The 115,343-nt window shown below is 52.5% G+C and carries 108 protein-coding genes, 3 tRNA genes, 2 rRNA genes and 1 pseudogene (1 of these 114 running past the window's edge); 65 read left to right on the forward strand and 49 right to left on the reverse strand.

The genetic code is table 11. The features are described from left to right. The 3 genes from rrf (JQ822_RS24625) to rrf (JQ822_RS07640) all read left to right on the forward strand — a co-directional run. Nucleotides 1-75, forward strand: a 5S ribosomal RNA gene (gene rrf / locus JQ822_RS24625); the annotation flags it as partial. A gap of 14 nt (nt 76-89) precedes the next feature. Continuing rightward, nucleotides 90-165: transfer RNA gene (locus JQ822_RS07635), tRNA-Thr, on the forward strand. A gap of 38 nt (nt 166-203) precedes the next feature. Further along, nucleotides 204-319, forward strand: a 5S ribosomal RNA gene (rrf, locus tag JQ822_RS07640). Between the two features lie 89 nt (nt 320-408). Here the strand turns inward: rrf (JQ822_RS07640) and JQ822_RS07645 are convergent. The 7 genes from JQ822_RS07645 to JQ822_RS07675 all read right to left on the reverse strand — a co-directional run bounded on the left by JQ822_RS07645 (nt 409) and on the right by JQ822_RS07675 (nt 9,798). Beyond that, the gene (locus tag JQ822_RS07645) at nt 409-1,167 is read right to left on the reverse strand and encodes an amino acid ABC transporter ATP-binding protein (protein ID WP_213132994.1); all 759 of its coding nucleotides are present in this window, start codon (nt 1,165-1,167) and stop codon (nt 409-411) included. A 7-nt stretch (nt 1,168-1,174) separates the two neighbouring features. Continuing rightward, entirely contained in the window at nt 1,175-2,278 is a 1,104-nt protein-coding gene (locus tag JQ822_RS07650; protein WP_213132995.1) for an amino acid ABC transporter permease, read from the reverse strand. 9 nt (nt 2,279-2,287) lie between these two features. Beyond that, nucleotides 2,288-3,469 (reverse strand): amino acid ABC transporter permease, encoded by a 1,182-nt coding sequence (locus JQ822_RS07655; protein WP_213132996.1) that lies wholly within the window; start codon nt 3,467-3,469, stop codon nt 2,288-2,290. Between the two features lie 69 nt (nt 3,470-3,538). Beyond that, on the reverse strand, nt 3,539-4,564 hold the full coding sequence (locus tag JQ822_RS07660) for an amino acid ABC transporter substrate-binding protein (protein ID WP_213132997.1): 1,026 nt from the start codon (nt 4,562-4,564) through the stop codon (nt 3,539-3,541). A 459-nt stretch (nt 4,565-5,023) separates the two neighbouring features. Then, the gene (locus tag JQ822_RS07665; RefSeq protein WP_048213468.1) at nt 5,024-5,245 is read right to left on the reverse strand and encodes a membrane protein; all 222 of its coding nucleotides are present in this window, start codon (nt 5,243-5,245) and stop codon (nt 5,024-5,026) included. A 270-nt stretch (nt 5,246-5,515) separates the two neighbouring features. Next, complete coding sequence (locus tag JQ822_RS07670) at nt 5,516-8,629, reverse strand: efflux RND transporter permease subunit (protein ID WP_213132998.1); 3,114 nt, start codon at nt 8,627-8,629, stop codon at nt 5,516-5,518. An 11-nt stretch (nt 8,630-8,640) separates the two neighbouring features. Beyond that, a complete protein-coding gene (locus tag JQ822_RS07675; RefSeq protein ID WP_213132999.1) occupies nt 8,641-9,798 on the reverse strand; it encodes an efflux RND transporter periplasmic adaptor subunit in 1,158 nt (385 codons plus the stop codon). 414 nt (nt 9,799-10,212) lie between these two features. Here JQ822_RS07675 and envR point away from each other — a divergent pair, with 414 nt between their 5' ends. Then, on the forward strand, nt 10,213-10,869 hold the full coding sequence (gene envR, locus JQ822_RS07680; protein WP_213133000.1) for an acrEF/envCD operon transcriptional regulator: 657 nt from the start codon (nt 10,213-10,215) through the stop codon (nt 10,867-10,869). Nucleotides 10,870-10,931: 62 nt separating this feature from the next. On the opposite strand, the gene JQ822_RS07685 is transcribed toward envR, so the two are convergent. The 12 genes from JQ822_RS07685 to acuI all read right to left on the reverse strand — a co-directional run bounded on the left by JQ822_RS07685 (nt 10,932) and on the right by acuI (nt 21,357). Next, nucleotides 10,932-11,096, reverse strand: a complete 165-nt coding sequence (locus JQ822_RS07685) for a DUF2556 family protein (RefSeq protein ID WP_003025279.1) — start codon at nt 11,094-11,096, stop codon at nt 10,932-10,934. Nucleotides 11,097-11,178: 82 nt separating this feature from the next. Next, a complete protein-coding gene (gene yhdJ / locus JQ822_RS07690; protein ID WP_213133001.1) occupies nt 11,179-12,063 on the reverse strand; it encodes an adenine-specific DNA-methyltransferase in 885 nt (294 codons plus the stop codon). Between the two features lie 87 nt (nt 12,064-12,150). Further along, the gene (fis, locus tag JQ822_RS07695; RefSeq protein ID WP_000462905.1) at nt 12,151-12,447 is read right to left on the reverse strand and encodes a DNA-binding transcriptional regulator Fis; all 297 of its coding nucleotides are present in this window, start codon (nt 12,445-12,447) and stop codon (nt 12,151-12,153) included. 25 nt (nt 12,448-12,472) lie between these two features. Then, a complete protein-coding gene (dusB, locus tag JQ822_RS07700) occupies nt 12,473-13,438 on the reverse strand; it encodes a tRNA dihydrouridine synthase DusB (protein ID WP_181618030.1) in 966 nt (321 codons plus the stop codon). Between the two features lie 359 nt (nt 13,439-13,797). Then, complete coding sequence (gene prmA, locus JQ822_RS07705) at nt 13,798-14,679, reverse strand: 50S ribosomal protein L11 methyltransferase (RefSeq protein WP_213133002.1); 882 nt, start codon at nt 14,677-14,679, stop codon at nt 13,798-13,800. Between the two features lie 11 nt (nt 14,680-14,690). Beyond that, complete coding sequence (panF, locus tag JQ822_RS07710; RefSeq protein WP_213133003.1) at nt 14,691-16,142, reverse strand: sodium/pantothenate symporter; 1,452 nt, start codon at nt 16,140-16,142, stop codon at nt 14,691-14,693. Next, a complete protein-coding gene (locus JQ822_RS07715) occupies nt 16,132-16,374 on the reverse strand; it encodes a YhdT family protein (RefSeq protein ID WP_096755460.1) in 243 nt (80 codons plus the stop codon). Before JQ822_RS07715 ends, panF begins: the two co-directional genes overlap by 11 nt. Before the next feature lie 107 nt (nt 16,375-16,481). Then, a complete protein-coding gene (gene accC, locus JQ822_RS07720) occupies nt 16,482-17,831 on the reverse strand; it encodes an acetyl-CoA carboxylase biotin carboxylase subunit (protein ID WP_135324122.1) in 1,350 nt (449 codons plus the stop codon). A gap of 10 nt (nt 17,832-17,841) precedes the next feature. Further along, nucleotides 17,842-18,312, reverse strand: coding sequence for an acetyl-CoA carboxylase biotin carboxyl carrier protein (gene accB, locus JQ822_RS07725; RefSeq protein ID WP_135324123.1), 471 nt, complete (start codon nt 18,310-18,312; stop codon nt 17,842-17,844). Between the two features lie 391 nt (nt 18,313-18,703). Continuing rightward, nucleotides 18,704-19,303 carry a protein-methionine-sulfoxide reductase heme-binding subunit MsrQ gene (msrQ, locus tag JQ822_RS07730; RefSeq protein WP_213133004.1) on the reverse strand — a complete coding sequence of 200 codons (600 nt, stop codon included), beginning with the start codon at nt 19,301-19,303 and terminating at the stop codon, nt 18,704-18,706. Continuing rightward, on the reverse strand, nt 19,304-20,305 hold the full coding sequence (msrP, locus tag JQ822_RS07735) for a protein-methionine-sulfoxide reductase catalytic subunit MsrP (RefSeq protein ID WP_213133005.1): 1,002 nt from the start codon (nt 20,303-20,305) through the stop codon (nt 19,304-19,306). A 77-nt stretch (nt 20,306-20,382) separates the two neighbouring features. Next, the gene (acuI, locus tag JQ822_RS07740) at nt 20,383-21,357 is read right to left on the reverse strand and encodes an acrylyl-CoA reductase (NADPH) (RefSeq protein WP_213133006.1); all 975 of its coding nucleotides are present in this window, start codon (nt 21,355-21,357) and stop codon (nt 20,383-20,385) included. 225 nt (nt 21,358-21,582) lie between these two features. On the opposite strand from acuI, the gene csrD reads away from it, so the two are divergent. Further along, a complete protein-coding gene (gene csrD / locus JQ822_RS07745; protein WP_213133007.1) occupies nt 21,583-23,523 on the forward strand; it encodes an RNase E specificity factor CsrD in 1,941 nt (646 codons plus the stop codon). 8 nt (nt 23,524-23,531) lie between these two features. Here the strand turns inward: csrD and JQ822_RS07750 are convergent, their stop codons facing one another. Next, entirely contained in the window at nt 23,532-23,852 is a 321-nt protein-coding gene (locus JQ822_RS07750) for a hypothetical protein (protein WP_153880057.1), read from the reverse strand. Between JQ822_RS07750 and mreB the strand changes: the two genes are divergently transcribed. From mreB to tldD, 7 genes are all read left to right on the forward strand, one after another. Then, complete coding sequence (gene mreB, locus JQ822_RS07755) at nt 23,830-24,873, forward strand: rod shape-determining protein MreB (RefSeq protein ID WP_000913396.1); 1,044 nt, start codon at nt 23,830-23,832, stop codon at nt 24,871-24,873. The two genes, JQ822_RS07750 and mreB, sit on opposite strands and share 23 nt — an antisense overlap. A gap of 64 nt (nt 24,874-24,937) precedes the next feature. Next, nucleotides 24,938-25,960, forward strand: coding sequence for a rod shape-determining protein MreC (gene mreC / locus JQ822_RS07760; RefSeq protein WP_213133008.1), 1,023 nt, complete (start codon nt 24,938-24,940; stop codon nt 25,958-25,960). Next, nucleotides 25,961-26,449: a rod shape-determining protein MreD gene (gene mreD, locus JQ822_RS07765; protein ID WP_103928680.1), complete on the forward strand. Its 489-nt coding sequence runs from the start codon at nt 25,961-25,963 to the stop codon at nt 26,447-26,449. 7 nt (nt 26,450-26,456) lie between these two features. Further along, entirely contained in the window at nt 26,457-27,050 is a 594-nt protein-coding gene (locus tag JQ822_RS07770; protein WP_213133009.1) for a Maf family protein, read from the forward strand. Next, a complete protein-coding gene (rng, locus tag JQ822_RS07775; protein WP_096755470.1) occupies nt 27,040-28,509 on the forward strand; it encodes a ribonuclease G in 1,470 nt (489 codons plus the stop codon). Before JQ822_RS07770 ends, rng begins: the two co-directional genes overlap by 11 nt. Before the next feature lie 105 nt (nt 28,510-28,614). Beyond that, a complete protein-coding gene (gene yhdP, locus JQ822_RS07780) occupies nt 28,615-32,415 on the forward strand; it encodes an AsmA2 domain-containing protein YhdP (protein WP_213133010.1) in 3,801 nt (1,266 codons plus the stop codon). Nucleotides 32,416-32,490: 75 nt separating this feature from the next. Continuing rightward, nucleotides 32,491-33,936, forward strand: coding sequence for a metalloprotease TldD (tldD, locus tag JQ822_RS07785; protein WP_213133531.1), 1,446 nt, complete (start codon nt 32,491-32,493; stop codon nt 33,934-33,936). Nucleotides 33,937-34,022: 86 nt separating this feature from the next. On the opposite strand, the gene aaeR is transcribed toward tldD, so the two are convergent. Continuing rightward, nucleotides 34,023-34,952, reverse strand: coding sequence for an HTH-type transcriptional activator AaeR (gene aaeR / locus JQ822_RS07790; protein WP_213133011.1), 930 nt, complete (start codon nt 34,950-34,952; stop codon nt 34,023-34,025). A gap of 183 nt (nt 34,953-35,135) precedes the next feature. Here aaeR and aaeX point away from each other — a divergent pair, with 183 nt between their 5' ends. From aaeX to JQ822_RS07810, 4 genes are all read left to right on the forward strand, one after another. Continuing rightward, the gene (aaeX, locus tag JQ822_RS07795) at nt 35,136-35,339 is read left to right on the forward strand and encodes a p-hydroxybenzoic acid efflux pump operon protein AaeX (protein WP_213133012.1); all 204 of its coding nucleotides are present in this window, start codon (nt 35,136-35,138) and stop codon (nt 35,337-35,339) included. Between the two features lie 7 nt (nt 35,340-35,346). Continuing rightward, nucleotides 35,347-36,279, forward strand: coding sequence for a p-hydroxybenzoic acid efflux pump subunit AaeA (gene aaeA / locus JQ822_RS07800; protein WP_213133013.1), 933 nt, complete (start codon nt 35,347-35,349; stop codon nt 36,277-36,279). Between the two features lie 5 nt (nt 36,280-36,284). Beyond that, entirely contained in the window at nt 36,285-38,252 is a 1,968-nt protein-coding gene (aaeB, locus tag JQ822_RS07805) for a p-hydroxybenzoic acid efflux pump subunit AaeB (RefSeq protein WP_213133014.1), read from the forward strand. Between the two features lie 118 nt (nt 38,253-38,370). Further along, nucleotides 38,371-38,649: a barstar family protein gene (locus JQ822_RS07810; protein ID WP_213133015.1), complete on the forward strand. Its 279-nt coding sequence runs from the start codon at nt 38,371-38,373 to the stop codon at nt 38,647-38,649. A gap of 58 nt (nt 38,650-38,707) precedes the next feature. Here JQ822_RS07810 and yhcN read toward each other — a convergent pair whose 3' ends face one another. Together yhcN and argR are read right to left on the reverse strand one after the other, a co-directional pair. Next, a complete protein-coding gene (gene yhcN / locus JQ822_RS07815; protein WP_213133016.1) occupies nt 38,708-38,974 on the reverse strand; it encodes a peroxide/acid stress response protein YhcN in 267 nt (88 codons plus the stop codon). 375 nt (nt 38,975-39,349) lie between these two features. After that, nucleotides 39,350-39,820 (reverse strand): transcriptional regulator ArgR, encoded by a 471-nt coding sequence (gene argR, locus JQ822_RS07820; protein ID WP_096755477.1) that lies wholly within the window; start codon nt 39,818-39,820, stop codon nt 39,350-39,352. 436 nt (nt 39,821-40,256) lie between these two features. Between argR and mdh the strand changes: the two genes are divergently transcribed. Then, nucleotides 40,257-41,192, forward strand: coding sequence for a malate dehydrogenase (mdh, locus tag JQ822_RS07825; protein WP_115257361.1), 936 nt, complete (start codon nt 40,257-40,259; stop codon nt 41,190-41,192). Between the two features lie 77 nt (nt 41,193-41,269). On the opposite strand, the gene degS is transcribed toward mdh, so the two are convergent. The 3 genes from degS to zapG all read right to left on the reverse strand — a co-directional run bounded on the left by degS (nt 41,270) and on the right by zapG (nt 44,362). Continuing rightward, nucleotides 41,270-42,337: an outer membrane-stress sensor serine endopeptidase DegS gene (degS, locus tag JQ822_RS07830; RefSeq protein WP_213133017.1), complete on the reverse strand. Its 1,068-nt coding sequence runs from the start codon at nt 42,335-42,337 to the stop codon at nt 41,270-41,272. 90 nt (nt 42,338-42,427) lie between these two features. Then, the gene (gene degQ, locus JQ822_RS07835) at nt 42,428-43,795 is read right to left on the reverse strand and encodes a serine endoprotease DegQ (RefSeq protein WP_213133018.1); all 1,368 of its coding nucleotides are present in this window, start codon (nt 43,793-43,795) and stop codon (nt 42,428-42,430) included. 168 nt (nt 43,796-43,963) lie between these two features. Next, nucleotides 43,964-44,362 carry a Z-ring associated protein ZapG gene (gene zapG / locus JQ822_RS07840; RefSeq protein WP_135324140.1) on the reverse strand — a complete coding sequence of 133 codons (399 nt, stop codon included), beginning with the start codon at nt 44,360-44,362 and terminating at the stop codon, nt 43,964-43,966. Nucleotides 44,363-44,554: 192 nt separating this feature from the next. Between zapG and zapE the strand changes: the two genes are divergently transcribed. The 5 genes from zapE to sspB all read left to right on the forward strand — a co-directional run bounded on the left by zapE (nt 44,555) and on the right by sspB (nt 48,200). Beyond that, nucleotides 44,555-45,682, forward strand: a complete 1,128-nt coding sequence (zapE, locus tag JQ822_RS07845; RefSeq protein WP_213133019.1) for a cell division protein ZapE — start codon at nt 44,555-44,557, stop codon at nt 45,680-45,682. 218 nt (nt 45,683-45,900) lie between these two features. Continuing rightward, nucleotides 45,901-46,329, forward strand: a complete 429-nt coding sequence (gene rplM, locus JQ822_RS07850; RefSeq protein ID WP_052284015.1) for a 50S ribosomal protein L13 — start codon at nt 45,901-45,903, stop codon at nt 46,327-46,329. 15 nt (nt 46,330-46,344) lie between these two features. Then, on the forward strand, nt 46,345-46,737 hold the full coding sequence (rpsI, locus tag JQ822_RS07855; protein ID WP_062774136.1) for a 30S ribosomal protein S9: 393 nt from the start codon (nt 46,345-46,347) through the stop codon (nt 46,735-46,737). A gap of 315 nt (nt 46,738-47,052) precedes the next feature. Beyond that, on the forward strand, nt 47,053-47,691 hold the full coding sequence (gene sspA, locus JQ822_RS07860; protein ID WP_135324142.1) for a stringent starvation protein SspA: 639 nt from the start codon (nt 47,053-47,055) through the stop codon (nt 47,689-47,691). A gap of 5 nt (nt 47,692-47,696) precedes the next feature. After that, the gene (gene sspB, locus JQ822_RS07865; protein ID WP_181618017.1) at nt 47,697-48,200 is read left to right on the forward strand and encodes a ClpXP protease specificity-enhancing factor; all 504 of its coding nucleotides are present in this window, start codon (nt 47,697-47,699) and stop codon (nt 48,198-48,200) included. A gap of 46 nt (nt 48,201-48,246) precedes the next feature. On the opposite strand, the gene dcuC (JQ822_RS07870) is transcribed toward sspB, so the two are convergent. Next, nucleotides 48,247-49,614, reverse strand: a complete 1,368-nt coding sequence (dcuC, locus tag JQ822_RS07870; protein WP_213133020.1) for an anaerobic C4-dicarboxylate transporter DcuC — start codon at nt 49,612-49,614, stop codon at nt 48,247-48,249. Between the two features lie 359 nt (nt 49,615-49,973). Between dcuC (JQ822_RS07870) and nanR the strand changes: the two genes are divergently transcribed. From nanR to nanQ, 5 genes are all read left to right on the forward strand, one after another. Next, the gene (nanR, locus tag JQ822_RS07875; protein ID WP_213133021.1) at nt 49,974-50,765 is read left to right on the forward strand and encodes a transcriptional regulator NanR; all 792 of its coding nucleotides are present in this window, start codon (nt 49,974-49,976) and stop codon (nt 50,763-50,765) included. 134 nt (nt 50,766-50,899) lie between these two features. Beyond that, complete coding sequence (gene nanA, locus JQ822_RS07880; RefSeq protein WP_213133022.1) at nt 50,900-51,793, forward strand: N-acetylneuraminate lyase; 894 nt, start codon at nt 50,900-50,902, stop codon at nt 51,791-51,793. 110 nt (nt 51,794-51,903) lie between these two features. Further along, nucleotides 51,904-53,394 carry a sialic acid transporter NanT gene (gene nanT / locus JQ822_RS07885; protein ID WP_213133023.1) on the forward strand — a complete coding sequence of 497 codons (1,491 nt, stop codon included), beginning with the start codon at nt 51,904-51,906 and terminating at the stop codon, nt 53,392-53,394. A 106-nt stretch (nt 53,395-53,500) separates the two neighbouring features. After that, nucleotides 53,501-54,376 carry an N-acetylmannosamine kinase gene (nanK, locus tag JQ822_RS07890; protein WP_213133024.1) on the forward strand — a complete coding sequence of 292 codons (876 nt, stop codon included), beginning with the start codon at nt 53,501-53,503 and terminating at the stop codon, nt 54,374-54,376. Beyond that, complete coding sequence (gene nanQ, locus JQ822_RS07895; protein WP_213133025.1) at nt 54,373-54,840, forward strand: N-acetylneuraminate anomerase; 468 nt, start codon at nt 54,373-54,375, stop codon at nt 54,838-54,840. Before nanK ends, nanQ begins: the two co-directional genes overlap by 4 nt. 51 nt (nt 54,841-54,891) lie before the next feature. On the opposite strand, the gene JQ822_RS07900 is transcribed toward nanQ, so the two are convergent. After that, nucleotides 54,892-56,172, reverse strand: a complete 1,281-nt coding sequence (locus JQ822_RS07900) for a cytosine deaminase (RefSeq protein ID WP_213133026.1) — start codon at nt 56,170-56,172, stop codon at nt 54,892-54,894. Then, nucleotides 56,162-57,412: a cytosine permease gene (codB, locus tag JQ822_RS07905; RefSeq protein WP_213133027.1), complete on the reverse strand. Its 1,251-nt coding sequence runs from the start codon at nt 57,410-57,412 to the stop codon at nt 56,162-56,164. Before codB ends, JQ822_RS07900 begins: the two co-directional genes overlap by 11 nt. A gap of 1,078 nt (nt 57,413-58,490) precedes the next feature. On the opposite strand from codB, the gene stfA reads away from it, so the two are divergent. The 7 genes from stfA (at nt 58,491) to JQ822_RS07940 (ending at nt 65,001) form a co-directional block, all read left to right on the forward strand. After that, nucleotides 58,491-59,048: a fimbrial major subunit StfA gene (gene stfA / locus JQ822_RS07910; RefSeq protein ID WP_213133028.1), complete on the forward strand. Its 558-nt coding sequence runs from the start codon at nt 58,491-58,493 to the stop codon at nt 59,046-59,048. 137 nt (nt 59,049-59,185) lie between these two features. Then, complete coding sequence (locus tag JQ822_RS07915; RefSeq protein WP_213133029.1) at nt 59,186-61,855, forward strand: outer membrane usher protein; 2,670 nt, start codon at nt 59,186-59,188, stop codon at nt 61,853-61,855. A 14-nt stretch (nt 61,856-61,869) separates the two neighbouring features. Further along, nucleotides 61,870-62,640: a fimbria/pilus periplasmic chaperone gene (locus JQ822_RS07920; protein WP_213133030.1), complete on the forward strand. Its 771-nt coding sequence runs from the start codon at nt 61,870-61,872 to the stop codon at nt 62,638-62,640. Nucleotides 62,641-62,650: 10 nt separating this feature from the next. Continuing rightward, nucleotides 62,651-63,160 (forward strand): fimbrial protein, encoded by a 510-nt coding sequence (locus tag JQ822_RS07925; protein ID WP_244848820.1) that lies wholly within the window; start codon nt 62,651-62,653, stop codon nt 63,158-63,160. Next, nucleotides 63,157-63,633 carry a fimbrial protein gene (locus JQ822_RS07930; RefSeq protein ID WP_213133031.1) on the forward strand — a complete coding sequence of 159 codons (477 nt, stop codon included), beginning with the start codon at nt 63,157-63,159 and terminating at the stop codon, nt 63,631-63,633. The genes JQ822_RS07925 and JQ822_RS07930 overlap by 4 nt, the downstream gene beginning before the upstream one ends. Then, nucleotides 63,630-64,145, forward strand: a complete 516-nt coding sequence (locus JQ822_RS07935; RefSeq protein WP_213133032.1) for a fimbrial protein — start codon at nt 63,630-63,632, stop codon at nt 64,143-64,145. Before JQ822_RS07930 ends, JQ822_RS07935 begins: the two co-directional genes overlap by 4 nt. 1 nt (nt 64,146) lies before the next feature. Next, nucleotides 64,147-65,001 carry a StfH/YfcO family fimbrial adhesin gene (locus JQ822_RS07940; RefSeq protein ID WP_213133033.1) on the forward strand — a complete coding sequence of 285 codons (855 nt, stop codon included), beginning with the start codon at nt 64,147-64,149 and terminating at the stop codon, nt 64,999-65,001. A gap of 46 nt (nt 65,002-65,047) precedes the next feature. Here JQ822_RS07940 and gltD read toward each other — a convergent pair whose 3' ends face one another. Both gltD and gltB read right to left on the reverse strand, forming a co-directional pair. Beyond that, nucleotides 65,048-66,466 carry a glutamate synthase subunit GltD gene (gene gltD, locus JQ822_RS07945; protein WP_213133034.1) on the reverse strand — a complete coding sequence of 473 codons (1,419 nt, stop codon included), beginning with the start codon at nt 66,464-66,466 and terminating at the stop codon, nt 65,048-65,050. 9 nt (nt 66,467-66,475) lie between these two features. Next, complete coding sequence (gene gltB, locus JQ822_RS07950; protein ID WP_213133035.1) at nt 66,476-70,936, reverse strand: glutamate synthase large subunit; 4,461 nt, start codon at nt 70,934-70,936, stop codon at nt 66,476-66,478. A gap of 687 nt (nt 70,937-71,623) precedes the next feature. Here gltB and JQ822_RS07955 point away from each other — a divergent pair. From JQ822_RS07955 to mtgA, 4 genes are all read left to right on the forward strand, one after another. Continuing rightward, entirely contained in the window at nt 71,624-72,553 is a 930-nt protein-coding gene (locus tag JQ822_RS07955; RefSeq protein ID WP_213133036.1) for a TIGR01212 family radical SAM protein, read from the forward strand. A 94-nt stretch (nt 72,554-72,647) separates the two neighbouring features. Then, nucleotides 72,648-74,984: an aerobic respiration two-component sensor histidine kinase ArcB gene (gene arcB / locus JQ822_RS07960; protein ID WP_213133037.1), complete on the forward strand. Its 2,337-nt coding sequence runs from the start codon at nt 72,648-72,650 to the stop codon at nt 74,982-74,984. A gap of 229 nt (nt 74,985-75,213) precedes the next feature. Continuing rightward, nucleotides 75,214-75,867 carry an isoprenoid biosynthesis glyoxalase ElbB gene (gene elbB / locus JQ822_RS07965; protein WP_213133038.1) on the forward strand — a complete coding sequence of 218 codons (654 nt, stop codon included), beginning with the start codon at nt 75,214-75,216 and terminating at the stop codon, nt 75,865-75,867. Continuing rightward, nucleotides 75,864-76,583: a monofunctional biosynthetic peptidoglycan transglycosylase gene (gene mtgA / locus JQ822_RS07970; protein WP_213133039.1), complete on the forward strand. Its 720-nt coding sequence runs from the start codon at nt 75,864-75,866 to the stop codon at nt 76,581-76,583. Before elbB ends, mtgA begins: the two co-directional genes overlap by 4 nt. A 48-nt stretch (nt 76,584-76,631) precedes the next feature. Here mtgA and npr read toward each other — a convergent pair whose 3' ends face one another. From npr to JQ822_RS08025, 11 genes are all read right to left on the reverse strand, one after another. Next, the gene (gene npr / locus JQ822_RS07975) at nt 76,632-76,904 is read right to left on the reverse strand and encodes a PTS phosphocarrier protein NPr (RefSeq protein ID WP_096755498.1); all 273 of its coding nucleotides are present in this window, start codon (nt 76,902-76,904) and stop codon (nt 76,632-76,634) included. After that, complete coding sequence (gene rapZ / locus JQ822_RS07980; RefSeq protein WP_003025085.1) at nt 76,901-77,755, reverse strand: RNase adapter RapZ; 855 nt, start codon at nt 77,753-77,755, stop codon at nt 76,901-76,903. The genes npr and rapZ overlap by 4 nt, the downstream gene beginning before the upstream one ends. Nucleotides 77,756-77,800: 45 nt before the next feature. Next, nucleotides 77,801-78,292: a PTS IIA-like nitrogen regulatory protein PtsN gene (gene ptsN, locus JQ822_RS07985; RefSeq protein ID WP_003025083.1), complete on the reverse strand. Its 492-nt coding sequence runs from the start codon at nt 78,290-78,292 to the stop codon at nt 77,801-77,803. 83 nt (nt 78,293-78,375) lie between these two features. Then, nucleotides 78,376-78,663 carry a ribosome hibernation promoting factor gene (hpf, locus tag JQ822_RS07990; RefSeq protein WP_003025078.1) on the reverse strand — a complete coding sequence of 96 codons (288 nt, stop codon included), beginning with the start codon at nt 78,661-78,663 and terminating at the stop codon, nt 78,376-78,378. 22 nt (nt 78,664-78,685) lie between these two features. Next, on the reverse strand, nt 78,686-80,119 hold the full coding sequence (gene rpoN / locus JQ822_RS07995) for an RNA polymerase factor sigma-54 (RefSeq protein ID WP_213133533.1): 1,434 nt from the start codon (nt 80,117-80,119) through the stop codon (nt 78,686-78,688). Nucleotides 80,120-80,165: 46 nt separating this feature from the next. Continuing rightward, nucleotides 80,166-80,891, reverse strand: a complete 726-nt coding sequence (gene lptB, locus JQ822_RS08000; protein ID WP_040234138.1) for an LPS export ABC transporter ATP-binding protein — start codon at nt 80,889-80,891, stop codon at nt 80,166-80,168. A gap of 6 nt (nt 80,892-80,897) precedes the next feature. Further along, complete coding sequence (gene lptA, locus JQ822_RS08005) at nt 80,898-81,452, reverse strand: lipopolysaccharide ABC transporter substrate-binding protein LptA (protein ID WP_213133040.1); 555 nt, start codon at nt 81,450-81,452, stop codon at nt 80,898-80,900. Continuing rightward, the gene (gene lptC / locus JQ822_RS08010) at nt 81,421-81,996 is read right to left on the reverse strand and encodes an LPS export ABC transporter periplasmic protein LptC (RefSeq protein ID WP_213133041.1); all 576 of its coding nucleotides are present in this window, start codon (nt 81,994-81,996) and stop codon (nt 81,421-81,423) included. Before lptC ends, lptA begins: the two co-directional genes overlap by 32 nt. Continuing rightward, on the reverse strand, nt 81,993-82,559 hold the full coding sequence (gene kdsC, locus JQ822_RS08015; RefSeq protein ID WP_213133042.1) for a 3-deoxy-manno-octulosonate-8-phosphatase KdsC: 567 nt from the start codon (nt 82,557-82,559) through the stop codon (nt 81,993-81,995). Before kdsC ends, lptC begins: the two co-directional genes overlap by 4 nt. 19 nt (nt 82,560-82,578) lie before the next feature. Next, a complete protein-coding gene (gene kdsD, locus JQ822_RS08020) occupies nt 82,579-83,565 on the reverse strand; it encodes an arabinose-5-phosphate isomerase KdsD (protein ID WP_213133043.1) in 987 nt (328 codons plus the stop codon). A gap of 13 nt (nt 83,566-83,578) precedes the next feature. Next, a complete protein-coding gene (locus JQ822_RS08025; RefSeq protein ID WP_213133044.1) occupies nt 83,579-84,556 on the reverse strand; it encodes a calcium/sodium antiporter in 978 nt (325 codons plus the stop codon). A 215-nt stretch (nt 84,557-84,771) separates the two neighbouring features. Here JQ822_RS08025 and mlaF point away from each other — a divergent pair, with 215 nt between their 5' ends. The 7 genes from mlaF to murA all read left to right on the forward strand — a co-directional run bounded on the left by mlaF (nt 84,772) and on the right by murA (nt 89,621). Further along, the gene (gene mlaF / locus JQ822_RS08030; RefSeq protein WP_213133045.1) at nt 84,772-85,584 is read left to right on the forward strand and encodes a phospholipid ABC transporter ATP-binding protein MlaF; all 813 of its coding nucleotides are present in this window, start codon (nt 84,772-84,774) and stop codon (nt 85,582-85,584) included. Nucleotides 85,585-85,591: 7 nt separating this feature from the next. Further along, nucleotides 85,592-86,374: a lipid asymmetry maintenance ABC transporter permease subunit MlaE gene (gene mlaE / locus JQ822_RS08035; RefSeq protein ID WP_045448070.1), complete on the forward strand. Its 783-nt coding sequence runs from the start codon at nt 85,592-85,594 to the stop codon at nt 86,372-86,374. Between the two features lie 4 nt (nt 86,375-86,378). Next, complete coding sequence (mlaD, locus tag JQ822_RS08040; RefSeq protein WP_213133046.1) at nt 86,379-86,936, forward strand: outer membrane lipid asymmetry maintenance protein MlaD; 558 nt, start codon at nt 86,379-86,381, stop codon at nt 86,934-86,936. Between the two features lie 18 nt (nt 86,937-86,954). Next, complete coding sequence (gene mlaC / locus JQ822_RS08045; RefSeq protein WP_213133047.1) at nt 86,955-87,590, forward strand: phospholipid-binding protein MlaC; 636 nt, start codon at nt 86,955-86,957, stop codon at nt 87,588-87,590. Next, nucleotides 87,590-87,883 (forward strand): lipid asymmetry maintenance protein MlaB, encoded by a 294-nt coding sequence (gene mlaB / locus JQ822_RS08050; RefSeq protein WP_213133048.1) that lies wholly within the window; start codon nt 87,590-87,592, stop codon nt 87,881-87,883. Before mlaC ends, mlaB begins: the two co-directional genes overlap by 1 nt. Nucleotides 87,884-88,053: 170 nt before the next feature. Next, nucleotides 88,054-88,308 carry a BolA family iron metabolism protein IbaG gene (gene ibaG, locus JQ822_RS08055; protein ID WP_005121314.1) on the forward strand — a complete coding sequence of 85 codons (255 nt, stop codon included), beginning with the start codon at nt 88,054-88,056 and terminating at the stop codon, nt 88,306-88,308. Between the two features lie 53 nt (nt 88,309-88,361). Next, complete coding sequence (gene murA, locus JQ822_RS08060; protein ID WP_135324168.1) at nt 88,362-89,621, forward strand: UDP-N-acetylglucosamine 1-carboxyvinyltransferase; 1,260 nt, start codon at nt 88,362-88,364, stop codon at nt 89,619-89,621. A gap of 57 nt (nt 89,622-89,678) precedes the next feature. On the opposite strand, the gene sfsB is transcribed toward murA, so the two are convergent. After that, a complete protein-coding gene (sfsB, locus tag JQ822_RS08065) occupies nt 89,679-89,963 on the reverse strand; it encodes a DNA-binding transcriptional regulator SfsB (RefSeq protein ID WP_213133049.1) in 285 nt (94 codons plus the stop codon). Nucleotides 89,964-90,199: 236 nt separating this feature from the next. Further along, nucleotides 90,200-91,171 (reverse strand): octaprenyl diphosphate synthase, encoded by a 972-nt coding sequence (gene ispB / locus JQ822_RS08070; protein WP_135324170.1) that lies wholly within the window; start codon nt 91,169-91,171, stop codon nt 90,200-90,202. 258 nt (nt 91,172-91,429) lie between these two features. Between ispB and rplU the strand changes: the two genes are divergently transcribed. From rplU to cgtA, 4 genes are all read left to right on the forward strand, one after another. Continuing rightward, complete coding sequence (gene rplU, locus JQ822_RS08075; RefSeq protein ID WP_003025032.1) at nt 91,430-91,741, forward strand: 50S ribosomal protein L21; 312 nt, start codon at nt 91,430-91,432, stop codon at nt 91,739-91,741. Nucleotides 91,742-91,760: 19 nt separating this feature from the next. Then, on the forward strand, nt 91,761-92,018 hold the full coding sequence (gene rpmA / locus JQ822_RS08080; protein ID WP_096755516.1) for a 50S ribosomal protein L27: 258 nt from the start codon (nt 91,761-91,763) through the stop codon (nt 92,016-92,018). Between the two features lie 127 nt (nt 92,019-92,145). Further along, the gene (locus JQ822_RS08085; protein WP_182270912.1) at nt 92,146-93,111 is read left to right on the forward strand and encodes a DMT family transporter; all 966 of its coding nucleotides are present in this window, start codon (nt 92,146-92,148) and stop codon (nt 93,109-93,111) included. A 15-nt stretch (nt 93,112-93,126) separates the two neighbouring features. Then, nucleotides 93,127-94,299 (forward strand): Obg family GTPase CgtA, encoded by a 1,173-nt coding sequence (cgtA, locus tag JQ822_RS08090; RefSeq protein WP_135324172.1) that lies wholly within the window; start codon nt 93,127-93,129, stop codon nt 94,297-94,299. A gap of 91 nt (nt 94,300-94,390) precedes the next feature. Here cgtA and dacB read toward each other — a convergent pair whose 3' ends face one another. Continuing rightward, a complete protein-coding gene (dacB, locus tag JQ822_RS08095; protein ID WP_213133050.1) occupies nt 94,391-95,827 on the reverse strand; it encodes a serine-type D-Ala-D-Ala carboxypeptidase in 1,437 nt (478 codons plus the stop codon). 248 nt (nt 95,828-96,075) lie between these two features. Between dacB and greA the strand changes: the two genes are divergently transcribed. Then, a complete protein-coding gene (gene greA / locus JQ822_RS08100) occupies nt 96,076-96,552 on the forward strand; it encodes a transcription elongation factor GreA (protein ID WP_096755520.1) in 477 nt (158 codons plus the stop codon). Nucleotides 96,553-96,707: 155 nt separating this feature from the next. Here greA and yhbY read toward each other — a convergent pair whose 3' ends face one another. Then, nucleotides 96,708-97,001, reverse strand: a complete 294-nt coding sequence (gene yhbY, locus JQ822_RS08105; protein ID WP_003025016.1) for a ribosome assembly RNA-binding protein YhbY — start codon at nt 96,999-97,001, stop codon at nt 96,708-96,710. Between the two features lie 125 nt (nt 97,002-97,126). Between yhbY and rlmE the strand changes: the two genes are divergently transcribed. From rlmE to glmM, 4 genes are all read left to right on the forward strand, one after another. Further along, nucleotides 97,127-97,756, forward strand: a complete 630-nt coding sequence (rlmE, locus tag JQ822_RS08110) for a 23S rRNA (uridine(2552)-2'-O)-methyltransferase RlmE (RefSeq protein WP_004106110.1) — start codon at nt 97,127-97,129, stop codon at nt 97,754-97,756. 99 nt (nt 97,757-97,855) lie between these two features. Beyond that, nucleotides 97,856-99,787 (forward strand): ATP-dependent zinc metalloprotease FtsH, encoded by a 1,932-nt coding sequence (ftsH, locus tag JQ822_RS08115; protein ID WP_135324174.1) that lies wholly within the window; start codon nt 97,856-97,858, stop codon nt 99,785-99,787. 98 nt (nt 99,788-99,885) lie between these two features. Next, nucleotides 99,886-100,734, forward strand: coding sequence for a dihydropteroate synthase (gene folP, locus JQ822_RS08120; protein WP_213133051.1), 849 nt, complete (start codon nt 99,886-99,888; stop codon nt 100,732-100,734). Further along, entirely contained in the window at nt 100,727-102,064 is a 1,338-nt protein-coding gene (gene glmM / locus JQ822_RS08125) for a phosphoglucosamine mutase (protein WP_213133052.1), read from the forward strand. Before folP ends, glmM begins: the two co-directional genes overlap by 8 nt. Nucleotides 102,065-102,107: 43 nt before the next feature. On the opposite strand, the gene dcuC (JQ822_RS08130) is transcribed toward glmM, so the two are convergent. Both dcuC (JQ822_RS08130) and iadA read right to left on the reverse strand, forming a co-directional pair. After that, nucleotides 102,108-103,574: a C4-dicarboxylate transporter DcuC gene (gene dcuC / locus JQ822_RS08130; RefSeq protein ID WP_213133053.1), complete on the reverse strand. Its 1,467-nt coding sequence runs from the start codon at nt 103,572-103,574 to the stop codon at nt 102,108-102,110. A 10-nt stretch (nt 103,575-103,584) separates the two neighbouring features. After that, complete coding sequence (gene iadA, locus JQ822_RS08135) at nt 103,585-104,718, reverse strand: beta-aspartyl-peptidase (RefSeq protein ID WP_213133054.1); 1,134 nt, start codon at nt 104,716-104,718, stop codon at nt 103,585-103,587. Nucleotides 104,719-104,869: 151 nt separating this feature from the next. Here iadA and JQ822_RS08140 point away from each other — a divergent pair, with 151 nt between their 5' ends. From JQ822_RS08140 to JQ822_RS24560, 5 genes and pseudogenes are all read left to right on the forward strand, one after another. Continuing rightward, nucleotides 104,870-105,763, forward strand: coding sequence for a LysR family transcriptional regulator (locus tag JQ822_RS08140; protein ID WP_213133055.1), 894 nt, complete (start codon nt 104,870-104,872; stop codon nt 105,761-105,763). A 169-nt stretch (nt 105,764-105,932) separates the two neighbouring features. Then, nucleotides 105,933-106,265 (forward strand): preprotein translocase subunit SecG, encoded by a 333-nt coding sequence (gene secG, locus JQ822_RS08145; RefSeq protein WP_003025000.1) that lies wholly within the window; start codon nt 105,933-105,935, stop codon nt 106,263-106,265. Nucleotides 106,266-106,278: 13 nt separating this feature from the next. Further along, nucleotides 106,279-106,365, forward strand: a tRNA-Leu gene (locus tag JQ822_RS08150). Nucleotides 106,366-106,649: 284 nt separating this feature from the next. Next, nucleotides 106,650-106,898, forward strand: coding sequence for a CopG family ribbon-helix-helix protein (locus tag JQ822_RS08155; protein ID WP_213133534.1), 249 nt, complete (start codon nt 106,650-106,652; stop codon nt 106,896-106,898). Between the two features lie 3 nt (nt 106,899-106,901). Then, nucleotides 106,902-107,177 (forward strand): annotated as a pseudogene (locus JQ822_RS24560) (type II toxin-antitoxin system RelE/ParE family toxin). A 77-nt stretch (nt 107,178-107,254) separates the two neighbouring features. Here JQ822_RS24560 and argG read toward each other — a convergent pair. Next, on the reverse strand, nt 107,255-108,598 hold the full coding sequence (gene argG, locus JQ822_RS08165) for an argininosuccinate synthase (protein ID WP_135324180.1): 1,344 nt from the start codon (nt 108,596-108,598) through the stop codon (nt 107,255-107,257). Between the two features lie 345 nt (nt 108,599-108,943). Here argG and JQ822_RS08170 point away from each other — a divergent pair. From JQ822_RS08170 to truB, 6 genes are all read left to right on the forward strand, one after another. Beyond that, a tRNA-Met gene (locus tag JQ822_RS08170) sits at nt 108,944-109,020 on the forward strand. A gap of 208 nt (nt 109,021-109,228) precedes the next feature. Further along, nucleotides 109,229-109,681, forward strand: a complete 453-nt coding sequence (rimP, locus tag JQ822_RS08175) for a ribosome maturation factor RimP (RefSeq protein ID WP_135911333.1) — start codon at nt 109,229-109,231, stop codon at nt 109,679-109,681. Between the two features lie 28 nt (nt 109,682-109,709). Then, complete coding sequence (gene nusA, locus JQ822_RS08180) at nt 109,710-111,197, forward strand: transcription termination factor NusA (RefSeq protein ID WP_096755531.1); 1,488 nt, start codon at nt 109,710-109,712, stop codon at nt 111,195-111,197. A 24-nt stretch (nt 111,198-111,221) separates the two neighbouring features. Then, entirely contained in the window at nt 111,222-113,918 is a 2,697-nt protein-coding gene (gene infB, locus JQ822_RS08185) for a translation initiation factor IF-2 (protein ID WP_135324181.1), read from the forward strand. 144 nt (nt 113,919-114,062) lie between these two features. Further along, nucleotides 114,063-114,467, forward strand: coding sequence for a 30S ribosome-binding factor RbfA (rbfA, locus tag JQ822_RS08190; protein WP_213133056.1), 405 nt, complete (start codon nt 114,063-114,065; stop codon nt 114,465-114,467). Then, nucleotides 114,467-115,343 carry the 5' portion of a tRNA pseudouridine(55) synthase TruB gene (gene truB, locus JQ822_RS08195; RefSeq protein WP_213133057.1) on the forward strand. Its footprint extends 68 nt past the window's final position, so the window shows 877 of its 945 coding nt (coding positions 1-877); the start codon lies at nt 114,467-114,469; its stop codon lies beyond the right edge, outside the window. The genes rbfA and truB overlap by 1 nt, the downstream gene beginning before the upstream one ends.

Genomic DNA, 115,343 nt, shown 5'->3' on the forward strand with positions numbered 1-115,343 from the left:
GAACTCAGAAGTGAAACGCCGTAGCGCCGATGGTAGTGTGGGGTCTCCCCATGCGAGAGTAGGGAACTGCCAGGCATCAAATTTAGTGTGCTGATATGGCTCAGTTGGTAGAGCGCACCCTTGGTAAGGGTGAGGTCCCCAGTTCGACTCTGGGTATCAGCACCAGTTTTTAGGTTAAAGTTCGGCGCATAGAAAAGAATTTGTCTGGCGGCTGTAGCGCGGTGGTCCCACCTGACCCCATGCCGAACTCAGAAGTGAAACGCCGTAGCGCCGATGGTAGTGTGGGGTCTCCCCATGCGAGAGTAGGGAACTGCCAGGCATCAAATAAGTGAAAAGGCCATCCGAAAGGATGGCCTTTTTGCGTTCATGCGTATCAAAAAACGACCGGATCTTTATCCGCCGATGACTTTAATGTATCACTTGCGATAAAAATGCACGTGTACGTTCAGATCGTGGATTGGCAAAAAACTCATCCGGGGGAGCCTGTTCCACTATTTCGCCAAGATCCATAAAGATCACTCTGTCCGCGACTGTACGGGCAAAGCCCATTTCATGTGTGACACACAGCATTGTCATTCCTGACTGTGCCAGACCAATCATGGTATCCAGCACTTCTTTCACCATTTCAGGATCCAGCGCAGAGGTGGGTTCATCAAACAACATGATTTTGGGTTTCATGCACAGTGAGCGCGCAATAGCCACACGTTGCTGCTGTCCTCCGGAAATTTGTCCCGGGAATTTATGCGCATGTTCCGCAATCCGAACCCGTTCAAGGTAGTGCATCGCCAGCACTTCAGCCTCTTTCTTTGGCATCTTGTGGACCCAAATAGGGGCCAGCGTACAGTTTTGCAGGACCGTTAAATGAGGAAAGAGATTAAAGTGCTGAAAGACCATGCCGACTTCTTGTCTGACGCGCTCAATGTTGCGAATATCTTCATTAAGCTCAATTCCATCCACCACAATGCGGCCCTGCTGATGTTCTTCCAGATGATTAATACAGCGGATGGTTGTCGATTTACCAGAGCCAGAAGGCCCGCATAATACGATACGCTCCCCTTGCTTCACCTTCAGGTTAATATTCTTAAGAACATGAAACTGCCCATACCACTTGTTGACGTTTTCCAGCGTAATCATCGCGTCGGTAGACTGCATTAATAATTGGCTCATAAATTCCTCAGTGCGGTGTACGCCCGGTGTTAAAACGTTTTTCCAGATGCTGGCTGTAACGAGACATGCTGAAACAGAAAATCCAGTAAATTAGCGCGGCAAAAACGTAGCCTTCTGTCGACATTCCCAGCCAGGCCGGATCGACAGTCGCTTGTTGTACGCTGCTGAAGAGATCAAACAGACCAATGATGATGACCAGGCTGGTATCCTTAAACAGCGCGATAATCGTGTTGACCAGGCCGGGAATGACCAACTTAAGCGCCTGGGGAAGAATAACCAGCCCTTGCGTCTTCCAGTACCCCAGCGCCAGTGATTCGGCAGCCTCATACTGGCCCTTTGGCAGGGCCTGTAATCCTCCGCGAACAACCTCTGCGACATAGGCCGACTGGAAAAGGATCACACCGACCAGCGCGCGAATCAGTTTGTCGATACTGGTACCTTCCGACATAAACAACGGAAGCATCACCGAAGACATAAACAGGACGGTGATCAACGGCACTCCGCGCCAGAACTCAATAAAAATAACGGATAAAACCCGCACGACAGGCATATGAGAACGGCGACCCAATGCCAGTAAAATCCCCCACGGAAGCGCACCCGCAATACCGACGGACGCGATGATAAGCGTCAGCGTCAATCCGCCCCATTGCCGGGTTTCTACGCGTTCGAGACCGAAAAAGCCACCGTACATCAACCACCAAACCACAATGGGATATACCACTGCCCAGACGGCGATATAGCGGCCACGGTGGGTCATGGCTTTCCAGAACATAGGTACGATAGAAAGCAGACCGATAATCAGGGCCAGATTTATCCGCCAGCGCTGATCGTGTGGATAGAGCCCATACATGAATTGGCCAAAGCGTTCATGGATGAACACCCAGCAGGCCCCGGTTTTAGTACAGTCTGCGCGGGTAGACCCAACCCAGTTGGCCTGCAAAAATGCCCAGTTGAATAAGGGAGGAATGAACTCCCACATTAACCACATGCACAACAGCGTAAGCAGGCTATTTGACCAACTGGAGAACAGATTTTTACGCACCCACAACATAACGCGTCCTGCGTGGTTATTGTTTTGGCGCGCGGGGTGAGACAGCAGTGCTTTTGTCATCATGGCTCCTTAGCGCTCAATCAGTGCGATCCGACGGTTATAAATATTCATCAACAGAGAAATGCTCAGGCTGATGATCAGATACACCGACATGGTAATAGCGATGGTTTCAATGGCCTGCCCTGTTTGGTTTAGTACGGTTCCGGCAAACAGTGAAACCATATCCGGGTAGCCGATGGCCGCAGCCAGAGAGGAGTTTTTAACGATATTCAGGTACTGGCTGGTCAGTGGAGGAATAATGACGCGCAGCGCCTGTGGAATGATAACCTGGCGAAGCGTTACTGGATTTGGCAGGCCCAGTGAACGTGCGGCTTCATGCTGACCATATGGAACCGCTTGAATACCGGCGCGAATAATTTCTGCAATAAATGCGGAGGTATACACTGAAAGCGCCAGCGTCAGCGCCGCCAACTCGGGAATCAGCACCATACCGCCACGGAAGTTAAACCCGCGTAATTCAGGGACATCCCAGTGAAGTGCTGCGCCAAAAAACCATTGTGAAATCATGGGCAAAAACACGATCAGGGCCAGAGCAGTAGGCCAGGTTCTACGTAGCTGACCCGTTTTGGTCTGATGTTTTTTATTAAAGCGAAACAGCCCAATAGAGACGACAACAGCAATCAGGACGGAGGTGCAAAAGGCAACAAGGCCTTCTCCCATTTGCGGTGCCGGAATATAGAGCCCGCGGTTGCTCAGAAAGGCGAGATCCAATGCGTTAACGGCCTGACGTGGGCCGGGCAGATTACGTAATACGGCGAAATACCAGAAGAAGATTTGTAGCAGCGGGGGAATATTGCGGAACGTTTCGATATAAATTGTCGAGAACTTGCGCAGTAACCAGTTATCAGACAGTCGTGCCAGCCCAAGAAAGAAGCCGAGAAACGACGCAAAAACGATGCACAACGCAGAAACTAACAGCGTATTGAGCAGGCCGACCAGAAATACCCGACCGTATGTATCGCCCTGCTCGTAGTCAATCAGATGCTGGACAATGCCAAATCCGGCACTTCGATCGAGAAAAGAAAATCCCGAGGTAATACCGCGACTGCTCAGGTTATTAATTGTGTTATGAATGAGATAGACCGCAATGCTGATGACCACAATGACGGCAAGTATCTGGAATAACCAGGCGCGGACCGCAGGGTTAGAAAAGGAGAATGATCCTTTTACGTTTGAGCGGCGATGGAGCATAAGAAAACCTCGGTAACTATGACCCTGGGCTGAGCGCCGCATTTGCGGCGCCCGTTACATCACTACGGATTAGCGCACCGGCGGTGCATACTGAATACCGCCGTTATTCCAGAGGTTGTTCTGTCCACGTTTGATCTTCAGTGGACTTTCCGATCCCACGTTACGTTCAAAGATCTCCGAGTAATTCCCTACCTGCTTAATAATGTGGTAAGCCCATTTGTTATCCAGCTTAAGATCTTTGCCGTAGTCACCCTCTTTACCTAACAGGTGTGCCATATCTGGTGTTGCCGGATTAGCAGCTTTTTCATCGACGTTTTTCGAACTAACGCCCATCTCTTCAGCGTTCAGCATGGCGAATAGCGTCCAGCGAACGATGGAGAACCACTCATCATCACCACGACGCACGACAGGTCCCAGCGGCTCTTTAGAGATAACTTCGGGTAGGACGATCCATTCTGCGGGATTGCTGAGTTTGATTCGCAGGGCGTACAGCTGAGACTGGTCGGAGGCAAGCGTATCGCAGCGGCCAGATTCCAGTGCCTTAGCGGATTCGTCCGAGCGGTCAAAGGTGACGGGGGTGTACTTCATGTTGTTGGCCTTAAAGTAATCGGCCACGTTCAGTTCGGTATCTGTTCCTGCCTGGATGCAAACCGTTGCGCCATCCAACTCTTTAGCGCTCTTCAGTCCCGCTTTATTGTGGGTAAGAAAACCAATGCCGTCGTAATACGTTACGCCAGTGAAAGACATGCCCATACCTGCATCACGAGAGGAGGTCCAGGTGGTATTACGTGAAAGCAGATCGACTTCACCAGACTGTAAAGCCGTAAAGCGCTCTTTGGCGGTGAGTGGGGTATATTTTACTTTTGTGTCATCACCAAATACGGCAGAGGCAACACCGCGGCAAACATCGACATCGATACCTGAAAATTTACCGTTTGCATCGGCGTAAGAAAAGCCAGGCAAACCATCACTGATACCGCATTGTACAAACCCTTTTTTCTTTACAGCATCAAGCGTTGCGCCGGCATGTGCCTGATTTGCAATCGCAAGCAACACGCCGGCCGCAGCCAGGCTGGCTATTATCATCTTTTTCATAGAGCATCCTGTGTGGAGGAATTATTGTTATGGAGACGTTCTGAAAACGTCTTTTACCTGTCTGTGTCTTTGGCCATACTCTTCTAAGCAAAGGTAGTGCCAGTTTTTTGCGACCGAATATTCGACGCAGTATGCAGAGTGTAGACAGGAAAAAATAAATGCAGCGCCCTGAAGTGGTGCAAAATTGAAACGTAAGCCACATTTCAGCGCAAAAAAATTAAAATTCAGACAGAACGCGTGATAACGATTTCGGGCGTTAATATTGATGGCGTGAGAATAATGAAGAGAAGACGTGTTGTTACTAAGAATACAAAAAATGCTAATTTTACATCGTGGATATGTGAAGGAAATCTATAATAATCTTATTCTATGATTGATATCTTACACCAACGTTTTGTCTTATATAAAAATTTATCTTTGTGGCTAAAAGCGCGGCAGGTACCGCGCTTTTAAGAGGATTCATTTGGTCAGGGCAACGATCCCGAGCGTCAGACCTGCAACGGCGGCAGCACCACCGGCGATTGCGCCTGCGGTTTCCCAGTTATCCTGCGTGGTGCCTTTCATACAAGTATTGGTATGAACCAGGCGGCCCTGATCGTCATAAACAGGTACGCAAGGAGAATCGTGTGCACAGCCTGCCAGTAATGCCGTCAGCAATGCAACGGGTATTAATCTTTTCATGGTGTTACCTCTAAAATAAGCGTTTCGCTAATAAAGCAATGACTAACGCAAAGCTATCTGCGAAATCGAGAGCTATTTTACCACTTCTTAAAAAAAGACTGACATGAGGAATAATCTCAATTCGTGTGGTTTGTAAACATAATGAATAAATCAGGTGGCAATAGATGCTTTTTCGGTGAGAGGTGAGAAAAAATAAACAGCTATCTTATTAATAAATAAAGATCTCAACATCAGGTAAAAAGGCGTCCGAGGACGCCTTTATTTTACAAATTAATTGCTATGCCGACTAAAACGTCGTCTAACGACAACAAAGAAGACGGGGACGAAGAAGATGGCTAACAATGTGGCGGTGAGCATCCCCCCCATAACGCCGGTGCCGACCGCATTTTGCGCGCCACTACCTGCGCCGCGACTGATGACCAGCGGCATAACTCCCAGAATAAAGGCCAGGGAAGTCATCAGGATAGGGCGAAGACGCATGCGGGAGGCTTCCAGTGTTGCCTCAATCAAGCCTTTGCCTTCTTTATCCATCAGGTCTTTGGCAAACTCCACAATCAGTATGGCGTTTTTGGCAGAGAGACCAATGGTGGTGAGCAGGCCGACCTGGAAGTACACATCGTTATTCATCCCACGCAGCGACGCGGCTAACAACGCACCGACAACACCAAGCGGTACCACGAGCATGACGGAGAATGGAATTGACCAACTCTCATATAATGCGGCAAGACAAAGGAAGACAACGATTAACGAGATGGCATACAGCGCGGGTGCCTGGTTACCTGACAAGCGTTCCTGATAGGACATACCGGTCCAGTCATGACCAATACCGGTTGGCAGTTTCTCTGCCAGGCTTTCCATCAGCGCCATTGCTTCACCGGTACTTCTACCCGGTGCAGCCTCTCCCAGTAGCTCCATTGATGGCATACCGTTGTAGCGTTCCAGTCGCGGTGAGCCATAAACCCATTGAGAAGAGCTAAATGTTGAGAATGGTACCATTTCACCATTGGCGCTGCGGACATACAGATTATTGATATCCTCCGGCAACATACGGAATTTTGCATCAGCCTGGACATACACTTTTTTCACGCGACCACGGTCAATGAAGTCATTGACGTAATAACCCCCCAGTGCAGCGGAGATGGTTTGGTTAATATCAGATAAGGAGACGCCCAGCGCCTGCGCTTTTTCCTGATCCACATCCAGCTTGAACTGTGCGGTATCTTCCAGGCCGTTAGGCCGTACGCGAACCAGCAGGTCCGGGTGTTTTGCAACCATCCCCAGCAACTGATTACGTGCCTGAGTCAACGCCGTGTGCCCCAGCCCGCCCTGGTCAATCAACTCGAAGTCAAAGCCGGTTGCCGTACCCAATTCAACAATGGCTGGCATGTTGAAGGGGAACACCAGACCGTCACGAATCTGGCTAAAGGCGCGGGTCGCACGGGCAATAATCGATTCAACGTTATTCTCTTTTCCGCTACGCTCTTCCCAGGGCTTGAGGCTGACAAACGCCATCCCGGAGTTTTGACCTTGTCCGCTGAAGCTAAAACCGTTAACCGTAAAGACGCTTTCAACGTTGGCTTTCTCGGTGTTCAGGTAGTAGTGGGTTACCTGGTCCAGCACCTTTTGGGTGCGTTCCTGCGTTGCGCCAGCCGGAAGCTGAATCATGGTCAGGAATACGCCCTGATCCTCTTCTGGCAGGAAGGAGGTTGGCAGGCGCATAAACAGCACCGCCATCCCAACAACGATGATCAGATAGACGATCAGATAACGCCCGGTTTTACGGACAATACCGCTGACACTATTAGTGTAGTGGTTGACGCTGTGGTCGAATTTGGCATTAAACCAGCCAAAGAAACCGCTCTTTTTCTCGTGATGCTCTGCTGACACTGGTTTGAGCAATGTGGCACAAAGCGCAGGAGTCAGAATCAATGCGACCAGCACGGAAAGCGCCATGGCAGAAACGATGGTGATAGAGAACTGGCGGTAAATCGCTCCAGTGGAGCCGCCAAAGAAGGCCATCGGGATAAACACCGCTGACAGCACCATAGCGATACCCACCAGCGCCCCTTGAATCTGCGACATGGATTTCTCCGTCGCCTCTTTGGGGGGCAGGTTTTCTTCCACCATCACGCGTTCAACGTTCTCGACCACCACTATCGCATCATCGACCAGTAGGCCGATGGCGAGCACCATCCCGAACATTGTCAGGGTGTTTATCGAGTAGCCAAACGCCGCCAGTATGGCAAAGGTTCCTAGCAGTACGACGGGGACGGCGATGGTTGGAATGAGCGTGGCGCGGATGTTTTGTAGGAACAGGTACATTACCAGGAACACCAGCACAATCGCTTCAAACAGCGTTTTCACCACCTCATGAATGGAGATAGTGACGAACGGTGTGGTGTCGTATGGGTAAACGACTTTCATTCCCTGCGGGAAGAACGGTTGCAGTTCAACCAGTTTGGCTTTAATTGCGTTGGCGGTATCCAGTGCGTTTGCACCGGTTGCCAGCTTAATACCCAGACCGGAGGCCGGTTTACCGTTAATACGTGCAACGACGTTGTAGTTTTCACCACCCAGCTCAATTCGCGCTACATCCTTCAGATGGACAACAGAGCCGTCGCTGTTCACGCGTAAGGTCACTTTGCCGAACTCTTCAGGGTCTTTCAGACGCGTTTGCGCAATGATTGAGGCGTTAAGCTGTTGATTGGGTAATGCAGGTGTCCCCCCTAACTGACCTGCGGCTATCTGATCGTTCTGCACTTTCAACTGATTAATGACATCAACCGGCGTAAGCTGGTATTTGTTCAATAAATTTGCATCCAGCCAGATACGCATGGCGTACTGCGCACCAAACAGCTGCACATCACCCACGCCATTCAAGCGGCTGATGGCGTCTTTAACGTTAGAAGCGACATAGTCAGAGATGTCATCTTGCGTAGTCTGCGGATTGTCAGAAACAAAACCTGCGACCATCAGAAAGCTGCTGCTTGATTTCTCAACGCCAATACCCTGCTGCTGGACTTCCTGCGGCAGTAAAGGAGTCGCGAGCTGCAGTTTGTTTTGTACCTGCACCTGAGCGATATCGGGATCGGTACCGGACTGGAACGTCAGTGTGATAGTCACGCTGCCAGCAGAGTCGCTGGTGGAGGACATATACATCAGGTTATCGATACCATTCATGTTTTGTTCGATAACCTGCGTAACGGTGTCCTGCACCGTTTGCGCATCCGCACCAGGGTAGGTTGCGGAAATAGCAACGGCTGGGGGCGCAATAGTAGGGTACTGCGCCACAGGCAGTTGCATGATTGCCAGCGCACCTGCCATCATCAAAATGATGGCCAGTACCCAGGCAAAGATAGGACGCCTAATAAAAAAGTTTGCCATGTCCGGTTACCTTATTGCGCCGCAGTCGCTGCCGGGGCATCAGTGGTGGCTTTAACCTGCACGCCTGGACGCGCTTTCTGTAAACCACTCACGATGACTTTGTCGCCTGACTGTAGGCCTTCGCTAATCAGCCACTTGTCGCCAATAGCTTGCACGGCGATGACCGGGCGAGCCTCAACCTGACTCTTGTCGTTGACGACCATCACGGTGGCATCGCCGCGTGGCGTACGTGTCACTCCCTGTTGCGGAACAAGGATGGCATTGGGTTGAACGCCTTCATCAACGCGCGCACGTACGAACATGCCGGGCAGGAGGGTGTGCTGCGGGTTAGGGAACACGGCTCTGAGGGTGATCGAACCGGTACTTTCATCAACCGTCACGTCAGAAAATTGCAGCGTGCCCTTCAGCGGATATGACTGACCATTCTCCATTACCAGTTCGACGGTGCTGCTGGTGCTGTCTTTATGCAGACTGCCTTGTGCTATGGACTGTTTGAGGCGCATAAAGTCGTTACTGGACTGCGTCACGTCAACATAAATCGGATCCAGCTGTTGCACGGTGGCGAGTTCTGTCGCCTGACCATTAGTGACCAGTGCGCCTTCGGTGACGTTAGATTTACCAATACGTCCACTAATGGGGGATGTCACTTTGGTGTAGGCAAGGTTGATGCGGGCACTTTCGACAGCAGCTTTGGCGGCAATAACTGAGGCATCGGCCTGACGGGCATCAGCAATCGCCTGATCGTACTCTTGCTGACTGATGTATTTTGTTCCGACCAGTGGAACATAACGTTTTACCGTTAAGTGTGCGATTGCTGCCGCGGCTTCACTCTTTGCCAGTTCGCCTTTGGCGCTGTCATAGTTAGCCTGGTAGGTCGCAGGATCGATCTGATAAAGCGACTGGCCAGCTTCAACATCGCTGCCTTCAGTGAAATTCCTTTTGAGTACGATCCCGCTGACCTGGGGGCGGACTTCTGCAATGCGAAATGAGCTTGTACGCCCAGGTAATTCGGTCGTCACGGCCAGGGGGGCCGACTCGACAACATGGACAGTCACCTGTGGCTCGGTGGGATGAGCTTGCGTTTCGCCCTGATCATTACAACCGGCGAGTAATGCAGCGGAGATGATGATGAATGAGGGCAGGAGCGAGAACCTGGCAGTTTTCGTCATTTCTATTCCTTAAAAAACCGAAAGCTCGTTATTTTCCGGGGTAATGGCAGGGCGATAACGCGCACAAATAAAAATAATAGTTGGCTATCCTACAAATAATTAGCTTGCGATGTAAGCAATACTTATTTTGCTACGTAACACACGGCACATAAAAACAAAAAGAGGAGAATCAACTACCCTTTCATTAAGCGAATGAATAGTCATGTTCTGACGCGCATTAACACATATTGAAATAAACATTTAATTGGTGAATGTATTAATTGGTTTTATTTGTGCTGTTTATTTATATGGGGCGTGCGTAATGTAATATTTTAGAACTCGTCTAAATAAAAGCTAAGTGATACATTAATTCAGTACAGTAAATATTAGATAAGAAACTTTATCATTCTCTACTTTGTCTCAGGCATTTGAATCATGGCGAGAAAAACGAAAGCTGATGCCCTCAAAACGCGGCAGCACCTGATTGAAACGGCGATTGTGCAGTTTGCTGCGCGTGGTGTCGGCAATACAACGCTTAACGACATTGCGGACGCCGCCAACGTGACGCGCGGGGCAATCTATTGGCATTTTGATAATAAAAGCCAGTTGTTTAATGAGATTTGGCTGCAGCAACCCCCCTTGCGCGATCTTATTCAGGACCAACTTATCGGGCGCTGGGGTGACAACCCGTTACAGAGGCTACGGGAGAAATTAGTCGTGGGTTTGCAATATATTGCTAAAATTCCTCGCCAGCAGGCATTGATGCAGATTTTATATCATAAATGTGAATTCCATAACGATATGATATCGGAGCAGGATATTCGCGATAAAATAGGTCTTTGCCATCAAAAGATGCGTGAATCATTACAGAAATGTATGGATGAAAACCTTATCGCCACGAGTCTGGATTTAGACGTCATCCTCATTATTTTGCACGGTAGTTTTAGTGGAATAATAAAAAACTGGTTAATGAATCCAGTCAGTTATGATCTTTATGCGCAGGCACCGGTATTAGTGGATAACGTATTAAAAATGTTAAGTCCCGATGGTTGGGTGATACAATTTGTTGAGAATGAAAATCAGGTTGGGTAGTTTCAGGCGATCGCATTCAGCCGCCATGGCGTGACGGCTGTAAAATGTATGCTGCGGATGAGCTATTCAAGGTCGACGCAGTTGACCAGCTTGAGGGGATTTACCGAGTTCATATTTCGGCACTTATCGTGCTCTGTTGTCATCAACTCTATCCACTGTATAAGTAGCGCATCAAAAAGAAAAACGAAGACAGCAAAAACAACCAGCCACCAATACTTGCGAATCATTACCAAATCCTGTGTATTCATGCCCAAGCGTGCAGGAAATATACACGAAATCTGGATGCTGAAAAGCAGACTTACAATGCTTTTACTTTGTTGAAGTTACGCCGTTTTTTTCAGCTAATCGACTCTTTTTAGACGGATTTTTTGTCTTTCGCTTTTTTACCTTTGCAAGGTCATTTGCTGAAAAGTGGGAGCTAATGCTCAGTCTTCGAAGCCCCATCTTTATGTATTCGTCATTGACTTCGATACCGACAAATCTGCGACCCAACGCCACTGCAGTCGCGCCGGTGGTGAAACTACCTGCAAACGGATCTAACACCATCTCGTCCGGGTTAGAGGATGCGAGAATGATGCGCTCCAGCAGAGCTTGAGGTTTTTGGGTTGGGTGGTTTTCGTATTCATCCATCAGATAACGAACGCGGGGAAATTCCCAGACGTTACCGGGCACCTTTTTCTGATTATAAGGCTGGGGCGGATTCTTTCGGTAATCGATCAGCGCGCGTTTGGCGCCGGTTTTCGCCTCAACCAGAATGTCATCACGATTAAAGGTATAGCTTTTCGGATCTTTGACCATCATCAGGATCGGTTCATACATCGAACCAAAGAAGTTTTTGGCCTGTACCCCCGAGCTATCATAGGACCACACGATGCGGCTTTTTATGGTAAAAAGCTGTCGGCATTTGAGGTCGATATACGGCATGTTCTCCGTACTGTTCATGATGTACATGGTGCCTTGCGGCCTGAGGATTCGATGACACTCATTAATGCACTCAAACAACCAGGCCAGAAAGGTCTCTTCATCCCAGGATTCCACCAGTCCGTCAAAATCTTTGCCGATGTTATAAGGCGGGTCGGCAAAAATGAGATCGACGCTTGCAGGCGGCAATTTCTTCAGTTCTGTCAGCGCATCACCGTGGATTACCTTTTTCGATTCATCGCCAAAATAGACGGGTTCACATCCTGCGTTCATCGTTAAAGCCTCTGTGTGATGCCTATAAAAAAGGCGCCTCCCCATGCCGAGTAGCGCCTTTTAAAACAAACATTTCGCTGATTGTTATCAGTTCATGCCGTATTTTTTCAGTTTTTTACGCAGCGTACCACGGTTGATGCCCATCATCAGGGCAGCACGGGTCTGGTTACCGCGGGTGTATTGCATCACCATGTCCAACAGGGGCTGTTCTACTTCAGCCAGTACCAGCTCGTAGAGATCATTAACATCCTGACCATTCAGTTGAGCAAAATAGTTCTTCAGTGCCTGTTTAACCGAGTCACGCAGGGGTTTTTGAGTTACCTGATCCTGAGAGTTAACGGTAGAAACGGTCAGTACGTCAGAATTTACGCGTTGTTCGAACATAGTTCTGTCAGCTCTTTATTTCTGTTTACGCAAAATTTTCGAAGTATGCCTCCAACGCCGCCAGCTGTTCGCTGGAATCTTCAATGGCGTTGAATGTGCGCCGAAACTGGTCATTTGGAGCGTGTTCCTGGAGATACCAGGATACGTGTTTACGCGCAATTCGGTACCCTTTTGCCTGACCATAAAAGTCATGCAGTTCCCGAACGTGCGCACAAAGCAAGCGCTTCACCTCTGCCAGAGGCAGCGGGGGCAGCAACTCCCCAGTGTCCAGATAATGCTGGATTTCCCGAAAGATCCAGGGTCTTCCCTGAGCTGCACGGCCTATCATCAGGGCATCCGCCCCCGTATAGTCGAGCACAGCTCTGGCTTTATGCGGGTCAGTAATGTCGCCATTCGCGATAATCGGAATGGAAACTTTCTGCTTAACTGCCCGAATACTGTCGTACTCAGCATCTCCATTGAACAAACAGGCGCGGGTGCGTCCGTGAATGGTCAGAGCCTGAATGCCACAGTCTTCAGCCAGTTGGGCAATCTCTACGCAGTTACGGTGTTCCGGAGCCCAGCCGGTGCGAATCTTTAGAGTGACAGGAACGTCCACTGCATTGACGACCTCGGTTAGTATCGACTTCACTAAATCCGGGTACTGCAAGAGGGCTGAACCTGCAAGCTTGCGATTCACTTTTTTAGCCGGACACCCCATATTGATATCAATAATTTGGGCGCCGCTTTCCACGTTAATACGTGCGGCATCGGCCATTTCAACAGGGTCGCTACCGGCAATTTGCACCGTGCGAATTCCTGGCTCATCAACGTGTACCATCCGTAAACGAGACTTGTCACTTTCCCAGACCTGCGGGTTAGAAGACATCATCTCGGATACCGTCAATCCTGCTCCCATCTCGTAGCACAGCGTCCTGAATGGTCTGTCAGTGATACCAGCCATAGGTGCTGCGATCAGGCGATTTCTGAGCTGATATTGTCCGATACGCATGAGTTAAGAAATGACCATACTGTGACTGCAAGGCGGCGTATATTACGCATTTTTTGCTCGAGATGAAAGGCCAAACTTTGACCAATCCTCTGAGGTGGATCAATGAATTGCTGGTTACGTGCTCAGTTTAAAATTAAATTCTTTGATAATCATTTAGATACATTCATGTGGTAATTTTGCGTCCATTTATAAATTCCGAAAACTTCTCTTTTTTTATTACTCCTGAGGTAAATGAATCAGGATAAAAAGCTGTTTTTATGAACAAATAATGGCTATTGAATGAGATCTCGCTCTCATTTCCGCAAATCCTTTTGCGAAAAAAAGAGCGATTTTATCGTGAACAACAGTAACAAGAGGGCCTATTTCTTACGACCAGTAATGCGGCACCATTCTTCTTTCTCGATGACCGGATCGAGCGTAAAGAGATCGGCATAGGCTTCACAGACGCCCTCCGCCTGGCTGGCGAGAATACCGGAAAGCCCCAGTAAACCGCCCTCAACCGGCAGGACGCTGATTAATGGGGCCAGCTCACGTAAAGGGCCAGCAAGGATGTTGGCAACCACCACGTCGGCTTTCATTGCTTCTGGCTGGTCCTGCGGCAGGTACAGCTCCAGACGGTCAGAAACGCCGTTACGCTGTGCGTTATCGCGACTTGCCTGAATGGCCTGTGGATCGATGTCTACACCAATGGCTTTCGTTGCCCCCAATTTGAGTGCCGCAATAGCCAGAATACCGGAGCCACAGCCAAAATCGATAACCGTTTTACCTTCTAAATCTAGTCCGTCCAGCCATTGCAGACACAGAGCAGTCGTTGGGTGAGTGCCCGTACCAAACGCCAGACCCGGGTCCAGCATCACGTTGACGGCGTTCTCATCCGGCACATCGCGCCAGCTTGGGCAAATCCACAGACGTTCGCCAAAGCGCATTGGGTGGAAGTTATCCATCCATTCGCGCTCCCAGTCTTTATCTTCAAGCTGTTCGATTTTATGCACGAAGCCCGCGCCCAGCAGCGGATGTTGCTCCAGAATAGCAACCACCTCTTTCATGTCGGCTTCTGCATCGAACAGACCCGTTACATTGGTGTCACCCCAAAGACGGGTCTCGCCCGGCAGCGGTTCAAACACCGGCGTATCATGCGTGTCCTGGAAGGTGATAGAAACGGCACCCGTTTCCATCAGCGCATCGCTCAACTCTTCTGCATTTGCACCGGTCGTGTTTAGTTTCAGTTGGATCCAAGGCATGGCAAAACTCTTTATTTATCAGTAGTCAATATGACGGCTTGCGGAGCGGCAGAACCAAAACGGTTTCCGACCAGGAAAGCCAGCAAACTTAGCAGCAATGAGGGCACAATCGGATGGAAGCCCAGGTACTGAATGTTAAAGGTGGCAAGTATGGCATACAGCACCCCACCGATAATCATGGCGCTTAATGCTCCCGCTGCGTTCGCGCGCTCCCAGTACAGGCCCAGCACCAGCGGCCACAGGAACACGGCTTCCAGCCCACCAAACGCCAGGAGGTTGAGCCAGATGATCATTTCTGGCGGCTTCCAGGCAGCCAGCAGCAGCAATGCCCCCAACAGCAGAGTGATCACCGCCGACATGCGCTTCAATCGGGTTTCATTTTGCAACTGTTCCGGGCGCAGGTTCAGGTAGAGATCTTTAATGATCGTAGCGGAACTTTGCAGCAATTGGGCGTTGATCGTCGACATGATCGCGGCCATGGGTGCAGCAAGGAAGATCCCGGCGGCAATCGGCGGCAGAACTTTTACCATCAGGGTAGGGATGACCAGATCCGGTACTGTCAGGTCGGGGAGTACCGCGCGTCCGAGCGCACCCGCCAGATGCATACCAAACATCAGGATCGCCACGACAATCGTGCCGATAATAATTCCACGATGGACTGCTTTGCTGTCTTTGTAGGAGATGCAGCGTACTGCGGTATGTGGCAGGCCAATCACGCCAAAACACACCAATACCCAGAACGAAGTCATAAAGGTCGGAGACAGCATGTCATCAGCGCCTTGCGGAGTCACCAGCTTCGGATCGATGGTTTGCAGCGTCGCTACCGCATTGCTGAGGCCGCCGGCAGCGTGGACAACGCCGACCAGCAGGACAATCGTCCCAATCAGCATTACCATGCCCTGCATCGTGTCGTTGAGCACGCTGGCGCGGAATCCACCGAATGCGGTGTATAACGCGATGCTGATACCAAAAATTAGCAGGCCGGTTTCGTAGGGGATCCCCGCTGCGGTTTCCAGCAAACGCGCACCGCCAATGAACTGCACGGTCATCGCGCCAACGAAAGCCACCAGCAGGCTGAGGCTCGCCAGCCAGACCAGCAAACGACTCTGATAGCGGGCAAACAGCATGTCGTTGAGGGTGACGGCGTTGTAGCGTCGCGCCAGAATAGCGAATTTCTTGCCAAGAATGCCCAGCGACAGCCAGACGGCCGGTAGCTGGATCATTGCCAACAGGACCCATCCCAGCCCGTATTTATACGCGGCACCCGGACCGCCAATAAACGAACTCGCGCTGATGTACGTCGCGGTCAGCGTCATGGCTAATACGACCCCGCCCATAGAGCGGCTGCCGAGGAAATACTCATTCAGGAACGTGCCGGTCGTTCTCTTTCTCATTGCGTAAACAGAGAGACCAAACACCACCACAAGATAGGCGACAAGCGGCAAAATCACTTCAAGCTGCATCGTCATCCTCCAGAGGAATATCGCGATAGATAAATTTCACCATCGCCCAGCACAGTACAATGAAAACCAGCGGTGTCAGCAGACAGGCCATTTCGAACCAGTGTGGTAAGCCGGTAAAGCCCAGCGTGGAGTCTGGTAAGTAAGCGGCCACTAACCATGTGGCAAGATAGAAAAGGGTCAGCCACAGCGCCCAGCGCGCCTCTTTATGGGCCTGAACAAAACGAGCGTCCATTTTTTGTCCCTTGTGGATAAAGAAAGCGGGGATTGTACCTTATGGGACGTACCGGAGGGGAGAAAAACAAAAGGCCGGAGAATCCGGCCTTTTCGGTTAATGCGTACTTACTTTTCCTGAAGTCCGAGTTTTTTCTCCAGGTAGTGGATATTGGAACCACCACGCTGGAAGTGCTCGTCGTTCATGATGCGGATCTGCAGATCAACGTTGGTTTTGATACCGTCGATGATCAGTTCCTGCAAGGCGTTTTTCATGCGGGCAATGGCCACGTCACGGTTTTCGCCATAGCAAATCAGCTTACCGATCATTGAGTCATAGTACGGCGGTACGGTGTAGCCCGCGTAAATATGAGACTCCCAGCGCACACCAAAACCACCCGGCGCGTGGAAACGCGTAATTTTACCCGGGCTTGGCAGGAAGGTATTCGGGTCTTCGGCGTTGATACGGCATTCTACCGCATGGCCTTTAACCACAACTTCATCCTGCTTGATGGACAGCGGCTGACCCGCAGCGATACGCAGCTGCTCTTTAATCAGGTCAACGCCGGTGATCATTTCGGTAACGGGGTGTTCAACCTGGATACGGGTGTTCATTTCGATGAAATAGAACTCGCCGTTTTCGAACAGGAACTCAAAAGTACCCGCCCCACGGTAGCCGATATCCACACAGGCTTTGGCGCAACGTTCGCCGATGTAACGACGTAGTTCTGGGGTAATGCCCGGCGCTGGCGCTTCTTCGACAACTTTCTGGTGACGACGCTGCATAGAGCAGTCACGTTCTGCCAGATAGATAGCGTTACCCTGACCATCAGCCAGTACCTGGATCTCGATGTGACGAGGATTTTCCAGGTATTTTTCCATGTACACCATGTCGTTGCTGAAAGCAGCTTTCGCTTCAGCTTTGGTCATTGCGATGGACTGCGCCAGATCGGTGTCGCTGCGCACAACGCGCATACCGCGACCGCCGCCGCCGCCGGAGGCTTTGATGATAACCGGGTAGCCGATGCGTTTGGCATGAGCGCGGTTAGCGTCCATGTCGTCACCCAGCGGGCCGTCAGAGCCTGGAACGGTCGGTACGCCTGCTTTCTTCATGGCGGTGATTGCAGACACTTTGTCACCCATCAGGCGGATGGTGTCGGCTTTCGGGCCGATGAAGATAAAGCCGGAACGTTCTACCTGCTCGGCAAAGTTGGCGTTCTCAGACAGGAAACCATAGCCCGGGTGGATAGCCACCGCGCCAGTGATTTCAGCGGCGCTGATAATTGCCGGGATATTCAGATAGCTTTTAACAGACGGAGCCGGGCCAATACAGACCGTTTCATCTGCCAGTAATACGTGTTTTAGATCGCGATCCGCGCTTGAGTGCACAGCGACGGTCTTAATGCCCAGCTCTTTACAGGCACGAAGAATACGCAAGGCAATCTCGCCACGGTTGGCGATAACGATTTTATCCAACATGTTCGCCTCGTTACTCGATGACGACCAGCGGCTCGTCAAATTCTACCGGTTGACCACTTTCGACCAGAATCGCTTTTACGACGCCGGATTTATCGGCTTCGATCTGGTTCATCATTTTCATGGCTTCAACGATGCACAGGGTATCGCCCGCATTCACTTTCTGACCCACTTCGATAAACGGTTTGGCGTCAGGGCCCGGGGTGCGGTAGAAAGTACCAACCATCGGGGAACGTACGATGTGACCACTGATTTCCGCTGCTGCAGGGGCTTCCATGCTCGGAGCTGCAGTCTGTGCGACAGCGTTAGACAGAGCAGGTTGTTGCATCATTGGTGCAGCATAAGCCTGTTGCATCATTGGGAAACCTGCATTTGGCGCTGCGCGGCTGATGCGTACAGACTCTTCGCCTTCAGAAATTTCCAGTTCGGAGATGCCTGATTCTTCAACCAGCTCGATCAGTTTTTTAATCTTACGAATATCCATGAGTGGGTTCCGTACTCTTTGTTTAGTGAAATTGTGACAGGCGTTTTATCGCCGTCTGTATAGCATTTGAATGACTGTTGGTGACGAGATGTCACCCTCTCTGGCGTTGCACTGCGTGCCGTAACCATTAAATGAGATTTCAAAACTTATCAGTCATTATGTGGCTATCTTCTGCCATTTTCGGGTAAAAGACAAAATATACCTTCAATACCCGGTTGTCACCCTTTCAGCGCTGTAAAAACGCCTTCGGGGAAGGCAAGGTCGCACATTATAACCATTTCGTAGCAATTGGCAGCTAAATACTGGTCTTATCAGGGAAGATAATCAACTGCCGACATGTAAAGAACGTGGGTTCATCTGTGTTTTGCAACGCACTGCACATATCGCAGAACTACCGCCACCACTGGCGGAACTTCTTGTAACGACAGGCTAACAGCGCGACGGCGAGCGCGGCATAAATGATCGGTTGCGGCGATAAAATCTTCACCGACCACAGATAATGAATGGGTGCCAGGATCGCCACAAGATAGACGAAGTTGTGCAAAAGTTGCCAGCGTTTGCCCAGTTTCCGCTGCGCCGCCTGCGTGGAAGTGAGCGTGAGGGCAAATAGCAGCAGCCAACTGATAATCCCCAGCATCAGGTAAGGTCGTGTTATTAGCTCCCGACCTAACAGACCCAGGTTTTTAATGCCCAGTTCCAGCAGCGCATAGCTGGTTAAATGCAAGGTGGCCCAGGCAAAACACCATAACCCTAACAGGCGGCGGGTGCGTATCAATAATGGTTGTTTAGCGTAGCGCGCCAGCGGCGAGACCAGCAAGGTTGCCAGCAGGAATTTCAGAGCTGTCCTACCGGTAAAATGTTGAATGTCTTTGACCGGATCGGCGCTTAATCCACCGTGATTGACTGCCCAAAAGAGCCAGACAAAAGGTAATAATCCCGCAAGATGCAGGCAAACTTTCAGCCAGGTGATGTGTTTTGCCGTCAGACGCACTTAAAAATTCTCCCGCAGATTAAGGCCACGGTAAAGCGAAGCGACGTCATCAGCATAGCCATTAAACAGCAGCGTGGGCTGGCGCTGTACGTCCAGAATACCGCCTGCGCCAATAAAACGTTCAGTAGCTTGTGACCAGCGTGGGTGATCGACACCAGGGTTTACATTGGCATAAAACCCATACTCATTGGGCGCAGCCATATTCCAGGTCGTTGGAGGGCGTTCCCGCGTGAGTTTAATGCTGACTATCGACTTAATACCTTTAAAACCATATTTCCACGGCACGGTTAAGCGAATGGGTGCGCCGTTCTGCGGGGGAAGCGCTTTGCCATAAACTCCCACGGTGAGCAGCGTCAGCGGGTGCATGGCTTCATCAAGGCGTAACCCCTCAACGTAGGGGTATTTCAGCCCCCCGCCAATAAAACGATCTTTCTGTCCCGGCATATCATCCGGCGCGTAAAGTGTTTCGAACGCCACATATTTCGCGTTGCTGGTGGGTTCAACCAGTGCCAGAAGCTTATGTAAAGGAAAGCCAATCCACGGCACGACCATAGACCAGGCTTCTACACAGCGCATGCGATAAATGCGTTCCTCGAGTGGGAAACGGCTGGTCAACGCATCGTGATCGAGGGTTAACGGTTTTGCCACTTCGCCGCTAATTTTCAGCGCCCAGGGATCGGTTTTCAGGCTGCCAGCATTGGCTGCCGGGTCAGCTTTGTCGAGACCGAACTCATAGAAGTTGTTGTAGCCAGTGACTTTATCCTCCGGTGTTAAAGGTAATGTATTTTGCCAGGCTGCGGGTTTCGTGAAATCAAGCGGTTTCCCGGCCGGGGCGGGTGGGCGGTCATTACCTTTAAACCAACCCAGCAGGTCAGCCTGGGCTGTGGGAGAGAGGGAAAGGGCCGTTGCGCTGATACCCAGTGCTTTCAGTACCTGGCGACGTTGCAGCATAAAAACAGATTCTGCCGTTACATCAGTTTCCGTCAGTTTTTTGGGTTTCATATCATCCTCCGTCATGCGTTTTGCTAAGCATGACGGAGGCAAAGGCTTATCGCGAATTTATCACGAAAAATTGCAGATTAGGCGATCTTCACCAGCGTGCGGCCCTGCACCTGGTTATTGATGATGGCGTCGGCAAACTTTGGTGCATCAGCAAGCGTAATTTCAGTTGCGGCCTGGGAATAGAACGATTCCGGCAGGTCATGCACCAGGCGCTGCCAGGCTTGCGCACGGCGCGCCGGTGGCGTCATTACGGAATCGACACCCTGCAAACGCACATTGCGCAGAATAAATGGCATCACCGTGGTGGGCAGCGCAAACCCGCCCGCCAGACCACAGGCGGCAACGCAGCCACCGTAGTTCATCTGTGCGAGGACTTTTGCCAGCACTTTGTCGCCAACGGTATCAATGGCACCTGCCCACAGCTGTTTTTCCAGCGGACGAGTTTCAGCAAACTCATCACGGCCGAGGATTCGGTTGGCGCCCAGACTACGCAGGTAATCGTGGGTACTTTCGCGACCGGACACGGCCACAACCTGATACCCCAATTTATGCAATAGCGCAACGGCAGTACTGCCCACGCCGCCGCTGGCGCCGGTGACGACAATTTCGCCGTCTTCCGGGCGGATCCCGGCATCTTCCAGCGCCATCACGCACAGTATCGCGGTAAAACCGGCGGTGCCGATGATCATCGCGTTGCGGCTATTCAATCCTTTTGGCAGTGCAACCAGCCAGTCGCCTTTTACGCGCGCACGTTCGGACAATCCGCCCCAATGGTTTTCGCCTACGCCCCAACCGGTCAGTAACACCTCCTGACCTGCATGAAAACGGGGATCTTCACTGTGGCGAACGGTACCGGCGAAATCGATACCAGGAATCATCGGAAAATTACGGATAATTTTTCCCTTGCCGGTGATGGCCAGGGCGTCTTTATAGTTCAGGCTCGACCAGTGAACATCCACCGTCACATCGCCTTCTGGTAGCTGACTTTCGTCGAGGGGTTGAACGGATGCGAGGGTTTTTCCGTCCTGCTGTTCTAAGATCAAAGCCTGCATAACCTGTCCTCAATTCATATAGTGGATTGGAAAATTAATTATGAAGACTATACTCGCTAATCAAAACGTGATGTCGATTCTGCGCAATAAATTGCCAGATACACCTGATTTGGTAGTATGCCCACATTATTTATGTAAATTGGCGGATTTCGCGTTCATTTTTGCATTTTCGTGTCGCTTTTCTATTTTCATATCTGATTCATAACTGTCGGAGTTAACACAAGGATGCGATTAACGACGAAATTTTCAGCTTTTGTCACGCTGCTCACAGGGTTAACGATCTTCGTGACGCTGATCGGCTGCTCGCTGAGTTTCTACAATGCGATCCAATATAAGTTCACCAGTCGCGTTCAGGCCGTCGCGACGGCGATCGACACGCATCTTGTCTCTAGAGATTTTATCGCCTTAACGCCGCAAATAGACGAGCTGATGATGTCGGTTGATATCGTTCGCGTTGAGTTGCTGCAAGGGGAAAATCCGGTTTATAGCCATTCCCGCACCAGCAGCTATCGTCCGGCGGGAACAAACAACCTGTATCGTGATATCACCGTGCCATTGGTCAAGCATCCGGGGATGTCACTACGCCTGGTGTATCAGGATCCGATGGGCAATTATTTCCATTCGCTGATGACCACCGCACCGCTCACGCTGTCGATTGGTTTTATTATCCTGATGCTATTTTTGTCGGTGCGCTGGCTACAGCGCCAGCTTTCCGGTCAGGAACTGCTGGAGATTCGTTCAACGCGGATCCTGAACGGTGAACGTGGGCCCAACGTGCGGGGAACGGTGTATGAATGGCCTGCGCGTACCAGCAGTGCGCTCGATATGCTGCTTACCGAAATTCAGAATGCACGTGAGCAGCGAAGCAGACTGGATACGCTTATCCGATCGTATGTGGCACAGGATACAAAAACCGGGCTGAGTAACCGTTTATTCTTTGATAATCAGCTGGCGACGCTGCTGGAAGATCAGGAGAAAGTGGGGGCCCACGGCGTGGTGATGATGGTGCGCCTGCCAGACTTTACGCTTTTGCGTGACAGTTGGGGAATTGACATTGCGGAAGAACAAATCTCAACGCTGATCAATTTATTGTCGACCTTTATTACGCGCTATCCGGGGGCGCTGCTGGCACGCTACCACCGTAGCGATTTCGCCATCCTGCTGCCGCACCGCACCTTGAAAGAAGCGGAAAGCATCGCCGGGCAGTTGTTAAAAGCGGTTGATGCCCTTCCGGCTAACAAAAAAATCGATCGTGCCGATATGATTCATATTGGTATTTGCGTCTGTCGCAGCGGTCAGTCTGCGGAACAGGTGATGGAGCACGCTGAAGTGGCAACCCGTAATTCGGTATTACAGGGAGGAAACAGTTGGTCAGTTTATGACGACTCATTGCCGGAAAAAGGTCGGGGTAATGTACGCTGGCGCACGCTTATTGAGCAGATGCTTAGCCGCGGCGGCCCAAGAATTTATCAAAAACCGGCGGTGACGAATGAAGGGCGGGTACATCATCGGGAATTAATGTGCCGTATTTTTGATGGCAGCGAAGAAGTTATCTCGGCGGAATATATGCCGATGGTGCTGCAATTTGGCCTGGCGGAAGAGTACGATCGTTTGCAGATTAGCCGTCTGATCCTGCTCCTGGGTTATTGGCCGCAGGAAAACCTGGCGATGCAGACAACGGTTGAGTCACTTATCCGCCCGCGTTTTCAGCGCTGGCTGCGTGATACTTTGATGCAGTGCGAAAAATCGCTTCGTAAACGCATAATTATTGAACTTGCTGAGGCAGATGTTTGTCAACACATCAGCCGGTTACAGCCCGTTATCCGTTTGATGGATGCGCTTGGTGTCCGTATTGCCGTAACGCAGGCAGGGTTGACGCTGGTGAGTACCAGCTGGATTAAAGAAATCAACGTCGAATTATTGAAGCTTCACCCAAGCCTGGTGAGGAATATTGATAAGCGCACGGAGAACCAACTGCTGGTTCAGAGCCTGGTGGAGGCCTGTTCAGGCACGCCAACGCAGGTTTATGCCACCGGCGTTCGTTCGCGTAGCGAGTGGCGTACGCTGACAGAACGTGGAGTGATGGGTGGGCAAGGTGATTTTTTTGCTGCATCACAGCCACTTGACACAAACGTGAAAAAATATTCGCAAAGATATTCGGTTTAACCTGCCGTTTAATTTGTTTTCACGTAGAATAACGCGCGCTGTGCCTTCTGGGGGTGTGCTTGTCTGCTCGCCAGGATGTAACAGCAAACATGCAGGTGAATGACCTTTGACAGGTTGCAAACAAAAGCGAGGAGTGCTGCTGATTTTTTCAGCCCTGATGGACTCAGGCCGGTTTTGTAACAAAGGAAACGAACTGCACTAATTTTCACCGTAGCAGATGATTTTTCCGCCTTGTCGCTGCTGCGTGTGGTTGGTAAAGTAAGCGGATTTTGTTTTCCGCCCCAGCTTTCAGGATTATCCCTTAGTATGTTGAAAAAATTTCGTGGCATGTTTTCCAATGACCTGTCCATTGACCTGGGTACCGCGAATACCCTTATTTATGTAAAAGGACAAGGCATCGTATTGAATGAGCCTTCCGTTGTGGCCATTCGTCAGGATCGTGCCGGTTCGCCGAAAAGCGTGGCTGCCGTAGGTCATGATGCGAAGCAGATGCTGGGTCGTACGCCGGGCAATATTGCGGCAATTCGCCCAATGAAAGACGGCGTTATCGCTGACTTCTTCGTGACTGAAAAAATGCTCCAGCACTTTATCAAGCAAGTGCACAGCAACAGCTTTATGCGCCCAAGCCCGCGCGTGCTGGTGTGTGTACCGGTTGGAGCAACTCAGGTTGAACGTCGTGCTATCCGTGAGTCCGCTCAGGGCGCTGGTGCGCGTGAAGTGTTCCTGATCGAAGAGCCGATGGCTGCAGCGATTGGTGCGGGTCTGCCCGTTTCCGAAGCAACCGGTTCTATGGTGGTGGATATCGGTGGTGGTACTACTGAAGTCGCCGTTATCTCCCTGAACGGTGTGGTTTACTCCTCCTCCGTGCGTATCGGTGGTGACCGTTTCGATGAAGCCATCATTAATTATGTGCGTCGTAACTACGGCTCCCTGATCGGTGAAGCTACCGCTGAACGTATCAAACACGAAATCGGATCGGCTTACCCGGGCGACGAAGTGCGTGAGATCGAAGTTCGCGGGCGTAACCTGGCCGAAGGCGTTCCACGTGGCTTTACCCTGAACTCTAACGAGATTCTGGAAGCGCTGCAGGAACCACTGACCGGTATCGTGAGCGCGGTAATGGTTGCCCTGGAACAGTGTCCGCCAGAACTGGCGTCTGACATCTCCGAGCGCGGCATGGTGTTGACCGGTGGTGGTGCACTGCTGCGTAACCTTGACCGTCTGTTAATGGAAGAGACCGGTATTCCAGTCGTTGTCGCTGAAGATCCGCTGACCTGTGTGGCGCGCGGCGGCGGCAAAGCGCTGGAAATGATCGATATGCACGGCGGCGACCTGTTCAGCGAAGAGTAATCGGGTACCGGCAGGGTTAACATCCGATTGCCCTGCCGAATCTGATACGAGAATACGCAAACTTATGAAGCCAATTTTTAGCCGTGGCCCGTCGCTACAGATTCGCCTTATTCTGGCGGTGTTGGTGGCGCTCGGCGTTATTATTGCCGACAGCCGCCTGGGTACGTTTAGCCAAATCCGAACGTACATGGATACCGCCGTCAGTCCTTTCTATTTTATTTCTAATGGTCCCCGTGAATTACTCGACGGCGTGTCGCAAACGCTGGCCTCGCGTGACCAACTCGAACTTGAAAACCGGGCGCTGCGCCAGGAACTGTTGCTGAAAAACAGCGATCTGCTGATGCTGGGGCAATATAAACAGGAGAACGCGCGTTTGCGCGAGCTGCTGGGATCGCCGCTGCGTCAGGATGAACAAAAGATGGTCACTCAGGTCATCTCGACGGTTAATGACCCTTACAGCGATCAGGTTGTGATCGACAAAGGTAGCGTGAACGGCGTCTATGAAGGTCAGCCGGTCATCAGCGATAAAGGCGTAGTCGGTCAGGTCGTTGCCGTGGCAAAACTGACCAGCCGCGTGCTGCTGATTTGCGATGCTACCCACGCGCTACCCATCCAGGTATTGCGTAACGATATCCGCGTGATTGCTGCCGGTAACGGCTGTACGGACGATCTGCAGCTCGAGCATCTGCCAGCCAATACCGACATTCGTGTTGGTGACGTGCTGGTGACCTCCGGTCTGGGCGGTCGCTTCCCTGAAGGTTATCCGGTTGGCGTTGTCTCTTCTGTTAAGCTGGATACTCAGCGTGCTTACACCGTGATTCAGGCGCGTCCAACGGCAGGCTTACAGCGTTTGCGCTATTTGCTGTTGTTGTGGGGCGCGGATCGTAATGGCGCGAATCCGATGACGCCGGAAGAGGTGCATCGCGTAGCCAATGAACGTCTGATGCAAATGATGCCACAGGTCCTGCCTGCACCAGACGCGATGGGCCCGCCTGCGCCAGTTTCTGCGCCAGCAACAGGCGTGACTCCGACTCCTGCGACGACAACGGCGCCAGCACCTTCTCCGCGTAAGCCGGGAGGGCAGTAAGTGGCAAGCTATCGTAGCCAGGGACGTTGGGTTATTTGGCTCTCATTCCTTATTGCACTTTTACTGCAAGTGATGCCCTGGCCGGACGACATTCTTGTTTACCGGCCAAACTGGGTGCTGCTCATCTTGCTGTATTGGATCCTGGCACTGCCGCATCGCGTAAATGTGGGCACAGGATTTGTGGTGGGTGCCATACTGGATCTCATTAGCGGCTCCACGCTTGGCGTGCGGGCTTTGTCGATGAGTATCATTGCCTATCTGGTCGCGCTGAAATTTCAGCTATTCCGTAACCTGGCGCTCTGGCAGCAGGCGCTGGTGGTTATGTTGCTATCACTGGTCGTGGATATTATTGTTTTCTGGGCCGAGTTTTTAGTGATCAACGTCTCTTTCAGACCCGAAGTGTTCTGGAGTAGTGTAGTTAATGGTGTGCTTTGGCCATGGCTATTCTTACTGATGCGTAAAGTCCGCCAGCAGTTTGCGGTGCAATAAGGTTGATATGAATACTCTGTATCTGGCTTCAGGTTCCCCGCGCCGTCAGGAATTGTTGACTCAGCTTGGTGTCTCCTTTGAGCGACTGGTTCCGGGAATTGAGGAACAGCGGCATCCGCAAGAGAGCGCGCAGCAGTATGTTGTTCGCCTGGCGCGTGAAAAGGCACAGGCAGGCGTTGCACTGGCCGCGCGAGATTTGCCGGTGCTGGGTGCGGATACCATTGTTATCCTGAATGGCGAAGTGTTGGAAAAACCGCACGATGCCGCGCATGCAGTCGCAATGCTCCGCAAGCTGTCTGGCAAAACACACCAGGTGATGACAGCGGTGGCATTAGCCGATCGTCAGCACAGTCTGGACTGCCTGGTGGTAACAGAAGTAACGTTCAGAGCACTAACCGATGAGGACATTGCGGGCTACGTTGCCAGCGGTGAACCAATGGATAAAGCAGGTGCATACGGTATTCAAGGGTTGGGTGGCTGTTTTGTCAGGAAGATAAATGGCAGCTATCACGCCGTGGTCGGCTTACCGCTGGTAGAAACGTATGAGTTGCTGAGCAATTTTAACGCACTGCGTGAAAAAAGGGATAAACATGACGGCTGAATTGTTGGTAAACGTAACGCCCTCGGAAACACGAGTGGCGTACATTGATGGCGGTATTCTGCAGGAAATTCATATTGAACGTGAGGCGCGACGCGGAATCGTAGGCAATATCTACAAAGGTCGTGTAAGTCGTGTACTTCCGGGTATGCAGGCGGCTTTTGTAGATATTGGGCTGGATAAAGCCGCATTTCTTCACGCTTCAGACATCATGCCGCACACCGAATGCGTAGCGGGTGAAGAACAGAAGCAGTTCACCGTGCGTGACATCTCCGAGTTGGTTCGTCAGGGACAAGACCTGATGGTACAGGTGGTCAAAGATCCGCTGGGTACCAAGGGCGCCCGCCTGACGACAGATATCACGCTGCCTTCTCGTTACCTTGTCTTTATGCCTGGTGCCTCGCACGTTGGGGTTTCTCAACGTATCGAAAGCGAAACCGAGCGCGAACGCCTGAAAAAAGTGGTGGCGGATTACTGCGATGAGCAGGGCGGATTTATTATTCGCACGGCGGCAGAAGGCGTATGCGAAGACGATCTGGCCTCGGATGCCGCGTACCTTAAGCGCGTCTGGACTAAGGTCATGGAGCGCAAAAAGCGCCCGCAAACGCGATACCAGATGTACGGCGAGCTGGCGCTGGCACAGCGCGTACTGCGTGATTTCGCTGATGCCCAGCTTGACAGGATCCGCGTGGACTCCCGCCTGACTTACGAAGCGTTGCTGGAGTTTACGGCAGAATACATTCCTGAGATGACCAGCAAGCTGGAACACTACAGCGGACGACAGCCCATTTTCGATCTCTTTGATGTGGAAAATGAAATTCAGCGTGCGCTGGAACGCAAGGTTGAGCTGAAATCCGGCGGCTATTTGATTATCGATCAAACCGAAGCCATGACCACCGTCGATATCAACACCGGTGCGTTTGTTGGGCATCGTAATCTCGATGACACTATCTTTAATACCAACATTGAAGCCACGCAGGCTATCGCGCGTCAGCTGCGTCTGCGTAACCTGGGCGGCATTATCATTATCGATTTTATCGACATGAGTAATGAAGATCACCGCCGTCGGGTGCTGCACTCTCTGGAGCAGGCGCTGAGTAAAGATCGCGTGAAAACCAGCATTAACGGCTTTTCACAGTTGGGGCTGGTGGAGATGACGCGTAAGCGCACGCGTGAAAGCGTGGAACACGTGCTGTGCAACGAGTGTCCAACCTGCCACGGACGCGGCACGGTCAAAACGGTCGAAACCGTCTGCTATGAAATTATGCGCGAGATTGTGCGCGTCCATCATGCTTACGACTCCGATCGTTTCCTGGTCTATGCTTCTCCGGCAGTGGCTGAAGCCCTGAAAGGTGAAGAGTCACACGCGCTGGCGGAAGTGGAAATCTTTGTCGGCAAACAGGTTAAAGTACAAATCGAACCGCTCTATAACCAGGAGCAGTTCGACGTCGTTATGATGTAGTTAAACACCTGATGGCGATGCCTTCCAGGCCGGATCAGGCGTTCACGCCGCCATCCGGAAAAACGGTATTTTGAGTCACATTTTTTGGCAGACAAGGAGAGATGCGTGAGGCGATTGCCGGGGATTTTACTGCTCACTGGAGCCGCGCTCGTCGTTGTCGCAGCGCTGCTGGTCAGTGCTCTGCGCCTTGCGTTGCCGCATCTCGATAGCTGGCGTCCCACGATCCTCAGCAAGATTGAGTCAGCCACCGGTATGGCCGTTTCTGCCAGTCAGCTCTCCGCCAACTGGCAAAATTTTGGTCCCACCCTTGAAGCCCGTGATATCCACACTCAGCTAAAAGACGGTGGCGAATTCTCGGTCAAACGCGTCACGCTGGCGCTGGATGTCTGGCAAAGCTTGCTGCACATGCGCTGGCAGTTTCGCGATCTCACCTTCTGGCAACTCCAGTTGCATACCAATACCCCTATCCAGCGTAGCGACAATGACGACGGCGTTGAACCCGGGCGTATCAGCGATCTGTTCCTGCGTCAGTTTGATCATTTCGATCTCCGCGATAGCCAAATCAGTTTCTTGACCCTTTCTGGTCAGCGTGCGGAGCTGGCGATCCCTCAGCTTACCTGGCTGAACGGAAAAAACAGGCACCGCGCCGAAGGCCAGGTTAGCCTCTCCAGCCTGACCGGGCAGCACGGCATCATGCAGGTGCGGATGGATCTGCGTGATGACGAAGGGCTGCTGAATAATGGCCGGGTCTGGCTACAGGCAGACGATATCGACGTCAAACCGTGGCTGGGGAAATGGATGCAGGATAACGTCGCGCTGCAAACGGCGCGCTTTAGCCTGGAAGGGTGGATGACGCTCAGCAAAGGCGAAATTTCCAGTGGCGATGTCTGGCTGAAGAAAGGCGGGGCAAGCTGGAAAGGTGACAATACCACGCACACGCTTTCCGTTGATAACCTGACCGCGCATATCAGCCGCGAACAGCCCGGTTGGGTGTTCGCGATCCCGGATACGCGTATCACGATGGATGACAAACCCTGGCCGAGTGGCGCACTTACCCTGGCCTGGATCCCCGAGCAGGAAGTAGGGGGCGAGAATAACAAACGCAGCGATGAACTGCGTATTCGTGCCAGTAATCTCGAGTTAGCGGGGCTGGAAGGGCTGCGGCCCATGGCGGCAAAGCTCTCTCCTGAATTGGGCGACATCTGGCGGGCCACGCAGCCGAGCGGCAAAATAGATACGCTGGCGCTGGATATCCCGTTACAGGCGACAGAAAAAACCCGCTTCCAGTCCTCGTGGACCGATCTGGCCTGGAAACAGTGGGAGCTGTTACCAGGAGCCGAGCATTTCTCCGGTACGCTTGCTGGTAGCGTTGAAAACGGTGCGCTTACCGTCTCCATGAAGCAGGCAAAAATGCCGTATGAAACCGTCTTCCGCGCGCCGCTGGAAATAGAAGATGGCGTAGCGACGTTAAGCTGGCTGAAGAATGACAAAGGTTTTCAGCTGGACGGGCGAAATATTGATGTTAAAGCAAAAGCCGTCCATGCGCGTGGCGGCTTTCGTTATCTGCAGCCGACAGGTGATGAGCCGTGGCTGGGCATTCTGGCGGGGATCAGCACCGACGACGGCTCTCAGGCCTGGCGCTATTTCCCGGAAAACCTGATGGGTAAAGACCTGGTCGACTACCTCAGCGGTGCGATTCAGGGCGGTGAAGCGGATAACGCCACGCTGGTGTACGGCGGGAACCCGCATCTGTTCCCGTATCTACACAATGAAGGGCAGTTTCAGGTGCTGGTGCCGCTGCGCAATGCTAAGTTTGCTTTCCAGCCTGACTGGCCAGCGCTTACCAATCTCAACATTGAGCTGAACTTCATTAATAATGGCCTGTGGATGAAGACCGACGGCGTCAATTTAGGTGGGGTCAGAGCCAGCAACCTGACGGCCAATATTCCCGACTACGCAAAAGAAAAGCTGCTGATTGATGCCGATATCAATGGTCCGGGAAAGGCGGTCGGGCCGTATTTTGATGAGACACCGTTGAAGGATTCGCTGGGCGCCACGCTGGAGCAGCTCCAGATTGACGGCGATGTGAATGCTCGCTTACATCTGGATATCCCGCTTGATGGTTCGCTGGTGACCGCCAAAGGTGATGTCAACCTGCGTAATAACAGCCTGTTTATTAAGCCACTCGACAGTACATTAAAGAACCTGAACGGCAAATTCAGCTTTATCAACGGCGATCTCAAGAGTGAGCCGATGACGGCCAACTGGTTTAATCAGCCGCTAAATGTCGACTTTTCCACCACCGAAGGCGCTAAAGCCTATCAGGTTGCCGTGAATATGGATGGCAACTGGCAGCCAGCCCGCATGGGCATACTGCCTGCACAGGTGAATGAGGCCTTAAGCGGTAGCATGGCGTGGAATGGCAAAGTAGGTATCGATCTTCCATACCATGCCGGGGCGACCTACGACATTGAGCTAAAGGGCGACCTGAAGAATGTAAGCAGTCACTTACCTGCGCCGCTGAATAAGGTGGCCGGCGAGTCTCTGCCGTTAAACGTGAAGGCCGACGGCAACCTGCGCAGCTTCGATTTGACCGGTAACGCAGGGAATAAAAACCATTTTAACAGCCACTGGTTGCTGAATCAGAAACTGACGCTTGACCGTGCCATCTGGACGTCGGAAAGCCGTACGGTACCTGATTTACCCGAGCAGCAAGGCATTGAACTTAATCTTCCGCCAATGGATGGTGCGCAATGGCTGGCGTTGTTTAGCAAAGGCGCGGCGGACAACGTTGGCGCAAATGCGAATTTCCCGCAGCGTATCACGGTACGCACGCCGTCATTATCGCTGGGCGGCCAGCAGTGGAACAATCTCAGCATTGTGTCTGAGCCGTCGTCGAATGGCAGCAAAGTGCAGGCGCAGGGGCGTGAGATCAACGCGACGCTGGCGATGCGTAATAACGCGCCGTGGCTGGCCAACGTGAAGTATCTCTATTACAACCCGAGTGCTGCAAAGCCCGCGCCGAATGCAACGCCTGCCTCGCCGTTTTCCGCGATCAACAGTGTCAGCTTCCGTGGCTGGCCGGACGTTCAGTTACGCTGCGAAGAGTGCTGGATGTGGGGGCAGAAATACGGGCGTATTGACGCCGACGTTGCAATCAACGGCGATACGCTGACCTTGAGTAATGGCCTGCTGGATACGGGCTTTGCCAGACTGACCGTTGACGGTGAATGGGTTAACGCACCGGGTAATGAGCGCACGTCGCTGAAGGGAAAACTGAACGGCAATAAAATTGATTCCGCTGCCGGTTTCTTTGGCGTATCGACCCCGATCCGCAACTCCCCATTCAACGTAGAGTACGATTTGCACTGGCGTAACCCGCCCTGGGATCCGGATGAAGCGTCGCTAAATGGCATTTTACGTACCCGTCTGGGCAAAGGTGAGCTTACCGAGCTCAGTACCGGACATGCGGGACAGTTGCTGCGCCTGCTGAGCTTTGATGCGCTGCTACGTAAACTGCGTTTCGATTTTAGCGATACGTTTAATGAAGGCTTCTATTTTGACTCCATTCGCAGCACGGCGTGGATCAAAGATGGCGTGATGCATACCGACGATACGCTGGTGGATGGTCTGGAAGCCGATATTGCCATGAAAGGCTCGGTGAATCTGGTGCGCCGTGAACTGAATATGGAAGCCGTGGTGGCGCCGGAAATTTCTGCCACCGTGGGGGTGGCCGCCGCGTTTGCCGTCAACCCGATTGTCGGCGCGGCGGTGTTTGCCGCCAGTAAAGTTCTGGGGCCGCTGTGGAGCAAAGTCTCGATTCTGCGCTACCGCATCACCGGTCCGGTTGATAAACCGCAGATTAACGAAGTTCTGCGCCAGCCGCGTAAAGAAAGCCAGCAATGATTTGACGGGGGCGAGTAATTACCCCAATCTCACTACATAGATCTTCTACCGCAGTAACTAATGAGTAGCAAAACGATGAGTCTGAACCTGGTAAGTGAACAATTGCTAGCGGCGAATGGCCTGAAACATCAGGATCTGTTTGCCATTCTGGGCCAACTGGCCGAACGCCGTCTTGATTACGGCGATCTCTATTTTCAGTCGAGCTATCACGAATCCTGGGTTTTAGAAGACCGCATCATTAAAGATGGTTCTTACAACATCGATCAGGGCGTAGGCGTACGTGCCATTAGCGGCGAAAAAACGGGGTTTGCCTATGCGGACCAGATAAGCCTGCTGGCGCTGGAGCAAAGTGCTCACGCCGCCCGTACCATCGTGCGTGATAACGGTGACGGTAAAGTCAAAACGCTGGGGGCGGTAGAGCATCAGGCGCTCTACACCTCGGTTGATCCGTTGCAAAGCATGAGCCGCGAAGAGAAGCTGGATATTCTGCGCCGCGTTGATAACGTTGCGCGTGCTGCTGACAAACGCGTGCAGGAAGTGACCGCCAGTCTGACCGGCGTTTATGAGCTGATTTTAGTTGCTGCTACCGACGGCACACTGGCGGCCGATGTTCGTCCTCTGGTGCGCCTGTCCGTTAGCGTGCAGGTTGAAGATGACGGTAAACGTGAACGTGGCGCCAGCGGCGGCGGCGGTCGTTTTGGCTATGACTATTTCCTTGGCTCCCTTGACGGCGAAGTCCGCGCTGACGCATGGGCGAAAGAAGCCGTGCGCATGGCGCTGGTGAATCTCTCTGCGGTAGCCGCTCCGGCAGGTGCTCTGCCGGTCGTGTTGGGCGCAGGCTGGCCTGGCGTGCTGCTGCACGAAGCGGTAGGTCATGGTCTGGAAGGTGACTTTAACCGTCGTGGGACGTCGGTATTTAGCGGTCATATGGGCGAGCTGGTGGCATCAGAACTGTGCACCATCGTGGATGACGGTACCATGGCGGATCGCCGTGGCTCAGTGGCCATTGATGATGAAGGTACGCCAGGCCAGTATAACGTCCTGATTGAAAACGGTATTCTGAAAGGCTACATGCAGGACAAGCTGAACGCGCGTCTGATGGGCGTGGCGCCGACCGGTAACGGACGTCGCGAATCTTACGCGCATTTGCCGATGCCGCGTATGACCAACACCTATATGCTGCCGGGAAAATCCACGCCGCAAGAAATTATCGAATCTGTCGAATACGGTATTTATGCGCCGAACTTTGGCGGCGGTCAGGTGGATATCACCTCCGGGAAGTTTGTGTTCTCAACGTCTGAAGCGTATCTGATTGAGAACGGTAAAGTGACCAGGCCGGTAAAAGGCGCGACGCTGATTGGCTCCGGTATTGAAGCGATGCAGCAGGTTTCGATGGTGGGCAACGACCTGAAACTGGATAACGGCGTCGGCGTTTGCGGTAAAGAAGGGCAGAGCCTGCCGGTAGGCGTGGGTCAGCCGACGCTGAAGGTGGATAGCCTTACCGTAGGCGGTACCGCGTAACATTATGATGTAGGCCCGATAAGCATCAGTGCCATCGGGAATCTTGCCGGATACGGTGTCAGCGCCTTATCCGGCCTACAATCTCTCTATTTCTCTTTGCCCCTGCCGTACATCCCCTGAAACAGCTGCGCCACATCGACAAAATAGTCTGTCAGATAGTTAATCACCACCTGGACCTTGAGCGGCAGCTTGTCTTTTTCGGTATACAGCGCGTAAACCGGACGCGGATCTGACTGGTAGCGGGGCAGTAGGATCTCTACCTCACCACGATTGATCTCATTGATCACCCACATCAGCGGGACATAGGCGATACCTGCGCCCGCAGCCAGCCAGCGAACCAGCGTCATTGGATCGTTGGTCACGAAGCGTCCCTGCGGGATCAGACGGGTAGAAATCCCCTCAGGGGCGATTAGCTCAAATTCATTATCCGGGCGAACGCTGTATTCCAGCCATGAATGGTTGCTGAGATCGGCGGGTTTTTCCGGGATGCCAAACTGGGCGAGGTAACTTTTTGCGGCACAAACCACCATCGGCATAGTCCCCAGACGACGTGAAAAAAGACTGGAGTCCTGTAGTGCACCCACGCGGATAACCACGTCCAGACCATCGGCAATTAAATCCGGGGCAGGGATGCCGGTGACCAGATTGACCGCCAGCCCTGGGTACTCTTTCAGCATTTTTGCGGTCAGCCCGGCGAGGACATTTTGTGCCATGGTTGAAGAACAGCCGATCCGTAGCGTACCGATCGGCGTGTTGTTAAACGCGTAAAGCTGCTCGTGAACATCCCGCACTTCGTGCAGCATGCGACGGCAGCCCTGATAATAAATTTTTCCGGCCTCGGTCAGCCCAATGCTGCGTGTGCTGCGGTTTAGCAGCTTAACCTGCAGTTCATCTTCCAGTTTTGATACCGTCTGGCTTATCGATGAAACGCTCATTTGCAGCTGTCTGGCGGCGGCGGTGAAGGAGCCAAATTCGACAACTTTGGCGAACACCGACATACGTTTTAATCGTTCCATTGTTCACTCTGGCTTAAAAGTGATTTAGATCACATAATATAGATAACAGCATAACAGTTACGTTAATATATTATTATTCAAATAACAGCTATGTCGCTCTCGCCTGGCTCATCCTTGCCCTTCTCTGCGGTGACATACGCTCAATAAACGATCGCCTGCACTCTCTTAGCTATCAAGGTCAACATGAGTTTCTTTCCCGTTATCGTGGTGTTTGGTCTTTCCTTCCCACCGATTTTTTTCGAGTTGCTTTTGTCACTGGCGATTTTCTGGCTGGTGCGCCGGGTGTTAGTTCCAACTGGCATCTATGATTTTGTCTGGCATCCGGCTCTGTTTAACACCGCGCTGTATTGCTGCCTGTTCTATTTAATAACGCGCCTGTTCGTTTGAGGTTGAAGTGAAAACACTAACAAGAAAACTCTCCCGCACGGCCATTACCGTGATACTGGTCATTCTGGCCTTCATCGCTATTTTTCGCGCATGGGTGTTCTACACCGAGTCGCCGTGGACGCGTGATGCGCGTTTTAGTGCCGAAGTCGTCGCCATTGCGCCGGACGTTGCGGGTCTGATTACCAACGTTAACGTGCATGATAACCAACTGGTGAAAAAGGATCAGGTCCTGTTCACCATCGACCAACCGCGCTATAAAAAGGCCCTCGAACAAGCCGAAGCGGATGTCGCTTATTATCAGGTTCTGGCGCAGGAAAAACGTCAGGAGGCGGGGCGTCGTAACCGTCTTGGCGTTCAGGCCATGTCCCGCGAAGAGATTGACCAGTCGAATAACGTGCTGCAAACCGTATTACATCAGCTTGCGAAGGCGCAGGCGACCCGCGATCTGGCAAAACTCGATCTCGAACGTACGGTTATCCGTGCGCCAGCCGACGGTTGGGTGACTAACCTTAACGTCTATTCCGGTGAATTTATTACCCGTGGCTCTACGGCGGTGGCGCTGGTCAAACAACACTCCTTTTACGTGCTGGCTTATATGGAAGAGACCAAGCTGGAAGGCGTGCGTCCGGGTTATCGCGCTGAAATTACGCCACTTGGCAGCAATAAAGTATTGAAAGGTACCGTTGATAGCGTGGCGGCGGGCGTGACAAATGCCAGCAGCACGCAGGATGCAAAAGGCATGGCGACCATTGACTCCAACCTTGAATGGGTGCGACTGGCGCAGCGTGTGCCGGTGCGCATCCGTCTCGACGATCAGCAGGGAACCCTGTGGCCAGCCGGCACCACGGCGACCGTGGTCATTACCGGTAGGCAGGATCGCGATGCCAGCCAGGAATCCTTCTTCCGTAAAATGGCGCACCGTCTGCGCGAGTTTGGTTAATCACGATGGGCATTTTTTCCATTGCCAATCAGCATATCCGCTTTGCGTTAAAACTGGCATGCGCCATTGTGCTGGCGCTGTTCGTTGGCTTTCATTTTCAGCTTGAGACCCCGCGCTGGGCGGTACTGACTGCGGCGATTGTGGCTGCAGGCCCCGCTTTTGCGGCGGGTGGAGAACCGTATTCTGGTGCGATCCGCTATCGCGGGATGCTGCGTATTATCGGGACGTTTATCGGCTGCATTGCGGCACTGGTGATTATCATCAGCATGATCCGCGCGCCGTTGCTGATGATCCTGGTGTGCTGTATCTGGGCCGGTTTTTGCACCTGGATCTCTTCGCTGGTGAAGATCGAGAACTCCTATGCCTGGGGACTTTCGGGCTATACGGCGCTGATTATCGTCATTACTATCCAGGCGGAGCCCCTGCTGACACCACAATTTGCCCTCGAACGCTGTAGCGAGATCGTGATTGGCATTGTCTGCGCCATTGTGGCGGATCTGCTCTTTTCGCCCCGCTCGGTGAAACAGGAAATTGACGTCGAGCTGGACAGCCTTCTGGTGGCGCAGTATCGGCTCATGCAGTTGTGTATTAAGCATGGCGACAGCGAGGAAGTGGATAAAGCCTGGGGCGATTTAGTTCGTCGAACGGCGGCACTGGAGGACATGCGCAGCAATCTGAACATGGAGTCCTCCCGCTGGGTGCGCGCCAACCGCAGGCTTAAGGCACTGAATACGCTGTCATTCACGCTGATTACCCAGTCCTGCGAAACCTATCTTATCCAGAACACGCGACCGGAACTGATTACGGATACCTTCCGTGAGCTGTTCGATACGCCGGTTGAAACCGTGCAGGATGTCCATAAACAACTGAAGCGTATGCGCCGGGTAATGGTCTGGACCGGCGAGCGTGAAACGCCGGTCACGATTTATACCTGGGCCGGTGCGGCAACGCGCTACCTGCTGTTGAAACGCGGCGTTGTCAGCAACACAAAAATTAGCGCTACAGAAGAAGAGATCCTGCAGGGCGAGCCGGTGGTGAAAGTGGAATCCGCCGAGCGCCATCATGCGATGGTCAACTTCTGGCGCACGACGTTATCCTGCGTGCTGGGGACTTTGTTCTGGCTGTGGACCGGCTGGACGTCGGGTAGCGGCGCAATGGTGATGATTGCGGTGGTGACCTCACTGGCGATGCGCTTACCCAACCCGCGTATGGTGGCAATCGACTTTATCTACGGCACGCTGGCGGCGTTACCGCTGGGTGCGCTCTATTTTTTGGTGATTATCCCCAATACGCAGCAAAGCATGCTGTTACTGTGCCTGAGTCTGGCGGTGCTGGGGTTCTTTCTGGGCATCGAAGTCCAGAAGCGACGTCTGGGGTCGATGGGGGCACTGGCAAGCACTATTAATATCATTGTGCTGGATAACCCGATGACCTTCCACTTTAGCCAGTTCCTCGACAGCGCGCTTGGGCAGATTGTTGGCTGTGTGCTGGCGTTTCTCGTGATCGTGGTGGTGAGAGATAACTCGCGCGACAGAACCGGTCGCGTGCTGCTCAATCAGTTTGTGTCGGCGGCGGTTTCCGCTATGACCACCAATGTGGTGCGTCGTAAAGAAAACCACCTTCCGGCGCTCTATCAGCAGCTGTTTTTGCTGATGAACAAATTCCCTGGTGACCTGGCGAAGTTTCGTCTGGCGCTGACGATGATCATCGCGCACCAGCGTCTGCGCGATGCGCCGGTGCCGGTAAACGAGGATTTATCCGCCTTTCACCGCCAGCTACGACGCACCGCAGATCACGTGATCTCTGCAGGAAACGACGACAAACGCCGACGCTACTTTAGTCAACTGCTGGAGGAACTTGATATCTATCAGGAGAAGTTAAACCTCTGGCAAGCGCCTCCTCAGGTGACGGAACCGGTGAAACGACTCACCGGCATGCTACATAAATATCAGCATGCGCTGACCAGTAGCTAAGCACTAAAAACCGACGTCAGAAGCGTCGGTTTTTTTATGGCTATACTTACCTGACGTGCGGGAGATCCCTGCATACAGGTAGTCTGCAGAGTGACTGGCATCGGGATGGTAGCTATAGATGAACATCTATACATTTGATTTTGATGAGATTGAAGATCAGGGTGATTTCTACCGCGAGTTTACGCGGACATTTGGCCTGGCTCGGGAGAAGGTAAGCGATCTCGATTCACTCTGGGAGGTGGTGATGGGGGAAGTCTTACCCCTGCCGCTGGAGATTGAGTTTGTCCATTTACCGGACAAACAACGTCGACGCTACGGCGCGCTGATTTTGCTGTTTGATGAAGCAGAAGAGGAGCTGGAAGGACAATTGCGCTTTAACGTCCGCTACTCAATGTAAGACATAAAAAAGCCCCCGACAGGCGGGGGCAAGTCGTCTCGGACCAGACGACGAGGGTTTATTTGTACAGTTCAGCCGTCGCGTGCCAGTGAGCGCCTTCACGGAGTTCGGTCACGCGGTAGCTGGTAGCGCCTGCTTTTTCAGCTTTAGCGACGATTGCCTGACGCATATCCATCGGCGAGCTACCAATCTGAGAGACAGAGATGGTACCCATGGATTGTAGATTCTGTGCTTCTTGTGTGTTCACCTGATTGACCGCCGCGCTGGCGCCAAAAGAGAGAACGGAGAGCAGGCTTAAGGTTGCAACAGTTGTTTTGATTTTCATGATATATACCTCGTCGAATTTTTTATTGGGGTCTTTGTTTCGTGACCCTCATCACAAAATCAAGTATACACTAATCACGCGATAAATTAATACCACGCTAATGATTTCTTCCGTGATTAGGCGTTAAGAACTGTGGTTTTAATAACTAAGTGGAATTAAAAAGGCATTGCTGAGATTTGATTATTAAAAAAATGCAGTAAATTCATAAAGATAAATAATTTCGCAATTTGTGCGTTTATTATGTTTTGTATTCACTGCGTGAATGGTTAAAAGCAGTGAAACGCACTATTTGTTAAATTACAGGCAGTGGAAAATAGAGCTTGGAGGTCAGTAAGGAAGGTTTTCCCCCGCCACACAGTGCGGCGGGGAAGGGGATCACAGCTCTTGTTCGAACAGTTCCAGAATGGCTTCGTACAGATCTTTTACTGAAAAACCCATAGCCGGGGTGGTGAAGATGGTATCGTCGCCCGCGATGGTGCCGAGGATACCTTCTGCTTTACCCAATGAGTCCAGCAGACGTGCTATTAGCTGTGCGGCGCCAGGACTGGTATGAATGACCACCACGGCATCGTTGTAGTCGATATCCAGCACTAAATTTTTCAGCGGACTGGAGGTCGTCGGTACGCCCAACTCCGCCGGAAGGCAGTACACCATTTCCATTTTTGCATTGCGGGTACGCACGGCGCCAAACTTGGTCAGCATGCGTGAAACCTTGGACTGATTGATATTATCAAAGCCCTGATCCTGCAATGCGAGGACGATTTCGCCTTGAGAACTGAATTTCTCTTCTTTGAGTAGCGCTTTAAACGCCTTTACTAATTCTTCTTGTTTAGCCGAGCTTCGCATAAGTCACCCGTAATATGGCGGTAGAAACAACATTATTGTGCATACAGATGAATTTTTATGCAAACAGTCTGCCTCGTTCAAGGCTGAAATAATGTTATGAAAGAGCGGAATTTTATCAAATTTCGTTATCAAGAAACATGCCTATGTCACGGTGCGCAAATAAGCTTAAAAGTAAATCAATTGTTATCAAATTGATGTTGTTTTGAGAGGGCAGTAAGGTATATTGTCAGCATCTGTTGGAAAGTTGCTCTACTGTGCGGATCGTTTTGAATTACGTAACTTAGGTTTTATTTTACGTAAATTAAATGCATAAAAGCCAAATTTGCGTGACTACGCATTCTTGACGCGTGGTTGTTGTATTCATTGAATTTGTGAATTATGGTCGCCGCCGCGGAGCAATAGACACTTTGCTTATCAATATAATAAGGAGTTTAGGATGAAAGTTGCAGTCCTCGGCGCTGCTGGTGGAATCGGTCAGGCGCTAGCATTACTGTTAAAAACCCAACTGCCTTCAGGTTCAGAACTCTCCCTGTACGACATCGCTCCAGTAACGCCTGGTGTGGCCGTTGATTTGAGCCATATCCCTACTGCTGTGAAAATCAAAGGCTTCAGCGGCGAAGATGCGACCCCGGCACTGGAAGGTGCTGACGTGGTGCTGATCTCTGCAGGCGTCGCGCGTAAACCGGGTATGGACCGTTCCGACCTGTTTAACGTCAACGCGGGTATCGTGAAGAACCTGGTTCAACAGGTTGCTACCACCTGCCCGAAAGCGTGTATCGGTATCATCACTAACCCGGTGAACACGACCGTTGCAATCGCTGCAGAAGTGCTGAAAAAAGCAGGCGTTTACGACAAGAACAAACTGTTTGGCGTGACCACGCTGGACATCATCCGCTCCAACACCTTTGTAGCGGAACTGAAAGGCAAGCAGCCGACCGACGTTGAAGTTCCGGTTATCGGTGGGCACTCTGGCGTGACCATTCTGCCACTGCTGTCACAGATCCCTGGCGTAAGTTTCACCGAGCAAGAAGCCGCTGAACTGACCAAACGTATCCAGAACGCGGGTACTGAAGTTGTGGAAGCTAAAGCCGGTGGCGGTTCTGCAACCCTGTCTATGGGTCAGGCTGCAGCACGTTTCGGTCTGTCTCTGGTTCGTGCACTGAACGGCGAAAAAGGTGTGGTGGAATGTGCGTACGTTGAAGGTGACGGCCAGTACGCTCGCTTCTTCTCTCAGCCATTGCTGCTCGGCAAAAACGGTGTAGAAGAACGCCAGTCCATCGGTAAACTGAGCGCGTTTGAACAAAGCTCGTTGGAAGGTATGCTGGACACGCTGAAAAAAGATATCACGCTTGGCGAAGAGTTCGTTAAATAACACTCTCGCGTAGGCCTGATATAAAAAACCGGAGAATGAATAAACTCTCCGGTTTTTTGTGCGTCAAGTTCACGACATTAGTTCGTCGCCGGGTATTCCTGAATGGTTACCTGCAACGTTAACTGTTTATCATCACGCATCACGACCACGGAGATAACCGAACCTGGGCGAATTTCTGCCACCTGGTCCATGGTTTCCAGCGCAGAGACAGCCGGTTTATTATTGACCGAGATAATCAGGTCGTTGACCTGAATGCCTGCCTGAGCAGCCGGGCCATCCGGGGACACTTCGTTAACCACAATCCCCTGAATTTGATCCATCCCACCACCCTGTGCGTGCAGTGGCGCTATTTCACGACCGCTAATGCCGATGAACCCACGAATGACGCGCCCATCACGAATCAGCTTATCCATAATCTTGGTCGCCAACTGGAAAGGAATCGCAAAGCCGATCCCTTCCGGCGTTTCACCATCGTTGCTCTTATCAAACGACAAAGTGTTAATGCCCATCAATTCACCCAGCGAGTTGACCAGCGCACCGCCGGAGTTGCCGTGGTTGATGGAGGCATCCGTTTGCAGAAAGTTTTGCCGCCCCGTTGGGTTCAGACCAATACGACCGGTGGCGCTGATGATCCCTTGGGTAATGGTTTGTCCAAGGTTGTACGGGTTACCGATAGCAAGAACGACGTCGCCAATGTGCGGTATCCGCTTGTTGTTGATAGGGATCGTTGGCAGCCCACCAGACGCGTTGATTTTCAGCACCGCAAGGTCGGTTAAAGTATCGGAACCCACGAGCAACGCTTCAAATACGCGACCGTCCTGCAATGCGACGATGATTTGGTCGGCATCATTAATAACGTGTTTGTTGGTAATGATATAGCCGCGCTGATCCATGATAACGCCCGAGCCGAGCGTGCGGATCTCCAGCTGATTATGCGTCGTGCTGTTCATACTGCGGTTATATACGTTAACAACGGCGGGTGCTGCACGGCGAACTGCCGGGTTATAGCTGGCAGGCGTTTCATCAGCACTGTCAAACTGGGGTGCTGTAAGTGTATTAATTTTGCGCAGAGAGGGCATCGCGGCCAGCAGAATGGCGCCGACGATTAAACCAATCGCGACCGAACGTAAAAGCTTCACAAACATGATAGCGGCGTCATTAAAAAAGGGGAACGGCAGCAGCATATCACGAGTTTACCGGACATCACACGGCAGGCTGATGTCCGGAATACCCGCTTAACGCAGGAGCAGATAAATATTCTCGTTACCGCGTACCACCTGCAAAGCAATGATTGACGGTTTCGCTTCCAGCACCTTGCGCATTTCGGCAATAGAGTTCACACGATCGCGGTTTACGCTGATGATAACGTCATCTTTGTGCAGACCGGCCTGCGCGGCAGGACTGCTTTTTTCTACGCTTTCAATCTTAATGCCTTTCGTGCCATCTTTTAACTGACCGTCGCTAAGCGTTGCCCCCTGTAACGCCGGTGCAATCATTTCTGCGCTGGCGGACGACGACGTGCTGGTATCCAGCGTGACTTCTACTTCCAGCGGCTTACCGTTTCGCAGCAGACCCAGTTTGACTTTGGTACCTGGTTCGGTTGTCGCAATGCGCGAACGTAGCTCGGCGAAACTGTTGAGCGGCTTGCCGTTGAGACTGGTAATGACGTCACCGGATTTCACGCCCGCCTTCGCGGAGCCTGAGTTCGGTAGAACTTCGCTGACAAACGCGCCGCGCTGCACATCCAGCTTGAACGCTTTGGCGATGTCGGCGGTCATTTCCGTCCCTTTAATACCCAGCAGGCCACGTTTGATTTCACCAAACTGCATCAACTGCTGTGCCAACGTGCGCGCCATGTTGCTGGGAATGGCAAAACCAATGCCGATGCTGCCGCCGCCCGGCGCCAGAATGGCGGTATTAATACCGATCAGTTCACCATTAAGGTTAAGCAGCGCGCCGCCGGAGTTACCCCGGTTAATGGACGCGTCGGTCTGAATAAAGTTTTCCAGGCCTTCCAGATTCAGACCGCTGCGACCCAATGCCGATACGATGCCGGAGGTCGCCGTTTGCCCCAGCCCGAACGGGTTGCCGACGGCTACCGCGAAATCACCTACGCGGAGTTTATCGGAATCGGCAATGGCTATTTGTGTCAGGTTGCTGGGGTGTTGAATTTGCAGCAGGGCGATATCGCTCTGATCGTCGCTACCAATAAGCTTGGCGTCAAACTCGCGACCGTCATTGAGCTGAATACCGATCTTTTGTGCCTGATTAATGACGTGGTTATTGGTCAGTACGTAGCCTTTTGCGGCGTCGATGATGACCCCTGATCCCAGACCTTCAAAAGGTTGTGACGGCTGATCGGGCAGCTCATCGCCAAAAAACTTTTTGAATTCTTCCGGGACTTTCTGCCCCTGAGATGCGGTGCCTTCGACCCTTACGCTCACGACCGCAGGTAACACTTTCTCCAGCATTGGCGCGAGGCTGGGGAGTGCTGCCTGACCGGGAACCTGGCCGGGTATCGACGCAATGGCCTGAAACGGCGCCAAGAGAGTTAACCCGACACTTAACGCTAATGCACTCAACAGCTGGGTTTGTTTTTTCATTGTTCCTGCTCTCGTACCTTGAGTAAACGGAAGATGATTCAAAACAGTTTGATGTTATTGAATTTTCGGTTTGGTCACAATGCGGCTAACGACTAAATAATAGCTGGGACGGGAAGAGAAGCGGAGGGCGCAATTGCTGCGCCCGATAAATTTCTTAACGATGTGCAGTTAGTCGCGCTTTGCGCCACTACGCAGCAGGCCAGAGGCCCCTTCGGAATAGTCACGTGGCATCTGAACCGGCGCCTGATCGTTGCCGGCTTCGGACTCAGCCAGACGATTACGGAACGGGTTGGATTCCGGCGACATACCCGGCAGCAGGTTGCTGGAGCTCTTCGCCATATGCTGGTAGATCTGACGATAGTCGTCAGCCATGTTATCCAGTAGCTCTGCGCTGCGGGCAAAGTGGCTTACTAGCTCTTCACGGTACTCTTCCAGTTCAGCTTTGTTTTTTTCCAGTTCGTACTGCAATGCCTGCTGTTGGCGTAATTTACTATTACCAAAACGCATGGCTACGGCACCAATAATGATACCGACGACTAACCCAATTAGCGCATATTCCCAGGTCATGAACATCTCCCGTTGTCTTGTGTTTCCGTAGGGTGTTGGCTTTAGGCTCCATGCCTGCGCCTGATTATGCCACTATAACCGCTAATCCCGTAGAAGTGGAATCCCGACTTTATATCGCGTAGTGTAGAACGGCCTTTTTTTCGTCAACCGTGAGCGACGGCACATCGATTCTCAAGGAATAACAATAACATCATGCAAAGTCTTTCCCCGACATCGCGTTACCTGCAGGCCCTCAACGACGGCAGTCATCAACCCGACAACGTACAACAAGAAGCGGTGAATCGACTGGAAACGATTTTCCAGGAACTCACGGCTCCAGCACGTCCTGCACCGCAGGAAAGTGGTCTGATGGCCCGCTTTGGAAAATTATTGGGTAAGCGTGAACCGACAGAAAACACGCCGGTGCGCGGTCTGTATATGTGGGGCGGCGTGGGGCGTGGGAAAACCTGGCTGATGGACCTTTTCTATCATAGCCTGCCAGGCACGCGTAAACAGCGTTTGCACTTCCACCGTTTTATGCTGCGCGTACATGAAGAGTTGACCGCCCTGCAAGGGCAAAGCGACCCGCTGGAGGTGATTGCTGACCGCTTTAAGGCAGAAACCGACGTGCTGTGTTTCGATGAGTTTTTTGTCTCGGATATCACCGATGCCATGTTGCTCGGCGGCTTAATGAAAGCACTGTTCGCCCGAGGCATTACGCTGGTGGCGACATCTAATATTCCGCCTGATGAGCTGTACCGCAACGGTTTGCAACGTGCTCGTTTTCTTCCTGCGATTGAGGCGATTAAACAGTATTGCGACATCATGAATGTAGATGCCGGGGTTGATTACCGTCTGCGTACGTTAACCCAGGCGCATTTATGGTTATCGCCGCTGAATGATGAAACCGAGCAGCAGATGGATAAACTGTGGCTAGCGTTAGCGGGAACCAAAAGTGAGCATGCGCCGACGCTTGAGATAAATCATCGCCCGATGCAGACGCTGGCCGTCGAAAATCAAACGCTGGCGGTTTCGTTCACCACTCTGTGCGTCGATGCCCGCAGCCAGCACGACTATATTGCGCTGTCGCGCCTGTTTCACACGGTTCTGCTGTCGGATGTTCCGGTGATGACGTCGTTGATGGAGAGTGAAGCACGGCGCTTTATCGCGCTGGTGGATGAGTTTTATGAACGTCACGTCAAGCTGGTGGTGAGCGCGGCTTCTCCTTTATATGAGATCTACCAGGGAGAGCGGCTGAAGTTTGAATTCCAGCGCTGTTTGTCGCGTTTGCAGGAGATGCAAAGTGAAGAGTATCTGAAGCGCGAACATTTAGCAGGTTAAACCCGCCGCAAATCACATAAAGGGGTCGATCTTTGACCCTGACTTCTCTATAATCTTGCGACCCCACGTTACGAGAGAGTTTTTTTCCCAAAACTTTCTATGTGCCGGCATAGGCTATTCGAAGGGGTAGGTTTGCTGGACAATGTCGTGTGAACCTCAACTGACAAAACGTTTGGGTGTTCACCAACGTGTAACTAATTTATTTGGGTAAGCTTTTAATGAAAACTTTTACAGCTAAACCAGAAACCGTAAAACGCGACTGGTATGTTGTTGACGCGACCGGTAAAACTCTGGGCCGTCTGGCTTCCGAACTGGCTCTGCGCCTGCGCGGTAAGCACAAAGCGGAATACACTCCGCACGTAGATACCGGTGATTACATCATCGTTCTGAACGCTGATAAAGTTGCTGTAACCGGCAACAAGCGTACTGACAAAGTGTACTATCGTCACACTGGCTACGTCGGTGGTCTTAAAGAAGCGACCTTTGAAGAGATGATTGCTCGCCATCCTGAGCGTGTGATTGAAATCGCGGTTAAAGGCATGCTGCCAAAAGGCCCGCTGGGTCGTGCAATGTACCGTAAACTGAAAGTTTACGCGGGCAATGAGCACAACCACGCGGCACAGCAACCGCAAGTTCTTGACATCTAATCGGGATTATAGGCAATGGCTGAAAATCAATACTACGGCACTGGTCGCCGCAAAAGTTCCGCAGCTCGCGTTTTCATCAAACCGGGCAGTGGTAAAATCGTTATCAATCAACGTTCTCTGGAACAGTACTTCGGTCGTGAAACTGCCCGCATGGTAGTTCGTCAGCCGCTGGAACTGGTCGATATGATTGGTAAACTGGACCTGTACATCACCGTTAAAGGTGGTGGTATTTCTGGTCAAGCTGGTGCGATCCGTCACGGTATCACCCGCGCTCTGATGGAATATGACGAGTCACTGCGTGGCGAACTGCGTAAAGCAGGCTTCGTTACTCGTGATGCTCGTGAAGTTGAACGTAAGAAAGTCGGCCTGCGTAAAGCACGTCGTCGTCCGCAGTTCTCCAAGCGTTAATTGGTTTCTGCTTCGGCAGATTGCAATTTGCGAAAAAACCCGCCTCGGCGGGTTTTTTTATGAATTGTTACCCGCGAATAAGCACGGTAATCTGCTGATTGCCACCTCTTTTTTCCCATTTCCAGAATCGACTCACCACAAAGGTCACAAAATCTGGTAAACTATCATCCAATTTTCTGCCCAAATGTCCGGTATTGTTCATTTTTTGTTTGTATTTTGAACAGCAATGGCTTTTCCGAATCTGGGTGACATCACTTCTGGCTGGCCACCTGGTGGCTGGTAGCAGTAAAATTCTGAATATACCTGGAGGTTTTCATGGCTGTCGCTGCCAACAAACGTTCGGTAATGACGCTGTTTTCTGGTCCTACTGACATCTATAGCCATCAGGTCCGCATTGTACTGGCGGAGAAAGGTGTTAGTTTCGAGATTGAGCATGTGGAGAAAGACAATCCACCTCAGGATCTGATCGACCTCAACCCGAATCAGAGCGTACCGACACTGGTGGATCGTGAGCTGACCCTATGGGAATCTCGCATCATTATGGAATACCTGGATGAGCGTTTCCCGCATCCGCCGCTGATGCCGGTTTACCCGGTTGCGCGTGGTGAGAGCCGCCTGTACATGCAGCGTATTGAAAAAGACTGGTATACGCTGATGAACGTCATCGTAAACGGTTCTGCTTCTGAAGCTGACGTCGCTCGCAAGCGACTGCGCGAAGAGCTGCTGGCGATTGCGCCAGTGTTTGGTCAGAAACCGTATTTCCTGAGCGATGAGTTCAGCCTGGTAGACTGCTATCTGGCACCGCTGCTGTGGCGTTTACCACAGCTGGGTATTGAATTCAGCGGTGCAGGCTCGAAAGAGCTGAAAGGCTATATGACCCGCGTTTTTGAACGTGACTCTTTCCTGGCTTCTTTGACTGAGCCTGAACGTGAAATGCGTCTGGGCCGGGGTTAATCTGTATGGATTTGCCACAGTTATCACCGCGCCGTCCGTATTTGCTGCGCGCATTCTATGAGTGGTTGTTAGACAACCAGCTCACGCCGCACCTGGTGGTGGATGTGACGCTTCCGGACGTGCAGGTTCCTATGGAATATGCGCGTGACGGACAAATTGTTCTGAATATTGCTCCGCGCGCAGTGGGTAACCTGGAGCTGGCTAACGACGAAGTGCGTTTTAACGCGCGCTTTGGCGGTATTCCACGTCAGGTTTCCGTGCCGCTGGCTGCTGTTCTGGCCATCTATGCCCGTGAAAACGGTGCAGGTACGATGTTCGAACCTGAAGCCGCCTACGACGAAGATGTCGCCAGCTTAAATGATGACGACAACGACGCATCCGGCTTTGAAAGCGAAACGGTTATGTCCGTCATTGATGGCGATAAGCCCGATCACGGTGATGACAACGACCCGGATGACACGCCGCCACCTCCACGTGGTGGGCGTCCAGCGCTACGCGTAGTGAAGTAAAATCAAACAGGCCCTTTCGGGCCTGTTTTGCTTTCTGCGGCAGGTATCAATAAAACAGCACGATCGTGGCTATCATATTCACCACAAAGCCTATCGCCATTGGGATCGCCGTGCGTTTAACCACCTCAAAAGGCGACACGCCAGCAATGCCTGAGGTCACTACAATGACTGCGGTGATCGGTGAAACTGCGCGGGCCAGCGTGGTAGCAAAGTGCATTGGCATAATCATTACCACCGCCGGAATATGCAGTCCCGCGGCGATATCCGGGATCAGACTGGCGAACGACATAAACGGCGCATTACCGGAGCCCATCACAATTGCGCAGGCTGCAATAACTACCGCCATGATGATCATCACGCCGATGCCGCCAAGCCCGGAATGCTCCGCGCCCTTAATTACCGCATCAACGGTGCCGATGGTGGTTAAGCCTTTGGCAAAGATCTCACCGGCGACTACCAGCGTGACTACGTTGGCAAACTGCGTACCCATCCCGTCGAAAAACGCCTGCACATCATCCATGGTTTCGCGCAGATTGTGCTTACGGAAGAATTCGACAAGCATAGTGACTGTCATGCTCATCAGCATCACCACCACCAGATTCAGCTCTGCTTTCATTAATCCCCTGTGTGCAAGAAACAGCGAACCCAGCATCAGGATCAGTGGCATCACCGGTAAAATGGCGTAATAGAGCGGCGGAACATCTTCCAGCACTTTTTGTTCGGCAAAGGCGGTGTTTTCCGGTGCCGCTTTTTTATCAAACTGGCGCTGTACAAAAAAGTGCGCAATAGCGACGGCGATAATCACACACGAGGCCACGGGTAGTTGGTAGTGGAAGAAGTAGGTGGCGATTTTCATTCCTGCCACCTGCGCGGCAAAAATCGAGTTGGTTTCCAGAATGCCCCATTCAATCGACATTGACGTGGCGATGACGGCGACTGCAGACAAACGGCTTACGCCAAGGCTGACCAGCGTCGGGAAGAGGGTGACCATTAGCAGCATACCTAGCCCGGAGGCGCTGGTAATGAACTGCGCCATGATCTGACCGATCACGTAGGTGGCGGCAAGCACGATATACGGTGAGCGGATACGCTTTAGCGGGCGGCTCAGCAGGCTCACCATTGCCCGGCTGGCCCCCATCCTGTCCATATAGCGGGCATAGCCACCGACGGCCATGATCGACAATCCCAACCCTGCGGCGCGGCTTGAGAGCATACGTAGAATTTCGTTATAAATATCGACCAGCAGATAGCCGCTGCTTTTCTCAGGTGCGACTAGCGCACCGTACCCCAACCAGACGCCACAGATCATTAAGAAGATCCCTGCCGCCGCCAGTACCACCTGAGGTTTGTAGTTTTTGAGGATCAGATAACCCATCGTTAATAAAACGATGACAGAAAGAATAATGCCGAACATTTTTTCACTCCATGCCAGGAAAGAAGATAAATCCGGTAATAACGTTGTTATAAAAGCGGATGTTATATTTTTTTTAACGTTTTTTATGGAGTGAGTATCGTGTTTTTAAAATCGTATAAAAATTATTTTTTCTTTTAAAATAGTGGCTTATGATAATTTTTCACGATCATGTTCGCATATTGCATAAACGCGGCGTAATGTCCGTTAATTAAAATTCATCAGATCATTTGTGAATAAAAAGATATTTGTATTTCATATATTATCAATAAGTCGGCCTGCCAGATTGACCTCCATTTCACCCTGCTTTCGATCCTGTGTTACGATGAACCCGCTGTTGTTTTTCACCACGACTTAGCTGAATGGACCCTATGAACGCATTTGATTCGCAAGCTGAAGACTCTCCATCCACCATTGGCCGTAGTTTACGTAACCGTCCGCTGGCGCGTAAAAAACTGTCTGAAATGGTTGAAGAAGAACTGGAGCAGATGATTCGTCGCCGGGAATTTGGCGAGGGTGAACAGTTGCCGTCAGAGCGGGAATTGATGGCCTTCTTTAACGTTGGCCGTCCTTCTGTACGAGAAGCTCTGGCGGCGTTAAAACGTAAAGGTCTGGTACAAATCAACAATGGCGAGCGCGCCCGCGTCTCGCGTCCGTCTGCGGACACCATCATCGGTGAACTGTCGGGGATGGCGAAAGATTTTCTCTCGCATCCCGGCGGTATCGCCCACTTCGAGCAATTGCGATTGTTCTTTGAATCAAGCCTGGTGCGTTACGCTGCCGAGCATGCCACTGATGAGCAAATTGACAGGCTGGCCAGGGCGCTGGAGATCAACAGCCAGTCGCTGGATGACAACACGCTGTTCATTCGTTCGGATGTTGATTTTCACCGTGTGCTGGCGGAAATCCCCGGCAACCCGATCTTTATGGCGATCCACGTCGCGCTGCTGGACTGGCTGATTGCCGCACGTCCGACCGTCCCAGACCGGGAATTATACGAACACAATAGTGTGAGTTATCAGCAGCATATTGCTATTGTTGAGGCTATTCGTCAGCATGATCCTGATGAAGCTGACCGCGCATTACAAGAACATCTCAACAGCGTATCCGCTACCTGGCACGCCCTCGGTAAAAACAAAAAATTGCGTAAGTGATCGCGATCCTGACGATCGTTTAGTGAAGCAGATCGCACTATAAGCGTTCTGTATTGTATTGCTGCTTATTTGATCTGGTATAACAGGTATAAAGGTATGCAGTCAGATAACACTAATCATCGACAGAGGTAGTTATGGCAAGAGATTTAAAAGGCGTAATGCCAGCGTTGTTAACCCCATTCGACAACCAACAGCGACTGGACATCGAGAGTCTGCGTCGTCTGGTGCGTTTCAACATTGGGCAGGGCGTTGATGGGCTGTACGTCGGTGGCTCAACGGGTGAAGCGTTTGTCCAGAACCGGGCTGAAAGAGAGCAGGTGCTGGAAATTGTGGCGGAAGAAGCGAAGGGCAAAGTCACGCTCATCGCGCATGTGGGCACGGTAAGCACCGAAGAAAGCCAACAGCTGGCGGGTGCTGCCCACCGCTACGGCTTTGATGCCGTCTCCGCCGTCACGCCGTTTTACTATCCGTTCAGCTTTGAAGAGCACTGCGATCACTACCGTGCAATTATTGATTCCGCTGAGGGTTTGCCGATGGTGGTCTATAACATTCCGGCGCTGAGCGGCGTAAAACTGACGCTGGATCAGATCAACACGCTGGTGACGCTGCCGGGCGTTGGCGCACTGAAGCAGACCTCTGGCGATCTCTATCAGATGGAGCAGATCCGTCGCGCCCATCCGGATTTAGTGCTGTACAACGGTTATGACGAAATTTTCGCGTCTGGCCTGCTGGCGGGTGCAGACGGCGGCATCGGCAGTACCTACAACATCATGGGCTGGCGTTATCAGGGAATTGTGAAAGCGCTCAAAGAAGGCGACATCGGGACTGCACAAAAGCTGCAAACCGAGTGCAATAAGGTTATCGATCTGCTGATTAAAGTTGGCGTGTTCCGTGGGCTGAAAACGGTTCTGCACTATATGGACGTGGTTTCCGTCCCGCTGTGCCGTAAGCCGTTTGCACCTGTCGACGAAAAATATCTGCCAGAACTGAAAGCACTGGCTAACCAACTGCTGGCGGAAAAGGCGTAACCGCGGATAGCCGGGGACGCTTCGCTTGCCCGGCCTACATCTGTAGACCGTAGGCCGGATAAAGCACAACCGCTTTCCGGCACAACAATGAAAATCGTCGGGAGAGTAAAATGAGTACTTCTACCCAGAGCATTCCGTGGTACCGCCATCTCACTCGGGCACAATGGCGTGCGTTCTCCGCCGCCTGGCTGGGATATTTGCTGGATGGTTTTGATTTTGTGTTAATTGCCCTTGTGCTGACGGAAGTACAAGGTGAATTCGGACTGACGACGGTGCAGGCTGCCAGCCTGATTTCAGCCGCTTTTATTTCTCGCTGGTTTGGTGGGCTGATGCTGGGGGCGATGGGCGATCGCTACGGGCGTCGTCTGGCGATGGTCACCAGCATTATTTTGTTCTCTGTCGGGACGCTGGCCTGCGGTTTTGCGCCGGGCTACACCACCATGTTTATCGCTCGCCTGGTTATCGGTATGGGAATGGCAGGTGAATACGGCTCCAGCGCCACCTATGTCATTGAAAGCTGGCCTAAGCAACTACGTAACAAAGCCAGCGGCTTTCTGATTTCGGGCTTCTCTGTGGGCGCAGTGATCGCCGCTCAGGTCTATAGCCTGGTCGTGCCGGTATGGGGATGGCGAGCGTTGTTTTTCATCGGCATTGTGCCGATTATCTTCGCCCTCTGGCTGCGAAAAAATATTCCGGAAGCCGAAGACTGGAAAGAAAAACACGAAGGCAAAGCGCCGGTGCGCACGATGGTGGATATTCTCTATCGGGGCGAACATCGGGTTATCAATATTCTGATGACGCTCGCTGCCGCAACTGCGCTGTGGTTCTGTTTTGCTGGCAACTTGCAAAACGCGGCTATCGTGGCGCTCCTCGGGCTGGCCTGCGCGTTTATCTTCATTAGTTTTATGGTGCAAAGCAGCGGTAAACGTTGGCCGACGGGCGTGATGCTGATGGTGGTCGTTCTGTTCGCCTTCCTTTACTCGTGGCCGATTCAGGCGCTGTTGCCAACCTATCTGAAAACTGAACTGGCCTACGATCCGCACACGGTTGCAAATGTCCTGTTCTTTAGCGGCTTTGGTGCGGCGGTAGGCTGCTGCGTCGGTGGTTTTCTGGGTGACTGGCTGGGCACGCGCAAAGCCTATGTCTGCAGCCTGTTGGCCTCGCAGCTGCTGATTATTCCGGTGTTTGCGATTGGCGGCTCAAACGTTTGGGTGCTGGGTTTACTGCTGTTTTTCCAGCAAATGCTCGGGCAGGGGATCTCGGGGATCTTACCGAAACTGATCGGCGGCTATTTCGATACCGACCAGCGTGCGGCGGGCCTGGGCTTCACCTACAACGTGGGTGCTCTGGGTGGGGCGCTGGCGCCGATCATTGGGGCACTCATTGCGCAGCGTCTGGATCTGGGTACGGCGCTGGGATCGCTGTCGTTTAGCCTGACTTTTGTGGTGATCCTGCTGATTGGTCTTGATATGCCGTCCCGCGTACAGCGCTGGCTGCGTCCGGAAGCGCTGCGCACCCATGATGCTATCGATGGTAAACCGTTTAGCGGGGCCGTGCCGTTTGGTGGCGATAAAAACGCGCTGGTGAAATCAAAAAGTTAATCCTGTTGCCCGGTATTAAACCGGGCAATTACCGTAAGGGAAGAACGATGTTGTTACTTGAGCAACGGGATAAAAAGATTATTACTGCAATGCAGAAGGCTGTGTCATGACCACGTTGGCGATTGATATTGGCGGCACCAAATTGGCCGCTGCACTGGTAGATAGCGATTTGCATGTTCGTGACCGCTGTGAGCTGTCCACGCCCGCCAGCAAAACGCCGGATGTGCTGCGAGCCGCGTTACAGGCGCTCATTGAGCCACTGCAAGCGCAGGCAGACCACGTCGCGATTGCCTCCACCGGTATTATCCGCGAGGGTACACTGCTGGCGATTAATCCACTTAATCTTGGCGGGCTCATGCACTTCCCGCTGGTACAAACCTTAAAAGAGCTGACCGGTTTGCCGACCATGGCGGTTAATGATGCGCAGGCGGCGGCCTGGGCGGAATACCACGCGATGACGGATGAGATAAGCGATATGGTGTTTATCACCGTGTCGACAGGTGTCGGCGGCGGCGTGGTCAGCAACGGCAAGTTACTCACCGGGCCAGGCGGTCTGGCTGGGCACTTAGGGCATACGCTGGCGGATCCAAATGGACCGGTCTGCGGCTGCGGTCGTACCGGGTGTGTGGAGGCTATCGCGTCCGGTCGCGGGATTGCTGCCGCCGCACAGGGCGAGCTTGTTGGCTGCGATGCCAAAACGCTGTTTACGCGTGCGGCTCAGGGGCACGAGCAGGCTATGCGGCTGATTACACATTCAGCACAGGTGCTGGCGCGACTGATAGCCGATGTCAAAGCAACGACCGACTGCCAGCGCGTGGTGATGGGTGGCAGCGTCGGGCTGGCGGAAGGTTATCTGGCTCTGGTTCGCATGTTTCTGGCGCAGGAACCCTCGGTGTATCACGTCCAACTGAGCGCGGCACATTACCGGCATGATGCCGGATTACTGGGCGCGGCGCTGTTAGCACAAGGAGAGTTATCATGATTATGGGCGAGCTACAGTCGCTATCTTCCGCGGGATTACCGCCCGTTTTGCTCGATGCGCTAACCCTTGCGCTGGCGACAGATATTCAGAATAAAGCGCCGGGTCGCTATGAACTGCAAGGCGACGATCTGTTTATGAACGTGATGCAGTTCGCCACGCAACCGCCGCAGGAGAAAAAAGCGGAGTTGCATCAGCAGTATATTGATATTCAGGTACTGATAGCAGGTGAAGAACGCATTCTGTTCGGCATGAGCGATTCTGCTCGTCAGTGTGAAGAGATGCATGTTGAGGATGATTATCAGCTGTGCAGTCAAATTGCCGATGAGCAGGCTATCGTACTGAAGCCGGGGAGATTCGCGATTTTTATGCCGGGCGAGCCGCATAAACCAGGTTGTGTGGTAGAGGACCCGCTGGAAATCAAAAAAGCGGTGATTAAGGTGCGCGCCAGCTTATTACACGGCTGACAGACCGTGTCGGATGGCAAGGTAAGCGCCATCCGACACAGGTTTTACCTTTTATCGCTTAAACGTCACCGCTTCCGGCTGCGCCAGATGCAGCGTGGTCTGGCTTGGCACCGTCTCGGCAATGACCCGTCCGTGACGAATGGAATAACGGGCAGGCGTCTGGCGACGAACCGCGTCAAACCCATTTTCTGCCGCTAAAATCACCAGGTTCCCGGCGTTCCCCACGCTCAGACCGTAATCCTGCAGGTGCAGGGTTTTCGCGCTGTGGGTGGTGACCAGGTTCAGGCCATCATTAATCTGCCCGTATCCCATCAACTGGCACACGTGTAATCCCATATGCAGCACTTGCAACATATTGGCGGTGCCCAGCGGATACCACGGATCGAATACGTCATCATGGCCAAAGCAGACGTTGATCTCCGCTTCCAGCATCTCTTTGACGCGCGTTACGCCGCGACGTTTAGGATACGTATCAAAGCGGCCTTGCAGATGAATATTCACCAGTGGATTGGCGACGAAGTTAATACCGGACATTTTCAACAGGCGGAAAAGGCGGGAAGCATACGCGCCGTTATAGGAGTGCATTGCCGTAGTATGGCTGGCTGTCACGCGTTCTCCCATCCCGTCGCGGTGCGCCAGCGCCGCGACGGTTTCAACAAAGCGTGATTGCTCATCATCAATTTCGTCGCAGTGCACGTCGATAAGTCTGTTGTATTTTTGTGCCAGGGCGAAAATTTTGTGCAGCGACTCAACGCCATATTCACGCGTAAATTCAAAGTGGGGGATCGCGCCAATGACGTCGGCACCCAAACGCACGGCTTCTTCTAATAGCGCCTCACCGTTGGGATAAGAAAGAATGCCCTCTTGCGGGAAGGCGACAATTTGCAGCTCTACCCACGGCGCGACTTCTTGCTTCACCTCCAGCATGGCTTTCAGCGCCGTTAGCGTCGGATCGGAAACATCAACATGCGTACGGACATACTGGATGCCGTTGGCCATCTGCCACTTCAGTGTCTGCATGGCGCGAGATTTTACGTCTTCGTGCGTGAGCATTGCCTTACGTTCGGCCCAGCGCTCGATACCCTCGAATAACGTACCAGACTGATTCCAGCTCGGCTCCCCCGCGGTTTGCGTGGTGTCCAGATGGATATGTGGCTCAACGAACGGTGGGATAGCCAGGCCACCTTCGGCATCAAGCACTTCACCTTGCGGTAACGTTGCTGCGTCCTGAGGCTCAATCCGGCTGAAGCGCCCGTTTTCAATCGTGAGTTGCCATAATCCTTCGCGCCCTTGCAAACGCGCCTGACGAAGGGTGATGTTATTATTCTGCATGGCTGATCTCCGGAGATTTAGCAAAGCTGCGATTGAAAAGTGGATTCAGCAGGATATAGCTGAATACGCCGCCGAGTACGGCGTTGACGGGCACAATACCGGGAATATAGTGACCGGCGGCAATACCCAGCGCGACGGATAGGATAGCTATCCAGTTGACCGACATAAAGCGTGCTTTGCTGAAATCGGTATAGCGGCGATGATTCAACAGATAATCAGCGATGATCACCCCGCCAATGGGGGGAATTGCTGCCGACAGAAAGGTCAGCCAGCCAACAAAGTTATTGTAAAGCCACAGCGCGCACAGTGTACCGATAATACCGTTAGCTACTGACAGCGTGCGACTGGAAAGGCCGGTGATATTGGCAAATCCCAAACCTGAGGCGTACAGCGCATTGTCGTTGGTGGTCCAGATGTTCAGGCCAAGCACCACAATCGCGGGCAGCAGCAGTCCCTGGGCAATCATCACGTCAGAGATATCGGCCTGTCCGACAGCGGCGGCACCCGCCGCGCCGAAGATAAACATCAGCGAGTTGCCAAGGAAAAACGCCACCATGGCAATCAGTACCGCGCCTTTGGCGTTGCGACCAAAGCGAACGAAGTCGGCGGTTAACGTTCCTGCACTGATAAACGAGCCGACCACCAGCGCCAGGGCGGTAGAGAAATTCAGCGGCGTCTGCGGCACTATCGCTTTTAAATGGTCTAACCCGCCGACATCGCTCACCGCCAGCCAGACGGAGTAGCTGCCAAGAACGACGATGGCGGGTACGGCGATGATAGATAAAACGGTCAGTGCCGAGATGCCAAAAAAGATGGTCAGGGTCATCAACAGACCGGAAACTGCAATCAGGATATTGACGTCAATTCCCGTCGCTTTGCCCACCGGGATAGCAAACATGGCCACACCCACGCCAAACCAGCCTACCTGCGTACCGCCCAGGAGCAGTGAGGGAAGCCATGAACCTTTCACACCAAATGAGTAACGCGCCAGAAGGTGGGTTGAGAGCCCCGTTTTTGCGCCGATGAAACCGAGAAATGCAGTGTATATACCGAGGAGAAGATTACCGAAGAGAACTGCCAGGAAGAAATCATTGTAGGAAAGACCGGTACCGAGCGTGCCTCCGGTCCACATACTGGCGGAAAAAAAGGTGAGCCCCAACATGACAAACGTTAGTGGAATCACGCCTTTCCGCGCCGCCAGAGGGACGGGGCCCTGGCTATAATTGTTGTCCTGCGACATAACGCCTCCATGAGTTTTGCCCAAAAAATCCGCCGCATAATATACAGTTTTAGGCATAAGGCAAACGTTTACGTATGATTTTTTGTTCTTTTTAATTCATTTGAATGATGTTTTTAGTGGTTTCACAAAAAAGGTGTTCATGTGAAGTAACTTACACGAGCCTGGCTGTGTGGTGAGTGTGCCTGGATAGAGTGAAAAGGTCGTGGTTCAGATATGCGCGAATCTGTTAAATACCTAACTTCGCGGAGATGGCATCAGTGCCTTATCGGCTCTCCCGTATGATCGTCTTACTTTTTTGGTGTTTTATCCTGAATTATAAAGAATTGCATTGCTTATTTGTCTTCGGTTTTATTTTGATAGGGTAATATTACCTGAGGTAAAAGACCCAGTGTATATATTAGGTTTTACCGATATTATTGTTTTGATTTATTTATTGTTTGTATAATTTCTTGCTTTAAATTATCGACATGAATAAAAGCTTGTTTTTTATTCTTTGTTATTTGTTTTGCTGATGATGTGATTATATAAATAGGCAAAAATGTTATATAACACGTGCGGTTAGAGAGAGTTAACGTTTTTAGTTAAAGACAATCTCCTTTTTAGGTAATGAATGCTATTACACTCCAACGTAATTAATATAGTAGGTGGGTTTTATGTGGTCTTTAAATATACATTTAGATAAGTTCATTATATTTGTTATTTGTATATTTCTCTGGTTTTTAATCCGCTTGTGCTATTTTATGATATCTTTCTATGTATTATGCTGATGACTGTTCCGTCATTTGTCTTTAAAATGCTCTATAAAATAAGTCCATCTAATGTTATTAGAGATGCTTAAAGCATATGTAAGTTAAAAATGATTTACATAGTAACATTAGAAGGAAATACTGCAGCCCGCCAAAATAATATTATCGAGCCGATAATAGTGATGTTATTTTTGGAATTCAAGGGCAATACCCTGAATTAATATTTAATCATCAATTATTAATGGCGAATTTTATCTTCTGGCAATAGTGGGTTTATTTCGTGCTGATGTTCGAAATTACGCCACAACATATAATGTTTTTAAGGATGAAAAATGAAAACTGTAGTTAAAACAGCGGTTTCTGCTGCGCTGGTCATGGGCTTTGCTTCTTTTGCTAATGCTGGAACCAACACCGGTACCGTGACTTTCACCGGTACTATTGAAGATTCCCCGTGTTCAATCGTTGTGGGTGACGAGCATCAGACCGTTAACCTGGGCCACATCGGTACCGGTTCTCTGCTCGGCGGTAAGAGTTCTTCTATGGTTGATTTCAACATCAACCTGGAAAACTGCGCCTTTACCACTGAGAAGAATATGTCTACCGTATTCTCCGCTACTGGCAATGAATCCACCAATAATGCCGGCAACATTGCGCTGATTAGCACTAAAGGCGAAATGGCAGGCTCCAGCATCGTGATTGGCGATGATAAAGGCAGCCGTATTGCACTAGGCGCTGAATCTACACAGGCAATGACCCTGGACGGCAGTGGCGTGGCGCTGGCTAACCAGACGCTGAACTTCAAAGCCTGGGTTCAGGGCGATTCCGCTGCATCTACTATCGATACCGGTGAATTCAGCAGCGTTGTAAATTTCGCAATTAGCTATCTGTAATCACAGTACGCCCCCGGCATGATGCCACCGGGGCGTTATTTATTTAATCCGGCATTCGCAAGAACGCTTTCCTGTCGCCGGATTATTTTCTCTTACAGCGGTACGACGTAATTCCCTTATCAAGGATGGTTTGTTTAATGCGTAAATATCCTTCTTTTCGTCTGAATACCCTGACCGTTATTTTTGGGATGGTGTTATCCGGCGGTATTGAAAATAGTTTTGCAGAACAGGCGATCCAATTTAATACGCAATTCCTGGATGTTAAAGACGGGGCAAAAGTTGACCTTGGCCGTTTCTCCCGTAAAGGTTATGTCATGCCCGGGAATTATACGCTGCAGGTGATGGTCAACCAGACGATCATTAGCCAGGAAAGCGTCATTACCTATGCGGCATCCGAAAACGTTCCGGATGAAAGCCTTCCCTGCCTGACGCCGGAACTGGTGTCATTATTTGGCCTGAAACCTGAAGTTTTTGAACATTTGCGTTGGATGCAGTCGGGATCCTGCCTCGAGCCAAATCAGCTGGAGGGGATGGCGTTACAAACCGATTTAGGAAAATCGACGCTCACTGTCGTTATTCCACAAGCGTGGCTTGAATATACGGATAAAGAGTGGGACCCGCCGTCCCGCTGGGATGAAGGGATCCCCGGGCTGTTATTTGACTACAGCGTGAACAGCCAGTGGCAACATCCGGAGCATGACTCTGACGATCGGTACGATGTCAGCGGCAACGGTACGCTGGGGGCGAATATTGGGCCATGGCGGTTACGCGCCGACTGGCAGGCCAGTTATCGTCATGAAGAGGCGGACGATAGTGATGATGACGACAGTTTTTCATCGCCGCAGACTCAGCGCAGCTGGGACTGGAGCCGCTACTATGCCTATCGTGCGATTCCCTCGCTGGGGGCGCAAATGAAGATTGGCGAAGATGCGCTGGTTTCCGATATTTTTGACAGCTTTAATTATGTTGGTGGCAGCCTTATCACCGACGATCAAATGCTGCCGCCTAATTTGCGGGGCTATGCGCCGGATATATCCGGTGTTGCGCGCACCAATGCGAAAGTCACGGTGACTCAGCAGGGGCGAGTGATCTATGAATCTCAGGTGCCAGCCGGTCCGTTTCGCATTCAGGACATTAACGAAACCGTGTCCGGCGATCTGCATGTGCGCATTGAAGAGCAGAACGGCCAGGTTCAGGAATATGATGTCAGTACGGCCTCGCTCCCTTACTTAACCCGTCCGGGCCAGTTGCGCTACAAAGTCGCCATTGGTCGTCCCCAGGACTGGGATCACCGTGTTGAAGGGTCGCTCTTTTCTACGGCTGAGCTCTCGTGGGGTATCACCAATGGCTGGTCGTTGTACGGCGGCGGGATTGGCGAACAGGATTACCAGGCGCTGGCGCTCGGCATCGGACACGATATGGCGGTATTGGGCGCACTCTCATTTGATATTACCCACTCCCGGGCCCGCGTACCGGACGGCAGCGACTACGGCGACGGCACTCTTCAGGGCAACTCGTTTCGCGCCAGCTATGCAAAAGATTTCGATGACCTGGACAGCCGTCTGACCTTCGCAGGCTACCGCTTCTCGGAACAGAACTACATGACTATGGATGAATATCTGGATGCGAACAGCAGTGATGGCGATCGTATCCGTGCAGGTCATGACAAAGAAATGTATACCCTGACGTATAGCCAGACTTTCAGCGACCTCAATGTGAATGCCTACGTCAACTTTACCCATCGTACCTACTGGAACCGCCCCAGTCAGGACAGCTATAACCTGACGCTATCTCATTTCTTTTCCGTGGGGGAAATACGGAACCTCAGCGTATCCATTAATGGCTACCGCAATGAATATGATGATGAGGCGGACGATGGGGTTTTTGTCTCGCTGACCGTGCCGTGGGGCTCCGACCGGACCTTAAGCTATAACGGTTCTTATAGCGGTGACAACAATACCAATCAGGTGGGCTACTACGAGCGGCTGGACGATAACAACAACTACCAGATTAACGCCGGGAAAGGCAACAACGGCGCCACGCTGGATGGTTACTACCGGCACCAGGCCAGCTTCACCGACGTGGATGCCAGCCTGAACTATCAGGAAGGTGAGTACACGTCCGGCGGGCTGTCGCTGCGCGGCGGCGCGACGCTGACCGCCAGAGGCGGGGCGCTGCACCGTACCGGCGTTACGGGCGGCACGCGACTGCTGGTTGATGTGGATCAGCAGGCGGATGTGCCGGTCGGCGGCTACGGCACGCCGGTGTATACCAACATCTTTGGTAAAGCGGTGCTGACCGACGTCAACGACTATTACCGTAACCAGGTGAAAATCGACGTCACAAAACTGCCGGAAAATGCTGAAGCCATTAATTCCGTTGCTCAGGCGACGCTGACGGAAGGGGCCATCGGCTATCGTCATCTGGAAGTGGTCAGCGGTGAAAAAGCGATGGCGGTTATCCGGTTGCGCAATGGCGAATACCCGCCATTTGGCGCCGAGGTGAAAAATGAGCACCAGCAGCAGGTCGGGATTGTGGACAGCGACGGCAGTGTCTACCTGATCGGTGTCAACGCTGGCGAACGGATGCAGGTGAGTTGGGATGGACTGCAACAGTGTGAAGTGATGCTACCTGCACCTCTGCCGGATGATTTGTACAGCGGTTTGTTGCTGCCGTGTCAGGGTGCCGGGGCTCTGCCTGTACCAGAACCCGCGCCGGAGATTCGACCAATGTTACAGCAGCAGAGCCGGTTACAGCCCTCGTCGGCACCTGAGGCGATCTCTGCTCGCTCCCAATTAACTGATTAAAAATGGATGTCTCTATGAATGGAAATCTTCACTACCGGCTGTTGTCTGCATTGTTGACTGGCGGGTTTGCGCTGTCGACACTGAACGTTCAGGCGGCAGTGGCCCCCGACCGTACCCGCCTGGTATTTAAAGGCGATGATAAATCGATCAGTGTCGACTTAAAGAACTCCAGCGATAAATTACCCTATCTTGCCCAGTCGTGGGTTGAAGATGGTAAGGGCAACAAAATCACCTCGCCGCTGATGGCTATTCCGCCCGTTCAGCGAATCGAAACGCAGGCGACCGGGCAGGTTAAAATTCAGGGCATGCCGGCATTAAGCGCCCTGCCACAGGATAAAGAAACGCTCTTTTACTACAACGTGCGCGAGATCCCGCCAAAAAGCGATAAACCCAATACGCTGCAGATTGCCCTGCAGACGCGCATCAAGCTGTTTTACCGCCCGGCGGCCATAGCGAAAGTGGACGCCCAGCACCCCTGGCAATATAAGGTCACGCTGGCCCGCCAGGGCGACGGCTGGCAGGTGAATAACCCGACGCCTTACTACGTGATTATCAGCGACGCCGCGAGCAAGGCGAACGGCAAAACCGCGACCGGATTCGCGCCGCTGGTGATCGCACCGGGCAGCAGCCAGAGCATGGCGGTGAAGGCGGGCGACCTCGGCTCCTCGCCGGTGCTGACCTATGTGGACGACTACGGCGCGCGCCTGCCGATGGTGTTCAACTGCAGTAGCAGCCCGTGTGCGGTGAATGAAGAGCAGACCCGGAAAGCGCAAACTCGTCAGTAAGGGGAAAGAGATGACGCGACTCACGATAATTCGCTCAGCCACTTTGCTGCTGATGGTCAGCGCAGCGGCTTCGCTGTGGGCGGCAAACAAAACGGTGAACCTGAAACTGATGATCGCCATTAACGCCCCACCGCCCTGCACGGTAAACGCCCCTACGGTAGAGTTCGGCACGATGATGACGACGCAGGTGGATGGCAGTAGCAATGTGCAACTGGTGGCCTACAACCTGATCTGTTCCGGTGGCGGCAGTGATTATGATTATCTGAAGATGCAGGTTCAGGGACCCTCGATGATGGTAAACGGTGAATCGGTCTTAAAAACGGATGTGGATGGGTTAGGCATTCGCCTGCAAACGCAGGCGGATAAAACGCTGCTGCCCGTCGGGACTTCTGACTGGTGGAACTTTCAGGCCGACAAAACGGATCCGGTGTTAGAGGCTGTGCTGGTGAAGCCCGCAGGAACAACGCTTACGGCAGGAGAGTTCAATGCGGCGGCAACCTTAGTGGTGGATTACCAATGAATAAATTCGCGATTGCGCTGTTACTCTGCGCCAGCGGTGCCGCACAGGCAGCAGATAACCTGAAATTTCACGGCACGCTGGTGGCGGGGCCGAAATGCACCATCGATAACGGCAACACCATCGACGTGAATTTTAATAACGTGCTGATCGAGAAGATCAACGGCAGCAATTACAGCCAGCCGGTGCCCTACACCATTACCTGTGACTCTACTTATCGCGACGATTCGATGGCCATGACGCTGACGCTGAGCGGCACCGCTGTGGCGTTTAATAACGCAGCGATTGCGACCAGCGTGGATGGGCTGGGTATTGAACTGCGGCAGAACAATACGCCGTTTAAGGTGGGCAGCACGCTCACGATTAACGAAGCCTCCCGGCCGACGCTGACGGCGGTGCCGGTGAAGAAAAGTGGGGCGACGCTGAAGGAAGGCGGATTTGAGGCATGGGCGACGCTTCAGGTGGATTACCAATGAGGACAGGATGGGTGCTGGCGTGCGTGGGGTTACTGGCGTTTTCCGGGGCGCAGGCGAGCGGGGATAACCTGCGTTTTCACGGTAGCCTGGTGGCCAGCGCCTGCACGGTGGTGGCCAACGGCGGCACGCTGGCGGAGGTGACCTTTCCGGCGCTCAGTGCAGGCGATTTACTGCTGGCGCCTTCCGCGCCGCAGCCCTTTACCCTGCAACTGAACGACTGCGACAGCGCGCTCAGCAACGGCGTGCGGGTGACCTTTACCGGCACGGAGGCCGCCGGGCTGAAGGGCTCTCTGGCGCTGGATGCCAGTTCGGCGGCGGGCGGCGTGGCGATCGGCATCCGGACGCTGGCCGGCAACGCGGTGGCGATGAATAACACCACCGGGACGACCTTCACGCTGGCGTCGGGAAATAACCAGCTGACGCTAAATGCGGTGGTGCAGGCGATCCCTCCGGCAGGCATCACCAGCGGGGCATTTTCCGCTTCGGCAACGGTCAATTTTGAGTATCTTTGATATGAACAACAAAATATTACTGGCGATCTTGCTGCTGTTTTTAGGCTTCAGCTCAAGCGGTATGGCGCAGGTGCAAAACAAACAAAAAGTAGGCAATACCTTTCAGGCTGTAGGTATTTATTATGGTGCCGGGAAGATGGGGGCGACTACCGTCGACATTAATATTATGGTAGCGACACCGAGAGGCGTATATTACGGTGTCTACAGTATGCCGCAGAAGAAAAATCAAAACGCGACACTCAAATCGTGGAGCGGTCCAGGTACTGCTCCTGTATTAACGCTTAAAAGTTTCACGAACGTTGATTACTCTCTTTGCCCTGGAATAGACCGTAGCATGTATAGTTGTCGAAAAAATGTCTTCGATATTACGGTATCACAGGATAATGACGGCTGCCCGTGGCTAACAAGTACCTATGCATACAGTTATCCCACCACACCATCTCCATATATTGACAATTATCGGGGGCCGACAGTTCGTGATTCCAGATGTACAGTCCCCGTTGATACTTATGATGTCTCCTGGTCCCCCGATGCCGTTCAACATGATAAACTGCTGAAAATAACGCCAAGTGGCGGAACTATGGAGACCACGCTGCATACCTATCTGATGGAAAGCGGTATGCTGTGCGACGGCAGTAAGTTTGACGAACGGGGCGCGGGGTGCCGTTTTGTTGCCACCGGGACAACGCTAACGGTGCTGGGATGCGACAATAATATTGTCACCACCACCGCCGTTGTGCATCCGATTATTGACGTCGAGTTGCATGATATCAAGGTGTCCGTAAACACGAAGAATATCGGCTCCGGAATGATCAAGGCGACCTGTAACTTCCAGTATATTATTGAGCAGCTTTAGCGCTGCACATCAGGCGGAGGCGTTTATCCTCCGCCTGATGTTGTGATTACACTCCCAGCCAGTTCATGATGCCATCCGCCGCTTTACGCCCTTCGGCAATCGCAGTCACCACCAGATCGGAACCTCGCACGATGTCGCCACCGGCGAAGATTTTCGGGTTGCTGGTCTGGAAGGCGATGTCACTGCGTTCCGGAGCGATAATCCGGCCCTGAGAATCCAGTTCGACGCTGTGTTTTGCCAGCCACTCCATGTTGTGCGGGCGGAAACCAAACGCCATGACCACCGCATCAGCCGGAACAACGTGCTCGGAACCGGCGACGATCTCCGCACGGCGACGCCCCTTCGCATCCGGTTCACCCATTTCGGTACGCGCCATTTTCACGCCGCATACTTTACCGTTGGCATTCACTTCCACGCCTAACGGCTGGACGTTGAACTGGAATTCCACGCCTTCTTCACGCGCGTTTTTCACTTCGCGTCGGGAGCCGGGCATGTTTTCTTCATCACGACGATAAGCACAGGTTACATGTGTGGCTCCCTGACGAACAGAGGTCCGCACGCAGTCCATCGCCGTGTCGCCACCGCCCAGCACCACTACGCGTTTACCTTCCATACTGACGAACGGTTCGTCAGTGGTCTCGCCAAAACCCATCAGCTGTTTCGTATTGGCGATCAGGAACGGCAGCGCATCGAATACGCCATCGGCATCTTCGTTTTCCAGTCCGCCGCGCATCGATTGATAGGTGCCGACGCCGAGGAACACGGCGTCGTAATCTTTCAGCAGCTCGTCGAGCTGTACGTCGCGGCCCACTTCCACATTCAGTTTGAACTCAATACCCATGCCGGTGAAGATTTCACGGCGACGGGTCATCACCTCTTTCTCCAGCTTGAAGGCCGGGATACCGAAGGTCAGCAGACCGCCGATTTCCGGATGACGGTCAAAGACCACCGCTTTCACGCCGTTTCGGGTAAGTACATCAGCACAGGCCAGTCCTGCCGGACCCGCGCCGATAATCGCCACACGTTTGTCTGTCTGACGAACGCCGGTCATATCCGGACGCCAGCCCATCTCGAACGCTTTATCATTGATATAGCGCTCGATGTTACCGATGGTCACCGCGCCGAACTCGTCGTTCAGGGTACAGGATCCTTCACACAGACGATCCTGCGGGCAGACGCGCCCGCAAACTTCCGGCAGGGTGTTAGTCTGGTGTGACAGCTCGGCCGCTTCAAAAATACGCCCCTCGTTGGCCAGCTTCAGCCAGTTCGGGATGTAGTTATGCACCGGGCACTTCCACTCGCAGTACGGGTTGCCGCACGACAGGCAGCGATCCGCCTGCGCTTTGGCCTGACCTTCGGAAAACGGCTCATAGATCTCGATAAATTCGATCTTACGGATCTTCAGCGGCTTCTTCGGCGGATCAACGCGCTGCAGGTCGATAAATTGGTATACGTTCTGACTCATAATGACCCCTTACTGCGCCTGCACACGCAGCTCGGCTGCGCTACGACTACGATGACCCAACAGTGCTTTCACATCACTGGACTTCGGTTTAACCAGCGCGAATTTCGCCGAGAATGCCGGCCAGTTGGCCAGGATCTCTTCCCCGCGTGACGAACCGGTATGCTGAACGTGCTCGGTGATAAGCCCACGCAGATGCTCTTCGTGGATAGCCAGTGAGTCCACGCTCAGGACTTCGACCAGTTCAGGGTTGACGCGTTTGCGGAATTCTCCGTCTTCGTCCAGCACGTAGGCGAAGCCGCCCGTCATGCCTGCGCCGAAGTTAACGCCCGTCTTACCGAGAATGCAGACGATGCCGCCGGTCATATATTCACAGCCGTTGTCGCCAATGCCTTCTACCACAGTGATGGCGCCGGAGTTACGTACCGCAAAGCGCTCACCCGCACGGCCTGCGGCAAACAGACGACCACCGGTGGCACCGTACAGGCAGGTGTTGCCGATAATGCTCGCCTCATGGCTGCGGAAAGCAGAGCCAACCGGAGGACGCACTGCCAGCAGGCCACCCGCCATACCTTTACCGACATAGTCGTTGGCATCGCCGGTCAGATACAGCTCCACGCCGCCCGCGTTCCACACGCCAAAGCTTTGGCCTGCGGTGCCGCTGAAATGCGCTTTAATTGGGTCAGAAGCCAGCCCCTGATCGCCGTGCGTCTGAGCGATATACCCCGACAGCGATGCGCCGACTGAACGATCGGTGTTGCGGATATCGAACCAGAAGGTTTTGCTCTGGCGCTCATCTACAAACGGTTTTGCCTGTTGCAGCAGCTGTGCGTTGAGCACGCCGTTGTCAAACGGCGGGTTGTTCTCGGTGCAGTAAACCGCTTTGCCTGGGTGAGGTTGTGCGGTTTCCAGCAGGTGAGACAGCGCCAGCTTCTGCTGCTTGGCGGTAAACCCTTCCAGCTCTTTGAGCAAGTCGGTGCGACCAATCAGATCCACCAGGCGTTTTACGCCAAGTGAAGCCATCAGCTCACGGGTTTCACGGGCGACAAATTCAAAGTAGTTGGTCACTTTGAACGGCAGGCCGTGGTAGTGATTTTTACGCAGTTTTTCATCCTGAGTTGCCACGCCGGTTGCGCAGTTGTTCAGGTGGCAAATACGCAGATATTTACAGCCCAGCGCGACCATCGGACCGGTACCGAAGCCAAAGCTTTCCGCGCCCAGAATTGCCGCTTTGATGATATCGACGCCGGTTTTCAGTCCGCCATCGACCTGTAAACGGATCTTGTGACGCAGACCGTTAGCTACCAGCGCCTGCTGGGTTTCCACCAGCCCCAATTCCCACGGGCAACCGGCGTATTTCACCGACGACAGCGGGCTGGCACCGGTACCGCCGTCGTAACCGGCGATGGTGATCAGATCCGCATAGGCTTTCGCCACACCGGTGGCGATCGTGCCGACGCCCGGTTCGGAAACCAGCTTCACGGAGATCATCGCCTTCGGGTTAACCTGTTTCAGGTCGAAAATCAGCTGTGCTAAGTCCTCGATAGAGTAGATATCGTGGTGTGGCGGTGGGGAGATTAAGGTCACGCCCGGCACTGAATAACGCAGCTTGGCGATGTACGGGGTGACTTTGTCCCCCGGCAGCTGACCGCCTTCGCCCGGCTTCGCGCCCTGCGCGACTTTAATCTGGATGACGTCGGCGTTGACCAGATACGCCGGAGTCACGCCGAAGCGACCAGAAGCGACCTGCTTGATGCGCGACACTTTGTTGGTGCCGTAGCGAGCAGGGTCTTCGCCGCCTTCGCCGGAGTTGGAGTTACCGCCGATGCTGTTCATCGCTTCGGCCAGCGCTTCATGCGCTTCCGGGCTTAACGCGCCGATAGACATGGCTGCGGTATCAAAGCGTTTAAACAGTTCGGTTGCCGGTTCTACGTCGTCAATACTTATCGCTTCATCGCCAGGGGCGATGGCGAGTAGATCGCGCAGCGTGGCCGCCGGGCGCTCGTTTACAAGCGCGGCATACTCCTGATAGTCGCTGTATTCGCCGCTTTGTACCGCCTGTTGCAGCGTGCGCACTACGTCCGGGTTGTAGGCGTGATATTCACCACCGTGGACGTACTTCAGCAAGCCACCCTGGCTAATGGGTTTGCGCGCCAGCCAGGCATGTTTGGAGAGATTCAACAGATCCTGCTGGAAGTCGGTAAAGCCCGCGCCGCTGATGCGGCTGACCACGCCCTGGAAGCACAGCGCCACCACGTCGTCGTGCAGGCCCACGGCTTCGAACAGCTTCGAGCAGCGGTAAGAGGCAATGGTCGAAATGCCCATTTTGGACATGATTTTGTATAGACCTTTGTTGATGCCGTTACGGTAGTTCAGCATCACGGTGCGATAATCTTTGGCAATCGCCTGAGTGTCGATCAGACGTCCCAGCGTTTCATACGCGAGGTACGGATAAATGGCCGTCGCGCCGAAGCCCAGCAGCACGGCAAAATGGTGTGGGTCACGGGCGCTGGCGGTTTCAACGATGATGTTGGCGTCGCAACGCAGGTTTTGTTCTACCAGGCGTGTTTGCACCGCACCCACCGCCATCGGTGCCGGAACCGGCAGGCGGTTTTTGGCGATGTTACGGTCAGAGAGCACCAGCAGCACCGTGCCGTTACGCACCATCTGTTCGGCCTTATCGCACAATGCTTTGACGGTTTCTTCCAGCGTGGTTTCGCTTACGTCGAAGGTGATATCCAGTCGATCAGCGCGATAATGCTCTTCTTTCATGGTGGTGAGCTGGGTGAAATCGGAGTACAGCAGGATCGGCGATTTAAAGCTCAGGCGGTGTGCCTGGCCTTCCGCTTCACAGAAGACGTTCATCTCACGACCGATGCTGGTGGCCAGTGACATGACGTGCGCTTCACGCAGCGGGTCGATCGGCGGGTTGGTGACCTGCGCGAACTGCTGGCGGAAGTAGTCGTAAATGATGCGCGGCTGGCTGGAAAGCACGGCAAACGGGGTGTCGTCACCCATGGAACCGACCGCTTCCTGACCGTTTTCACCGAGCACGCGGATCACGGAGTCCAGCTCCTCAGCGCTGTAGTTAAACTGTTTCTGGAAGCTGGCGAGGGTGTCATCGTCCAGTTCACGGCTGCCGACCTGATCGTCAGCCAGGTCTTCGAACGGCACCAGACGACGGACGTTCTTTTCCATCCACTCTTTGTACGGGTGGCGGCTTTTCAGGTCATCATCGGTTTCGGCAGAGTGCAGAATACGCCCGCTGCGGGTATCGATAACCATCAGCTCGCCAGGGCCAACACGGCCTTTCTCAACCACTTCATCCGGCTGGTAATCCCAGATCCCGACTTCAGAGGCGCAGGTAATCAGCTTGTCTTTGGTGATGACGTAGCGCGCCGGGCGCAGGCCGTTACGGTCAAGGTTACAGGCGGCAAAACGGCCGTCAGACATCACAATGCCTGCCGGGCCGTCCCACGGTTCCATGTGCATAGAGTTAAAGTCAAAGAACGCGCGCAGCTCCGGGTCCATATCCGGGTTGTTCTGCCAGGCCGGTGGAACCAGTAAGCGCATGGCGCGGATGATGTCCATCCCGCCTGCCAGCAGCAGCTCAAGCATGTTATCCATCGAGCTGGAGTCGGAGCCGGTTTCGTTAACGAACGGTGCGGCATCGTGCAGATCGGGGATCAGCGGCGTCTGGAACTTATAGGTACGGGCGCGCGCCCACTGGCGGTTACCGGTAATGGTATTGATTTCACCGTTGTGCGCCAGGTAGCGGAACGGCTGCGCCAGCGGCCAGCGCGGTACGGTATTGGTGGAGAAGCGCTGGTGGAACAGGCAGATGGCCGATTCCAGACGCAGGTCCGCGAGATCCAGGTAAAAGCGCGGCAGATCCGCCGGCATACACAGACCTTTATAGATATTGACCAGATTCGACAAGCTACAAACGTAGAAGTCTTTATCGTCCTGGAGGCGTTTCTCGATGCGGCGACGCGCGATAAACAGGCGGCGCTCCATATCGCGTGGACGCCAGCCCGCAGGGGCGTTGACAAAAATTTGTTCAATACGGGGTAGGGAGGAAAGGGCGATTTCACCGAGAACACCATCGTTGGTCGGCACGTCGCGCCAGCCGACAATCGACAGAGTCTCCTGCTGTAATTCTTCTTCGACGATGCGACGAGATGCCGCCGCCAGCTCAGTGTCTTTATTTAAAAAGATCATGCCGACCGCGTAGTTTTTGGCTAAACGCCAGCCGCGCTCTTCGGCAACGATGCGGAAAAAGCGATCGGGTTTTTGTAATAACAGGCCGCAGCCGTCGCCGGTTTTACCGTCAGCGAGGATGGCTCCACGGTGCTGCATACGGGCCAGTGCGTGTATGGCGGTACGCACTACCTTGTGGCTAGGTTCGCCTTCTATGTGGGCGATCAGGCCGAAACCACAGTTATCCTTCTCAAGGGATTTATCGTACAACATATCAGTGAACCTCCCCAGGCTCTGCGGGACACCGCTCCGATACCGTTTGCGCACAGGCACACCAAGAGCATGGCGACGGGGGTTGCGCGTTATACGCTTACCTCGCATTCGCCCTCTTTAATCCTTTTCGCATAGGTCAAACAAGTTTGAGGACTTGCTTCAGAGGGAATCTCAATTACTGCATAAATATGATGAGCAGGCTGCTCATCCAGAAAGCTTCCAGCGGATTTCCACGTTATCGGGAATCCACACACAGGTCAAATGGCAATCTTATTTATGCAAAAATGTGCTATAGGTCGATTAACATTATGAATGTATTGAAAATAATGGTGTTTTTACATTGATTTAACGCACGGGGAGTGGAGGGGGAAGTGTGATCTGTCTCACTGTAAGAAAGGCCTGTTATCGCTTGTCCTCCCTTTGTTTATCGCGATTTTTGGCATTTTATGCTGGTTTGTAGAGTTTGCGCGTCTTAAAGATACTGTTTTTATTCGTGGGCCGTCAGAAGATAAAAAAAATCACAGGATATAAGGAAAAGTAATCATATTTTGATTGAATGAAATTTCGATAATTTTGATTTGTTATGCAATAAATAAAAGCACGCCAGGGCGATTGATCCAGGTCATCGCCGACTGGGGCTAAAAATGGCAGGCTTTGGCCTCTTTTCAAGGCGCGGTCTATCAGATTATGCAGTTACAGAAATTAGTCAATATGTTTGGTGGGGATCTTTCTCGTCGTTATGGGCAAAAGGTTCATAAACTCACGCTGCACGGCGGGTTTAGCTGCCCAAATCGTGATGGCACCATTGGACGTGGCGGGTGCACCTTCTGTAATGTCGCCTCTTTTGCCGATGAGGCGCAGCAGCAGCATTCCATTGCTGAGCAGCTCGAACATCAGGCACAGCTGGTGAATCGCGCCAAACGCTATCTGGCCTATTTTCAGGCTTATACCAGCACCTTTGCTGAAGTGCAGGTGCTGCGCTCTATGTATCAACAGGCGGTCAGCCAGGCCAATATTGTCGGGCTATGCGTCGGGACGCGTCCCGACTGCGTGCCGGAGGCGGTGCTCGATCTGCTTTGTGAGTATAAAGACCAGGGCTATGAGGTATGGCTGGAGCTCGGTCTGCAAACCGCGCATGACAAAACGCTGCACCGTATTAACCGCGGCCATGATTTTGCCTGCTACCAGCGCACCACACAATTGGCGCGAGAGCGCGGGCTGAAAGTGTGCTCGCATCTGATTGTCGGCTTGCCGGGGGAAGGGCAGGCAGAATGTCTGCAAACGCTGGAGCGCGTGGTGGAGACCGGCGTTGATGGCATTAAGCTGCATCCGTTGCATATCGTGAAGGGCAGCATTATGGCGAAGGCCTGGGAGGCCGGACGTCTGAGCGGTATTGCGCTTGCCGATTACACGGTAACCGCCGGTGAAATGATTCGCCATACCCCACCGGAGATCATCTATCACCGTATTTCCGCCAGCGCCCGTCGCCCGACGCTGTTAGCGCCATTATGGTGTGAGAATCGCTGGACCGGGATGGTCGAACTGGACCGTTATCTCAATATCAACGGCGTGCAGGGATCTGCCCTCGGACGCCCCTGGAGTCCGCCGACAGCATAGTGCTGTGAGGGAAATAACGCATTTCTTGCACAATCTTAAACGTCACGCCGAGAATTGAGTATTATTGTGCCAAGTTGTCGTGAAGGAACCCTCTATGAAGCAAATTCGAATGCTGGCGCAGTATTATGTCGACCTGATGATGAAGTTAGGTCTGGTGCGATTTTCGCTGCTATTGGCGCTGGCTTTGGTGGTGTTGGCAATTGTGGTGCAGATGGCTGTCACCATGGTGCTGCATGGCCAGGTAGAAAGTATTGATGTCATCCGCTCTATCTTTTTTGGCCTGTTAATTACCCCCTGGGCAGTCTATTTCCTTTCAGTGGTGGTGGAGCAACTGGAGGAGTCCCGACAACGCCTGTCACGACTGGTAGAAAAGCTGGAAGAGATGCGCGAGCGCGATCTCAAGCTCAACGTGCAGTTGAAGGACAATATTGCACAGCTCAATCAGGAGATAGTCGAACGTGAAAAGGCGGAAGCAGAGCGCCGGGATACGTTTGAACAGCTTAAAGTTGAAATCAAAGAGCGTGAAGAAGCGCAGATCCAGCTTGAGCAACAGTCTTCATTTTTACGTTCTTTTCTCGATGCCTCGCCGGACCTGGTGTTTTATCGCAATGAAGATAAAGAATTTTCCGGCTGTAACCGTGCGATGGAGCTGTTGACCGGGAAGAGTGAAAAGCAGCTGGTGAATTTAAAACCGGCTGATGTTTACTCCCCTGAGGCGGCTGAGAAGGTTATCGAAACCGACGAGAAGGTATTCCGCCATAATGTCTCGTTAACTTATGAGCAATGGCTGGACTACCCGGACGGGCGTAAAGCCTGCTTTGAAATTCGTAAAGTCCCTTACTATGACCGCGTCGGTAAGCGACACGGCCTGATGGGCTTTGGTCGTGATATTACCGAGCGTAAGCGCTACCAGGATGCGCTAGAACGCGCCAGCCGCGACAAGACCACCTTCATCTCAACCATCAGCCACGAACTGCGTACACCGCTGAACGGCATTGTCGGCTTAAGCCGGATCCTGCTGGATACGGATCTGACCGCTGAACAGGAAAAATACCTGAAAACTATCCATGTTTCCGCCGTGACGTTGGGGAATATTTTCAATGATATTATCGACATGGATAAGATGGAGCGGCGTAAAGTTCAGCTCGATAACCAGCCGATAGATTTCACCAGCTTTATGGCCGATCTGGAAAACCTCTCCGGCCTGCAGGCGCAGCAAAAAGGGCTACGCTTTGTTCTTGATCCGACATTGCCGCTGCCGCATAAGGTCATTACCGACGGAACGCGTCTGCGGCAAATCCTGTGGAATCTGATCAGCAACGCCGTGAAGTTCACCCAGCAAGGGCAGGTCACCGTGCGGGCGCGCTATGACAAAGGCAACATGCTGCATTTTGAAGTGGAAGATTCCGGTATCGGTATTCCGCAGGATGAGCAGGACAAAATCTTCGCCATGTATTATCAGGTGAAAGACAGTAATGGCGGTAAACCGGCCACCGGTACCGGGATTGGCCTTGCCGTATCGAAGCGTCTGGCGAAAAACATGGGCGGCGATATTACGGTTTCCAGCCAGCCGGGGAAAGGCTCCGTCTTTACGCTGACCGTTCATGCCCCTGCCGTCGCCGAAGAGATTGAAGACGCCTTCGAAGAAGACGACATGCCGCTGCCTGCTCTGAATGTGCTGCTGGTGGAAGATATTGAACTGAACGTCATTGTCGCCCGTTCGGTGCTGGAAAAACTGGGCAACAGCGTGGATGTCGCCATGACCGGGAAAGCCGCGCTGGAAATGTTCCAGCCGGGTGAGTACGACCTGGTGCTGTTGGATATTCAGCTGCCGGATATGACGGGCCTGGATATCTCCAGAGAGTTGACGCAAAAATACGTGCGGGAAGAGCTGCCGCCGCTGGTGGCACTCACCGCCAACGTTTTGAAAGATAAAAAAGAATATCTGGAAGCAGGTATGGATGACGTGCTGAGTAAGCCGCTGTCAGTACCGGCGTTAACCGCCATGATCAAAAAATACTGGGATACCCAAAACAAAGAGGAGAGCACTGTGACATCTGAAGAAAGCAGTAAATCGCAAGCGCTGTTAGATATTCCCATGTTGGAACAATACCTCGAGCTGGTGGGACCGAAGTTAATTACTGACGGGCTGGCGGTGTTCGAAAAGATGATGCCGGGATATTTGAGCGTGCTGGAGTCCAATCTGACCGCGCGTGATAAAAAAGGCGTTGTTGAAGAAGGCCACAAAATCAAAGGTGCGGCGGGGTCAGTCGGTCTGCGCCACCTGCAACAGCTGGGCCAGCAAATTCAATCACCGGACCTTCCTGCCTGGGAAGATAATGTGGGTGAATGGATTGAAGAGATGAAGCAGGAGTGGCAGCACGACGTGGCAGTATTAAGAGCCTGGGTGGCGAGCGTGGAAAAAAAATGACCCCGGCTTAACCGGGGTGCGCGAATACTGCGCCAACACCAGGGAAATCGTGGCTGCGCCGTAAATTATTATCATTGTTTACAAGGGCGCAGCCCTATTTTTCAGGCCGCACGCAGTTAAGATAGCAAATCTTAAATAATTTGTTACATGAATCAGTTAAATGTGTGAAGCGTAGCATTTTAATAAGAATTATTAATATGCTTCAGCCAGTTGCGAAAGGAGTATCACGATGAAAAAAATTGGCGTAGTGCTCGGCGGATGCGGTGTGTATGACGGCTCGGAGATCCATGAGGCCGTGTTAACGCTGCTGGCGATTGCCCGCAACGGAGCTCAGGCCATCTGCTTTGCGCCCGATAAACAACAAGCCGATGTGATTAATCATCTGACGGGCGAGCCTATGCAGGAAACCCGCAATGTCCTGATTGAGGCTGCACGTATAACTCGTGGTGATATTCGCCCCCTTGCTCAGGCTGTCTCTACGGAACTGGATGCGCTGATTGTGCCCGGCGGGTTTGGTGCGGCGAAGAATCTGAGTAATTTCGCCAGCCAGGGCAGCGAATGTCGGGTGGATAGCGACTTAGCCGCACTGGCGGTAGCCATGCATCAATCCGGTAAGCCGTTGGGGTTTATGTGCATTGCACCCGCCATGTTGCCCAAAATTTTTGATTTCCCGCTGCGTCTGACCATCGGTACGGATATCGATACGGCAGAGGTGCTGGAAGAGATGGGGGCAGAACATGTGCCTTGTCCGGTCGATGATATCGTGGTTGATGAAGACCACAAAATCGTGACTACGCCCGCTTATATGCTGGCGCAGGATATCGCTCAGGCGGCGAGTGGTATCGACAAGCTGGTATCGCGCGTACTGGTGCTGACTGAATGAAAAAAGGAGTGACCGCCTTTTTACGGCGTATTTTTCTGCGGGCGGTTATTGTCCTCGCCGTGTTCTGGGGTGGGGGCATCGCGCTTTTCAGTGTGATGCCAGTACCTTTCTCGGCGGTAATGGTTGAACGACAAATTAGCGCCTGGCTACACGGCGATTTTGGCTATGTGGCACATTCTGACTGGGTCAGTATGGATGAGATATCGCCGTGGATGGGGCTGGCGGTCATTGCCGCAGAAGACCAAAAATTTCCTCAGCATTGGGGATTTGATGTTACCGCGATAGAAAAAGCGCTGGCGCATAATGAGCGCAATGAAAACCGCATTCGTGGGGCGTCGACGCTCTCGCAGCAGACGGCAAAAAACCTCTTTCTCTGGGACGGGCGCAGCTGGGTGCGTAAAGGTCTCGAGGCCGGGCTCACGCTGGGCATGGAAACGGTCTGGAGCAAGAAACGTATTCTGACCGTTTATCTGAATATCGCGGAGTTTGGCGACGGTGTATTCGGCGTAGAGGCGGCGGCGCAACGTTATTTTCATAAACCCGCCAGTCGCTTGAGTCAGTCAGAAGCGGCATTGCTGGCAGCGGTGCTGCCAAATCCCCTGCGTTTTAAGGCGAATGCTCCATCAGGCTATGTGCGTAACCGTCAGGTGTGGATCATACGGCAAATGCGTCAGTTAGGCGGTGAGTCGTTTATGCGGGAAAATAAGCTGTATTAACGGGTTTATTGCCGGATGTGGCGAGACAGCCTTATCCGGCCAACGGGACTAGTCTTCGTCAAATCCCGAATTAAACAGCGCAATCACCGCTGCCAGGGCTTCAACTTCCTGTGGACCGGAGGCTTCAACCTCTATCTGGCGACCTTTGGCGGAATCCAGCATCAGCAAAGCAATCACGCTGTTCGCTTCCGCCTCTGTGCCTTCATCGTTACGCAACAGCACTTCCGCTTCGAAACCCTGCATTAATTCAAACAGCTTCATGGCTGGCCGGGCGTGCATGCCCAGCTTATTGGTGATTTCAACAGTTTGCTTCACGGTCATGATTTGCGTTTTTCCAGCGTACGATGGCGTGACTGTACGTTTTTACCGCGTGAACGGAAGTAGTCTGCCAGCTGCTCTGCAATATACACCGAACGGTGTTTCCCGCCGGTACAGCCGATGGCTACGGTGAGGTAGCTGCGGTTGTTGGTCTCCAGCATGGGTAACCATAGCTCAAGATAGCTGCGAGTCTGGTAGATAAAATTGTGTACTTCTGTGTGACGGTCGAGAAACGCGGCGACAGGGCGGTCAAGACCGGTCATTGGACGCAGTTTAGGGTCCCAGTGCGGATTCGGCAGGAAGCGCACGTCAAAGACGTAATCCGCATCAATGGGGATACCGTGTTTGAAGCCAAAGGACTCGAATACCATGGTCAGTTCACGTTCACGCTTGCCCAGCAGTCGGGTACGCAACATTTCTGCCAGTTCATGAACGGACATTTCAGACGTGTCGACGATCAGGTCAGCGCGGGAGCGCAGCGGCTCCAGCAAGTCGCTTTCCTTATCAATTGCGCTTTCCAGAGATAAATTTTTGCTGGAGAGTGGGTGCAGTCGACGGGTATCACTGTAGCGGCGGATTAGCGTGTTACGGTCAGCATCAAGGAACAGCAGCTGCGGCGAGAAACCTTCAGGCAGGTTATTCATTGCCTGCTCGAAAATTTCTGGCGACTCTGGCATGTTGCGCACATCAATGCTGACGGCCGCAGAAATTTGGCGATCGGCCAATGTACGGGCCAGATCGGGCAACAGCACTACGGGAAGGTTATCCACGCAGTAAAAACCCATATCTTCCAGCGCACGCAGGGCGACCGATTTGCCTGACCCTGAACGACCGCTGACGATCATCAGTACCATGTACTGTTTCTCCTCACAACGACAAAAAAGGATGCCATTGGGTTGTTATGCTTCATCCTGTCCACCTTCGGTGTCCGTGATGATTTGATACAGCTCCTGGTCACTCTGCGCGGCGCGCAGGCGACGACAGATGGTTTTATCTGCCAGACGTTTTGCAACCAGTGACAACGTGTGTAGATGCGTCTTGGTTTGGTCTGCCGGAACCAGCAGAGCGAACAGCAGATCAACCGGTTGATTATCAATGGCGTCGAAAGCGATAGGCGTTTCGAGTTGCACAAATACACCGACTGCGCGCATTGTGTCTTCTTCCAGCTTTCCGTGCGGAATGGCAATACCATTGCCGATGCCGGTACTGCCCATTTTTTCACGCGTCAGGATGGCTTCAAATACCACCTGAGAAGGCAAGCTGAGCTGCTTTGCCGCCAGTTCACTGATGATTTCCAGTGCGCGTTTTTTGCTTTGGCAGTGAACGCCAGCGCGTGTACATTCCTGGTTAAGAACAGTGCTCAGTTGTAGAGTCGTATCGTTATTTGTCATAATTTCACCTAAGCGCTAACTGTACAAATGGCCCGTTGTGGTTCACAACAGGCCGTCCTGCACCCGCTAACTGCCCGGACAAGTTAGTGCTGTTTCAGTTTATCTTTATGTTTTGTTAACTGCCGAGCCAGTTTATCAATTAAACCGTCAATGGCGGCGTACATATCCTGACCTTCCGCGCTGGCATGAATTTCGCCACCGTTCACATGCAGTGTTGCATCCGAGATGTGTGTCACCTTCTCCACCTTCAACACAATATAGACCTGATTAATCCGGTCGAAATATTGCTCAAGTTTGGCGAACTTTGTGTTCACAAAGTCGCGCAGGGCTTCAGTGATTTCGACGTTGTTTCCAGTGATGTTGAGCTGCATAGTGTCTTCCTTATCGGTTGGGTCAGACCAGCTGTTTGCGCTGGTTAGACGGCGGAATGGATAAAGACTCTCGGTACTTCGCAACGGTGCGGCGCGCCACCATGATACCCTGTTCTGACAGCATAGAGGTTAACTTGCTGTCACTCAGCGGTTTCGCAGGGTTCTCCGCAGCAATTAATTTCTTCACCAGTGCGCGTATCGCTGTGGATGAGGCTTCGCCTCCGCCTTCAGTGCTGACGTGACTGGAAAAGAAATACTTGAGTTCAAAAATGCCGCGTGGACTGTGCAGATACTTTTGCGTGGTCACTCGGGAAATGGTCGATTCGTGCATCTCGACGGCCTGGGCGATATCCGCCAGCACCATCGGTTTCATAAATTCTTCGCCTTGCTCAAAGAAGGCCTGCTGCTGCTCAACGATACAGCGACTGACGCGCAACAGCGTGTCGTTGCGGCTTTCCAGACTTTTAATCAGCCACTTTGCATCCTGTAAATTTGTACGAATAAACTGGCTGTCGGCATCGTTGCGCGCCCCATTGCACATGGCGGCATAGTGCTGATTAATCTGTAAACGCGGAATGCTGTCACTGTTCAGTTCGACGACCCAACGATCGTTATGCTTGCGCACCAGCACATCCGGGATCACGTATTCCGGCTCGCCGGTTTGGATCGACTGTCCGGGTCTTGGATCCAGAGACTGGATCAGATTGACGGCTTCTTTCAGTACATCTTCTTTGAGTCGGGTCACGCGCATCAGCGAGCGGAAATCGTGATTAGCTAACAGATCGAGATGATCGCTGATGATAAGTCTGGCTTCTGCAAGCCACGGGGTGGCCTGGTCAAACTGCGACAATTGGATCAGTAAGCAATCGCGGAGATCTTTTGCCGCCACGCCAACAGGATCAAAACGCTGAACGCGTTTAAGCACGGCTTCGATTTCATCCATCCCGATGTCGTCATCGCCCATGCTTTCGAGAATGTCGTCCAGAGAAACGGTGAGATACCCGGTTTCATCAACCGCATCAACAATTGACGTGGCAATGGCGCGATCGGTATCAGAGAACGGGGTCAATCCCACTTGCCACATCAGGTAATCCTGCAGTGACTGCGTGGTCTCACCCTGATACACAGGCAGTTCGTCGTCGATGTAATCCCCGCTGGTACCGGACGGTGTGCCCGCGGTGTAAATCTCATCCCAACTGGCATCCAGCGGCAACTCTTCCGGCATCTCTTTTTGTTCGAGCGCATCTGCGGTGTCGAGGGAATCGCTGTCCTGTTTTTCTTGGGTATCTATTTCTTCGTGAAGATCGGTTTGCTCGAGCAGTGGGTTACTTTCCAGCGCTTGCTGAAGTTCTTGCTGAAGTTCCAGCGTGGACAACTGCAACAGACGGATAGCCTGTTGTAGCTGCGGCGTCATCGCCAGTTGTTGGCTGAGCCTGAGTTGCAAACCTTGCTTCATGTTCAGAGTGGTTTTCTCCTGCGGTAACGTGACGTCTTCTACCCTATCAGAGTCTGAAGTCTTCCCCAAGGTATACGCGCTTAACGTGCTCGTCTTGCAGTATTTCTGTTGGCGTACCGTGTGCTATCAGGTGTCCCTGACTCACGATGTAAGCTCGCTCACAGACCGCCAGCGTTTCGCGAACGTTGTGGTCGGTAATCAGCACGCCCAGCCCGCTGTCGCGCAGGTGTTCAATGATGCGTTTGATATCAATAACGGAGATGGGGTCAACGCCCGCAAACGGTTCATCCAGCAGGATAAACTTCGGGTTTGCAGCCAGCGCGCGGGCGATTTCCACACGGCGTCGTTCACCCCCTGACAGTGATTGCCCCAGGCTGTCGCGCAGGTGTTCGATATGGAACTCTTCCATCAGTTCGTTGGCGCGATCTTCGCGCTGCTCGCTGGAGAGATCGTCTCGAATTTGCAGTACTGCCATCAGGTTATCAAACACGCTCAGACGACGAAAAATAGAGGCTTCCTGCGGCAGGTAGCCGATGCCGCGACGGGCGCGAGCATGCAGCGGCAGCAGGCTGATGTCTTCGTCATCGATGATGATGTTGCCCGCATCGCGCGGCACAATGCCCACCACCATGTAAAAGGTTGTTGTTTTGCCCGCACCGTTCGGGCCGAGCAGACCGACGATCTCCCCGGAGTTGACGGTCAGACTGACGTCTTCCACCACACGGCGGCCTTTATAGGCTTTTGCAAGGTTCTTTGCAGTTAATGTTGCCATAACGAATCAGTTACCTTTTTTCTCTGCCGGAGCCTTGGTTTTGTTTTTATCCTGCAACTGTGACGGCACCAGAACGGTGGTGACGCGTTTGCCTTTATCACTGAAGGCCTGCATTTTCTGCTCTTTTACCAGATAGGTAATTTTGTCGCCGGTGATGTTGCTGTCTACCTGTTCCAGATAGGCTTTACCGGTCAGTACGACGAAATCTTTTGCCAGTTCATAGTGCATCTGTAAGGCATGGCCGTTAACGGGTTTACCATTATCCTGCATCTGGTAAAACGTTGCCGGATTGCCATAACCGTCGATCACTTCTTTACCGTCTTCGCCGCCTGGACGGGTCACGACGACTTTATCGGCGTTAATTTTGATGGTGCCCTGCGTCACGATAACATTACCGGTAAACGTCACCACGTTGCCCTGCATATCCAGGGACTGCTGGTCCGATTCAATGTGAATCGGCTGCTCGGTATCGCCGGTGACGGCAAATGCCGGAATGCTGGCGGCCAGAAGTGTGCTGGCAAGCACAAGGTTAAGGCTGAGTTTGTTTGTTTTGGATTTCATATGAGGTTCTAACCTTTTCAATCAGCTCGGCGTTCTTGCTGCGTAAATTGCCGCGCATCTTCAGTCCGCTGGAGTTAAATGTTGTTCCATACAACGTGACCAGATCGTTTGAGGTAACATCTTGCGTCACCAGGTTAATCTGCGCGTTATCGGTCGTAATTCTGCGTAGTTGAGAGTCGGGCACCAGGGCGTTGACTTCAACATGGCCATACAGATACAGCATCCGATCCTCAGTCAATTTGGCTTTATCAGCCTTGATCGACCAGGTCGGGACTTTATCCTTATCAAACGTGGTTAATACCGGTTGAGTAAACCACGAAACAGCCTGATCTGAATAATATTCAACGTGTTGAGCGATTAGTCGATAGCTCAGGGCGCCTTCCGGGCTATACACGACGGTGTCGGTATGCTCGCTCTTGTAGGTCGGTTCGTTGTTATTCACCACCACCTGAGCGGTGTCGTCTTTGTCTGCAAGGTTAATACCGATCAGCACAAGGACAGCCAGCGACAGTAGAATGATAACCCAACGTCTGGTTTTGCTCATATCGATTGACCTTTGGCCTCGTCCAGTTTGCCCTGCGCCAGGAGTAATAAATCGCAGACTTCACGTACCGCGCCGCGACCTCCATCAATGCGTGTGACATAGTCGGCTCGCGGGATCAACAGCGGATGGGCATCCGCCACCGCCACGCTTAATCCTACTTTCGCCATCACCGGCCAGTCGATCAGATCGTCGCCGACGTACGCTACATGTTCCGGTGCGATCGTCAGTTTGCTGAGTAGATCGCTAAAGGCGACCAGTTTGTCCGACTGTCCCTGGTAGAGATGGGTGATTCCCAACGTGGCACAGCGATCTTCTACAAGTTTAGCCTTTCGTCCGGTAATAATAGCAACCTCGATACCGGAAGTGAGCGCACAACGAATACCGTAGCCATCACGGACGTTAAACGCCTTTAGCTCTTCACCGTTATTGCCCATATAAATCAGACCGTCAGACAGTACGCCATCCACATCCAGGATCAGCAGACGAATATTCTCTGCCCGGGTGATGACTTCAGCGCTGACGGGTCCATAACAGGTCGCAAGCGACGCACCTGCGTTACTCATTTTCTTTATCCTTGAGTTTCTACACTACACCTGCACGCAGCAGATCATGCATATGTAACACACCCAGTAAACGGTCGCCATCAGCAACCATCACCGAGGTAATATGGCGGGACTGCATTAAATTCAGGGCATCTACGGCAAGAATGCCCGGACGTACGCGAATGCCTCCGGGGGTCATTACATCGGCAATCCCTAGCTGGCGTACGTCGACGCCCATATCAAAGACGCGGCGTAAGTCGCCATCCGTGAAGATACCGTCGATCTTCATGGTGTCATCGCAAATGACGGTCATGCCAAGATTTTTACGCGTGATCTCAAGTAAGGCATCGCGCAGGCTGGCGTTTTTATTCACATGCGGGATCTCGTCACCCGTATGCATAATATCGTTAACGCGCAGCAAAAGCTTACGACCCAGTGCTCCACCGGGGTGAGACAACGCAAAATCTTCTGCGGTGAAGCCACGGGCCTTCAATAACGCTACGGCGAGCGCATCGCCCATCACCAGCGTCGCGGTTGTGCTGCTGGTCGGTGCCAGACCTAATGGGCAAGCTTCCTTGGGTACTTTAACACACAGATGCACATCTGCTGCACGCGCCATGCTGCTTTCCGGACGCCCGGTCATGCAGATAAGCGGTACGTGAAGGCGTTTGAGCACCGGGATTAATGCGGCGATCTCATTGGATTCCCCGGAGTTGGAAATGGCGATCACCACGTCCTGCGGCGACACCATGCCCAGATCGCCATGCGCAGCTTCGCCAGGATGTACGAAAAAGGACGGAGTACCGGTACTGGCAAAGGTCGCGGCCATTTTGCGGCCAATATGCCCGGATTTCCCCATTCCCATCACCACAACTTTACCCGTGCAGTTGAAAATTTTCTCACAGGCGAGAGTAAAGTTCTGGTCGATGTACTGATCAAGCTCCGCCAGGCCTTCACGTTCAATTGCCAGGACTTCTTTGCCTGCTTGCTGAAAGTCAAAACCCGGTTGCAACTCTAAGTGCGACATAATGCGTTTCCAGTTATCCAACGAGAAGTGGCGATAACCAATACAGCATCGCCAGCCATATGATAAAACCGCCAGTCAACAGCGCACCCGCACCGCGACCAATCTGGCGCGGACGTCGCCAGCAGAGTAATGCAAAAATAACGCTCACCAGCAGCATGATGCTGTAGTCACGGACGAAGGCCATCGGATTGACCTCGCCTGGTGTAATTAGTGCGGGCAGCCCGAGAACGATAACAATATTAAAAATGTTGGCGCCAATGATGTTGCCGACAGCAATGTCGTTTTCACCCTTACGCAAGCCCGCAATGGCCGTTGCCAGCTCAGGCAGGCTGGTGCCAATGGCCACCACTGTTAGTCCGATGGTGAGCTCGCTCATGGCAAAGTAATTCGCCAGCACGGTGGCGTTATCCACCACCATCCGCGTTGCCATCGGCATAATAATCAGCGCAATCCCCAGCCACAAAAAGGCGACGGGTAATCCCCCTTCGCGCGGCAGCTCTGCCACCTGCTCGCGGGTCAGGCTGTCATTGCCTTGCCGTTCAGCCAGTCGCGCGATTTTAACAATGAATAGCAGCCATAGCACGGCCAGAAGCAGAAGAAAGAACCCATCGCTGCGGCTCAGCTGCCCGTCGTACAGCACGGATGCAGCCAGAATACTGACCAGCAACATTAGCGGTAATTCGCGACGCAGAACATCAGAATGCACGGTAAAAGGGTGAATGAGCGCTGACAGACCTAAAATCAGCAGAATATTGGTGATGTTCGAACCGATGGCGGTGCCGACGGCTAAATCGAGCTGTCCGTTCATTGATGCAGCAACGGAGACAATTATCTCGGGTAACGATGTACCAATGCTGACCACGGTCATCCCTATAATAATAGGGGGAATGCCGAAGGTACGGCATAAAATGGATGCGGCAAATACCAGACGGTCGGCACCGTAGACCACCAGAAGTAAACCAATTATTAACAGCGCCGTCGCTAAAAGCATCTAAAGTCCTTTCTTCAGGTATACTCGCCGGTCCACGTGAAGGATCTTCTGGAAGCCGTTACGAAGTCTTAATTTTGACTTTATGCGGCTAAAAAGTAAAACAAATGCCAGCTTTCGCTAACCAGAGCGGGTAATAATCTGTAAATATGTTGGGTTCAGGGCTAAATTGAGCGCCAAACTCTTCGATCAACAAGGCAATAGTAAAGGATGAAGCAATGGGTCAGTCTGTGGCGAATCTAGTCGATATGCACGATGTCAGCTTTTCCCGAGGCGACCGCTGCATTTTTGATAATATTTCCCTGACGGTGCCGCGTGGCAAGATAACGGCGATCATGGGGCCATCAGGCATCGGCAAAACGACGCTGTTGCGTCTGATCGGCGGACAAATTCCCCCGGATAAGGGCGAGATCCTGTTTGATGGCGAGAACGTCCCGTCTATGTCTCGTTCACGTTTGTACACCGTGCGTAAGCGTATGAGTATGCTGTTCCAGTCAGGCGCATTGTTTACCGACATGAACGTGTTTGACAACGTCGCCTATCCGCTACGCGAGCATACGACGCTACCTGCGCCGTTGCTAAAAAGCACGGTGATGATGAAGCTGGAAGCCGTTGGCCTGCGCGGTGCGGCAAAATTAATGCCTTCTGAATTATCCGGCGGAATGGCGCGACGTGCCGCGCTCGCGCGAGCCATTGCGCTGGAGCCAGACCTGATTATGTTTGATGAACCGTTTGTCGGACAGGATCCCATCACCATGGGCGTGCTGGTGAAGCTAATATCAGAACTGAACAGCACGCTGGGCGTCACCTGCGTGGTGGTCTCTCACGATGTGCCTGAGGTACTGAGTATTGCGGATTACGCCTATATTATGGCGGACAAAAAAATTGTGGCCTACGGCAGTGCTCAGGCGCTGCAGGAAAATGCCGATCCGCGCGTGCGCCAGTTCCTGGATGGTATTGCCGACGGGCCGGTTCCGTTCCGCTACCCGGCGGGCGATTACCACTCCGATTTACTCAAAACAGGGAGTTAAGCCACCCATGTTGTTAAATGCGCTGGCATCACTCGGACATCGAGGGATAAAAACCCTCAGGACGTTCGGGCGTGCCGGATTAATGTTGTTCAATGCGGTAGTCGGCAAGCCGGAGTTTCGCAAACATGCGCCGCTGCTGATCCGCCAGCTCTATAATGTTGGTGTCCTGTCGATGCTGATTATTATCGTCTCTGGCGTGTTCATCGGTATGGTGTTGGGATTGCAGGGATACCTGGTTCTGACGACCTACAGTGCGGAAACGAGTCTTGGTATGCTGGTAGCGCTTTCGCTGCTGCGTGAACTGGGACCGGTTGTGGCGGCGCTGCTGTTCGCCGGGCGAGCCGGATCGGCTTTAACCGCAGAAATTGGCCTGATGCGGGCAACCGAACAGCTTTCCAGCATGGAAATGATGGCGGTCGATCCCCTGCGTCGGGTGATCTCCCCGCGTTTTTGGGCGGGCGTGATTTCACTGCCGCTGCTGACGATTATTTTTGTTGCAGTAGGTATCTGGGGCGGTTCGCTGGTTGGCGTAAGCTGGAAGGGTATTGATGCAGGCTTCTTCTGGTCTGCCATGCAAAATGCCGTCGACTGGCGTCTGGACCTGGTCAACTGTTTGATTAAGAGCGTGGTGTTTGCCATTACGGTCACATGGATTGCATTGTTCAATGGTTATGATGCGATCCCGACCTCTGCCGGGATTAGCCGGGCAACGACACGCACCGTTGTGCACGCCTCTCTTGCCGTTCTGGGGCTGGATTTTGTGCTGACCGCACTGATGTTTGGGAATTGAGTTCATGCAAACGAAAAAAAATGAAATTTGGGTCGGGTTATTTCTGTTGGTTGCGCTGCTGGCGGGGTTGTTCGTCTGCCTGAAAGCAGCCAACGTCACCTCTATGCGCACTGAGCCGACCTACACGATTTATGCGACCTTTGATAACATCGGCGGCCTGAGAGAACGCTCTCCGGTGCGGATTGGCGGGGTGGTCGTAGGGCGCGTAGCGGACATTTCTCTGGATCCGAAATCGTACCTGCCGCGCGTGACGCTGGAGATTGAATCGCGTTTTAATCAGATCCCTGACACCAGTTCACTGAGTATTCGTACCTCTGGTCTGCTGGGCGAGCAATATCTGGCATTGAACGTAGGTTTTGAAGATCCTGAACTGGGAACCGCTATTCTTAAAGATGGTGATACGATCCAGGACACCAAATCGGCGATGGTGCTGGAAGATATGATTGGTCAGTTCCTTTACAACAGCAACAGTAAAGGCGATGACAATAAGAATTCTGGCGATGCGCCGGCTGCAGCGCAGGGTAATAATGACGCCACTACGCCTGCGGGCGCGACGAAATAATCTCAGGAGAATCGACATATGTTTAAACGATTGATGATGGTGGCTATGCTGGTCATTGCTCCACTTAGCGCAGCAACGGCCGCGGATCAGACCAACCCTTACAAACAGATGGACGAGGCGGCGCAGAAAACCTTCGATCGTCTGAAGAATGAACAGCCGAAAATCCGTTCCAACCCGGATTACCTGCGTAATATCGTCGATCAGGAACTGCTGCCGTACGTTCAGGTGAAATATGCCGGCGCGCTGGTGCTGGGCCGTTACTACAAAGACGCGACGCCTGCACAACGTGACGCGTATTTTGCTGCGTTTCGTGAGTACCTGAAGCAGGCTTACGGCCAGGCGCTGGCGATGTATCACGGCCAGACCTATCAGATTGCCCCGGAGCAACCGCTGGGTGATGCGACCATCGTGCCGATCCGCGTCACCATCATCGATCCGAACGGCCGTCCTCCGGTACGTCTGGATTTCCAGTGGCGTAAAAACTCCCAGACCGGTCACTGGCAGGCGTATGACATGATTGCCGAAGGCGTCAGCATGATCACCACCAAACAAAATGAGTGGAGCGACCTGCTGCGTACCAAAGGTATTGATGGCCTGACGGCACAGCTGAAGTCTATTTCTCAACAGAAAATCACGCTGGAAGAGAAAAAATAATGACGCAGTCACTCACCTGGGTGCGTGAAGGTGACAAGCTCTCGCTGGTGGGAGAACTGGATCAGGACGTGTTAAACCCACTATGGGATGCGCGCGTTGAGGCGATGAAAGGGATATCCTGCATCGATCTGAGCCAGGTTTCCCGGGTCGATACCGGTGGCCTGGCGCTGCTGGTTCACCTGGTTGACCAGGGCAAGCAGCAGGGGAATCACGTTTTGCTCACCGGCGTTAACGATAAGGTTTACACGTTGGCAAAGCTTTACAATTTGCCCGATGACGTCCTTCCGCGTTAATTTTTGTAGGCCGGATAAGACCTTGTGCCGCCATCTGGCAAAACCCCTGAGGCGGTAGCAACCACCAAAGCCTTGTCTGATTTATCGGCGAGGCTTTTTGCTTATTTATGACAGCGCCACTTTGCTCTAAGATGTTGGGCTGTTTTCACTATCTGACGAATGAAGAGCCCATGGAAAATAATGAAATTCAGAGCGTGCTGATGAACGCACTCTCCCTCCAGGAAGTCCACGTCTCTGGCGATGGCAGTCACTTTCAGGTTATTGCCGTGGGTGAGATGTTTGACGGCATGAGCCGGGTCAAGAAGCAGCAATCGGTCTATGGCCCATTGATGGAGTACATTGCGGATAACCGCATTCATGCCGTGTCGATCAAAGCGTTTACCCCAGCGGAATGGGCGCGCGATCGCAAACTTAACGGTTTTTGAGCTACGGGTGATACGCCGGTAGCGAATATGAATTCTTAACAGAGAACAGAATAATGGATAAGTTTCGTGTACAGGGGCCGACTAAGCTCCAGGGCGAAGTCACAATTTCAGGCGCTAAAAATGCCGCACTGCCGATCCTGTTTGCGGCGCTGCTGGCTGAAGAACCAGTAGAAATCCAAAACGTCCCGAAACTGAAGGACGTTGATACCTCGATGAAGCTGCTGAGCCAGTTGGGCGCAAAGGTTGAGCGTAACGGTTCCGTGCACATTGACGCGCGTGATGTAAACGTCTTTTGTGCTCCGTATGACTTGGTGAAAACCATGCGTGCATCCATTTGGGCGCTGGGTCCGTTGGTGGCTCGCTTTGGTCAAGGCCAGGTGTCACTGCCGGGCGGCTGCACGATTGGTGCGCGTCCGGTTGACCTGCACATTACCGGTCTCGAGCAGTTAGGTGCGACCATCAAGCTGGAAGAAGGCTATGTGAAGGCGTCCGTTGATGGTCGTCTGAAAGGCGCACACATCGTGATGGATAAAGTGAGCGTTGGCGCAACGGTGACTATCATGTGTGCGGCAACGCTTGCCGAAGGCACCACCATCATCGAAAACGCCGCGCGTGAGCCGGAAATCGTTGATACCGCTAACTTCCTGATTGCACTGGGTGCGAAGATTACCGGTCAGGGCACCGATCGTATCACCATTGAGGGTGTTGAGCGCCTCGGTGGCGGCGTATACCGTGTTCTGCCAGACCGTATTGAAACCGGGACCTTCCTGGTGGCTGCGGCGATTTCTCGCGGCAAAATTATCTGCCGTAATGCGCAACCGGATACGCTGGATGCCGTTCTGGCGAAGCTGCGTGATGCGGGTGCGGATATCGAAGTCGGTGCAGACTGGATTAGCCTCGACATGCATGGCAAACGTCCGAAAGCGGTCAATGTGCGCACTGCGCCGCATCCGGCGTTCCCAACCGATATGCAGGCCCAGTTCACGCTGTTGAACCTGGTGGCAGAAGGCACCGGCTTCATTACTGAAACCGTGTTTGAAAACCGCTTTATGCACGTGCCTGAACTGAGTCGCATGGGCGCTCATGCAGAAATCGAAAGCAACACCGTAATTTGTCACGGCGTGGAAACGCTCTCCGGTGCGCAGGTTATGGCAACGGATCTGCGTGCGTCAGCAAGCCTGGTATTGGCAGGGTGTATTGCAGAAGGCACTACGGTGGTTGACCGTATTTATCACATCGATCGCGGCTATGAGCGCATCGAAGATAAGCTGCGCGCGCTGGGCGCAAACATCGAGCGCGTGAAAGGCGAGTAATCGCCAGCGTCTCTTGTGACCCTCAGGTTTTTACTCTGGGGGTCACTGTCCAGCTCTTTACTCGAGAGGCGTTTTTTCTTTACGCGTCCTCATCATCCGCGTTCTGTCGATAAATTCATGCGTTTTTGCATCGTGATACCGCGATGGCCAAATCACCCAGGGTTCCGTTCCCAGCGCCTTCGCGATAATCAGTTCTCCTTTTGGCCATGGTCGGGTTAACGCATTTGCCAGCGTTGATGAACTCAATCCATTTCTACGCGACTCCGCCGCCATTGAGGTTCCTTTCTTGCGCAGTCCTGCGATGATGTCAGCCGGATGCCAGTCAATGAGTTTGCTTTCCATACATCCCTTTCTCCTTTGGTTCACCACTTACGGTTTAACAATTAGCCAGTAGTGGCACTATACCTTCAGGAGAACCAATGTTCTAAAATGTTCATGTAAAGAGTTTGAATATTCAGAATATATCAAGGTTATTAGCGGAATTTGACAATGTGAGTGTTTTTACTGGAGCTTATTGGAGCGTGAAAATCCCGTGCAGTGCACGGGATGATGTTATGCAAGGAAAAGCGAGGAAAGGATTAACGGTCGCGCTGTACGGCGATATGCGCCAGACCAATCAGCGCTTCTCTCCATGGCGTATCAGGCAGCACCTGCAGCGCAGCGATGGCCTTGTCGGCCTCTTCTTCTGCACGCTGGCGGGTCCACTCCAGCGAACCACTGGCGTTCATCGCTTCCAGAACCGGCTCCAGAAGGTGGCGTCCGTTTCCTTGCTCAATAGCCTGACGAATCATTTGCGTCTGTTCTGGGGTGCCGTGACGCATCGCATGCAGCAGCGGTAGCGTGGGTTTCCCTTCGTTGAGATCGTCACCAACGTTCTTACCTAGCTGCTCGCCGTCTGCGCTGTAATCCAGCAAATCGTCAATTAGCTGGAAAGCGGTACCGAGATAGCGGCCATAATCCTGTAAACCCTTTTCCTGTTCTTCGCTGCACCCGGCAAGAATGCCAGAACACTGAGCCGCGGCTTCAAACAGGCGCGCCGTCTTGCTATAGATGACGCGCATGTAGTTTTCTTCGGTGATGTCCGGGTCGTTGACGTTCATCAATTGCAGAACTTCACCTTCAGCAATGACGTTGACCGCTTTGGACATAACTTCCAGCACTTTCAGTGAACCGAGGCTGGTCATCATCTGAAAGGCGCGGGTATAGATAAAATCGCCAACCAGTACGCTGGCCGCATTACCAAACGCCGCATTTGCCGTTGCTTTACCGCGGCGCATGTCGGATTCATCCACCACATCGTCATGAAGTAGGGTTGCGGTGTGGATAAACTCGATTAGGGCCGCGATCGTGACGTGGGCGTTTTCCTGATAGCCAACGGCGCGAGCAGCGAGCACAGCGATCATCGGGCGAATACGTTTTCCGCCGCCGCTAATGATGTAGTACCCCAACTGGTTGATCAGCTGGACGTCGGAATTAAGCTGTTCAAGGATTGTCGCATTGACACCCGCCATATCTTGCGCGGTTAACTCATTGATTTTTTCTAAATTCATCGCAAAAGCCGGGCTTCTCGCCCCGATTACCTCACAGTATGGCAAGGTAACTACGGGTTTAGGGTTAGAAATATATGCTGATTGTACTGAAAAAACGTCACAGATAAACGTTACCATACACGTTGTGTTTTTTTTCTGCATGTATTGACGGTAGCACTTGTCAAAGGCTCGCGTTTTGCGTAATATTCGCGCCCTATTGTGAATATTTATAGCGCACTCTGAATCATCAAAAAGGTGTGCGCGGAAGCGGAGTTTTTTATGTACGCGGTTTTCCAAAGTGGTGGTAAACAACACCGAGTAAGCGAAGGTCAGACCGTTCGCCTGGAAAAGCTGGACATCGCAACTGGCGAATCTGTTGAATTCGCTGAAGTTCTGATGATCGCAAACGGTGAAGAAGTCAAAATCGGCGTTCCTTTCGTTGATGGCGGCGTTATCAAAGCTGAAGTCGTTGCTCACGGTCGTGGCGAGAAAGTTAAAATTGTTAAGTTTCGTCGTCGTAAACACTACCGTAAGCAGCAGGGCCATCGTCAGTGGTTCACTGATGTGAAAATCACTGGCATCAGCGCTTAAGTTAAGAGGAGCAGATTAAATGGCACATAAAAAGGCTGGCGGCTCGACTCGTAACGGTCGCGATTCAGAAGCTAAACGTCTGGGCGTAAAACGCTTTGGCGGCGAAACAGTTCTGGCAGGTAGCATCATCGTTCGTCAACGTGGTACTCAGTTCCACGCTGGCTCTAACGTAGGCTGCGGCAAAGACCACACTCTGTTTGCTAAAGCAGACGGTAAAGTGAAATTCGAAGTGAAAGGCCCGAAAAACCGTCGTTTTATCAGCATTGTTGCTGAATAAGTTTTTCGCGTCCCGGTAACGGATGAAAGCCCCGCAACGTGTTGCGGGGCTTTTTACATTCGACGGCCGGTAAATACGCTCGTCGCGCCGTGACAACCCGGAAACGAGCCCTTGCAGGGAATACGGCATGAAGCAGCAGGCAGGTATTGGTATTCTTTTGGCGCTGACAACGGCAGTTTGTTGGGGCGCTTTACCAATAGCGATGAAGCAAGTGCTGGAGGTGATGGAGCCTCCTACCGTAGTGTTCTACCGTTTTTTAATGGCAAGCATTGGCCTTGGGGCGATTCTTGCGGTTAAAAAGAAGCTCCCGCCATTGCGTATTTTTCGTAAAGCGCGTTGGTTGGTACTGCTGGCTATTGCCACCGGTGGGCTGTTCGGTAACTTCATTCTGTTTAGTTCATCTTTGCAATATTTGAGCCCAACGGCTTCGCAGGTTATCGGTCAACTGTCACCGGTTGGTATGATGGTCGCCAGCGTCTTTATCCTGAAGGAAAAGATGCGCGGTACGCAGGTTATTGGTGCCATTATGCTGCTGAGCGGGCTGGTGATGTTTTTTAATACCAGTCTGATCGAGATTTTTACCAAACTGACCGATTACACCTGGGGTGTGATCTTTGGTGTCGGTGCGGCAACGGTCTGGGTGAGCTATGGGGTCGCGCAAAAGGTGTTATTGCGTCGCCTGGCATCACAGCAGATCCTGTTTTTACTGTACACTTTATGTACGCTCGCGTTGTTGCCGCTGGCTAAACCCGGTGTGATAACGCAACTCAGCGACTGGCAGCTGGCATGTCTGATATTCTGCGGCCTGAATACGCTGGTAGGATACGGTGCGCTTGCGGAAGCAATGGCGCGCTGGCAGGCGGCACAGGTGAGCGCCATTATTACGCTCACGCCGCTGTTTACGTTGTTATTTTCAGATTTATTATCACTGGCCTGGCCCGATTTCTTCGCCAGACCGATGCTAAACCTTTTAGGTTATCTCGGTGCGTTTATCGTGGTTGCGGGCGCGATGTATTCCGCCATTGGTCATCGTATTTGGGGCGGTTTACGTAAGCATGAAACGGTGGTTTCGCAACCCCGCTCAGGCGAATGATTTACGGAGAGTAAAATGAAGTTTGTTGATGAAGCATCGATTCTGGTCGTTGCAGGTGATGGCGGTAATGGTTGCGTCAGCTTCCGCCGCGAAAAGTACATCCCAAGAGGCGGTCCGGACGGCGGTGATGGTGGTGATGGTGGTGACGTCTGGCTGGAAGCCGACGAAAACCTGAACACGCTGATCGATTACCGCTTTGAAAAATCGTTCCGTGCGGAACGTGGTCAGAATGGCGCGAGCCGTGATTGCACCGGTAAGCGTGGTAAAGACGTTACGATCAAAGTGCCTGTCGGTACGCGTGTGATCGATCAGGGTACGGGCGAAACCATGGGTGACATGACCAAACACGGTCAGCGTCTGATGGTCGCTAAAGGTGGCTGGCACGGTCTGGGTAACACCCGTTTCAAATCCTCGGTCAACCGTACCCCACGTCAGAAAACGATGGGTACACCGGGCGATAAGCGCGATCTGATGCTGGAGCTGATGCTGCTGGCAGACGTGGGTATGCTGGGCATGCCAAACGCCGGTAAATCAACCTTTATCCGCGCGGTATCCGCAGCGAAACCAAAAGTCGCTGATTATCCGTTTACCACTCTGGTGCCGAGTCTGGGCGTTGTGCGTATGGACAACGAAAAGAGCTTTGTGGTTGCTGATATCCCAGGTCTGATCGAAGGCGCTGCGGAAGGCGCGGGTCTGGGGATCCGATTCCTGAAGCACCTGGAGCGTTGCCGCGTTCTGCTGCACCTCATCGATATCGACCCGATTGATGGTTCCGATCCGGTAGAAAACGCCCGTATCATTATTGGCGAGCTGGAAAAATACAGTCAGGATCTGGCGTCCAAGCCGCGTTGGTTAGTGTTCAACAAAATTGATTTGATGGACAAAGACGAAGCGGAAGAAAAAGCGAAAGCCATCGCCGAGGCGTTGGGCTGGGAAGGTAAGTATTACCTGATTTCTGCCGCCAGCCAGCTGGGCGTGAAAGATCTTTGCTGGGATGTGATGACGTTTATCATCGAGAACCCAATTGTTCAGGCTGAAGAAGCGAAGCAGCCGGAGAAAGTGGAGTTCATGTGGGACGATTATCACCGTCAGCAGCTCGCTGAAGTCGAAGACGAAGCGGAAGATGACTGGGATGACGATTGGGACGAAGACGACGAAGAAGGCGTTGAGTTCATCTACAAGCGTTAATCTCAATAAAAAACCCCGGTCATGCCGGGGTTTTTGTTTCCAGGTCTCTGTAGGCCGGATAAGGCATCAGCCGCATCCGGTGATCTACCAGCTAGTTATTCTGATAAATATCTTTGTACAATCGGCTTTCAAAGCGCACCAGAGGAATACGGCGGTTACGTTGATCTGCAGGCTCTACCGCATAGCCAGACAGATACTGTACAAACGCCATTCGTTGCCCGCTTGCAGTGGTGATGAAGCCAGCAAGGTTATAAACCCCCTGTAACGAGCCAGTCTTTGCGGAGACTTTACCATCCACGCCAGCCTGATGCAGACCTGCACGGTATTGCAGAGAGCCGTCATGGCCTGCCAGCGGCAGCATCGTAATAAAGTTCAGCTCATTGTCATGCTGCGCGATGTATTGCAGCACCTGCATCATGGTCGCTGGGGCAATCAGGTTATGACGAGAGAGGCCGGAGCCGTCGGCAATAATAGTGTTGCCGATATCTACGCCCGCTTGCTGGCGCAAAATCTGGCGCACGGCATCAGAACCTGCCCGCCAGGTGCCAGGCACGTTAAAACGCGCATGACCAATCATGCGGAAGACGGTATCGGCAATCATGTTGTCCGATTTTTTCAGCATAATCTTAAGCAGGTCATGCAGCGGTGCTGACTGCTTGCTGGCAACCACGGTTCCCGGTTCGTTGACCTGCGTCTGACGCAGCAGCGTACCGCTGTAGGTGATACCCGCTTGTTTCAGCTCATCTTTAATAATCGCCCCGGCATAGCTGGCGCCATCCTGAATGGCAAACGCCAGCGGTAGCGGTTCGGCGCGCTGGGGCAGACAGCCGGTTAACGTGAAGCGGTTTAAATCGCCAGGAACCACATCCAGTTCACAATATTGCGCCTCCGCAGAACCGCGCGCGAGGGTGCGAACCTGGCTGAACATCGTTACCGGGTAGTATGATGCCACGCGAATAAAGGCAAGATCGCCCGGTTTTTGCGCACTGTAAAGCGATACCGAGAAGCAGTTACGATCGACAATCGCAGCCGCAGGCGGTGCGCTAAAACACTGCGTCATGTCGTTCCAGGGCCAGCCAGGCGCTTTATCATGGCTGGCAAAAATGGAGGTGTCGATGAGCACGTTTCCGGCAATTTGCGTCACGCCGGATTTTTTCAGGGTTGCCACCATATTGCGAATATCCTGACGTTTTAGCGTCGGATCGGCACCAAATCGCGCGACTAAGTCACCGTTTAATACTCCGCCCTCCACGCTGCCTTTGGTCTCTAGCGTGGTAGTAAAACGAAAGTCAGGCCCGAGCTGAATCAAGGCCGCCAGGGCAGTAATGACTTTCTGGGTACTGGCGGGTAGGGCCATTTGTTGGCTATGGTAATCAATAGCAGGCGTCGGGGCCCCAACCTTCTGTACCATAAGGGCGAGGTTGGCCCCGGCAGGGAGCTGGTTGATGTATTCGTCAACATTCGCAGCCTGAACGCTGAACGCCGCAATACTGGCAGTCAATCCAATGGTAAATCTGGGAAATCGCATAATCTCGCGCTAACAACCTGGAAACAGGCCGTCATACTACGGCGCAACGCCCCAAAAAGTAAACGATGACCCATACGGAACTCCAGGGTAAAATGATCATCAAATAGAGAATTGTAGCTGACCTGGGTCCTTGGGCCCCGGGTCGGTATTTTTTTGCTTCTGACTCTGGCATGGCGTTTGCCAGGGTGGGCTTAGCAGCCGGGGCGAGGACAACCGCCCCCTACAGGAATGTTCAAGAGGTATAACGAATGCAAGCTATCCCGATGACCTTACGTGGTGCTGAAAAACTGCGCGAAGAGCTGGATTTTCTAAAATCTGTGCGCCGTCCTGAAATCATTGCCGCGATCGCCGATGCGCGTGAGCACGGTGACCTGAAAGAAAACGCGGAGTACCATGCAGCCCGTGAACAGCAGGGTTTCTGCGAAGGTCGCATTAAAGATATCGAAGCGAAACTGTCTAACGCGCAGGTTATCGACGTCACTAAAATGCCGAATAATGGCCGCGTCGTTTTCGGTGCAACGGTTACCGTTCTGAATCTCGATAACGATGAAGAGCAGACCTGGCGCATTGTGGGCGATGACGAAGCCGATTTTAAACAGAACCTGATTTCTGTGAACTCGCCTATTGCCCGTGGCCTGATTGGCAAAGAGCAGGATGACGTGGTGGTTATTAAAACGCCCGGCGGTGAAGTGGAATATGAAGTCGTGAAGGTAGAATACCTATAAGAATTACCCAATACTCAATATGTTGATGTATTGTAAAGAAAGGAAAAAGGCCGCATAGCGGCCTTTTATCAACGAAGAGAGCGTGGCATTTTGCTCTCCTGCTAGCGGAAATTCCCGCGTTTTACACAAACTGCGTGTTCAACTTTAGGATATTCTTAGCGTGGCAGCGAGATTTTACGTTCTTTAGTCGGGCGATACAGTACCAGCGTTTTGCCGATGACCTGTACGTTACAGGCGCCGGTTTCGCGTACGATAGCTTCCACGATCAAGGTTTTGGTATCGCGATCTTCCGAGGCGATTTTCACCTTGATAAGTTCATGGTGCTCTAGCGCTTGTTCAATCTCGGCCAGTACCCCTTCGGTCAAACCATTATTGCCAAGCATGACTACAGGCTTGAGCGGATGTGCCAGACCTTTCAGGTGCTGTTTTTGTTTAGTACTCAGATTCATCGTATATTTTTGCTTAGGTTGGGATTGAAAACGGGTCATTCTACCGCCATCTCCCATATATCACCAAATAGCAGTGTAGAAATTTACACCATTGGTTACGATGAACTGCCCGATGGGAAAGTAAAATGACAGGTAAAAAGCGTTCTGCCAGCTCAAGCCGCTGGCTTCAGGAACACTTTAGCGATAAATATGTTCAACAGGCGCAGAAAAAGGGGTTACGTTCCCGTGCCTGGTTTAAACTTGATGAAATACAGCAAAGTGACAAAATTTTTAAACCGGGGATGACGATAGTTGACCTCGGCGCTGCACCCGGTGGCTGGTCGCAATATGCGGTTACGCAGATCGGAAACAGCGGCCGCATTATCGCTTGCGATCTTTTACCTATGGATCCAATCGTTGGTGTGGACTTCCTTCAGGGCGACTTTCGTGATGAATTAGTCCTGAAAGCGTTACTTGAGCGCGTAGGTGACAGTAAAGTACAAGTTGTCATGTCTGATATGGCACCAAATATGTGTGGAACACCGGCGGTGGATATTCCCCGGGCCATGTATTTGGTAGAGCTGGCGCTTGGAATGGCTCGTGATGTATTAGCGCCAGGTGGTAGTTTTGTAGTGAAGGTGTTCCAGGGCGAAGGCTTCGATGAGTATCTAAGAGAGATTCGCTCCCTGTTTACGAAGGTCAAAGTTCGTAAGCCGGACTCTTCTCGCGCCCGTTCGCGTGAAGTGTACATTGTAGCGACCGGGCGTAAACCATAACCGGCAGATTTCAAACGAAAGTTTGAAAGACGCTGGATATAGAGTATCCTGACGCTGTTTTTAACACAGTTGTAATATGAGGTTAATCCCTTGAGTGACATGGCGAAAAACCTAATACTCTGGCTGGTCATTGCCGTTGTGCTGATGTCAGTATTCCAGAGCTTTGGGCCCAGCGAGTCTAATGGCCGTAAGGTTGATTACTCTACCTTCCTGCAAGAGGTCAATCAGGACCAGGTTCGTGAAGCGCGTATCAACGGACGTGAGATTAACGTTACCAAGAAAGATAGTAACCGTTACACGACCTACATCCCGGTTAACGATCCGAAGCTGCTTGATAACCTGCTGACCAAAAACGTCAAGGTTGTTGGCGAGCCGCCTGAAGAGCCGAGCCTGCTGGCTTCTATCTTCATTTCCTGGTTCCCAATGCTGCTGCTGATTGGTGTCTGGATCTTCTTCATGCGTCAGATGCAGGGCGGGGGTGGCAAAGGCGCCATGTCGTTCGGTAAGAGTAAAGCGCGCATGCTGACAGAAGATCAGATCAAAACCACCTTTGCTGACGTTGCAGGTTGTGACGAAGCGAAAGAAGAGGTGGCTGAACTGGTTGAGTACCTGCGCGAACCAAGCCGTTTCCAGAAACTGGGCGGTAAGATCCCGAAAGGCGTTCTGATGGTCGGCCCTCCGGGTACCGGTAAAACCCTGTTGGCAAAAGCCATTGCGGGTGAAGCGAAGGTTCCATTCTTCACAATTTCCGGTTCTGACTTCGTGGAAATGTTCGTCGGTGTGGGTGCATCTCGTGTGCGTGACATGTTCGAACAGGCCAAGAAAGCAGCACCATGCATCATCTTCATCGATGAAATCGACGCCGTCGGCCGCCAACGTGGCGCTGGTCTGGGTGGTGGTCATGATGAACGTGAGCAGACGCTGAACCAGATGCTGGTTGAGATGGACGGCTTCGAAGGTAACGAAGGCATTATCGTTATCGCGGCAACTAACCGTCCGGACGTACTTGACCCTGCGCTGTTGCGTCCAGGCCGTTTTGACCGTCAGGTTGTGGTTGGTCTGCCGGACGTTCGCGGTCGTGAACAGATTCTGAAAGTCCATATGCGTCGCGTACCGTTGTCTCCGGATATTGATGCGGCAATCATTGCCCGCGGTACGCCTGGCTTCTCCGGTGCAGATCTCGCGAACCTGGTGAACGAAGCGGCGCTGTTTGCTGCACGTGGCAACAAGCGCGTTGTGTCGATGGTTGAGTTCGAGAAAGCGAAAGACAAAATTATGATGGGTGCGGAACGTCGCTCCATGGTGATGACGGAAGCGCAGAAAGAATCCACCGCGTACCACGAAGCAGGCCACGCGATTATCGGTCGCCTGGTACCGGAACACGATCCGGTGCACAAAGTGACGATTATTCCACGCGGTCGTGCGCTGGGTGTGACCTTCTTCCTGCCTGAAGGCGACGCGATCAGCGCCAGCCGTCAGAAACTGGAAAGTCAGATCTCTACGCTGTACGGCGGTCGTCTGGCCGAAGAGATTATCTACGGTGTTGAACATGTTTCTACCGGTGCGTCGAACGACATTAAAGTCGCGACTAACCTGGCGCGTAACATGGTGACGCAGTGGGGCTTCTCTGAAAAGCTGGGTCCGTTGCTGTACGCAGAAGAAGAAGGCGAAGTGTTCCTCGGTCGTTCTGTTGCTAAAGCAAAACATATGTCCGACGAAACCGCGCGCATTATCGATCAGGAAGTTAAATTGCTGATTGAACGTAACTACGAACGTGCTCGTCGTCTTCTGAACGATAACCTGGACATTCTGCACTCGATGAAAGATGCGCTCATGAAATATGAGACCATCGATGCACCGCAGATCGACGATCTGATGGCTCGCCGCGATGTGCGCCCGCCAGCAGGTTGGGAAGAGTCCGGTACGTCTAACAACTCTGGCAACAATGGCACCCCAAGTGCGCCGCGTCCGGTTGATGAACCGACCTCGCCGAATCCGGGTAACATGTCAGAGCAGTTAGGTGACAAATAAGTTATCGTTGCTGATGACCGTGTTTTAATTGAAAACCCTGGGGCTTGCTCCGGGGTTTTTCTTATCTGTTCATTAAAGATTTTACCAGGGATAACACTATGAAACTCTTTGCTCAGGGTTCTTCGCTGGATCTCAGCCATCCCCACGTCATGGGAATTTTAAACGTTACGCCGGATTCTTTTTCTGATGGCGGTGCGCACAACACCCTGGTTGAGGCGGTGAAACACGCAAATCTGATGATTAACGCCGGGGCGACTATCATTGATGTGGGTGGAGAGTCCACGCGGCCGGGGGCGGCAGATGTTAGCGTGGAAGAAGAGCTGGAACGCGTGATCCCGGTAGTTGAGGCCATTGCCCAACGCTTTGAAGTGTGGATCTCGGTGGATACCTCAAAACCGGAAGTGATTCGTGAATGTGCCCGAGTCGGCGCGCATATTATTAATGATATTCGCTCCCTGACAGAGCCAGGTGCACTGGAAGCTGCGGCGGAAACCGGATTACCCGTTTGCCTGATGCATATGCAGGGGCAGCCGAAGACCATGCAGGAAGCGCCAAAGTACGAGGATGTTTTTGCTGAGGTAAATCGCTACTTTGTTGAGCAAATTGCACGTTGTGAACAGGCTGGGATCGCAAAAGATAAATTGTTGCTCGACCCGGGGTTCGGTTTCGGTAAAAATCTCACCCATAACTACACATTACTGGCACGCCTGGCGGAGTTTCATCATTTTAATCTGCCGCTGCTGGTTGGGATGTCACGAAAATCAATGATTGGTCAGTTACTGAACGTGGGGCCATCTGAACGCCTGAGCGGTAGTCTTGCATGTGCGGTGATTGCCGCCATGCAGGGTGCGCAGATTATTCGTGTCCATGACGTCAAAGAAACCGTAGAAGCGATGCGTGTGGTGGAAGCCACATTGTCTGCAAAGGAAAATAAACGCTATGAGTAATCGTAAATATTTTGGCACTGACGGGATCCGTGGTCGCGTAGGCGACGCCCCAATTACGCCTGACTTTGTGCTCAAGCTGGGTTGGGCTGCCGGAAAAGTGCTGGCACGTCATGGTTCACGTAAAATTATTATCGGCAAAGATACACGTATTTCTGGCTATATGCTGGAGTCCGCGCTGGAAGCCGGTCTGGCCGCAGCGGGTCTGTCTGCCTCTTTCACCGGTCCAATGCCAACTCCCGCAGTTGCGTACCTGACGCGCGCTTTCCGTGCTGAAGCCGGGATTGTCATCTCCGCCTCGCATAACCCGTTTTATGACAACGGGATTAAATTCTTCTCCATCGACGGAACTAAACTCCCTGACTCCGTTGAAGAAGCCATTGAAGCTGAGATGGAAAAGCCGCTCACCTGTGTGGACTCCGCTGAACTGGGTAAAGCCACACGTATTGTTGATGCTGCCGGTCGCTATATCGAGTTTTGCAAAGGCACGTTCCCGAACGAGCTGAGCCTGAACGAACTAAAAATCGTGGTGGATTGCGCGAACGGTGCGACGTATCACATTGCACCAAATGTCCTGCGTGAGCTGGGTGCAAACGTGGTTGCGATCGGCTGTGAGCCCAATGGCGTTAACATCAATGAAGAAGTCGGTGCCACTGATGTTCGTGCCCTGCAGGCGCGCGTGATTGCGGAAAAAGCCGATCTGGGTATTGCGCTGGACGGCGATGGCGACCGCGTGATCATGGTTGACCACGAAGGTAACAAGGTTGATGGCGATCAGATCATGTACATCATCGCCCGTGAAGCGCTACGTCAGGGACAGCTGCGCGGTGGCGCGGTAGGTACGTTGATGAGCAACATGGGTCTGGAGCTGGCGCTAAAACAGCTTGGTATTCCATTTGCCCGTGCGAAAGTCGGTGACCGCTACGTGCTGGAAAAAATGCAGGAGAAAGGCTGGCGCATCGGTGCTGAAAACTCAGGGCACGTGATCCTGCTGGATAAAACCACCACCGGTGACGGTATCGTGGCGGGTCTGCAGGTGCTGGCGGCAATGGTACGTAACCATATGAGTTTGCATGACCTGTGCAGCGGTATGAAAATGTTCCCGCAGTTGCTGGTTAATGTACGTTATACCGCAGGTAGCAGCGATCCGCTGGAACATGAAAACGTAAAAGCGGTGATGGCAGAGGTCGAAGCGACGTTGGGTAACCGCGGTCGCGTTCTGCTGCGTAAGTCAGGCACCGAGCCGTTAATCCGTGTGATGGTTGAAGGTGAAGATGAAGCGCAGGTCACTGAACTCGCTCACCGTATTGCGGATGCGGTGAAAGCCGTTTAAGCCTGAAAACATGAATGCCGGAGCCTGAGACTCCGGCTTTTTTTTATCCTACTGAAAGTGCCTGTTTGCGTCGATGCTGCCAGAAATAGGCCCCGGCCATTATCAGCACAAGACCTGCCAACCAGGGCAGAACCGCCAGCAAATGTCCTGAACGTGCAAACGTCAGCGCAATCATCAGCAACCACCCTCCCAGCATCGGAATCGCGGTACGTTTGACAATGTCTACCGGCGATACGCCTGCGATCCCGGCAATGGCAATGATCACGCCAGCAATGGGCGATAATGTCCGACCAATACCCGCCGATATCTGAATAGGCAGCATCATCACGGCGATATCGCTACCGATATGACGGCTGATGTCCGGTACCATCGGGGCGAAGGAGAAGAACGCGGCATTCCCTGACCCCATCAGCGCGGAAATCGCAAAGGTGATAAGCGTCATCAGCAGGATTATCGAGGCGGCGCTGAGACCAAATTCACCGGACAGCGACAGCAGCGCGTCGACCGCGCCGATCGCTTTCAACCCGGCAGAAAAAACTTCACCGGCGATAATCAGCGTCACGACGGTGGCAAACACGCTGCCCATGCTGTCGAACACTTTTTGCACGCCAGCCATGACGTCGCGCGCCTTGCGATGGCGGCAATACTCAAAAACCAGAGTAATGGCAAGACTTATCAGAACGGCGGTATCCAGCGTAATTTTGAGCGAGCTAAACAGTAAATCACTGCATAGCAGCATCAATACCAACGGTAGCATCGGCAGAAACAGCCAGGCGACCGGGGCGTTGGTTTCTTCGCCGGCCGTTAACGTCTGCATCTGTTGGGGTTCATTATCACCACTTTCCCGGCGATCGAAAAAGCGTTGTACGACAATATGGAGCAGGGCAATGAAGAGAATGACCGGCACGACGATGGGCAACTGATCCTGAACAAAGTAGTTCACCACCTCGATACCCGCCGTTTTGGCGGCAAGCACCGAGTTACCGGAGCCGGGCCCAAACTCAACCGCGCAGGTACTGGCGATAACGGCGGCGACGGCAGCGCGGCTGCAGCCCAGGCGAGTGAGCAGGGGATAAAGCGTTGCCATCAGCAACAAGCCCAATCCCGTGGCGCTGCTGATAAACAGCGACAGAAATTGCCCCAGCAGCAATGCCAGCCCCAGCAGGAGATAAGGGGAGTTCAGACGCTGTAATGGACGCGAAGTCACCCGCACCAGCACCTGGCTTGCGCCAATGGCTGACATATAGGTAGCAAAGCCGCCTATCAGCATAATTTGCAGTCCAAGACCACCAAGGCGCACGCTCAGGGTATCGCGGATAAACTCAAACGCATCAAAGGGGCCAAATCCGGTGCTTTTCTTCACCAGGCTACTGAGCGTGGTCATCCCGCTAAAATGGGCGATGAGCAGGAGTGCAATCCCGGTCAGTAGCAGCACAGACTGAGGGTGATACTTTTTCAGGATCAAACGCCCGGCAAAGATAATGGCGGTTAGCGCCAGTAGTAATGACATTTTCTCATCCTCACTCAAAATTGCCGTTGACCAGGCACTCACCATCACGCAGTAACGGCTTACCCGCAGCGAACAGATGGGAAAGCGACAGGTCATCATTGAGTACGCAGATATCGGCGCGTTCCCCAGCGCAGAGCGTGCCGCCGGAAATACCCAATGAGCGCGCAACGTTTGCCGTCAACATAGCGATGGCTTGAGATACCGGAATACCGACATCAATCAGGCGAGGAAGCAGATTAAGGTTGCCAGCGACAGGTGCCGCGCTTAAACCTTCAACGATACCCTGGGCGTTAAAGCGCGGCACGCTGCCATTGCCATCAGAGCTTATCGTGATGCGATCGGCTGGGACCTGAGCTTCCAGCGCGTGGAGAATAGCCTCTTCCTGAGGCATGAAACGGCTACCTCCAGACGTCACGTCAATATGACCGCCGCGATGAGCGAAATCGATAGCCTGGTTGAACAGGGCTTCGGTTCTTGCCACATGAGTTGGAGAAATATGATGAATCGGAATACCGGCGTCGCAAAGCGCGAAAATCTGCGACATCCCTTCTGGCAGGTTGCCCAGGTGTACATGCAGCAGCCCTTTTTTCCCTGCCAGCAGCGAGGCCACGCGGATATCGCTGACTATTCTCAACAACTCCTGGAAAGAGGGATATGAACCACGGTGGTCGGCGAGGGCGATTTTAACGCCGAGAATGGCCGGGATAAAGGCTATGTCATCGCGAATAGATTGCGTAATCGTCGGGCTGGGCACTGCATAAGCCCCTGTATGCATAAACGCGCGGACGCCCTCCAGATTCAGCGACTGCATTTTGGCGTACAGGTCTTTGGGCGAGCGAGAGATAGCATCGGTACCCAGCACGCCGACGACCGTGGTAATGCCAGCCTGAATCAGATCGCGCAGTTTTACGGCAGGGGTCCGGCTGGCAAATCCTGCCTCGCCGCCACCGCCGGTAAGATGGACATGCTGGTCGATAATACCCGGGATAACCCATTTACCCCGGCAATCGATGACCTCGTTGACGCCATCGAAGCGTGAAATATCGTTGTCTACCGCCACAATACGATCGGCATGTATGAGCAGGGAGCAGAGGCCTAAATCCTCCGGGGAAAATACACGGGCATTGGTCAGTAAAGTAAACATATCAGTCCTGTCAAACGTCAAGGGGAGGGAGACTCGGCAGGTGAAACAGAATATTGTTGTTATGCGGTCCACACTAAAGCCATTACTATAACTGTGACTATTTCCGATTTGTTATCGGAGGATACGGATATGGAATGGTGGAGAATGAGACGTGGATAGTAAGTGGTTAGACGATTTCCTGGCCTTAAGCCAACATGGGAATTACTCCCAGGCGGCAATACAGCGGCATATTACTCAGCCTGCGCTAAGCCGGCGTATTAAAGCGCTGGAGGAGATGCTAGGCGTTCCGCTATTTGACCGCACCACGACTCCCGTTACGCTGACGCGCTACGGTGAACGGTTTGAACCCTATGCCCGACATGTTCTCAATACGCTGACGGAGGCGCGTCATGAGCTGGCTGCCATGATGCCGACTACGGAGAACACGCTGGTGATGGTCAGTCTGCACACGCTGTCGGTGAATATCCTGCCTGATATGATTAATTACCTACGCCAAAGCGAACCGCAATTAAGCTTTACGGTAAATGCCAGTATCCAGGGGATTGATAATCACTTTAATGCGCTGATAAACCGGAACATTGATTTTCTGGTGACCTACGATTTACCGTCTTCGCAGCCAGGACTGGAGATCGCCGGGGGGCTAAAACGCTCATTGTGGCGATATGAACGGTTCATTCCGGTTATTTCAGCCCAACTGGCAGATAAACTGGATTCTTCTGATGCCCCGATCCCCTGGCTTTGCTATAGCGACTATACCTTTGTCAGACGCATTATTGATCCGCTAGAGCAACATGTTCACCCACGGCTGAAAAAGGTCTTTGAGAGTGGGTTAAGTGAAACGATCCGGGAAATGGTGCTGCGTCATATGGGAATGGCATGGTTGCCCGAGTCGATGGTGGCAGAAGAATTAGTGAATCATGAGATTATCCACTGTTGGCCTGACAATTCAGATCTGATTGGTGAAATCCCGGTTGTTGTTTGGGCAAACCTTGACGATCAGCGACCCGTTATGCAGCGATGCTGGGATAAATTGCTGCGTTTTTGATTGATGTGGCGATTTTTTCTTCAGTTGATACAATACACTTAAATTGCCCTTGCGAAGGTTATTCGCTTTGGTTAGTATTCACACCCGCTTCAGTGGGAAACAGTAAAACATTCCCGCTTTAATGGTCGAAGCATTGGTACGCGGCAACTCCGCAAGGAACAGGTTGATTATGCACGAAGCTCTTTTAGTAGTTTTCCTTATTGTGGCAATTGGCCTTGTGGGCTTGATCATGCTGCAGCAAGGCAAAGGCGCTGATATGGGAGCCTCTTTTGGCGCAGGCGCTTCTGGTACACTGTTTGGTTCAAGTGGTTCTGGTAACTTCATGACCCGAATGACAGCTGTATTGGGAACCTTGTTCTTCATTATCAGTCTGGTGCTGGGTAACATGAACAGTAATAAGACCAATAAAGGAAGTGAGTGGGAAAATCTGAGTGCACCGGCGAAAACCGAGCAAACTCAGCCAGCTGCTCCGGCTCAGCCGACCAGCGATATCCCGCGCTAATAGTAGTATCTGTGCTGAGGTGGTGGAATTGGTAGACACGCTACCTTGAGGTGGTAGTGCCCTAACGGGCTTGTGGGTTCGAGTCCCATCCTCAGTACCAATATTCTAAAAAATGGACGCCAACTGGCGTCCATTTTTGTATCTGCAATCTGCATAATTGCTGGCTTCCCTGGCTTCCCTGGCTTCCGGCGTGCTCTATAACTGCGACGAAATCTTGCGAGCAGCCTTCCTGATTTCTCTTCTTAATCTTTCTTCTTTCTGAATCCATCGCATAATGCACCCGACAAACTCAGCGGAAGTGCTGGTTTGATGAGATGTTTTATTCATTGCCATTCTGCTAATATTAATAGGAGTTATTAAGTGTTATTAAGCGAGGTGATTCCTGTGGGCCCTTCTACTAAACAAACTATCAGCGCTCAGATCCCTGTTGAACTGGCACTTGCTGTTGAGAATTTGGCTATAGAGTTGGATCGTTCAAAAAGCTGGATCATAAAAGAAGCGTTGCTTTCCATGCTGGCCGAAAGAGAGCGGAGACATCAAAGCGTACTGGCGGGTCTTGCCGACGTAGACGCGGGGCGTGTGGTGAATCATTCAGATATGATGGACTTCGCTGATCGCTTAAAGAAAGTCTGATAGATGAATATTTACTGGACGCATAAAGCTCAGGATGATCTGGAGCGTATCTATCGTTTTGCCCTTCAGTACAGCCGACGACATGCCGATGATGTTTTAGACCGCCTGATAGTCGGGTGCGCAGGGCTGAGTGCACATCCTGCAATTGGCATACAGCAATCGCGATACGAACCTTGAGAGGTTCGAAAGATTTTGTTCGACGGCTACGAGATCCATTATGAAGTCAAAAATAATGACATTTTTATCGTAGACCTCTGGCATGTGAAAGAAGAGCGATGATAGGTTTGTATCAATTCAGGACGGGTCACCGCGTATAAAAAAGCCGCTTGCGCGGCTTTTGTCATTTCTGTTGGCGATTACTTCGCTTTGTTTTCCAGATTCTCTACCTGCGGCAGACCGGTTGCGGAAGAGGCGGTCAGCAGACCAGACTGCGCGTAGCCGAACAGCTTCTCACGGGTATCGGTAATATCCAGGTTACGCATGGTCAACTGACCGATACGGTCGTCCGGTGAGAAGACGGAATCACCTTTCTCCATGGTCAGCCGTTCTGGCTTGTAGGTCAGGTTGTCGGAGACGGTATTCATAATGGAATAGTCGTTCCCGCGACGCAGCTCCAGCGTCACTTCGCCGGTAATCTGGCTCGCCACCCAGCGTTGCAGGCCATCACGCAGCATCAGTGCCTGAGAGTCGAACCAGCGGCCCTGATACAGCAGACGACCCAGTTGACGGCCATGAGCGTGATACTGCTCGATGGTGTCTTCGTTGTGAATACCGGTCAGTAGACGCTCGTAGGCGATGTGCAGCAGTGCCATCCCCGGGGCTTCGTAAATGCCACGGCTTTTCGCCTCGATAATACGGTTTTCAATCTGATCGCTCATACCCAAGCCATGACGACCGCCAATGCGGTTGGCTTCCATCATCATCTCAACATCATCGCTGAAGGTCTTGCCGTTCAGCGCAACCGGATGGCCCTGCTCAAAACGGACGGTCACTTCTTCCGCCGGGATCTTCACGCTCTCATCCCAGAACTTGACGCCCATAATCGGGTTCACAATCTTGAGGCTGGAGTTGAGGAATTCCAGATCTTTTGCTTCGTGCGTTGCCCCGAGCATATTGGAGTCGGTGGAATACGCTTTTTCGACAGACATTTTGTAGTCAAAGCCGCAGGCGATCATAAATTCAGACATCTCGTGGCGACCGCCGAGTTCGTCGATGAAGTCCGTGTCCAGCCACGGTTTGTAAATCTGTAGTTCGGCGTTGGTCAGCAAACCGTAACGATAGAAACGCTCGATATCGTTACCTTTATAGGTGCTGCCGTCCCCCCAGATATTGACGCCGTCTTCTTTCATGGCGGCTACCAACATAGTGCCGGTCACTGCACGGCCCAGCGGCGTGGTATTGAAGTAGGTCAGTCCGCCGGTGGTGTTATGGAACGCACCACATTGAATCGCTGCGATCCCTTCGGCAACCAGTTGCTTGCGGCAATCAACCAGGCGAGCGTTCTCAGCACCATATTCCATTGCACGGCGAGGGATGGCGTCATAGTCATCCTCATCCGGCTGGCCCAAATTCGCAGTATATGCATATGGGACAGCCCCTTTTTGTCGCATCCACAGCAGTGCAGCGCTGGTGTCCAGGCCGCCGGAAAAAGCGATACCAATACGTTGACCTACCGGGAGATGCTTGAGAATCGTCGTCATAAAATAAAACCCTGCTTGATAGACTGGTGAAGAGGTCGGTTTTTTATGTTAAGTGCATTTTTATGCAAAATAAATGAGTTTTCATTTAATCACCTTTTAGCGGTGACAGGAAGAGTTTAGTGATAATTTCGTTAAATAACGGCAGTGAAGGCAGATTTATCTTTGCTGTACCTCGCTAAATTTGCGTAGGTCGGCATTCATTCATTTGCATACTAGTAACAAGGTTGACATAAGGCATAGATAATCAATATACTGTGCGCAGATTTTACGTCCCGTCCTCGGTACCAAATCCCAGCAGTATTTGCATTTTTTACCCAAAGCGAGTAAAATTTGCCACGTTTCAGGCGCGGGGTGGAGCAGCCTGGTAGCTCGTCGGGCTCATAACCCGAAGGTCGTCGGTTCAAATCCGGCCCCCGCAACCACTTTCCCTTAGAGTTCTTTTTCAAATATACTGTGAAGACTTAGGCCTTCGTAGCTGGATTTGAAAAAAAATTCTTTCGGAAGGTTCTCCGAACCGCAGGTGCGGTTATAGGGTTCAGTTATCTAAAGCCCCGATTTATCGGGGTTTTTTGTTATCTGATTACAGAATAACTGGGCTTTAGGCCCTTTTTTTATGTCTTGGGGGTGGGCTTGTCCACATTAGAGCAAAAATTAACAGAGATGATTAAAGCACCAGTTGAAGCCTTGGGGTACGAGCTGGTCGGCATCGAATTTATTCGTGGTCGCACATCCACACTGCGCATCTATATTGATAGTGAAGATGGCATCAATGTTGATGATTGTGCTGATGTGAGCCACCAGGTTAGCGCCGTGATGGACGTTGAAGATCCCATTACCGTTGCTTATAACCTGGAAGTCTCCTCACCGGGTCTCGACCGTCCTATGTTCACGGCTGAACACTACGTGCGTTTCCTGGGTGAAGAAGTCACGCTGGTTCTTCGTATGGCGGTACAAAATCGCCGTAAATGGCAGGGCGTTATCAAAGCGGTGGATGGTGAGATGATCACTGTCACAGTCGACGGTAAAGATGAAGTGTTCGCGCTGAGTAATATCCAGAAGGCGAACCTGGTTCCCCACTTTTAACAGTCTGGATTGAGGTGAAAAGCCCGCGATGAACAAAGAAATTTTGGCTGTTGTTGAAGCCGTATCCAATGAAAAATCGCTGCCACGCGAGAAAATTTTTGAAGCGCTGGAAAGTGCGCTGGCTACAGCAACAAAGAAAAAATACGAACAAGAGATCGACGTTCGCGTAGAGATCGATCGTAAAAGCGGTGATTTCGACACTTTCCGCCGTTGGGTAATTGTGGAAGAAGTCACTCAGCCAACCAAAGAAATCACTCTGGAAGCTGCACGTTACGAAGACGAAAGTCTGAACGTGGGTGAGTACGTTGAAGATCAGATTGAATCAGTCACCTTTGACCGTATCACCACCCAGACTGCGAAACAGGTTATCGTACAGAAAGTACGTGAAGCTGAACGTGCGATGGTTGTTGATCAATTCCGCGAGCACGAAGGTGAGATCGTCACCGGTGTGGTGAAGAAAGTTAACCGCGACAATATTGCTCTGGACCTCGGCAGCAATGCTGAAGCCGTGATCCTGCGTGAAGACATGCTGCCGCGTGAAAACTTCCGTCCGGGTGACCGTATTCGTGGTGTTCTGTACTCCGTTCGCCCGGAAGCGCGCGGCGCGCAACTGTTTGTGACGCGTTCCAAGCCGGAAATGCTGATTGAACTGTTCCGCATCGAAGTGCCAGAAATTGGCGAAGAAGTGATTGAAATTAAAGCGGCGGCTCGCGATCCGGGTTCTCGTGCAAAAATCGCGGTGAAAACCAACGATAAGCGTATCGATCCGGTTGGTGCTTGCGTGGGTATGCGCGGTGCGCGTGTTCAGGCGGTTTCTACCGAGCTGGGCGGCGAACGTATCGATATCGTCCTGTGGGATGATAACCCGGCACAGTTCGTGATCAACGCGATGGCTCCGGCTGATGTGGCATCTATTGTGGTTGACGAAGACAAACACACCATGGATATCGCGGTTGAAGCCGGTAACCTGGCTCAGGCGATTGGACGTAATGGTCAGAACGTCCGCCTGGCGTCACAACTGAGCGGTTGGGAACTCAACGTCATGACCGTTGATGACCTGCAGGCTAAGCATCAGGCTGAAGCGCATGCCGCCATTGACACCTTCACCAAATATCTCGATATCGATGAAGATTTCGCGACTGTTCTGGTAGAAGAAGGTTTTGCTACGCTGGAAGAGTTGGCCTATGTGCCAATGAAAGAGCTTCTGGCAATTGACGGTCTTGATGAAGCAACCGTTGAAGCGCTGCGCGAGCGTGCTAAAAACGCACTGACCACTCTGGCACTGGCCCAGGAAGAAAGCCTCGGTGATAACAAACCGGCTGACGATCTGCTGAATCTGGAAGGATTAGATCGTGATATGGCCTTCAAACTGGCTGCCCGTGGTGTTTGTACGCTGGAAGATCTCGCTGAACAGGGCATTGATGATCTGGCTGATATCGAAGGGTTGACCGACGAAAAAGCCGGTGAGCTGATTATGGCTGCCCGTAATATTTGCTGGTTCGGCGACGAAGCGTAATAAACTGTAGCAGGAAGGAACAGTATGACAGATGTAACCGTAAAAACGCTGGCTGCAGAGATACAGACCTCCGTGGATCGCCTGGTACAGCAATTTGCTGATGCAGGTATCCCAAAGTCTGCTGACGACTCTGTGTCCGCACAAGAGAAACAAACCTTACTGGCGCACCTGAACCGTGAAAACGGCTCTGCCCCGGATAAGTTGACATTGCAGCGTAAAACGCGCAGTACTCTCAATATTCCAGGTACCGGTGGAAAAAGCAAATCGGTACAAATCGAAGTCCGCAAGACACGCACCTTTGTGAAACGCGATCCGCAAGAGGCAGAACGCCTTGCCGCGGAAGAGCAGGCGCAGCGTGAAGCGGAAGAGCAAGCCCGTCGTGAGGCAGAAGAAACTGCTAAACGCGAGGCGCAACAAAAAGCCGAACGTGAGGCCGCAGAACAAGCTAAACGTGAAGCCGCTGATAAAGCGAAACGTGAAGCTGCGGAAAAAGACAAAGTGAGCAATCAACAGACCGACGATATGACTAAAACCGCCCAGGCCGAAAAAGCCCGCCGTGAAAATGAAGCCGCAGAACTGAAGCGTAAAGCGGAAGAAGAAGCGCGTCGCAAGCTTGAAGAAGAAGCTCGCCGTGTGGCTGAAGAAGCCCGTCGTATGGCGGAAGAAAATGCCGGTGTTTGGGCAGAGCAAGAGAAAGCGAAAGGTGAAGAAGATAAGAGCGATTATCACGTCACCACTTCTCAGCATGCTCGCCAGGCAGAAGACGAAAACGATCGTGAAGTAGAAGGCGGCCGTGGCCGTACTCGCACCACGAAAGCAGCGCGTCCGGCGAAGAAAGGTAACAAGCACGCTGAATCTAAAGCTGACCGTGAAGAAGCGCGTGCAGCGGTTCGCGGCGGCAAAGGCGGCAAGCAGCGTAAAGGTTCTTCTCTGCAGCAGGGCTTCCAGAAGCCGGCTCAGGCCGTTAACCGTGACGTTGTGATTGGTGAAACCATCACCGTTGGCGAACTGGCGAACAAGATGGCGGTTAAAGGTTCTCAGGTCATCAAAGCGATGATGAAGCTGGGCGCAATGGCCACCATCAACCAGGTTATCGATCAGGAAACCGCACAGCTGGTTGCCGAAGAGATGGGCCACAAAGTTATCCTGCGTCGTGAAAACGAGCTGGAAGAAGCGGTAATGAGCGACCGTGATACGGGTGCTGCGGCTGAAGCTCGTGCACCGGTCGTGACCATCATGGGTCACGTTGACCACGGTAAAACCTCTCTGCTGGACTACATTCGTTCAACGAAAGTGGCCTCTGGCGAAGCGGGTGGCATTACTCAGCACATTGGTGCATACCACGTTGAAACTGACAACGGTATGATCACCTTCCTGGATACCCCAGGTCACGCCGCGTTTACCTCTATGCGTGCTCGTGGTGCTCAGGCAACGGATATCGTTGTTCTGGTTGTTGCAGCAGATGACGGCGTGATGCCGCAGACCATTGAAGCTATCCAGCACGCGAAAGCGGCGCAGGTGCCTCTGGTTGTTGCAGTGAACAAAATTGATAAACCAGAAGCCGATCTGGATCGCGTGAAGAACGAACTATCCCAGTACGGTGTTATGCCGGAAGAGTGGGGCGGCGAATCTCAGTTCATCCCAGTGTCTGCGAAAGCAGGTACCGGTATTGATGACCTGCTGAACGCTATCCTGCTGCAGGCTGAAGTTCTGGAACTGAAAGCGGTACGTAAAGGTATGGCGAGCGGTGCCGTTATCGAATCCTTCCTGGATAAAGGTCGTGGTCCGGTTGCAACGGTTCTGGTTCGTGAAGGTACGCTGAACAAAGGCGATATCGTGCTGTGTGGCTTCGAATATGGCCGTGTTCGTGCAATGCGTAACGAACTGGGTCAGGAAGTCCTGGAAGCAGGTCCGTCCATTCCGGTGGAAATCCTGGGTCTGTCCGGTGTTCCGGCTGCCGGTGATGAAGTTACCGTCGTACGTGACGAGAAGAAAGCGCGTGAAGTTGCACTGTACCGTCAGGGCAAATTCCGTGAAGTTAAACTGGCTCGCCAGCAGAAATCTAAACTCGAGAACATGTTCGCGAACATGACCGAAGGCGAAGTTCACGAAGTGAACGTCGTCCTGAAAGCTGACGTTCAGGGTTCTGTCGAAGCGATCTCCGACTCCTTGCTGAAACTGTCTACCGACGAAGTTAAAGTGAAGATCATCGGTTCTGGTGTAGGTGGTATCACCGAAACCGACGCCACGCTGGCTGCAGCGTCCAACGCGATTCTGGTTGGCTTCAACGTACGTGCTGATGCCTCTGCGCGTAAAGTGATTGAATCTGAAAGCCTGGATCTGCGTTACTACTCCGTCATCTATCACCTGATTGACGAAGTGAAAGCAGCGATGAGCGGCATGCTGTCTCCGGAACTGAAACAGCAGATCATCGGTCTGGCTGAAGTGCGTGACGTGTTCAAATCACCGAAATTTGGCGCCATCGCAGGTTGTATGGTTACCGAAGGTACGATTAAACGTCACAACCCAATCCGCGTTCTGCGTGACAACGTGGTTATCTATGAAGGCGAACTGGAATCCCTGCGCCGCTTCAAAGATGACGTTAACGAAGTCCGTAACGGCATGGAATGTGGTATCGGCGTTAAGAACTACAACGACGTTCGCGTTGGCGATATGATCGAAGTGTTCGAAATCATCGAGATCAAACGCACCATCGCATAATCTTCGTCGTCTTTTGGGCTGTGTTGGTTGCCCAATTTATAGAAGATTATTTGAGGTAGGCCGGGTAAGCGAAGCGCCACCCGGCAATGAAATTTAAAAAGGGGCTTATGGCCCCTTTTTTGTCTTTATTCTGGAGAATTTATTATGGCGAAAGAATTTGGTCGCCCGCAGCGCGTGGCCCAGGAGATGCAAAAAGAGATCGCACTCATCCTGCAACGCGAAATCAAAGATCCACGTGTCGGTATGATGACTACCGTGTCCGGCGTTGAGATGTCTCGTGACCTGGCGTATGCCAAAGTGTTCGTGACCTTCCTGAACGACAAGGACGAAGCTGCCGTGAAGAACGGTATTAAAGCTTTGCAAGAAGCCTCTGGGTTTATCCGCTCGTTGCTGGGTAAAGCCATGCGCCTGCGTATCGTGCCGGAACTGACCTTCTTCTACGACAACTCGTTGGTCGAAGGGATGCGCATGTCTAACCTGGTGACCAGCGTGGTGAAACACGACGATGAACGTCGTGTGAATCCTGCGGACGACAGCAAGGAGGACTAATGAGTCGTCCTCGTCGTCGTGGTCGCGATATTCATGGTGTGCTGCTGCTGGATAAACCGCAGGGCATGTCCAGCAATGACGTACTGCAAAAAGTAAAGCGTCTCTACAATGCCAACCGTGCCGGTCATACCGGCGCGCTGGATCCGTTGGCGACAGGCATGCTGCCTATTTGCCTTGGGGAAGCGACAAAATTTTCGCAATATCTGCTGGACTCTGACAAACGCTATCGCGTGGTGGCACGCCTCGGGCAGCGTACTGACACCTCCGATGCCGATGGGCAAATTGTGCAGGAGCGTCCGGTGACGTTTACCCCGGAACAGCTCGCCAGCGCGCTGGAGACTTTTCGCGGTGATATCGAACAAATCCCGTCGATGTATTCAGCGCTGAAGTATCAGGGTAAGAAGCTGTACGAGTATGCGCGTCAGGGTATTGACGTTCCGCGTGAAGCCAGACCGATTACCGTTTACGAACTGCTGTTTATCCGTCACGAAGGTAACGAACTGGAGCTGGAAGTTCATTGCTCCAAAGGAACGTACATTCGCACGATTATTGACGATCTGGGCGAGAAGCTCGGATGCGGCGCGCATGTGACGTACCTGCGCCGTCTGACGGTCAGCAAATATCCGGTGGATCGTATGGTTACGCTGGAGCATTTGCACAGTCTGGTTGAACAAGCCGAACAGCAGGGCATTCCGGCGGCGCAGCTGCTTGATCCGCTGCTGATGCCAATGGACAGTCCGGCATCGGACTATCCGGTGGTTAATCTGCCTTTAACGTCATCGGTTTACTTTAAAAATGGTAATCCGGTGCGCACGTCGGGCGTACCGCTGGAAGGGCTGGTTCGCGTGACGGAAGGCGATGATGGAAAATTTATCG

Source organism: Citrobacter sp. FP75, from assembly GCF_018342065.1.
In the GTDB taxonomy this organism is placed as follows: domain Bacteria; phylum Pseudomonadota; class Gammaproteobacteria; order Enterobacterales; family Enterobacteriaceae; genus Citrobacter.

Excerpts from the sequence above, each read along its gene's own strand:
- JQ822_RS07645 (WP_213132994.1), bottom strand. The coding sequence starts at position 1,167 with ATGAGCCAATTATTAATGCAGTCTACCGACGCGATGATTACGCTGGAA.
- JQ822_RS07650 (WP_213132995.1), bottom strand. The coding sequence starts at position 2,278 with ATGACAAAAGCACTGCTGTCTCACCCCGCGCGCCAAAACAATAACCAC.
- JQ822_RS07655 (WP_213132996.1), bottom strand. The coding sequence starts at position 3,469 with ATGCTCCATCGCCGCTCAAACGTAAAAGGATCATTCTCCTTTTCTAAC.
- JQ822_RS07660 (WP_213132997.1), bottom strand. The coding sequence starts at position 4,564 with ATGAAAAAGATGATAATAGCCAGCCTGGCTGCGGCCGGCGTGTTGCTT.
- JQ822_RS07665 (WP_048213468.1), bottom strand. The coding sequence starts at position 5,245 with ATGAAAAGATTAATACCCGTTGCATTGCTGACGGCATTACTGGCAGGC.
- JQ822_RS07670 (WP_213132998.1), bottom strand. The coding sequence starts at position 8,629 with ATGGCAAACTTTTTTATTAGGCGTCCTATCTTTGCCTGGGTACTGGCC.
- JQ822_RS07675 (WP_213132999.1), bottom strand. The coding sequence starts at position 9,798 with ATGACGAAAACTGCCAGGTTCTCGCTCCTGCCCTCATTCATCATCATC.
- envR (WP_213133000.1), top strand. The coding sequence starts at position 10,213 with ATGGCGAGAAAAACGAAAGCTGATGCCCTCAAAACGCGGCAGCACCTG.
- JQ822_RS07685 (WP_003025279.1), bottom strand. The coding sequence starts at position 11,096 with ATGATTCGCAAGTATTGGTGGCTGGTTGTTTTTGCTGTCTTCGTTTTT.
- yhdJ (WP_213133001.1), bottom strand. The coding sequence starts at position 12,063 with ATGAACGCAGGATGTGAACCCGTCTATTTTGGCGATGAATCGAAAAAG.
- fis (WP_000462905.1), bottom strand. The coding sequence starts at position 12,447 with ATGTTCGAACAACGCGTAAATTCTGACGTACTGACCGTTTCTACCGTT.
- dusB (WP_181618030.1), bottom strand. The coding sequence starts at position 13,438 with ATGCGTATCGGACAATATCAGCTCAGAAATCGCCTGATCGCAGCACCT.
- prmA (WP_213133002.1), bottom strand. The coding sequence starts at position 14,679 with ATGCCTTGGATCCAACTGAAACTAAACACGACCGGTGCAAATGCAGAA.
- panF (WP_213133003.1), bottom strand. The coding sequence starts at position 16,142 with ATGCAGCTTGAAGTGATTTTGCCGCTTGTCGCCTATCTTGTGGTGGTG.
- JQ822_RS07715 (WP_096755460.1), bottom strand. The coding sequence starts at position 16,374 with ATGGACGCTCGTTTTGTTCAGGCCCATAAAGAGGCGCGCTGGGCGCTG.
- accC (WP_135324122.1), bottom strand. The coding sequence starts at position 17,831 with ATGTTGGATAAAATCGTTATCGCCAACCGTGGCGAGATTGCCTTGCGT.
- accB (WP_135324123.1), bottom strand. The coding sequence starts at position 18,312 with ATGGATATTCGTAAGATTAAAAAACTGATCGAGCTGGTTGAAGAATCA.
- msrP (WP_213133005.1), bottom strand. The coding sequence starts at position 20,305 with ATGAAACCCAAAAAACTGACGGAAACTGATGTAACGGCAGAATCTGTT.
- acuI (WP_213133006.1), bottom strand. The coding sequence starts at position 21,357 with ATGCAGGCTTTGATCTTAGAACAGCAGGACGGAAAAACCCTCGCATCC.
- csrD (WP_213133007.1), top strand. The coding sequence starts at position 21,583 with ATGCGATTAACGACGAAATTTTCAGCTTTTGTCACGCTGCTCACAGGG.
- mreB (WP_000913396.1), top strand. The coding sequence starts at position 23,830 with ATGTTGAAAAAATTTCGTGGCATGTTTTCCAATGACCTGTCCATTGAC.
- JQ822_RS07750 (WP_153880057.1), bottom strand. The coding sequence starts at position 23,852 with ATGCCACGAAATTTTTTCAACATACTAAGGGATAATCCTGAAAGCTGG.
- mreC (WP_213133008.1), top strand. The coding sequence starts at position 24,938 with ATGAAGCCAATTTTTAGCCGTGGCCCGTCGCTACAGATTCGCCTTATT.
- JQ822_RS07770 (WP_213133009.1), top strand. The coding sequence starts at position 26,457 with ATGAATACTCTGTATCTGGCTTCAGGTTCCCCGCGCCGTCAGGAATTG.
- rng (WP_096755470.1), top strand. The coding sequence starts at position 27,040 with ATGACGGCTGAATTGTTGGTAAACGTAACGCCCTCGGAAACACGAGTG.
- tldD (WP_213133531.1), top strand. The coding sequence starts at position 32,491 with ATGAGTCTGAACCTGGTAAGTGAACAATTGCTAGCGGCGAATGGCCTG.
- aaeR (WP_213133011.1), bottom strand. The coding sequence starts at position 34,952 with ATGGAACGATTAAAACGTATGTCGGTGTTCGCCAAAGTTGTCGAATTT.
- aaeX (WP_213133012.1), top strand. The coding sequence starts at position 35,136 with ATGAGTTTCTTTCCCGTTATCGTGGTGTTTGGTCTTTCCTTCCCACCG.
- aaeB (WP_213133014.1), top strand. The coding sequence starts at position 36,285 with ATGGGCATTTTTTCCATTGCCAATCAGCATATCCGCTTTGCGTTAAAA.
- JQ822_RS07810 (WP_213133015.1), top strand. The coding sequence starts at position 38,371 with ATGAACATCTATACATTTGATTTTGATGAGATTGAAGATCAGGGTGAT.
- yhcN (WP_213133016.1), bottom strand. The coding sequence starts at position 38,974 with ATGAAAATCAAAACAACTGTTGCAACCTTAAGCCTGCTCTCCGTTCTC.
- argR (WP_096755477.1), bottom strand. The coding sequence starts at position 39,820 with ATGCGAAGCTCGGCTAAACAAGAAGAATTAGTAAAGGCGTTTAAAGCG.
- mdh (WP_115257361.1), top strand. The coding sequence starts at position 40,257 with ATGAAAGTTGCAGTCCTCGGCGCTGCTGGTGGAATCGGTCAGGCGCTA.
- degS (WP_213133017.1), bottom strand. The coding sequence starts at position 42,337 with ATGTTTGTGAAGCTTTTACGTTCGGTCGCGATTGGTTTAATCGTCGGC.
- degQ (WP_213133018.1), bottom strand. The coding sequence starts at position 43,795 with ATGAAAAAACAAACCCAGCTGTTGAGTGCATTAGCGTTAAGTGTCGGG.
- zapG (WP_135324140.1), bottom strand. The coding sequence starts at position 44,362 with ATGACCTGGGAATATGCGCTAATTGGGTTAGTCGTCGGTATCATTATT.
- zapE (WP_213133019.1), top strand. The coding sequence starts at position 44,555 with ATGCAAAGTCTTTCCCCGACATCGCGTTACCTGCAGGCCCTCAACGAC.
- rplM (WP_052284015.1), top strand. The coding sequence starts at position 45,901 with ATGAAAACTTTTACAGCTAAACCAGAAACCGTAAAACGCGACTGGTAT.
- rpsI (WP_062774136.1), top strand. The coding sequence starts at position 46,345 with ATGGCTGAAAATCAATACTACGGCACTGGTCGCCGCAAAAGTTCCGCA.
- sspA (WP_135324142.1), top strand. The coding sequence starts at position 47,053 with ATGGCTGTCGCTGCCAACAAACGTTCGGTAATGACGCTGTTTTCTGGT.
- sspB (WP_181618017.1), top strand. The coding sequence starts at position 47,697 with ATGGATTTGCCACAGTTATCACCGCGCCGTCCGTATTTGCTGCGCGCA.
- dcuC (WP_213133020.1), bottom strand. The coding sequence starts at position 49,614 with ATGTTCGGCATTATTCTTTCTGTCATCGTTTTATTAACGATGGGTTAT.
- nanR (WP_213133021.1), top strand. The coding sequence starts at position 49,974 with ATGGACCCTATGAACGCATTTGATTCGCAAGCTGAAGACTCTCCATCC.
- nanA (WP_213133022.1), top strand. The coding sequence starts at position 50,900 with ATGGCAAGAGATTTAAAAGGCGTAATGCCAGCGTTGTTAACCCCATTC.
- nanT (WP_213133023.1), top strand. The coding sequence starts at position 51,904 with ATGAGTACTTCTACCCAGAGCATTCCGTGGTACCGCCATCTCACTCGG.
- nanK (WP_213133024.1), top strand. The coding sequence starts at position 53,501 with ATGACCACGTTGGCGATTGATATTGGCGGCACCAAATTGGCCGCTGCA.
- nanQ (WP_213133025.1), top strand. The coding sequence starts at position 54,373 with ATGATTATGGGCGAGCTACAGTCGCTATCTTCCGCGGGATTACCGCCC.
- JQ822_RS07900 (WP_213133026.1), bottom strand. The coding sequence starts at position 56,172 with ATGCAGAATAATAACATCACCCTTCGTCAGGCGCGTTTGCAAGGGCGC.
- codB (WP_213133027.1), bottom strand. The coding sequence starts at position 57,412 with ATGTCGCAGGACAACAATTATAGCCAGGGCCCCGTCCCTCTGGCGGCG.
- stfA (WP_213133028.1), top strand. The coding sequence starts at position 58,491 with ATGAAAACTGTAGTTAAAACAGCGGTTTCTGCTGCGCTGGTCATGGGC.
- JQ822_RS07915 (WP_213133029.1), top strand. The coding sequence starts at position 59,186 with ATGCGTAAATATCCTTCTTTTCGTCTGAATACCCTGACCGTTATTTTT.
- JQ822_RS07920 (WP_213133030.1), top strand. The coding sequence starts at position 61,870 with ATGAATGGAAATCTTCACTACCGGCTGTTGTCTGCATTGTTGACTGGC.
- JQ822_RS07925 (WP_244848820.1), top strand. The coding sequence starts at position 62,651 with ATGACGCGACTCACGATAATTCGCTCAGCCACTTTGCTGCTGATGGTC.
- JQ822_RS07930 (WP_213133031.1), top strand. The coding sequence starts at position 63,157 with ATGAATAAATTCGCGATTGCGCTGTTACTCTGCGCCAGCGGTGCCGCA.
- JQ822_RS07935 (WP_213133032.1), top strand. The coding sequence starts at position 63,630 with ATGAGGACAGGATGGGTGCTGGCGTGCGTGGGGTTACTGGCGTTTTCC.
- JQ822_RS07940 (WP_213133033.1), top strand. The coding sequence starts at position 64,147 with ATGAACAACAAAATATTACTGGCGATCTTGCTGCTGTTTTTAGGCTTC.
- gltD (WP_213133034.1), bottom strand. The coding sequence starts at position 66,466 with ATGAGTCAGAACGTATACCAATTTATCGACCTGCAGCGCGTTGATCCG.
- gltB (WP_213133035.1), bottom strand. The coding sequence starts at position 70,936 with ATGTTGTACGATAAATCCCTTGAGAAGGATAACTGTGGTTTCGGCCTG.
- JQ822_RS07955 (WP_213133036.1), top strand. The coding sequence starts at position 71,624 with ATGCAGTTACAGAAATTAGTCAATATGTTTGGTGGGGATCTTTCTCGT.
- arcB (WP_213133037.1), top strand. The coding sequence starts at position 72,648 with ATGAAGCAAATTCGAATGCTGGCGCAGTATTATGTCGACCTGATGATG.
- elbB (WP_213133038.1), top strand. The coding sequence starts at position 75,214 with ATGAAAAAAATTGGCGTAGTGCTCGGCGGATGCGGTGTGTATGACGGC.
- mtgA (WP_213133039.1), top strand. The coding sequence starts at position 75,864 with ATGAAAAAAGGAGTGACCGCCTTTTTACGGCGTATTTTTCTGCGGGCG.
- npr (WP_096755498.1), bottom strand. The coding sequence starts at position 76,904 with ATGACCGTGAAGCAAACTGTTGAAATCACCAATAAGCTGGGCATGCAC.
- rapZ (WP_003025085.1), bottom strand. The coding sequence starts at position 77,755 with ATGGTACTGATGATCGTCAGCGGTCGTTCAGGGTCAGGCAAATCGGTC.
- ptsN (WP_003025083.1), bottom strand. The coding sequence starts at position 78,292 with ATGACAAATAACGATACGACTCTACAACTGAGCACTGTTCTTAACCAG.
- hpf (WP_003025078.1), bottom strand. The coding sequence starts at position 78,663 with ATGCAGCTCAACATCACTGGAAACAACGTCGAAATCACTGAAGCCCTG.
- rpoN (WP_213133533.1), bottom strand. The coding sequence starts at position 80,119 with ATGAAGCAAGGTTTGCAACTCAGGCTCAGCCAACAACTGGCGATGACG.
- lptB (WP_040234138.1), bottom strand. The coding sequence starts at position 80,891 with ATGGCAACATTAACTGCAAAGAACCTTGCAAAAGCCTATAAAGGCCGC.
- lptA (WP_213133040.1), bottom strand. The coding sequence starts at position 81,452 with ATGAAATCCAAAACAAACAAACTCAGCCTTAACCTTGTGCTTGCCAGC.
- lptC (WP_213133041.1), bottom strand. The coding sequence starts at position 81,996 with ATGAGCAAAACCAGACGTTGGGTTATCATTCTACTGTCGCTGGCTGTC.
- kdsC (WP_213133042.1), bottom strand. The coding sequence starts at position 82,559 with ATGAGTAACGCAGGTGCGTCGCTTGCGACCTGTTATGGACCCGTCAGC.
- kdsD (WP_213133043.1), bottom strand. The coding sequence starts at position 83,565 with ATGTCGCACTTAGAGTTGCAACCGGGTTTTGACTTTCAGCAAGCAGGC.
- JQ822_RS08025 (WP_213133044.1), bottom strand. The coding sequence starts at position 84,556 with ATGCTTTTAGCGACGGCGCTGTTAATAATTGGTTTACTTCTGGTGGTC.
- mlaF (WP_213133045.1), top strand. The coding sequence starts at position 84,772 with ATGGGTCAGTCTGTGGCGAATCTAGTCGATATGCACGATGTCAGCTTT.
- mlaE (WP_045448070.1), top strand. The coding sequence starts at position 85,592 with ATGTTGTTAAATGCGCTGGCATCACTCGGACATCGAGGGATAAAAACC.
- mlaD (WP_213133046.1), top strand. The coding sequence starts at position 86,379 with ATGCAAACGAAAAAAAATGAAATTTGGGTCGGGTTATTTCTGTTGGTT.
- mlaC (WP_213133047.1), top strand. The coding sequence starts at position 86,955 with ATGTTTAAACGATTGATGATGGTGGCTATGCTGGTCATTGCTCCACTT.
- mlaB (WP_213133048.1), top strand. The coding sequence starts at position 87,590 with ATGACGCAGTCACTCACCTGGGTGCGTGAAGGTGACAAGCTCTCGCTG.
- ibaG (WP_005121314.1), top strand. The coding sequence starts at position 88,054 with ATGGAAAATAATGAAATTCAGAGCGTGCTGATGAACGCACTCTCCCTC.
- murA (WP_135324168.1), top strand. The coding sequence starts at position 88,362 with ATGGATAAGTTTCGTGTACAGGGGCCGACTAAGCTCCAGGGCGAAGTC.
- sfsB (WP_213133049.1), bottom strand. The coding sequence starts at position 89,963 with ATGGAAAGCAAACTCATTGACTGGCATCCGGCTGACATCATCGCAGGA.
- ispB (WP_135324170.1), bottom strand. The coding sequence starts at position 91,171 with ATGAATTTAGAAAAAATCAATGAGTTAACCGCGCAAGATATGGCGGGT.
- rplU (WP_003025032.1), top strand. The coding sequence starts at position 91,430 with ATGTACGCGGTTTTCCAAAGTGGTGGTAAACAACACCGAGTAAGCGAA.
- rpmA (WP_096755516.1), top strand. The coding sequence starts at position 91,761 with ATGGCACATAAAAAGGCTGGCGGCTCGACTCGTAACGGTCGCGATTCA.
- JQ822_RS08085 (WP_182270912.1), top strand. The coding sequence starts at position 92,146 with ATGAAGCAGCAGGCAGGTATTGGTATTCTTTTGGCGCTGACAACGGCA.
- cgtA (WP_135324172.1), top strand. The coding sequence starts at position 93,127 with ATGAAGTTTGTTGATGAAGCATCGATTCTGGTCGTTGCAGGTGATGGC.
- dacB (WP_213133050.1), bottom strand. The coding sequence starts at position 95,827 with ATGCGATTTCCCAGATTTACCATTGGATTGACTGCCAGTATTGCGGCG.
- greA (WP_096755520.1), top strand. The coding sequence starts at position 96,076 with ATGCAAGCTATCCCGATGACCTTACGTGGTGCTGAAAAACTGCGCGAA.
- yhbY (WP_003025016.1), bottom strand. The coding sequence starts at position 97,001 with ATGAATCTGAGTACTAAACAAAAACAGCACCTGAAAGGTCTGGCACAT.
- rlmE (WP_004106110.1), top strand. The coding sequence starts at position 97,127 with ATGACAGGTAAAAAGCGTTCTGCCAGCTCAAGCCGCTGGCTTCAGGAA.
- ftsH (WP_135324174.1), top strand. The coding sequence starts at position 97,856 with ATGGCGAAAAACCTAATACTCTGGCTGGTCATTGCCGTTGTGCTGATG.
- folP (WP_213133051.1), top strand. The coding sequence starts at position 99,886 with ATGAAACTCTTTGCTCAGGGTTCTTCGCTGGATCTCAGCCATCCCCAC.
- glmM (WP_213133052.1), top strand. The coding sequence starts at position 100,727 with ATGAGTAATCGTAAATATTTTGGCACTGACGGGATCCGTGGTCGCGTA.
- dcuC (WP_213133053.1), bottom strand. The coding sequence starts at position 103,574 with ATGTCATTACTACTGGCGCTAACCGCCATTATCTTTGCCGGGCGTTTG.
- iadA (WP_213133054.1), bottom strand. The coding sequence starts at position 104,718 with ATGTTTACTTTACTGACCAATGCCCGTGTATTTTCCCCGGAGGATTTA.
- secG (WP_003025000.1), top strand. The coding sequence starts at position 105,933 with ATGCACGAAGCTCTTTTAGTAGTTTTCCTTATTGTGGCAATTGGCCTT.
- argG (WP_135324180.1), bottom strand. The coding sequence starts at position 108,598 with ATGACGACGATTCTCAAGCATCTCCCGGTAGGTCAACGTATTGGTATC.
- nusA (WP_096755531.1), top strand. The coding sequence starts at position 109,710 with ATGAACAAAGAAATTTTGGCTGTTGTTGAAGCCGTATCCAATGAAAAA.
- infB (WP_135324181.1), top strand. The coding sequence starts at position 111,222 with ATGACAGATGTAACCGTAAAAACGCTGGCTGCAGAGATACAGACCTCC.
- rbfA (WP_213133056.1), top strand. The coding sequence starts at position 114,063 with ATGGCGAAAGAATTTGGTCGCCCGCAGCGCGTGGCCCAGGAGATGCAA.